Source organism: Pseudoalteromonas sp. SG43-5 (genome assembly GCF_014164345.1).
GTDB classification, from domain to species: domain Bacteria; phylum Pseudomonadota; class Gammaproteobacteria; order Enterobacterales; family Alteromonadaceae; genus Pseudoalteromonas; species Pseudoalteromonas distincta.
The window spans coordinates 375,753-491,095 of the sequence record NZ_JACJFA010000001.1; the positions used below are offsets into that span (position 1 = coordinate 375,753).

The following is a 115,343-nucleotide window of genomic DNA, read 5'->3' on the forward strand; positions in this document are numbered from 1 at the left end:
GAAGCCGCTGTTAAAGCTTGTGAAGCTGTAGATAGCTGTATCGGACGTGTTGTTGATGCGCTAGAAGAGTTTGGTGGTGAAGCACTAATTACAGCCGATCATGGTAATGCTGAGCAAATGGCTGATCTCAAAACAGGCCAAGCACATACTGCCCACACTAGCGAACCGGTGCATTTTATTTATGTTGGTCGCGATGCAGAGCCAATGCAAGGTAAAGCCTTGAGTGATGTAGCCCCAACAATGCTTCACTTAATGGGTATGGAGCAACCAAAAGAAATGACTGGTACGCCTATCATGATGTTGAAATAACACATGAACAAACGTATTAACCGGTTAATTAAGTGCGGTTTGATACTAACTTCATTAGTGGCTGCATCTGCAGTTGCTAATGAAGATCGTACTAAAAAAGACTTATCAGAGGTTCAAAATGCACTTGAGCAAAGCCAAGCTGAATATAACGCCCAAAGAAAAAAAATAGCGTCGCTACAAAAAAATCTAAAAAGCCATGAACTTGATATAGCTAAAAATGCTAAAGCACTTAACATGGCAGAGCAATCCGTAAAAGAGACTAAAACACAGCAAAAAGAGTTACAAAGTAAAGCCGATGAGCTTGATAAAAAACACACTCAGTTTCAGAAAATTTTAGCCGCGCAACTCAAAAGTGCCTATATGGCCGGTGGCGACGACTACTCTAAAATGCTGTTGAATCAAGAAGACACAGCCAAGTTTGAGCGCACACTTAGCTATTACAATTACTTAAATAAAGCCCGTATTGAACAAATCGAAGATCTAAAAGATCTTCAACAGCAAATAGTACAAAACCAAGAAGAGCTCGTTAAAACGCAAGAAAAACTAGAGCTTTTATTTGATGAACAAAAAAGGCGCCAAACTGCATTACTTAATGCACAAAGTGAACGCCAAGCTAATCTTAAAAACTTACAAGCTCAGCTCAACAGCACTAAAAGCTCAATAAATTATTTAAAAGAAAACCAACAAACTTTAGTAACAACGATTAAAGAGCTCGAAAAAGAAAAAACACAAAAAATAGAATTACTTGGCCTAAATAAGAGCAAGGGCAAATTAGACTGGCCGAGCAAAGGCAAGTTAGAGCACACATTCGGCCAACGTAAGCATGGTGGTATTGATTGGAAAGGCGTATTAATTGGTGCAAAAGAAGGCACTAATATTAATAGCGTGCACAACGGCCAAGTTGTATTTGCCGATTGGCTAAAAGGTTATGGATGGGTAATTGTTGTAGACCATGGTGAAGGTTTTATGAGCCTATATGGCCACGCTCAAACGCTACTAAGAGATGTAGGGGATATGGTACGTGAAGGCGAAACCCTCGCTTTAGTAGGCCAAAGCGGCGGACAGGCAAGTTCTGGTCTATACTTTGAAATACGGCACAAAGGACGCGCAGTAAATCCTGTAAAATGGTGCAAACGTATTTAATTAGATAAATCGCTGCACCGCCTTGGAGCAGCTGATGACAACTAAAAAACACACAATAAATACCGTTAATAAAAAAAGTGCAGACTTTTATATAAGTCTGTACTTACTTGTATTACTAACCCTAATTACCTTTACTAGTAATGCACTAGCAAGCTCAATTAAAGATCTTAAAAGACAACAAATAGACGAAATACTCTTTAACATTCATACCTATTACGTTGAAGATCTCACCTTACAAAATAGCCACCATATTAAATATAACAACCAGCAGTTTGAGCGTTTATATTCAAAACTCGACTCCTATTCTAAGTACTTAAATGAGTATGAGTTAGCCTCATTATTTGATAATACAAATGGTCGTTACACAGGTATTGGTATAGAAGTTAAGAACATAGACGAGAATATGACTATTGTTAACGTGGTTAATAATTCGCCCGCAAAAGCAGCAGGTATTTTACCAGGCGATATTATTGTAAGTGTAAACAACAACGCAGCTCAAAACCGTACTATCGACGAAGTAGCAACACTAATAAGAGACAGTGAATTTTCGAATATAGATATAATTGTAAATCGCGATAACAATAAAAACCCACTCACTTTTCATGTCACACGTCGCCAAATAAACCTCGAAAGTGTAACAAGCGAACTTTTAGATTTTGGAACTGGTTACATAGCTATCAATAACTTCTCTAACCACACATTACATGAAGTTGCACTACAAGTTGCCGCCCTGCAAAGCCATTTTGGCTACCCACTTAAAGGCTTAGTAATTGATTTACGTGATAACCCAGGGGGGACATTACAAAGCGCAGTGGCTGTATCAGACCTATTTTTACAAAGTGGCACTATAGTGACGACTAAAGGACGTTTTTACGATGCTAACCAAGCATTTTATGCAAAGCGTGGAGACATTCTAAAAAATGCGCCCATAGTTGTGCTTATAAACGAAAATTCTGCCTCTGCAGCCGAAATACTTGCAGCAGCACTTAAAGATAATAACCGAGCAACCATTGTTGGCAGCCAATCTTTTGGGAAAGGCTCTGTACAATCACTCATTCCACTCGGTGATGGCAATACCGCATTAAAGCTCACCACAGCGAAATACTTCACACCGTTAGGTAAATCGATTGATGGAATAGGAATAACCCCAGATGTGGCGGTTAATCAAACAAACCTTTCACAAAGTAATAAAGCCGTTATAATAAAAAATGAACACACTAACAATAATGCGCAATTACTTACTGGTAATCTAACCGATTTACAGTTGGTTAAAGCCAAACAATTACTCAGCATGCAATAGCTTGTATAAGCTGTATAAATAAAGCTAAAAAGATAATAAAAACTATAAACGTGAAAATAATAAAATGGCTAACATTAGCTATTTGTTTTAGCTCTGCAACAATTAGCGCCAAGCAAATAGCAATAGTGATAGACGATATAGGCTATCATCAACGGGACTTAGAGTTCCTTTCCTTACCTGGGCAATTGTCGTATTCAATTTTGCCCCATACCCCTTATTCGCAAATTTTTGCAACACTTGCCAGTCAATCAAATAAAGAGTTATTGCTTCATGTACCTATGCAAGCACTTAACGGTAAAGAACTAGGGCCTGGTGCGCTTACTTTAAATATGAATAAAGAGCAGCTTCAGCAAACTCTTGGAACAGCTCTCGCTAGTTTACCGCAAGTTAAAGGCGTTAATAACCACATGGGCTCAGCGCTTACGCAAAAAAGCCAAGCTATGAAGTGGACAATGGAAGTACTTAAAAAGCGTCATTTATATTTTTTAGATAGTCGCACAACCGATTTGAGTCAGGCACAAAATGCCGCTAACTTTTTGGGTGTTGCTAATATTAGTCGCCAAGTGTTTTTAGACAACATAACTACACCAGAACAACTGCAGCTAAGGCTTGAAGAGTTAAAACAATTAGCCATTTCCCATAGCTTTGCCATTGCAATTGCTCATCCCTACCCTGAAACCATCGAATTTTTACGCCATGCCTTACCAGAGCTAACTAAGCAAGGTTTTGAACTCGTACCGGTTTCGCAATTAGTTGAACGTAAGTACATTCAGTTAGCGCATGCTGAGAGAAAGGGAGTGAGTGCTAGGTAATATAAGCTTTAAATAATGCTATATCCGAATAATAAACTAATACCAATTCGCTTAATTAAGTGGTCTATTTTGAGGGCGGAAAAACGTGTTGATAGCTAGGCAAAAAATTCACTATTCAGTTGTTCTAAATGAGACTTTTTTAACGCAGGTAGCGACACGTTTAGCCTCGCAAAATGATTAAGTATTATTGCGGATTGGTATAACCATTCGATAATGCAGAGTATCGGTATTACTTGATTAGATATTTTATCGTTGGGTTTCGCTTCGCTCAAACCAACCTACTCAAAAGCAAAAAGCCCCGCATTTTCATGCAGGGCTTTTTAAATTTTGCTGCTTGAGCAATATTAGCTCATAGCGCTTTGTAACTTTTTCATCGCTGTTTTTTCAAGCTGACGAACACGCTCAGCAGATACACTGTACTTTTGTGCAAGCTCCTGAAGGGTTGCTTTATCATCAGACAACCAACGTGCGCTAACAATATCTTGTGAACGTTCATCTAGTGTTTTAAGTGCGCTAAATAAACGAGTATGCGCTTGCTCTTTCCACTGCTCTTGTTCAACGTCGTCAGCTAAGTCTGCTGCGCCATCTGTTAAATACTGTACTGGAGAGTATGTACTTGTTGGTGCATCGTCGTTATCGTCACCAGTTAGGTCAAAGCCCATGTCTTGGCCGCTCATGCGCGATTCCATTTCACGTACTTCTTTTTCACTCACACCTAGCTCGCTAGCAACAGTGCTAACCTCAGCTTGGTTGAACCAGCCTAAACGCTTTTTGTTTTTACGAAGATTAAAAAACAATTTACGTTGCGCTTTAGTGGTTGCAACTTTAACTATGCGCCAGTTTTTAAGAACAAACTCGTGAATTTCGGCTTTAATCCAATGCACTGCAAACGACACTAAACGTACACCCACTGTAGGGTCAAAACGTTTAACCGCTTTCATCAGGCCTATATTACCTTCTTGAATAAGGTCAGCTTGTGGTAAGCCGTATCCCGAGTAGCTTTTAGCAATATGTGCTACAAAGCGTAAATGCGACATAATGAGTTGCTTGGCAGCACTAAGATCGCCTTCTTCCTGAAGTCTTTTAGCAAGTTCTTGCTCTTGTTCAACTTTAAGCATAGGAATAGTGCTTACCGCTTGAAGGTAACCGTCCATGCTTGCGCTTTGTTGTCCGACTGTAAGTGCCATTGCGTATAAATCTTTACTCATTTTTCACCTCGGTGATAAACATTTGAAACTATCTTAGCACTCTTTCTCTAAGAGTGCTAACCCCAATTTAAAACTTTTTAAAAGTATAAATCAAGCAGTTTTTAGTATGTGTTTAGTCTACTACAAGCGACTGAATAAGTGATGAATTGAGGGATTGCAGCCAATTAACCTAACCGCATCACCTTATTTACAACTCATTACTTTATGGGAGGATAGTACACAAATATGACAGTTTTAGTAACGGGAGGTACAACCCAGTCCGATACGATACGCATATCAAGCTGGGTTGGTTCACTTATAGTTTGCAGGGTTTTTTATACTTTATCGGGTTCTATTTCTTTAATATATCGATTTACAGAAAGGTACGAGCCTACAAATCCTAAGCTTGTTGCAAGTAACACTAAAAAGCCGAGTTCATTAAGCGATAATCCTATTAACGAAAAACTTGTTTGATACACCCCCGCTACACTGCTCACAGCGCTTGAAAGCCACCACATCATCAGTCCTACGCATATAAAGGCAAACAAACCACCTATTACACCATACCAAATACCGGTCCACAAAAATGGGGCATGTATAAAGGTGTTCGTTGCGCCTACTAGCTTCATTACTTGTATTTCTTCTTTTTTATCCATGATCGACAAACGAATGGTGTTACCAATAATAAGTGTCACTGAGGTAAGTAGTAATAATGCGATAGTTATTACACTTTCTTTGAGTAAATCTAGTAATGCATTTAAACGCTCTAACCAGGCTATATCGAGCTTACCAAAATCAACTTCACGTTCACTTTCTAATTTAGTTAGCAGTACTTTAGCTGCATTTGGATGTCTGTGACGTTTTGTTGGAGTAACGAGTACCACATCCGGTAATGGATTTTTATCTAAATACTCCAAAGCTTGCCCAAAGCCAGATACGTCTTTAAATTCTGTTAATGCCTGTTGTTTTGAAATAAACTCAACACTTTCCACTTCTGGGTAAAGTGCTAAACGCTTTACTAATGTTTGCGTTTCTTGCTCGTTCATACTTTCTTTTACAAACAACGATATTTCACTCGCCTCTTCAAAGCCACTACTCACTTGCTGTACGTTTTTAACGACTAAGTAAAGTGTTGCAGGTAACGTTAGGCTCAAACCAAGTACAGCGATAGTCATCATAGACGCAAGCGGCGTGCGCCACATTTCACCTAAGCTATGCACACCTTGGCGAAAAATATTAATAATAAAAAAATAACCGCCAGCTAATACTGATTTTTTTTGCTTGTCGTTACTATTTTGGCGACCTTTAAAAAGTAAACTCATAGTGCCCCCTCAGCAAGCGGGTCTTGAAGCATACGGCCATCTTTTAAGGTTAAGCTACGATACTTCATACGTGCAACCAAACCCAAATCATGCGTTGCGATAAGAACAGTGGTACCGTGTTTATTAAAGTCTTCAAACAACTTGAGTATTTCCATTGAAAGCTCTGGGTCAAGATTACCTGTTGGTTCATCAGCTAGTAAAATTGGTGGGGAGTTTACAATAGCTCTGGCAATACCAACACGTTGTTGTTCGCCTCCAGAGAGCATTGAAGGATGACATTTCACTTTGTCAATTAGGCCTACCTTGTCAAGGGCGCCATGGACCCGTTTAGCTATTTGCTTATGGTGAGTCCCCTCAATAATGAGAGGTAATGCCACGTTATCAAAAATAGTATAGCGCTCTAATAACCTATGATTTTGAAAAATAATACCTATATCACGACGAGCATAAGGAATTTGACGCGAGTTTACTTTGTTTAAATCAACACCGTTGATAAATACACTACCTGCTGAAGGACGTTCCATTAAGCTAATTAACTTAAGCAACGTACTTTTACCCGCACCACTGTGGCCAGTTAAAAAGGCAAGTTCACCCGGTTTAATATGAAAATTAACTTTTTCGAGGGCGCGGTGCCCTCCAGGATAGGTCTTACTTACTTGCTGAAAATTTATCATCTTTTTATTATGCCAACTCCATTAACACATTAATGAAATTAGTATTCCTCGCAATTAAAAAGGGAGCTAGCTCCCTTTTTTGGTAAATTAAACGTCGTCCTCATCTTGGCTAAATAACGCATCAATAAAATCATCGCTTTTAAAAGCGCGTAAATCATCAATACCTTCACCAACACCAATGTAACGAATTGGAATATTAAACTTATCTGCAACCGCAAAAATAACACCACCCTTTGCAGTTCCATCAAGTTTTGAAAGCGTAATACCAGTTAAACCAACACATTGATTAAACAGGTTTACTTGGCTAATTGCATTTTGCCCTGTGCCTGCATCGATAGTTAGCATCACTTCGTGCGGCGCATCAGGATCAATCTTTTTCATTACACGAGCTATCTTTTCAAGCTCTTGCATTAAATTATCTTTATTTTGCAAGCGCCCAGCTGTATCAGCAATTAACACATCTATATTACGTGCTTTAGCCGCTTGGAATGCATCAAACACAACTGATGCACTATCTGCACCTGTATGCTGTGCAATAACGGGAATGCTGTTACGTTCTCCCCAAACCTGAAGCTGCTCAACAGCTGCCGCTCTAAACGTATCACCAGCAGCCAGCATAACCGACTTACCTTCGTTTTGAAATTGCTTAGCCATTTTACCAATAGTCGTTGTTTTACCAACACCATTTACACCTACCATTAAAATAACAAACGGCTTTTTATCTTCGCTTATGACTAAAGGCTGTTCTGCCGTTTTAAGCATCGCAGCCATTTCTTGTTTCATTAACTCATAAAGCGCATCACCATCTTTTAACTGTTTACGGTTCGCTGCATCAGTTAAACGATCAATCAACTTCATGGTAGTATCAACGCCTAAATCGGCGGTGAGTAATTGAGTTTCAAGATCTTCAAATAATTCGTCGTCTATTTTTTTTCCACTAAAAATAGACGCAAAACCAGAACCTATATTAACGCGAGTCTTTAACAAGCCTTTTTTTAGACGAGAGAAAAACCCTTCTTTTTTTGGCTTTTCGGCTTTTTTAGCTTCTTCAATTGCAAGTTCTGCTGTGATACGTTCTTGTTCTAAACGCTCATTTTCTGCTTTTTCAGCTACAATACGTTCTTGCTCTAAACGCTCATTTTCTGCTTTTTCCGCCGCAAGGCGTTCTTGCTCTAAGCGTTCATTCTCTGCTTTTTCAGCTGCAAGGCGTTCTTGCTCTAAACGCTCATTCTCTGCTTTTTCAGCTGCAAGGCGCTCTTGCTCTAAACGCTCGTTTTCTGCTTTTTCAGCTGCAAGGCGTTCTTGCTCTAAGCGTTCATTCTCTGCTTTTTCAGCCGCAATGCGTTCTTGCTCTAAGCGTTCATTCTCTGCTTTTTCAGCCGCAATGCGTTCTTGCTCTAAACGTTCATTCTCTGCTTTTTCAGCTGCAATACGTACTTGCTCTAAGCGCTCATTTTCTGCTTTTTCAGCCGCAATGCGTTCTTGCTCTAAAAGCATCTGCGCTTCTTGTTCTGCTAAGCGCTTCGCTTGCTCTTGCCTTTGAGCTTCAGCATCCGCTTGTTCTTTTGCTAATAACTCAGCATTCGCTTGCTCGATTGCAAGCTTTTCGGCTTTGATCGCCTCATCTTGTTTTTCAAGGCGTATTTGCTCTAGTCGCTCAGCCTCTACTTTTTCTGCCGCTAATCGTTCTTGCTCTAAGCGCATCTCTTTTTCTTGATCGGCTAAACGTTGCGCATGTTCTTGTCTTTGCGCCTCGGCATCTGCTTGCTGTTTTGCAAGTAATTCAGCATTGGCCTGCTCAATGGCAATTTTTTCCGCGTTTTCAGCACGCTGGCGTTCTTGTTCTAAACGCTCTGTTTCAGCCTCTGCTTTTAACCGTTCAGCTTCAGCTTGCTCTTGCGCTAGTTTTTCTTGCTCTAGCTTCTGGGCCTCTTCTTGCGCTAATACTTGTTGTTTATCAGCTGCTGCTTTTTGCTCTGCTTCTTTTTTATCTGACTTGCCAAAACCGAGCCACGACATGAATTTACTTTTTTTTGTCATACTTGCTAATAACCACTTATAAAAATCTGATAAACTAAAATTTGAAATAGCTTGGCAATGCCCAGCAATAGTTGCTAATAAATACAACCATTCAAAACGTAAGTGTTTAATAGTAACACTTTTAATGCGGTTGAAAAATGAAGCTACACGTAATCGCCCATAATATTATCTGAGCTAGATACCATATACCATTTTTTAGTGAGCTAAATGAGAAAAAAAACAACGCAAAATAAAGCTGCTAACAAGCCCAGTGATGGCTTTATTAGAGTGATTAGTGGTCAATTTCGAGGCCGTAAACTCCCGGTTAAAAACGTAGAAGGCTTGAGACCTACTACCGATCGAATTAAAGAAACTGTATTTAATTGGCTAATGCAAGATACGCGTGACGCAAATGTACTTGATTGTTTTGCCGGTTCTGGTGGATTGGGATTTGAAGCGCTATCACGATATGCTAAAAGCGCTACATTTATCGAACTCGACTCATTAGCTGCTAAGCAATTAGGACAAAATATTAGCACTTTAAAGCTCGACAACGCATACGTTAAACATACTAATTCGCTCTCCTTTTTAGAGCAAAAAAACACAAACAAAGCCTTTAATCTTGTATTTGTTGACCCACCATTTCGTAAAGATTTAGCGCAAACAACCTGCGATTTATTAGAAAAAAACCAATGGTTAAGCAACGACGCATTAATTTATGTTGAAGTAGAGGCAGAGCTAGCCGCCTTAGAAAAACCAACCAACTGGTTGTTAATTAAAGAAAAAAAGGCGGGGCAAGTACTTTGCCAACTGTACCAGCGCCAAGCAAATTAATACTGTTTAACGTAATGCGTTTCTGTTAATATTGTCCTTTACATGTGGTGTTGCTTCGGATTACAATACCGCACCATTTTTGAACCACTTGATCAATGTTTGATCAACTTGAGCAACGCTCATAATTTAGGTAGGTGAATTTTTAATGCCAGTAATTAAAGTAAGAGAGAACGAACCGTTTGACGTAGCACTTCGTCGCTTCAAGCGTTCATGTGAAAAAGCAGGAATCCTTTCAGAAGTTCGTCGTCGCGAGCACTATGAAAAACCAACAGCTGAGCGTAAGCGTAAAAAAGCTGCTGCAGTTAAACGTCACATGAAAAAACTTTCTCGTGATAACGCTCGTCGCGTTAAATTATACTAATATATTAGGTCTTGTATAAATGAGCCTTTTAATAACGCTAAAAGATGCGCAAAAAGATGCGATGAGAGCTAAAGACAAGCAACGTCTTAACCCTATTCGTATGGTACTTGCTGCAATCAAGCAACGTGAAATTGACGAGCAAATAACGCTAGACGACGCAGGTATTACCTCCGTTATAGTGAAGCTTGTTAAACAACGTCGTGACTCTTACACTCAGTACAAAGATGCTGGGCGTGATGATTTAGCTGATATTGAAGCCAATGAAATAGTAGCGCTTGAAACTTTTTTACCTCAACAATTGAGTGAAGAAGAAATAATTGCTCTCATTGACGCGGCTATTGCTGATACTAATGCAGCAGGTATGCAAGACATGGGTAAAGTAATGGGTATAATCAAAAGCAAAGCTGAAGGTCGAGCCGATATGGGTAAGATTTCTGGTTTAATTAAGCAACGATTAACTGCCTAATACTCCCACATACATTAAAGTATGATTGAAGTAAACCGAGCCTAGCGCTCGGTTTCTTTGTTTTTAACTTTAATAAAAAGTACACCGATTAGGTTACTTTAAAATGAAATTTTTTATAGCTTCCCTATTTATTTCGCTGTCATTTTGGTAAGTTAAAGCACACTATATTTTGCATCAAGCAAGTATAAAAAAGTAAATTTCATATTCGTTCTTCTTCTTATTATTTCAGGACTGTATTTTACTAATGGCCGGAAAGATCCCACGTAACTTTATAGACGATTTACTTGCCAGAACCGATATTGTCGACCTGATAGACTCAAAAGTAGGTCTAAAAAAAGCAGGTAAGGATTATCAAGCTTGCTGCCCATTTCATAACGAAAAATCTCCCTCATTTACTGTATCGCAAGACAAACAGTTTTATCACTGCTTTGGGTGTGGCGCTAATGGTAATGCAATTTCGTTTGTAATGGAGTACGAAAAGCTAGAGTTTGTAGATGCTATTGAAGAAATAGCCAGCATGCTTAACTTAGAAGTACCTCGAGAACAAGGCGCAAATTCAGCACCAGAGCGTACGGCTGCGCAAAAGCGCTCCGATTACGACTTAATGCTTCATACTGCTCGCTTTTATCAGCACCAATTAAAACACCATAGTAATTCTGCTGCTGTTATTGAGTATGTTAAAGGCCGTGGTTTAAGCGGTGAAACTGTTAAAAAATTTATGATTGGCTACGCTCCCAGTGAATGGGATGGGCTATGCCTACAGCTTGGTCGTAATAAAGAACAAAAAGAGCAATTGGTTGAGCTAAAGCTAGCTTCAGAAAAAACACCAGGCAGACAATTTGACTTTTTTCGCGATCGCCTAATGTTCCCTATTCGCGATAAACGCGGACGCGTTATTGCATTTGGTGGGCGTGTAATGCAAGCCGACCAAGGGCCAAAATATCTAAACTCGCCAGAAACCCGAATTTTCCATAAAGGCTTTGAGCTTTATGGGCTTTACGAAGCAAAGCAAGCCCATAAAAAACTTGATCATGTAATGATTGTTGAAGGTTATATGGATGTTGTTGCCTTAGCTGAACAAGGGATTGAATATGCAGTTGCATCACTGGGGACAGCAACAACAAGCGAGCACATGCACACTTTATTTAGAACTACTGATAAAGTAATCTGTTGTTACGATGGCGACAGGGCTGGCCGTGACGCTGCTTGGCGGGCACTTGAAAATGCACTCCCTTATTTAAACGATGGTAAAGCACTACAATTTGCATTTTTACCAGATGGCGAAGACCCTGACTCGCTTGTACAAAAAGAAGGTAAGGAGCAATTCGAATTGCGCCTAAGCCAAGCAGATGACTTTACCAAAGTATTGTTTAATAAATTAAGCCAAGAGGTTGATTTAACACTCGATTCAGGAAAAGCTAAACTTCTTAGTGCAGCACTTCCACTAATTGAAAAAATTCCAAGTGAGTTTTATCAAGAAAACATTCTTGAACAATTAGGACGCTTAATTGGCAGAACGCGTGAGCAGTTGAATAGCCGTTTAAAAACGCCTAAACAACAACACTCTATTGAACGTAAATTTAAAATAACACCTATGCGCCAAGCTATCGGTATATTGATCCAGCACCCTAATTTAGCTAAAAGTGTGCCGTATTTACCTGAGCTTGCACAAATGAACATTGCTGGCATAGGGCTGTTATTACGATTACAAGAACAAGCTTTAGAAAAAGAAAATGTGACCACTGCGCAACTGCTCGAGTTTTTTCGAGGAACTGAAGATTACGAGCCATTAATCAAGCTTGCAACGTGGCAACATGAGATAAATGAAGAACGTTTAGAGACGGTTTTTAAAAATACTTTCAAGTTTATTGAAGATCAGTGTTTAAATTATCGACTCGAGACCCTATTAATAAAGGACAAGACACAAGGCCTTAGTAGCGATGAAAGGCTTGAGTGTCATTTGTTAATGACAGCGTTAAAAGCGACTAACAGTTAGGGTCTGTTTATCTTTCGAGGTTAAGTTTACAGCAGTGTGTTTGGTATTTAGACAAGACAGAGCTTATGTAGTGTGGTTATTCCACATAAATAGGCGATAACGCAGCATAAATACCAAACACGCGCTGCCCTTTGGGTTCGACCCAAGGGAGGTTTACTCTTTGTTGCTCGGTTTTTACTTAGCCCACTAGGTTACAAACCTCGCGCCGCGATTAAACCACCCTTGGATAGAACAAACTTTAATCCTGAAAGACCAACAGACCCTAGTCAAAATTGATTTAAACTGTTATACTGTGCTATTCACTGCGTCACATTATTCTAGTTAGCTTTAATGCAAACTACATGATGGCGCCTGTTGTATCAACTTATCAGAGTGGAAGAAACAATCTCTATGGATCCAACTCCTCAGTCACAATTAAAACTTCTGATTCAGAAAGGTAAAGAGCAAGGCTACTTAACTTTTGCAGAAGTAAATGATCACCTTCCACAAGACATTATAGACTCAGATCAAGTAGAAGATATCATAAGCATGATTAATGACATGGGTATCAAGGTTAGCGAAAACGCGCCTGATGCTGATGAATTAATGATGCAAGAAACAACGACAGACGAAGACGCAGCTGAAGCTGCCGCTGCAGCCCTTGCGACTGTAGAAAAAGAAATCGGCCGTACAACGGATCCAGTTCGCATGTACATGCGCGAAATGGGTACTGTTGAACTTCTTACACGTGAAGGCGAAATTGTAATCGCTAAACGTATTGAAGAAGGCATTAATCAAGTACAGATTTCTGTTGCTGAGTACCCTGAAGCAATCACTTACCTACTAGAGCAGTGGGATAAGTTTGAAGCTGAAGAAATGCGTTTAAGCGATATTATCGTTGGCTTTATCGATCCTAATGAAGATACAGCGCCAATTTCAGCAACTAACATCGGTTCAGAATTAAGTGCTAAGCAACTTGAGGACGACGATAAAGATGACAAAGATGATGCTGATAGCGATGATGAAGATGAAGAAGAGATAGACACAGGGCCAGATCCTGAAGAAGCTCGTATTCATTTTGAAAATTTACGTGATTTATATAATAAAGCACGTGATACGTTTGAAGCTAAAGGTCGTTCGCATCCTGAATCACAAGCAGCCATTTTTGAAATTGGTGAGCTTTTCAGAACATTTAAATTAATACCTAAACAGTTTGACCGCATGGTAAATAACATGCGTGAAATGATGGATCGTGTTCGTGTTCAAGAACGCCTAATCATGAAGCAAGCTGTTCAAATTGCTAAATTACCAAAGAAAACATTCGTTAAGCATTTTGCTAATAACGAAACTGACGCTTCTTGGGTTGATTTAGAAATTTCAGGTAACGAAAAGTATTCAGCTAAACTTGAAGAAGTTAAGCCAGAAATCATTCGTAGCATTAATAAATTATCTGTTATTGAACAAACAACAGGTTTAAGTATTGAGCGTATTAAAGACATCAACCGTCGAATGAGCATAGGTGAAGCGAAAGCACGCCGTGCGAAAAAAGAAATGGTTGAAGCTAACTTACGTCTTGTAATCTCAATTGCTAAAAAATACACAAACCGTGGCTTACAATTCTTAGATTTGATCCAAGAAGGTAACATTGGTCTGATGAAAGCGGTTGATAAGTTTGAATATCGCCGTGGTTATAAGTTCTCTACTTATGCTACGTGGTGGATACGTCAAGCAATCACACGCTCTATTGCTGACCAAGCAAGAACAATCCGTATCCCTGTGCATATGATTGAAACGATTAATAAACTTAACCGTATCTCTCGTCAAATGTTACAAGAAATGGGTCGTGAGCCAAATCCAGAAGAATTAGCAGAACGCATGATGATGCCTGAGGATAAAATCCGTAAGGTACTTAAGATTGCTAAAGAGCCAATTTCAATGGAAACACCAATCGGTGATGATGAAGATTCTCACTTAGGTGACTTTATCGAAGATACAACTATTGATTCGCCAATCGATTCGGCAACAATGGAATCTCTTCGTGGCGCAACTAACGATGTACTTGCAGGCTTAACAGCTCGTGAAGCTAAAGTACTACGTATGCGTTTTGGTATTGATATGAATACCGACCACACCTTAGAAGAAGTAGGTAAACAGTTTGACGTAACACGTGAGCGTATTCGTCAAATAGAAGCGAAAGCGCTGCGTAAATTACGCCACCCTTCTCGCTCAGATTTACTGAAAAGCTTTTTAGACGCTAAATAATTTTAGCGCTACTATATAAACTAAAAAGGCCGCTATAGCGGCCTTTTTTCTATTTGAAGGAAATAACCATGGCTTGGATCCAAATTCGTATTAATGCCAATGCTGCAACAGCTGATGCCGTAAGCGATCTATTAATGGAAGCGGGTAGCGCTTCAGTAACCTTTATTGACGCAAAAGACACCCCTATCTACGAGCCTAAAATTGGCACCGTTGTGTTCTGGGCTGATACCACAGTTATTGGCCTGTTCGAAGCTAATCATGATATGAACGCAGTCGTTGCGTTATTGAAGCGCCATGATGAGCTAAAAGACAATTTAGTATACAAAATCGAGCAACTTGAAGATAAAGACTGGGAACGTGAATGGATGGATAACTTCCACCCTATTCAATTTGGCGAAAAACTATGGATTTGCCCAAGCTGGCGCGACATTCCTGACCCTGATGCTGTAAATGTATTGCTAGACCCTGGCCTTGCTTTTGGCACGGGTACGCATGCAACAACGGCCTTGTGCCTTAAATGGTTAGAAAGCCAAGATCTGACGGGTAAAACGGTTGTTGATTTTGGTTGTGGCTCAGGCATTTTAGGTATTGCAGCTATAAAACTAGGTGCAGAGCGTATGATTGGGATAGATATTGACCCTCAAGCGCTTGAAGCTAGCCTTGATAACGCGAACCGAAATGGTGTTGCAGACAAACTCGAAGTATACCTTCCAGAAAACCAACCTGAGTTTAGTGCAGATATAGTAGTGGCCAATATTTTAGCCCAGCCACTTCGCGAATTACATAGTGTGATTTTAGGGTTATTAAAGCCAGGTGGTAAAATTGCCATGTCAGGTATTTTAGAAGAACAAGCGAAATCGGTTGCTGACATTTATGCACCGTTTATTGAACTAGATGACATTGCCGTTGAAGGTGATTGGACTCGAGTAAGTGGCACTAAAAAAGCGTAATAAATTGAACAATCAAATCTAGAGTATTAACTCAAAACATGCATGTAAAGCCTGTATTTAACAGGCTTTACTATTTTTTTACATATCAAAAAATTTTCTAGTTATCTTGTAAAAAATAAAATCTGTATGAATTTCAAACAAATCAACCTACTTGTCATGTGGTTATCAAATGTCAATACGAAAAGGGCAAAAAAAAGTTACTTTTGTTCAATTTATAGCCTTTGATTTTTGTGAAAAAAACCGTAAACTTAGCGCCCCTTGAAAAGAGGCCTATTGAATATAGTGCGTATCGGTAAATACCAACTTGAGAATAATGTAATTGTCGCGCCAATGGCAGGCATTACAGACAGACCATTTAGACAACTTTGTCGACGCTTAGGTGCGGGCTTAGCTGTGTCTGAAATGCTATCGTCAAATCCTAAGGTTTGGAAAACAGAAAAGTCGATGAACCGTATGGATCACAGCGGTGAGTCGGGTATACGCGCGGTGCAAATTGCAGGAGCAGATCCTGAGCTTATGGCGCAGGCCGCACAATTCAATGTTGCTAATGGTGCACAGATCATAGATATCAATATGGGGTGCCCAGCAAAAAAAGTGAACAAGAAACTCGCAGGCTCTGCCTTATTACAGTTTCCTGAACTTGTGGAAGAGATTATTGATGCAGTTGTTAATGCTGTTGATATACCTGTGACACTTAAAATCCGTACAGGATGGGATCCGGATAACCGTAATGGTGTAGAGATTGCGAGAATAGCTGAACGTTATGGCATTGCATCACTTGCTGTACATGGGCGTACGCGCGCATGTATGTACAAAGGTGATGCTGAGTACGCCACGATTAGGGATATAAAACGTTCAGTGTCGATTCCTGTTGTTGCCAATGGTGATATTACATCACCAGAAAAAGCAAAACAGGTTTTAGACTATACGGGTGCAGATGCCATTATGATTGGCCGAGCCGCCCAAGGTCGCCCTTGGATATTTAGGGAGATAGACCACTATTTGCGAACTGGGGAACATTTACAGCCACCTGCTATTGCAGAGGTGCGCAGTATATTAATGGAGCATTTAACAAACCTCCATATGTTTTACGGTGAGCCAATGGGAGCGCGAATTGCTCGCAAACATGTATCTTGGTATTTGCAAACCCATGACAGTGATGGTCAGTTTAGGCGAGTATTTAATGCGCTCGACAACCCACAGGCACAGGTCGTCGCATTAGAGCAATACTTTAAAACACTAGCAGCTAACTAAGAAAGAAAGAGACTTAATAATGTTCGAACAAAACGTGACTTCTCCATTTATCACTAACCCTCATGTTCAGTCACACGAGAAACCGCAGCCATTGCGTGATGCAGTAAAAAAAGCTGTTCACCACTATTTAAAGCAGCTTAACGGTCAAGATGTGCAAGACGTTTACGACCTTGTTCTTTCAGAGCTAGAAGCGCCATTACTTGAAGAAGTAATGACATATACACGTGGTAACCAAACTCGTGCAGCAATTTTACTAGGTATCAACCGTGGTACTTTACGTAAAAAGCTTAAAAAATACGGCATGAACTAATACCAATTATATTGAAAGCGTAAGTATTCTAACGAGCTAAACAAGCCCATAACGTCGTTAAAAGTTTTTTATGTAGAATAACTACACTGCAAAATTTTTGCCTTGTTATAGACTTGTTTTTCTATCGTTATTACTACTTACTAATCCAATACAACTGGTATTTTGCAAAAAAAGCACCTTAGGGTGCTTTTTTTATGCCTACAGTTTATTAACTAAATTGCAAAATGCTCACGCTTATTGAGCCTTTATAAGTCGTTTTTTGAGTAGTAATCAGTTAAAATGCCCGCTTCTAAGCTAGCTCATTAACTGAGGAAATCAAACTACAATGGATACTCATCGTCCCATTCGTCGCGCACTATTAAGTGTGTCTGATAAAACCGGTATTGTTGAATTTGCCCGCGCACTTGAAGCGCAAGGCGTTGATATTTTATCAACTGGCGGCACATGTAAACTACTTGCTGATAACGCCATAAAAGTGACTGAAGTATCAGATCACACAGGCCACCCTGAAATCATGGATGGTCGCGTAAAAACCCTTCACCCAAAAATTCACGGCGGCATATTAGCCCGTCGCGGACAAGATGAAAGCGTAATGGCAGATAACAACATTTCTGCTATCGACATAGTTGTAGTTAACTTATACCCCTTTGCGAATACAGTCGCTCAAGAAAACTGCAGCCTTGAAGATGCCATTGAAAATATTGATATTGGCGGCCCTACAATGGTTCGTGCAGCCGCTAAAAACCACAAAGATGTAACAATCGTGGTAAACGCGAGCGACTACGACCGTGTTATTAGCGAAATGCAAAACAACAATGGTTCAACAACGTACAAAACACGTTTTGATTTAGCGATTGCCGCCTACGAGCACACTGCACAATACGATGGCATGATTGCTAACTACTTCGGTAAAATGGTGCCTGATTACACCGAGGAAGCTGCTGTAGAGACTAAATTCCCACGTACTATCAATATGCAGTTCACTAAAAAGCAAGATATGCGTTACGGTGAAAACTCACATCAAGATGCTGCTTTTTATGTTGAAAATGACATTGCTGAAGCATCAGTTGCAACAGCAACTCAATTGCAAGGTAAGGCCCTTTCGTTTAACAACATTGCAGATACCGATGCAGCACTTGAATGTGTTAAAGAATTTGACGTACCTGCGTGCGTAATTGTAAAACATGCTAATCCGTGTGGTGTTTCAATTGGCGACAATATTCTACAAGCATACGAGCGCGCTTTTAAAACAGACCCTACATCAGCATTTGGTGGCATTATTGCCTTTAACCGAGAGCTAGATGCAGCAACTGCACAAGCAATTGTTGACCGTCAGTTTGTTGAAGTAATTATTGCACCTAGTATTTCGAGCGACGCTGCAAAAATTGTTGAAGCTAAAAAGAACGTGCGCCTATTAGAATGTGGACAGTGGACAGGTAAAGCAGCTGGCCAAGATATTAAACGCGTTAACGGCGGTATTTTAGTTCAAGACCGCGACTTAGGCATGGTAACGCAAGGCGACTTAAAAGTTGTTTCTAAGCGCCAGCCTTCTGAGCAAGAACTTAAAGATTTACTGTTTTGCTGGAAAGTAGCTAAATTTGTTAAATCAAACGCAATTGTTTATGCCCGTGACGGTATGACCATTGGTGTAGGCGCAGGCCAAATGAGCCGCGTATACTCAGCTAAAATTGCAGGTATAAAAGCCGCCGACGAAAACCTTGAAGTTAAAGGTTCAGTTATGGCGTCTGACGCATTCTTCCCATTCCGTGATGGCATTGACGCAGCCGCAGCCGCTGGCATTACTGCGGTAATTCAGCCTGGTGGCTCAATGCGTGATGAAGAAGTGATTGCAGCTGCTGATGAAGCTGGCATGGCAATGGTACTAACTGGTATGCGCCATTTCCGCCACTAATCACACAAAGGGTTAAACGTTGGTTTAACCCTTTTTGTTTGCTATAAATTCACGTATTCTGATTATTCAATAACCTATTTAAAATTATAATGTGAAGGAACAAACAATGAAATTTGCGCTAAAATCGCTACTTGTAGCCACACTAACAATGACATCGACTATGGCGCTTAGCCATAACCACGAATCAAGCCTTGAACATGCACTTCAATCAAGCGAACGCAATGCTAAAAACAGCGCTCGTGATGAATATCGTCACCCAGCTCAAACACTTGCATTTTTTGGCTTTAAACCAACCATGACAGTTGTTGAAATTGCACCCGGTGGTGGTTGGTATAGTGAAATTTTAGCGCCAGCATTAAAAGAGCAAGGCACTTATTATGCCGCGCATTTTCCTGCTGATTCATCAGTTGGCTACTACCAACGCTCTCTTGCAGGCTTTAAACAAAAAGTAGCTGAAGATAAGCGCTTTAGTAGCGTTAAAATTACTGAGTTTGCACCTGTAACACATTTAGATATTGCGCCAGCTGGCAGTGCCGATATGGTTTTAACATTTCGTAATGTACATAACTGGTATATGGGCAAAGATAAAAGCGGTGCATTAAGTGCATTCCAAGCTTTTTATAAAGCCCTTAAACCAGGTGGTACATTAGGTTTAGTTGAACACCGTTTAGCTGAAGAGCGTGCTGATGAAGATCAAAAAACATCAGGTTATATGAAGCAGAGCTACGTAGTAGACCTTGCTGAACAAGCTGGGTTTGAATTAGTAGCAAGCAGTGAAATAAATGCAAATCCAAAAGATACAGCCGATCACCCTAAAGGTGTATGGACGCTACCACCAAGCTTAAGACTCGGCGAACAAGATGCTGACAAATATAAAGCCATTGGTGAAAGCGACCGCATGACGCTGAAATTTAAGAAACCGCTTTAAATAGGAATTTTCGCCATGAATGTTTTAGTCATTGGCAGCGGCGGCCGCGAACACGCACTTGCGTTTAAAGCCGCTCAAAACACCAAAGTAAATACTGTATTTGTAGCCCCTGGTAATGCAGGTACTGCACTTGAACCAAAACTTGAAAACGTAGCAATAAACGTTGACGACTTAGATGGTTTACTTAGTTTTGCACAGCAAAATAAGGTAGAGCTTACTATTGTAGGTCCAGAAATACCGTTAGTACTGGGTGTTGTTGATAAGTTTCGTGAACATAACATGGCTATTTTTGGACCAACGGCGGGCGCAGCTCAGCTTGAAGGTTCGAAATCGTTTACTAAAGACTTTTTAGCACGTCATAAAATCCCAACGGGCGACTACCAAACGTTTGAACAAATTGAGCCTGCCCTTGCTTATTTAAAAGAGAAAGGCGCGCCAATTGTTGTAAAAGCAGATGGTTTGGCTGCGGGTAAAGGCGTAATTGTAGCCATGACGGAGGCCGATGCCGAAGAAGCTATTCGCGATATGCTTGCGGGTAATGCTTTTGGCGATGCGGGAAGTCGTGTTGTTATTGAAGAGTTTTTAGACGGTGAAGAAGCGTCTTTCATCGTAATGGTTGATGGTAAAAACGTATTACCATTTGCAACCAGCCAAGATCATAAACGCGCTTACAATGGCGATGCGGGTCCTAACACGGGTGGCATGGGTGCATACTCACCTGCGCCAGTTGTTACTGATGAAATCCACCAGCGTATTATGAACGAAGTGATCTACCCTACGGTAGAAGGCATGGCAAGCGAAGGCCATCCGTACACCGGCTTTTTATATGCAGGTTTAATGATTGACGAAACAGGTACCCCTAAAGTAATTGAGTATAACTGTCGCTTTGGCGACCCTGAAACTCAACCAATGATGCTACGTTTGCAATCAGATTTGGTTGAATTGATTGAAGCTGCTAACCGTGTAGAACTTGATAAAACAACAATTGAGTTTGACCCACGCGCAGCCGTTGGTGTTGTACTTGCCGCTAAAGGCTACCCTGGTGATTACCCTAAAGGTGACGCTATTTCGGGGCTAAAAGTGGATTACCCTGCAGGTGAAAAAGTGTTTCATGCGGGTACTAAACAAAGTGGCAATGACGTTGTAACCGCAGGCGGTCGCGTATTATGCGCAACAGCACTTGGTAACACTGTTACGCAAGCGCAGCAACGCGCCTATGAGCTTGTTAAACAAATTAGCTGGGATGGTATGGAATATCGTACAGATATAGCTTACCGTGCTATTGCACGCGAGCAATAGCCTATAATACCTATTCATTGGTATAACCAATTAATTTAACTAAAAAAGCGCAGTTTCCCTGCGCTTTTTTAGTGCTACACTAATTAAAAGGTTTTTTAAAAGTAAATTAACGTTGGAACTAAGAACTTTACGTTACCATGCAATTGCTGTTGCCATACTGATTTTTATATTTTTTATAATCAGTACATTGGCATCAAACTTAGTCGTGCCTACACGATATACAATTGATAAAACGGCTCCAATGTACCTCGATTACGCCTACTATATTGACGAAACCAAAACTAAAAAATTCGATACCATCATTAACCAACCTGAATTACTTACTCATCAACCATTTTCAGATGTTCCATGGAGCTTTAGCCAACAAAATTATTGGTTGTTTCTTGATTTAGAAAATAAAAGTATTAACAAGCAAAATGTTGTAGCACATTTTGACAACCCTATGGTCGATCACCTTACGGTTTATCGCCTCGATAAAAATAACAAACTAATTGAAACATACAAGCTCGGCGATAAAGAAGAAGCCCTCTCTTTGTTTGAATACAGCGTACCGCATATTCGCTTTTTAGTAGAAAGAAAATCATCACAACGCCTAGTAATAAAAATAGACACAATAGGCATAAGTAAAACACCTGTAAACTTGTATCGTGATAAAGAGTTTATTGACTTAGTGCGCTCTCAAACTGGGATATGGGGTATTTTTGTAGGCGTGCTATTGATGGCTGCGCTTTACAACTTGGTGCTTTATTTTGGTATAAAAGACCGTGTTTATTTAATTTATATTGGCTACATCGTCAGCGCTATTACACTAATGGGTGCAGTACTGGGCTTTGGTTTTTATTTATGGCCTAAGCAATGGCAGCTCTTTATTCACGAACAAATTGTGTTTAGTAATTATGGGGTCGCCTTTTTCACCCTTGCTTTTTGCACCATGTTTTTGCGCTATCATAAAGATAAATGTTGGCGTTACAAAATGAGTATAGCTCTACTTTGGCTTATGTTTACTCTTGCTGTATGTAGCTTGTTTATTCCTGAAAATATAGCGGCTCCTATATTTTTTGGTGTAATGGTACTGCTTTATATTACTTGTATTATTTTAATATATAACAAGTTACGCAGTGGTTTTAGGTGGGCTAAGTTTTATGTTTTATCATGGATACCGCTAATTTTTGGTGCGGCAATTCAACCTATGGAACTCACTGGTGTTTTACCGTATACCTTTGCAACCCGCCATGCCTTTTTAGTCGCTATTTTGTGCGAAGTTATTTTAATGGCGATGGCATTAGCAGACAGGGTAAGGTATCAGCGAGAACGTGCGCTTTACCATGCCACGCATACACAACAAACACGATTACTTAATAGCTCCAAGCTAAAACAAGCATTTATGGCACTACAGAGCCAAAATCGCTCAACAACGTTGTGTTTAATAAAAATACGTCACTTTAATTCACTCAATACGATTATTACCTCTTCTCAGGGCTACACACTTATAAAGCATATAGCCAAAGAGCTTGAATTAGAACTCAGCCATGAACGTGAATTTACAAACCTCGAAACAGATTTAAACACCAGTCCTCGCTTAGCCGATTTAAGCAGTGGTGTATTTGCCTGTATTTCTACAAAAACACAAAACCAAGAAATGCTAGAAGCACTACTGACTAAAATAATTAGTAGTCTACCAAAACAATATGAAATTAAAGGGCTAAACCTGCAGCTTAGTTACAGTATAGGTATTAGTAGTGCAGGCAAGACTAACGACTTTGAATATTGGTTAAAGCGTGGTTATTTAGCGCTTAAAAAAGCAAAAGGTAGCGTTAATCAAGTTGGGTCATCGTCAAACGGTAATAATCTGATGATGGACGTTGCTCTAGCCGCTAAGCTGCAACAAGCAATCAAAACAAATCAACTGGCGCTTTATTACCAACCTCAAATAAACTTATTAAGTAACCACGTAAGTGGTGCTGAAGCTTTATTACGTTGGCCCGACCCAACTTACAGCAACTTATCAATTGAAGAGCTAATAATACTTGCTGAACACACAGGTATTATTAACGAGCTAACACTGTGGGTAATAGAGCAAGCTTGTAAAGACATAGTTGAGCTTACTAAAAATGGCTATAACGAGCACACAATTAGCGTAAATTTAAGTGCTAAAAACTTAACCATAAATAATTTAGCCGAAAAAGTAGAAAATATTTTAATTAAATACCAAGTGCCGGCACACTTACTTAAATTTGAACTAACCGAATCGGCCTTCGTAGATAGTCAAGATGCACTTATAAAGTTAGTTGATGAGTTAACCGCATTAGGTATTAAAGTGGTACTGGATGACTTTGGGACAGGCTACGCGTCACTTAGCTACTTAGTTAATTATCACTTTAGTGAGCTTAAAATAGATAAGTCATTTGTTTTTGATTTGCCTAACAACCCAACTCACCAAGTTATTGTACAAACAGCCATTGATATGGCGCATAACCTCAATTTATCAATAACAATTGAGGGGGTAGAAACCCAAGAAATCCATCACTTGCTCAAAGATATGAACGCTGATTCCGCCCAAGGTTATTTATACGCAAAAGCACTGCCTTACACCGACTATTTACACTTCTTAAAAAGCCAATATAGCTTAAAAATGTTAGACTCCTCTTTTTAACATCTTTAGGGGCCAAGTAAAGATGCAAGGCACACTGCGTAAACTAAAATCGAGCTTAACCGAACCAGTACAATATCACTTACCTGTAGGTGAACACTTAGTAGACTTAAATGCATTTATAGGTAAGGAGCTTACGCTTACCTTTAGTGGCACTATTTTATGTTCTAACTGCGGTAAAAAAACCAAAAAAAGCTATTCTCAAGGTCACTGTTTTGTATGTATGCGCAAGCTTGCTAGTTGCGATATGTGCATAATGAAACCAGAAACCTGCCACTACGATCAAGGCACTTGCCGAGAGCCGCAGTGGGGCGAAGAAAACTGCATGATCCCACACTATGTGTATCTCGCTAACACCTCAGGTTTAAAGGTAGGTATTACCCGCCACACACAAATACCGACTCGCTGGGTTGATCAAGGCGCCACTCAGGCATTACCTATTTTTAAAGTGCAAACTCGCCTGCAATCTGGTTTAGTAGAAGTTGCATTGGCTGAATTTATTGCCGACAAAACTAATTGGCGCAATATGCTAAAAGGTCAAAACGACGCAATTGACTTAAAAGCAGCGGCAGCCGAGCTGATCCCACAAATTAGTGAAAAGCTAAACGAGCTCAGTGAATTATTTGGCGCAACAGCAATAGAGCAACTTGATGAAGATGTGGTTGATTTAAACTTTCCAGTAACCGAATACCCAACAAAAATCAGCTCATTTAACTTTGATAAAGACCCTGTTGTAAGTGGTGTTTTACAAGGTATTAAAGGTCAGTACTTAATCTTTGAAAAAGGCGTTATTAATATACGTAAATTTACGTCTTATGAAGTAACCGTAGGCTAACGGGCCATGTTAAACAGCTACCCACAATTATTGGTTATTTATAATGAGCTTGAGATAGCCCATAACCAACAAGAGCAACAAGAGTGCTTGCACAGCGTTACGCAAAGTGAGCTAAGCGATGTGCGAGTACTTAACAAGCAAGGTGATTACCTTAATTTACAAGGCACTGTTTGCCCTAAATTGAATGGCGAGCAACTAGCACAGCTTGTTACAGCTTACTTATTAAATGAAGGGCAATGCTGCCTTGGTAAAATCAAAACCCTAAGTACTGCGCAGGCGTTTGATTTACTAGGGCTATAAACACTCTCTTTATTTAAACCTCAGTAAGCACTTTTATATGCGCTACAGCACTGCGACCTAAAGCTGATAGCGCATAGCCACCTTCTAAATACGAAATAACCCCTTTACAACCGCCCTCTTTAGCAACACCACATAGTTGCTCGGTAAGCCAAATATAGTCATCCTCTACAAACTTTAAGCTTGCCATATCATCTTCTAGGTGAGCATCGAACCCTGCGCTTATAAAAAGTAATTCAGGTTTAAACGCTTTTAATTTTGGTAGCCATTGCCCAGTAAACACCTCTTTTAAATCGTCGCCATTACTGGCAATTGGCAGAGGTGAATTAACTATATGGCTATTATTTTTAACCGCTGTATTTGGATAAAACGGATACTGAAATAACGAACAAAGCAGTACATTTTCGTCATCAATAAAAATATCTTGCGTGCCATTACCGTGGTGTACATCAAAATCCGCAATAGCAATGCGCTTAACCCCTTTGCTTTGTGCGTACTTAACAGCAATAGCTAAGTTATTAAACACACAAAACCCAGATGATGAGTCTTTATTAGCGTGATGCCCTGGCGGGCGTACTGAGCAAAAAGCAGCATCGAGTTTATCGGCAAGTATTTCATCAACCGCTAACAATCCTGCACCTACTGCCCGCTCAATCGCTTTAAACGAATCGGGGCACAGCCACGTATCGCCATCTAAATTAGCGAACCCTTCTGTTGGTAGCGTATTTTCTACGTGTTTAAGTAAAGCTTCATCGTGAGCAAGTAAATAATGCTCACGCTCGGCCTTGGGTGCTTGTAGGTGTGTTAAGCCAACATCTACGCCGCTGGCAAGTAATCGGTCTGTTATGGCATCTAGACGTTCTGGGCACTCGGGGTGGTCGTCTATCATTTTATGCTTACGGCAATGAGGATGAGAAATAACAGCGGTACGCATAAAAAGTCCCTTACAAGGTGTAAAAGCTTAATATAGCAAAGCCACCGATGGGTGGCTTTGCGACTTTGGTTTATATCAATACTTTAAATATCAATATTAGCTATTTTGCTTTTAAATGTAGGTTTCTAAAGTCAAAGCTAAAGTCGGTCACTTGTGTTGATACCGCACGCATTTTGGCACTGTTTACACGGTTTTGTGAGCTCATTTCAAAACGAATAAACGCATCTGCTTCTAGTAATTTTTCATCCCACTTAACAATAAATGTATTGCCAGTGTAATGCTCAAGAGTGCCTTTCAAGCGTTTAGTGTGGGTAAAATCAATGCGTAATTTACCATCTAACTGCTCAATAATTACATCGCCGTACCAGTCATCGTGCAATGTTCCGGTGTAATTAATATTTGGTAATTGTGGTTGGTAGTCAGCGGGGGCTTCTGGTTTTGCATTAGCATACGCTTGTTGCTTGCCTTCAAAATGACTTTTAGCTAAATCTTCTACCCAGTCTTTATCTTCAAGTTCAAGTGCATCTTCAAGCACTTCATGGGTTACAGCCGAAAGTGCACCAAAAGCTTGTTGATTAGATAAAATAACAATACCGAGGTTTTTCTCAGGCAATAAAGTAACTTGCGATACCATTCCCAAAATACCACCGCCGTGACCTAGCTTTTTAAAGCCGTGGTAGTCTTCAATACTCCAGCCTAACCCATAACCCCTAAACTGCTGGTGATACGATTCAAACGCACTTTTAGACGCCATAGATGTAATATGTGGGTGCCACATTTGCGCTTGTTGCTTTTCACTAAATAGCTGCTCGCCACTTGGCATTTTACCGCCTGCTAATTGCGTACGAAGCCATTGGCTCATGTCGCTTACACTTGATGCAATGGCGCCTGCGCCTCTAAAGTCCTCAAGATAGTTCACAAAAAATGGATGAAGCGTGCCATCCATAGGAATATGACCTGTCGCCCAGTTTTTATTACTTTTAGGAATACGTGAAAAGCCCGCGCGTGAGTTATCCATATGCAGCGGCTGTAATATATTTTTTTCGATGTAATCGTTCCAGCTCATCCCCGCCACACGTGCAACCACTTCACCAGCGGTAACAAACATCAAGTTGTTATAAGCGTACCTACTACGAAAGCTGCTCGCTGGTTTTAAATACTGTAATCCCGCTAAAATTTCATCAACTGATTTATCGGTACTTGGCCAAATCATTAAATCTCCTTGCCCAAGCCCAAGCCCACTGCGATGACTTAATAAGTCACGAATACGCATTTCGCGTGTTACGTACGAATCGTACAATCTAAACTCGGGTAAATGATCAATTACGCGGTCATCCCAGCTTAATTTACCTTCATCAACCAACTTTGCCAGTGCCGCAGTAGTGAATGCTTTTGTGTTTGAAGCAATACCAAATAAAGTGTCTTTGTTTACTTTTTTGTTGGTATCGAGATTAGTTACACCAAAGCCTTTAGCAAATATTACTTTATCGTTTTCAACAATGGCAACTGCCATACCGGGTACGTCAAAACGTGCCATTGACGCTTTAATTACGTCGTCAACTTTGTTGGTATCAACTTGTGCCCAGCTGCTAAACGTAGAGCCTGCTAATAGTGCAATTGCGGCAAGTTTGGTTAATTTCATATCAATCCTATTTTATTATTTTTGATGAACTGCAAATTCAATTGCTGCGCGCTCTTGATTGGTGTCGCTTTTTTGTGCGCGATTTAATATGGCATCACTGTATTCTTTTGGTACGCCCGCTTCAAGTGAACCGCGATGAACGTGTTTTATGTACCAATCATATGGCAGTACATCGCTGTCATGGGTATTAGCTATATAACAATGTGCGGCTACAGTCTCACCCGTTAAAAGCGTTGGGGCTATATCTACACAATCGTAACCTACGCCCTCAATACCATCTAAAATAGCTTTTTCTTCTTCATTGAGCTCATAAATAACACCGTAAACCAATGCATCTTCTTTATCGCTTGGACAAATACTGCATTTACCTGAGCCATCTTTAAATAGCATATCAAAAGTAAGCTCGTAGCCTTTAAGTATCGCAGTTCCTACACGCTTTACATTGGGCAAGCGCGCTAACAAACGGTTAGATGACATATTAGAACCAAACGAAAAATTATATAGCGGCATTTTTATCTCCTGCGCTTTTTGAATAAGTTAAATAACAACACGTACTGCAAGTGCAATTAAAATAATGCCAATTCCACGGTCAAACCAATAACCGCGTTGTTGGAAAAAGCCCCTTACATTATCGCGAGAAAGCATCATTGAAAGCATTGAAAACCACGCCCAAGTAGCCAATGCCATGTACACGCCGTAGCCGACCTGTACGCTAGTAGGTGTTGTTGGGCTAATCACGAGTGTAAATAACGACATAAAAAATAACGTGGCTTTTGGGTTTAATGCATTGGTGAAAAAGCCGCGCCTAAAAGCCACCCAAACGGGTTCCTCTTGAACGGTTTTGTTTTCAACATCTTTTACAGCCTCGCCTTCATTACTTTCAGGCGGTTTTGCAGCTCTAAGAGCTTGTACGCCTAAGTAAGCTAAATATGCACCAGCAAGGTACTTGAGCGCCATAAATAAACTAGGCGATTGCGTTAAAATAAGCGCAACACCTAAAACGCAATAGGCAACGTGCAGTAAAATAGCAGCGCCAACACCGGCGCTTGTCCACAATGCATTGCGCCTACCTTGTTGCACACTTTGCTTGAGCACAACGGCAAAGTCGGGCCCAGGGCTTGCTACTGCAAAAAAATGAGCAATAACAATCAGTAAAAATTCATCTAAGTATTCCACGCAGATCCTTGCTAGTTTGGCGAATAAGCTAATAACAGCGGGTTGGCCGAGTTATTTACCAATGCTTTAATTTCTTTTTGTGCTTTTTTAAACTGGCCACGTAAATGCGGCTTTAAATGCTTTTTAGACACTTTATCGTTTTTAAAGTAACTAATTAGGGCATGCATAAATACCGTATGCGTTTCACTTAACTTAGCTTCACGGTTAGCGTATGGGTTATAGCAAGAGCCACACCCGCCTTTAAACTGATACACCGTATTACTCATCATCACACCAAACCCTAAAAAACAAGCAAGTGCATCAGCAGCTTGTGGTAAATACTCCCTACCACCTGGCGGTAGCACCCCAACGTGATGAATAAGTATGGTGGCCAGAGTACCTGCATAACTAGCCACTAAATCTTGTGGCTGATTAATCTGGTTAGGATTAAAAGAAATATTAATCGTATGGCTTGGCGGCACAATTAGATGGCTGCCTTCGCCACGTATTTCATTGCTAAATTCAAAGTGTGGAAAAACTTGCGGTTGTAATTGCTGCGGTGCAACTAGTTGGATAGGCCATGCGTTCATACCCGCGTAATTAGTAACGCGGTTAAAAACATTACTCGCCATTTCTTCAATGCTCGATACCGAATCAGGGAAAAAAGTGGCCGTTGGCAGTATTATTTGAGTGTGCTTTGTAAAAAACTCAGCATCAAAGTTTTCTACAGCCCAAATAAATGTATCAATAAGCCATTGCTGTTCTTGCTGCTCTAATAATGGCTTTGATTTAAATAAAGCTAACATAGTGTGCTCTTTTAGGTTTTAGTTTAGGTGCTTACGTAGGTGCTAACTTAGTCTTTTTGTGTAAGCGCCCAGTCCCACGCTTGAGTATTGTATAGCGGCACTGTTGATAGCGCATGGTGGTGGCTTCCACTGGACTCTTTAGTTGAGTACGATAAGTACAATAAAGTACGATTTTCAGCATCGTAAATACGACGTACTTTTAGTGATTTAAATAATATACTTTTAGATGATTTGAATATCACCTCGCCCGATTTGCTACGGTCTATTTTTTGTAGCTGCTGCGCTGTAATTGGCCCCGTTTGACGACACGCTATAGACATATCAGAGGGATCTGAAAAATCTAAATTAGCCTCTATATGACTAATATGACAAGTAACGCCCTCAACAATAGGATCTTGCTGCGAATTCACCACAACATCTTTAGTTGTAAATAACCCAAGGCTTACCGACGCAACATCGTCAGAGCAAGCACTTAACGTAACAATTGCACCTGCAAGTAAAGCTAAACGTTTAAATTTTTGTGGTAATTTCATACTTATCCTTAATCAATATATAGGTAACTTAGTAGATAAGTTACTAAGCGAAGGTTCACCTGTTTGTTTTTATACTAACATCAAAAATAAATACGACTAAATTAGTTTAAAGTAAAGATTTTAGATAGCTCAGGGTTTAGCGACCCCTCTTGTATTTGATACAATTACCTCTCGCTCATGCAGTAACTCATAATAGGAAACGCCTAAATGCCGCACATTATTATTGAACACTCAGAAGACCTCCCCGTTTTACCTCAAGTACTGGTAGAAAAAATTCATACAACCGCTTTCGAAAGTAACTTGTTTGAATTAGAAACCATAAAAACACGTGCTATTGCTTATCAGCAATATCAACTTGGCGCAGGAAAATCAGGGTTTATACATATCGCGGTACATATTTTGGCAGGACGCTCAATTGAGCAAAAACAAATGTTAAGCGAACTGCTACTTTCATGTTTAAAAACATATTGCAGAGCATCAGACAGTCTAAGCGTAAATATTTACGATATTGAGCATGAGATATACCGTAAAAATTAGTTAACTCTTGTAGCTTTGAGCAATAAAAGTAAACACTAGTAAGTAAAAAGCCCCAATAGGGGCTTTTTTGTCTTCTGACATTAAATGCTGATCACTGTCACTTATAAAGCAAAGCATCTGATCTAACGCTGGAATTTAATAGTGCATTCGCACTATTCCAAACTTAAGAAAGCTTAGCTTAATCTATGGATTAACTTTATTTAGATTACGTTTATTCTTAGGGGTAACTAAAGAATAAAAATTACACAATATTAAATTAATGTAGCTTTAAATAATTTGGATAGATATTTACTTGGGAAATTTGTAAAAGTGGTGGCCCCTCCCAGACTCGAACTGGGGACCTAACGATTATGAGTCGTGTGCTCTAACCAACTGAGCTAAGGGGCCAACTTTATATAACTGCTAGGCAGTTAATTTTTGAAGCGTTCAGTCACAGAGCGACTAAAGCGGGTTGCAGTATAAAAACTTTTTAGGTGCTTGTCACTACCAAAAACCTTTATTTTAACAATCAACAAGCTAACTGCTTAAATAGTAATCTTTTAAGTGGGCATAAACATAAAATGTAAGATATTTACCGTGCTATTCACTGCATTAAATTATAAACAAAACCTATCCCATATAGTCTTTTATATTTAACCCTCTACTTTTTAAGCAAAGCTAACATATATGTGTAGGCATACAAGGCTGTAAAAAATACGCTTGGGGCTACTGTCAGTGCCAGATTAGGTGTCTGATTAACTACATTCACCATAATCACTAAGCTCGATTGAACAGTAATCGGAATAATAGGCGCAAAAAGTACGCCTGCTATTTTTTTATTACTTAAATACGAGGCGCTAGAGTTAATTGCATTATTAAAACTTTGTCGTATTGCGACGTTTTGTGGTGTTTTAGAATGAAACATACAAATAATTGGAGTTACTAACGCAAGCGTTACATAACTAAACTTATACTTGTTGACGACCTTTTCTAAAATAAAGGTAAAAAACAGCGTTACAAATCCACTATACAACCCTTGCACTAATGCAGCTTGAAAAGTGACCGATTTAGCAATGTCTGCCGCACTATTTGCCCAGAAGGCCCAACTAAAATAAAAAATGAATGACACAACGCCTGACATTATAAGTCGAATATTCAATTAACTACCTCAACATGCCTAAAAACCTAGTTTAATGATAACACTAGAAGTGAAGGTAATATTGTCACTAAATAATAAGGTATTTGATTGTATATTATAGATGTATAAACACACTAATGTTGAAGATTTCCTAAATGGCATCAAATCAGAATCTGAGCGCGACTGTTAACTGGAAAGCTTATTAGTAAACAATAAGTATAGTTTTAAAATAATATTGGGAGTGAGTTAAGGAAGTGAATTAATGGGTTGAAGTGTTTTAAAAAATGGATTTAATCTAAAAACTCTCTAAAAACTAATATTGTGAGCCGATCGGTACTAAAGTATTTAGCTAAACCTCAGTAGTCGGCTTACACAATATATAATCTGTCATTATTTTTTCGCAATAATGTAGATTGCATGTATTAACCCTGGGAAATAACCTAGCAGTGTTAATAGAATATTTAACCAAAAATGCATACCTAAGCCAACTTGCAAAAACACACCTAATGGCGGTAATAAAACCGAAAGTATTATACGAATAATATCCATGATCAAACTCCATTTAAATTAAACATTGAAAAGACTTAAAGCCCAGTATTACTGGGCTTTAACTATACTGTATTATTCAGCAACAATAGCTAGTTTATCAACTACGTCGCGAACATCTTCAGCATTTTTAGCAATTTTAACTGCTAGTTGCTTTTCAGCTTCAGACTCTACAGAGCCATTCAGAGTTACCACACCGTTGTCGGTATCAACATCAATGTCTGTACCACCTACTTCTGAGTCAAACAGGAAGCGAGTTGTGATTACAGTGGTGATTTTAGCGTCCGTTAGGTCGTTATCATCATCGTCCATCATGTCGTTGTTTTTATCTTCGGTGTCCATGCTTTTAACAACAGTAAGGCTGTTATCAACATCAGTTACACCATCTAGGCTAAGTACAAGTTCTTCTGCTAGCTCTTTATCGAGTTCGCTATTAACTTTACCTGTAAGTACTACCTTGCCATTTTTTACATCAGTGTTAATGTCAAAGTTGTTTAGATTAGTGTTCATAAGTAGAACGGTTTCTGCCTTACCATCAATCCAAGCATCTTTACTTTCGTTTTCCCAGCTGTTTGCTTGGGCACCCATAGCCGTAGTACCAAGAACTAGAGCTGCGATAATAGATTTGTTAAATGTTTTCATAATCTTTCTCCTTTTGATTAAAGACACTTTAACTAATGCGAGCTTCAGGCCAACTTTATTTATACTTAAAATTCAAAGGCTTGAATTAATTAAAAGATAAAACCTTATCTATGTTTGTGTAACTATTTACAGGCTACTCGGTAAAACTTTCTCAAATAGTGAAAATAGCTAGATAATTGCTCTTTTGGTTAATCTATCGTTAATATAACAAAACAAAAAACACCGTTAAAAAATAACCAATTGATAATTAATGAAATTATATTTGGTACGCGGTTTGCAGCCTAACTACAAGAGCAGTATCAATAGTAAATATAATAAGGAATAACTCATGTCTGTAAAAGTTGAAGACCGCCCAATAGAGCAAGTACGCGAACAAGTGATTGATCAATTAATTTATAATTACAGTCATGGTGTTATTTCTGTTGATGCATTCGAAAGACGTTTAGATAATGCGATGGATGCACCTAATAACGAAGCTCTGCTAGCCTTAGTAGAAGACTTAACACTTAATACCGATCAGCAATATAAAGCAGAAAAACAATCGCAATTTACACCACATTATAGTGCACAGCAAAACAGTGATGATGATATTACATTACGCAGTATTTTAGGATCTAACGAGCGAAGTGGTCAGTGGGTTGTGCCAAAAAATATATATTTGAGTAACTTTATGGGATCGGTGGTGCTTGATTTTACCGATGCTATTTTTGCGCATCAAAATGTAACTATTCACGTTAACTGTATTTTTGGTAGCGATGAAATTTACGTACCAGAGCATGTCAATGTAGTGTCTAAAATGTTTTGTATTTTAAGTAGCCTTGAAAATAAATCTGTGTCGCTTAACAAACGCCAAGGCCCTACAATTCATATTGAAGGAAAGGCAGTAATGGGCTCGGTTGAGGTAAAAATAAAGCGCACAATTAAAGAAAAATTTATGAGCTTTGCAAATGAGCTAAAAACCCAGTTTGGCACGGGTAATAATAATCGCTCACTATAATTGAGTAGCAGCACTTTAGCGTGCTGCTTAGTATTTTATTATAAATCGTTATTTCGCTCGCTTGGTATATCACTTAAATACTCTACAAACTCAACTTCAAACCCTGCAGGATCAATAAAGTAGACATTCTTTCTGAAAGGATTCTCGTTACCTTGCTTGCTTAGAGTAAAACCCACTTTATTTAAGCGCATTACTACTGCGCTTAAATTATTAGTTACATAAGCAAAGTGTGCAAAACCAATTTGATGGCCCGATAAGTTTCTGTTTTCACCTTCACCATGACTGCTTATCGCAATGTAATGCGTGTCATCTCCAAAGTGTACCCAGCGTCTTGGTTTTCCATGCCAATCGCCTCTGCCCTCACTTCTAATCGACCAATGTGGAAATACAGCGCGATAAAATGTAAGCATACTATCTATATCACTCGCGACTAAGTTTACGTGCTCTAAATACATAATGTTATCCTATCAGTTAAGTTAGGAGCACGATAAAACCTCAAGTTAACTTTAGGTAAAGTGTTATTTAAAATTAATTTATTTAAATGCAGATAATTATTTTTTAAAAATATATAAACTTTTCAATCTTGTATAAAAAACAAACACAAGTATTTGGGGTTTATTGTTTACTTTATGGCAAAAGTCGCTAAAATACGCCGGCTGAAATATATAAACGTTCTTTTACAACCCAAAGGTAATACCATGCATCCAATGTTAAACATTGCGGTTCGCGCTGCGCGCAACGCAGGCAAAATTTTACTTCGCGCAAGTGAAGATTTATCAAAAGTTGAAGTGCAACAAAAAGGCGCTAACGACTTAGTAACTAACATTGATAAAGAAGCCGAAGCCGTAATTCGTGACACTATTTTACAGTCTTACCCTACTCACTCAATTGTTGGTGAAGAACTAGGTGAGCATAAAGGCAAGGATGATGATTACCAATGGATTGTAGATCCTATCGATGGAACAACTAACTTCATCAAAGGTATCCCTCATTACGCGGTTTCTATCGCACTTAAAGTTAAAGGTCGTTTAGACCAAGCTGTTATTTATGATCCAATTCGTGGTGAGCTTTTCACTGCATCTCGCGGTCAAGGCACTCAGTTAAACAGTAAACGTCTACGCGTTAGCAAAACTACGGTTCTTGCAGGCACTGTACTTGCTACTGGTTTCCCTTTCAAAAACAAAAACCACATGGATGCATACACTGAAGCGTTTAAAGCATTGTTTGTACACACTGCTGATATTCGCCGTGCAGGTTGTTCTGCTTTAGATATGGCATACGTTGCAGCTGGCCGTGTTGATGGATTTTTTGAAATTGGTTTAAAACCTTGGAACTCTGCTGCGGGCGAACTAATGGTTAAAGAAGCGGGCGGTATGGTTGTAGATTTCGCCGGTGGTAATAACTATAACCACAGCGGCAATATTATCTGTGGTTCACCAAAACTGACTCAAGCAATTATCCGCGAAATTCGTCCAGTATTAACTGAGTCGTTACTTCGCTAATTAAATGCTATTAATAGCATACTAAAAAGGAGCCTAGGCTCCTTTTTTTGTGCCTAAAAATAAGGGTTATCGAGCTTAATCTCTATTGTTTTACCTTTTGTATAAGGTAGTGTATTTAAATCCTTTGCGAAGTATTCATTAAATAATGCATCAAACTCGCCGTTTGTCTGCATTAATATTAAGCCCTCCTCTACTGCCTTTGCCAATTCGGGTTTACTCTTAGTCACAAAATAATAAATACCCGTTGGGTAGCTTATATATAAATCAGGCACAACGACTAAGTTACTTTGTTTGTTTTCAATAAGCTCAGAATTAACCTCAATAAACGAGCGAGGAAAGTAATCTATTCGCCCACGGCTCGTTAAAGTGAACATGGCTTGGTAATTGGTAAGCGGCCTTACACGTAAGCCGTTATAGGACATTATTCTTGTATCTGGCCAGTTGTGACCCTGCACTGCTGAAAACTCTCCTAGCTGCTCTAGGGTTTTTACGTCTTTAAAGCGTGCTACGTTTTGTTTATTAGTGAGTAAAGCCCGCTTTCCTATATAACCTTTAAATAGTGGTATTTTAATAGCTAAAGCAAGTGCCTCTCGCTCTGGACTACTCATACTCCAATACATATCTAGTTCGTTATCATTTAGGTTTATGAGCTTACGTTTTTGCTGATCTGATATGGGAGTCATCCTAATAACCCCAGGATAGTTAACACTCTCAAGTGCACGTACCAGTAGCTCACTTAAGTACTCTTCTCGTGCGTTTTGAGTATCTTGCTTTTGGGCTACATTAATTATTTGCTCTTGCGCCATAAGTGCAAAACTTGCAAGCAGACCAAGTACACTGGTCGAGATTTTTATTGGCAACATAATAATTACCTATTTTTATTTAAATTACCTGCTTATTGCTTGCTAGGCGCACCACTGCGGGCGCAGGCCCTTTACGTTTGCAAATAAACAAATAACTATGGCGATAACGTTTGGCTTCTTTTTTAGCATCAGTTGCGAGTGCTGCAACTTGGTGACTGTTTTTACATTGTTGTAAATCAGGCTCAACTAAGCCAATCGATAACGTTAGTAGCGGCACAAATTGCTTTTCTCCTTCACGATTTGTGGCCCAATACCCTTCGCTCTTTATGTGCTCAGGTGTAAAAAATATACGAGACTGGAGTTGAAATTGCTCAATAATGGTATTACATATATCAACCGCGTTGTGCTGATCAAACACCACCATAAAGTCATCGCCACCTATATGTCCTACAAAGTTAGCACTATTTTTACACGCTTGCACTGTTACATCAGCTAATAGTTTAATTACACTGTCGCCGCTAGCGTAGCCGTATAAGTCATTAAATTGCTTAAAATGATTTAAGTCTATATACGCGAGTGAAAACGGATTACTACCTTTTAATCGCTGCTCTATAGCTTCATTAATTGCCACATTACCAGGGAGCATAGTCAGTGGATTAGCGTGTTGTGCATGGCGTATTTTTTCTTCGGTTATGTGTTTTAAAATATCGCGAAGCGGCGCTAAACCTAAATAAGCGTTTTCTCTGGTTATCACTATATGGCGGCGTATATCAAAGTCTTGCTCAGTTATTTGTTTACTTACGGTATCGAGTAATTGGTTTTCGTCAACGACTAAGGGCTGCTTATCCATCAGTGCAGTAACGGGGCGTTTATCGTAAAGAGCATGCCCATAGGGCGCTGCAAAAACTTCTGTTAATTGATCTCTGTGAAGTAACCCTACTGGCTGGTTTTCAGTATTTAACACTGCAATGCTTATGAGTGATTTATCTTGCTCAAAGAGCTTATGCGCATCTTTACAGCGAGTGTCGCTGCTTATTGCAGGTTGCGTAACCGATAAGCGACCTATGGCCATAGATTGATCAAACAATGTGTTTGATTGCGTAAATGAAAGAGCTTTTAGTTGCTCTGAGCTGAAATCTTCACTTGGCTTTATGCTTGGCTTTTCGAGTAAAAACCCTTGTACATTACTAATGCCTAAGTTTTCTACAAATGTAAGCTCTTCTGGACGTTCGATGCCTTCGGCAATAACCTGAGTATTAGTAGCTCTGGCCAAAATAGTAATAGATTTCAAAAACTCTTTTTTAACTTCGCTTTCATCACAATGATCAATAAAATAGCGGTCAATTTTTACAAAATCAGGGCATAGTTCAGACCATTGCTTTAACCCTGAATACCCAGCGCCTAAATCATCTATTGCTATAGTAAAACCGAGCTCTCGATAATGGGCTATCGTTTTTAATAACAAGAAGCCATCATCTACTTTTTCTTGCTCAGTAACCTCTATAACTACACGGTTAGCAGCTAAGCCAAATTGCTCTATTAGGTGCAATGTTTCCCCTTTAGGGTGGCAAGGGTCTAGTAGTGTTTTAGGGCTTACATTTAAAAATAATTTACCTTGTAGGTTAAGCCTTACAAAGTTTTCAATCGCTTTAGAGCGACATAGTAATTCAAGCTCCGAAATTAAACATTCCTCATGGGCAACTTTAAATAACGTATTAGGCATTTCTAACGGGCTATTTTTAGGTCCTCGACTAAGTGCTTCGTAACCTAAAATAACTTGATTACTAATATCAAAAATAGGCTGAAACAGCGTTGTTATTTCACCGCTTTTTAAAATGTACTCTAATACTTTGCGCTGAATCGTCACGTATTTGCCTTACAACTATTTTGATTGGAGCAATAAAGTACCAAGTGTGTATGACATTTTTATTGCGCAAAAAAATGCGCTCATAAAAAAACCGCTCATAAGAGCGGTTTTTATTAAGTACAAACCTAGTTACGGCATAGCGTCTTGGTCTGCGCCTTCTTTTTCTATTACTTCTGGTATTAAATCTTCTTTGCTTACGCCCATTGCTATAGCAACAGAGCTTGCAACATAAATCGAAGAATAAGTACCAATAAACACACCAAACAGTAATGCAGTTGCAAAACCATGAATGGTTTGTCCGCCCCATGTAAACAAGGCAATCAATACTAAAATAGTCGTGATTGATGTTACAAGTGTACGGTTAAGTGTTTGCGTAAGTGAAATATCAATAATTTCTATCGTATCGTCAATGCGTACCTTACGGAAGTTTTCACGTATACGGTCTGATACAACAATCGTATCGTTAAGTGAATAACCAATTACCGCAAGAATTGCCGCTAATATAGTTAAATCAAACTCTAAACCTAATACCGAAAATAAACCCACAGTAATGATAACATCGTGTAGTAGTGCACCTACCGCACCTACTGCAAAGCGCCATTCAAAACGAAACGCAACGTAGATTAAGATACAAATAAGCGCAGTTAACATGGCAAGGCCACCCTGCTCTTTTAAGTCTTCACCTACACTTGGGCCTACAAATTCAATACGGCGCATTACTACGCTGTCGTCTGCTTTTTTAAGTGCATCGATTACTTGGTTACCAATTACTTCAGCTTTTACATCGCTACCGCGTGGTGCTAAGCGAACTAAAATTTCTTGGCTTGAACCAAATAGCTGCACTGATGCATCAGCAAAACCATTATCAGCTAGTGCATCACGTACTTTTTTAAGGTCAGCCGGTTGTGAAAAACCCACTTCTACCGCAGTACCGCCGGTAAAATCTAAACCAAAGTTTAGGCCTTTGATAAAAATTGATGCAAACGACGCTAAAATTAGTAGCGTCGAGAAACCCATAGCCACTTTTCGAAGAGACATGAAACGAAGGGTTCTACTACCCAAACTTAAAATTTGCATGTCTGCTCCTTAAATCGAAAGTTTATCAATGCGTTTACCACCAACAAATAAGTTGATTACCGCACGGGTACCAACGATGGCTGTAAACATTGAAGTTAAAATACCAATCGCAAGTGTCACTGCAAAGCCCGCAATCGGACCAGTGCCCACTGCAAACAGTATAATGGCAGCAATTAGTGTCGTGATGTTGGCATCAAATATAGTGCTAAATGCGCTATCGTAACCAAAATGAATCGCTTGTTGAGGGCTACGGCCATCGGCCAGCTCTTCACGAATACGTTCAAAAATAAGTACGTTAGCATCAACCGCCATACCTACCGTTAATACAATACCGGCAATACCTGGTAGCGTAAGTGTAGCGCCCGGAATTAAAGACATAACACCTACAATTAGTACTAAGTTAGCCGCAAGCGCAAGGTTTGCAACCATACCAAAGCCTTTGTAGTACACAAGCATAAACACAAGTACAAACGCAAAACCAAGTGCAACCGCAGTCATACCCGCTTCAATATTTTCTTGACCTAAACTTGGACCTACAGTGCGCTCTTCAACAATTTGAATTGGCGCTACAAGCGCACCTGCACGAAGTAGCAAACTTAAGTTATGTGCTTCAGCTGGGTTATCGATACCTGTAATACGGAACGAGCGATCAAGACGTGCTTGAATTGTTGCTACGTTAATAACTTCTTCAACCTTAATAGGCGGAAGCGCTTTACCATCTGCATCTTTTTTACCTGATGGCTTGTACTCAATGAATACCGTTGCCATACGCTTACCAATAGCACGTTTGGTAAAGGCATTCATTTTTGCCCCACCTTTGCTATCTAGCGTAATACTCACTTGCGGGCGTTGGTATTCATCAGCGCCAGATTGCGCGCCAGTTATATGGCTGCCTTCTAGAATAATACGCTTTTTAAGTACAACAGGGTAACCGTCGCGGCTCATGATCATTTCAGTACCCGCAGGGATACGACCTTGAGCAGCAGCGCTAATATCAGCGTTTTCGTCTACTTCACGAAATTCAAGTGTTGCTGTTGCGCCTAAAATTTCTTTAGCGCGTGCTGTGTCTTGAATACCAGGTAGTTGAACAATAATACGCTCAGCACCTTGGCGTTGTACGTTAGGTTCTGCAACACCAATTTGGTTGATACGGTTACGAATAATCGTTTCATTTTGCTTGATAGCGTAGTCACGAATTTCTTTGAGTTTTTGCTCACTCATTGTCGCAAAAAATGCTTTATCGTTACTGCTGTCATCAATGTAGACATTTAGCGGGTAGCGAGTTTCTAAGAAGCTCTCTGCTGCATTTTTGTCTTCTTCAGTACGCATTTCTACACGCATACGATCGGAGCCTGCTACGCGGCGAACACTACGATAACGTAGTTTTTCTTCGCGCAGGTCACTGCGAAAATCTTGTTCCATTTGCTCAAGCTGGTTATCAACCGCTGTTGCCATGTCGATTTCCATGGTGAAATGTACGCCACCACTTAAATCAAGACCTAGCTTCATAGGGTTACCACCAACCGCTTTTAACCAAGCTGGTTGAGCAGGTGCCATATTAATAGCAGAAATGTAATCGTCGCTCAGCGAATCACGTAGTAAGTCATGCGCTTTAAGCTGTTCTTCAACATTTTTTAAACGAACTAAAATTTGCCCATCTTCAAGTATTGTCGATTTAGCGGTTACATTATTTTTTTCAAGGATTGCGTTTACTTTGTCTACAACACTGAGATCGACATCAGCGCCTTTAGCACCTGAAACTTGTATGGCCGGATCACGACCATACAAGTTTGGAGAGGCATATAAAAGGCCAATGGCTACCACAGCTAAAACAAGTAAATACTTCCAAACTGGAAACTTGTTTAACACGGGGTCGTCCTTATTATTTTTATAGCGACTTCATTGTGCCTTTTGGCAATACTGCAGATACTGCAGATTTTTGTACTGTAACTTCTGCTTGCTCGTTTAAAGAGATAACGATGAAATCTTTCTCTTCAGAAATTTTCACAATTTTACCCACTAAACCGCCTTGGGTAAGTACTTCATCACCTTTAGCCATCATACTCATTAAGCTTTTGTGCTCTTTAACGCGCTTAGCTTGTGGGCGGTAGATTAAAAAGTAAAAAACCAAACCGAAAATAGCTAACATTATTAGCATTTCCCAACCACCGCCTGCCGCAGGTTGACCAGCTGCTGCGTGTGCATTTGAAATAAATAAACTCATGATACTTCCTCTTTAATTTTAAAGTTTAATTTTTTATATCTGCTAACTCTGGCACATCTTGGCCTCGGCGAGCATAAAAATCTTGTACAAATTCTTCTAATTTACCTTCGCTAATTGCATTACGTAAACCTTCCATAACACGTTGATAGTAACGTAAGTTATGAATTGTGTTTAGTCGCGCACCTAAAATTTCGTTACATTTATCAAGGTGATGCAAATAAGCTCGTGAATAGTTTTTACACGTATGGCAATCACACTCAGGGTCAAGTGGCCCTGTATCTGTTTTATGCACTGCGTTACGTATTTTTACTACACCCGTGGTAATAAATAAATGGCCGTTACGCGCATTACGTGTTGGCATAACACAGTCAAACATATCAATACCACGGCGAACCGACTCAACTAAGTCTTCTGGCTTGCCTACACCCATAAGGTAACGAGGCTTGTCTTCTGGCATTTTAAACGCACAATGATCAAGGATATTCATCATTTCGTTTTTAGGCTCACCTACTGATAGGCCGCCTAATGCATAACCGTCAAAACCAATTTCTTCAAGACCAGCTTGTGATTGTGCACGTAATTCTGGGTACATACCACCTTGGATAATACCAAATAAAGCAGATGGATTATCGCCATGCCCTTCTTTTGAGCGCTTAGCCCAACGAAGAGATAACTCCATAGAATCTTTAGCTTCTTTTTCAGTCGCTGGGTATGGCGTACACTCGTCAAAAATCATAACGATGTCTGAACCTAAGTCACGCTGTACTTCCATCGACTTTTCAGGCGACATCATAATTTCATCACCATTTACTGGAGATTGAAATAAAACGCCTTCTTCAGTAATTTTACGCATTGCGCCTAAGCTAAATACTTGAAAACCGCCTGAGTCAGTTAAAATTGGGAAGTCCCAATTCATAAAGTCGTGTAAATCACCATGTTGTTTAATGATCTCAGTACCTGGGCGAAGCATTAAATGAAAGGTATTACCTAAACATATTTGCGCACCAGTGGCTTTAACTTCATCTGGCGTCATACCTTTTACAGTACCGTAAGTACCAACAGGCATAAAAGCAGGTGTTTCTATTACACCACGGTCAAAAATTAAGCGGCCGCGGCGCGCTTTTCCGTCAGTACAATCTAATTCAAATTTCATATCATCCTCAATGTCGGAAAAACAGTCCAACAAGCTATAATTTAACCGCTCGATTCTACCCTTTTTGCCTCACTAATACTATTAGCTGCGATAAATTCAGTTTTGCCAATTGCCGCAAACAAAAACCCCAGCAACTAAGCTGGGGGTTTTAATATATTCGACTGAGTATTAAACAATATTTTGTTACTTACGTGTTAAAAACATCGCGTCGCCATAACTAAAAAAGCGGTACTGCTGCTCTATTGCAGTATTGTAAGCGCCCATAATATTGTCTTGTCCGCTAAATGCGCTGACTAACATAATGAGTGTTGACTCAGGTAGGTGAAAATTTGTGACCATGGCATCAACAACATTAAATTGATAACCCGGAAAAATAAATATATCGGTATCACCAAAATACGTATCTAACTTGCCGCCGTGAACTTTAGCAGCCGACTCTAATGAGCGAACTGAAGTTGTGCCTATCGCAATTACACGCCCACCATTTGCTTTAGTTTGCGCAACAGCTGCAACTACGTCATCAGGTACTTCTATGTACTCTGAGTGCATCACATGCTCATCAACACTATCAACTCGTACCGGCTGAAAAGTACCAGCGCCAACGTGTAGCGTAACAAAAGCCATGTTTACGCCTTTATCTTTGAGTGCTGTCATTAACTTATCGTCAAAATGTAGACCTGCAGTTGGTGCTGCAACTGCACCTGGTTTTTCTCCATAAACAGTTTGATAACGCTCACGGTCAGCATCGGTATCAGGTCGGTCAATATAAGGAGGCAGTGGCATATGGCCAATATCATTAAGTATATCTAACACGTTTTGGCTATGATCGAACTCAAGCTCAAATAAAGTATCGTGGCGTGCAACCATTATTGCCTTGGCTTTGCCTTCTAAAATAACTTCGTTACCGACCTTAAGCGACTTACTTGCCCGTACATGCGCAAGTACGCGATGCTCATCTAATACCCGCTCTACAAGTACTTCAACTTTTCCGCCTGAAGCTTTTTGACCAAACATACGTGCTGGAATAACGCGTGTATTGTTAAAGACCAATAAATCGCCTTCGTTTACTAAATCAAGTATATCGCTAAACACTTTATGTTCTAAAGTTCCGCTTGGGCCATCTAAAGTGAGTAGACGGCTGCTGGTTCTGTCCGCTTTAGGAAAACGAGCTATTAATTCATCAGGTAAGTCAAAGCTAAAGTCAGCCACGCGCATAATTAGTAATCCACATCATTTAAAATCGCGCCAAGTGTATATGTATCGGATATTAAGCTCAAGAAATCAGCCAAACTTATAATGTCTGTTTGCGTGTTTGCCATTAAATTCTCTTGTTCTTATGGTTAAATGTCACTATTCTTATTCGGCTAAATTATTATAAGTTATATTAGGGGTGTTCAACTCGTGCCAAACCAGCTTAAATTGCTAATATTAAACGCAAGTAGTGCTGAACGTCGCGCGATTAAGGGCACTTTAGAGAGCTTAAATGTATTTACCTTTATTGATGCCCAAGACAGCCAACAAGCTTTAAAGCTTTTAAAACAACACCCTGTTGATATTATAATAACGGGCATTAATGTTGGTAAAATTGATGGCTGGCGCTTTTCTAGGATGATCCGCTCAGGATTATTAAAAACACCAAAAAACACACCAATCTTACTTATTCCGCCAATTTACTGTGAGCGGATTGCCGAAACAACAGCCCGAAGCTATGGGATAGATGCTGTACTACCGTTTGAGCACAAAGATATGCTCCCTCAAGTACTTGCGAATGTTTTATCTACTCACTTAGAAAAAAGTAGCCGGCTAAACTTATTATTATTAGAGCCACTTCAAAATACGGCAGACAAAATAAGTGAACAGTTAAAGTTAAACTTTGCTATCACTCACGTAACTTCAGCTAAAGCGGCACTTAACGCTTATAACCAACAGCAGTTTTCAATTGTGCTACTCGATGCCACTACATCAAGTGCAGAGAGCTCGAGTGTACTCGTTGAAGAAATCCTCCAGCACAATTCTAAACAAGCTATTGTTACAATTATAGAAAGTGACGATGCCGATTACGCTGAGCAGCTTTTACTTTCGGGTGTTACCGACTTTATTAGAGCCCCTTACGATCCTTCATTTTTAAACAAAGTGTGTGACCACGCCGCACGACGTGAAGATTTTATGGTGAGTTATGCTGAATTTGCTTACAAAGTAGAACAATTAAGCGTGAGCGAAGTGCGTTACAAAGAGTTATTTTCAGCTCATCAGCGTATTTTATTGCACTTAAATACAGTTGTTTTAGAGCTCGATCAGCAAGGTAATATTCGTTTTATTAACCCCGCATGGGAAACATTAAGCGGTTTTGGTGTTAAATCATCACTACAAAACCCATTAAGCGCTTATTGTAATAACGAAGATAAAGGAAGGCTTGACTACACTATTAACGATATTTTACATGGTGGCGAGCAACAGCAACAAATAGAAGTAAAGTTAACCCACAAAAATGGCAATTTAATTTGGGTTGAATGCAGATTGCAGCTAATAAAAAATAGTCGTAACAACGCGACTATAACCGCAACTATCGACAATATACACGAACGAAAGCAAGCTGAGATTCAACTACGTCATTTAGCACACCATGACCCATTAACTGGTTTACATAATCGTTATTATTTTGATCAACAGCTTAATAAAATATGCCAAGATAAATACACCTATGATGGCATAGAGCATGCTGTTATTTATATTGACCTCGATCACTTTAAAATAATAAACGACAGTAAAGGCCATCATCAGGGCGATATAGTTTTAAAAGAAGTGGCGCAATTATTTAAAGCAAATATTGGCGACGATCACCTGGTATGCAGAATTGGTGGGGATGAATTTGCAGTCATACTTACCAATATGAATTTACTGGATGCACACCTTATTGCAGAAGGTGTGTGTAGTGCGATAGAAAAACATGCTTTTAAATCAGAAGATCAGATATACACTATTAGCTGCTCTATTGGTTTAACTCAAATCACGACACAAAATAACGACCCTAATGAGTGTTTAAAACAAGCCGATATTGCTTTGTATATTGCCAAAAACCTAGGGCGTAACTTAGTACATTGCTATTCAAAAGAAGATGCTCAAAACAATACACTACAAACAGGGCTTGAATGGGGCCATGAAATTCGCCAAGCACTACAGCAAGATAATATTGAACTACATTACCAACCCATTTGGGATTTTAAGGAGTGTAAAGTTGCTTATTTTGAAGCGCTTTTACGCTTAAAACTCAAAGGTGAACTCGTATACCCAAACCAGTTTATTCCTTCTTTAGAAATGCTTAACGACACATTTTTGATGGATCAATGCGTTATACGTAATGCTATTGCTTGTGTATCTAAGCACCCAGAGTTAAACCAAGTTGCTATTAATTTGTCAGCACAATCGTTCTTAGATGAACGCTTATTGCCATTAATTGAATCAAACCTTGAAAAGTATAACGTGCCTGCTTCGCGGATAATTTTTGAAATAACTGAATCTGCGAGTATTAATAACCTAAAGGCCACTCGTAAAATGATTGAGAAGCTTAATAGCTTAGGCTGTCATTTTTCTATCGATGATTTTGGAACTGGATTTAGTACATTTAATTATTTAAAACAGCTACCAGCACAGCATGTAAAAATTGATGGCTCATTTGTAAGTGATATGCTCAATGACCCTATAGATTTAGCGTTAGTAAAAGCAATAAATGATATTAGTCGGTCTCTCGATAAGCGCTCTGTAGCTGAGTACGTTGAAAACGAAGAGATATTTTTTGCACTAAAAGAAATTGGTGTTGATTATGGGCAAGGCTACTTTATTGCACGCCCAATACCTGTTGAAAAAGTAAAAGATGAACTCGAAAAAATTTCTAAAAATAAAACGTTTTACCAACAACAAGCTAGCCCAAAATAAACAAAATTAAACAATTTTAATCATTTTATTACTACCAATATTACCTTTCTTGCCTATACTTTCAGCATCAAATAAAAATGTCGTGCCTTTTTATGCTTTTCACTTTAAAAACATGACATTACCTTTTGGCGGCGTAGTACCGATATTTATAGTGGGTTTCAAAGCTATTTAAGCTTTTAAGGAAGAAGGTATGACACAACTAGTTATGTTATTACTGATTATACATTTTGCAATCGCGTATCAGTGTTACCGCTACGCGAATATTAAAGGCTACCCAGTTAAGGTTTTTACTGTATTAGGCTGCGTGCCTTACTTTAACTTGGTGGTATGGATTTATTTATTATTTTTACCTGAACTTGAGCCTTTTGAAAGTCATCTTCAAAATCAAAAGCAGCCTTTGTAGGCTGCTTTAGTTCACTTATTATTCTGCTTTAGAAAAATCTAAACTACATTGACGCTTTAAAAACACCTCAAGCTGTTGACTAAATAGCCTAAAGTCTCGAATTCGGCCCGTAGTTTTACGCCACAAGATACCAATATCTCTATATGCATCACTTTGTGATGGTGTAGCCACCATATTTTTATTATCTAAAATACCCGCATTAATAGCCATCTGTGGTAAAAAAGTCACCCCGAGCTGATGTTCAACCATGCTTAATAGAGTATGTAAGCTTGCAGCTTCAAATGGGTTAATACAACTGGCACGGTTTAAATGACATGCACTAAGCGCATGGCCCGTCATGCAGTGCTCGCGCTCTAATAAGAATACGCTAGCCTCTGGTAATAGGTTAAAGTCGACTACGCCCTTTGCAGCGCTGTAATCCTTATGGTGCACTAAACTAAACTGATCTTTTGCCAATACTTGTGTATGAAATTTATCTGTTTCGTACGGCAGTGCAAGTAGCGCTAAATCAATATGCCCATGTTCAAGTTTATCCAGTAGCTTGTCACTCGTATCTTCAATTAATACCAGCTCTAAATCACAAAAGGTTTCTTTACAAAAATGATAAAGCGGAGCCGCTATAAAGCTTGCAATTGTAGGTATAACACCCACAGTCAGCTTACCACTTAGTGGTGTTAAAAAGCTTTTTGTAAGCTCTTTTAAACTAATTGTATCGTTAATTATTTTACGAGAACGCTCAACAACTTCTTCACCAATACTGGTAAACATCAGGCTGCGATTTTCACGCTCAATTAGCTGACAGCCTAGTGTTTCTTCAAGATTTTGAATAGCGCTACTTAAAGTAGATTGTCCTATAAAGCAGGCACTAGCGGCTCTGCCAAAGTGCTGATGTTGATGAACAGCTAATAAATACTGTAGTTGTTTAATACTTGGAAGGTTAGTCATTTTTTCTTTCCACAAATAAAAAGACCCCAACACCTAGGGCATTGAGATCTTTTCAAGCTAAAAGTCTTTGAGTACTTTTTTATTAAACCCCAAATGCGGTTCTTAGTACGTAGAAAATAACAATAGCAAGGGCAGCGCCAACTGGCAATGTAATTACCCAAGAAACTACAATGTTTCTGATAACACCCATGTTAAGCGCGCCAATTCCACGTGCCATACCTACACCTAATACCGCACCCACTAAGGTTTGAGTAGTAGAGATTGGCATACCAGTACCTGAGGCAATAACAACGGTAGAAGCAGCAGCTAGTTCAGCAGCAAAACCACGGCTAGGTGTTAAATGTGTAATACCTTCACCAATTGTTTTGATTACTTTTTTGCCTAAAATAGCAAGACCAGCAACAATACCAAAACCACCTAGAGGTAGAATCCACCAAGCAATAGCTGCTTTTTTAGCAATTTCACCATTGTTTTCAACAATGTTTACAACAGCTGCTAGTGGACCAATTGCATTAGCAACGTCATTAGAACCATGTGCAAATGCCATACAACATGCTGTTAGTACCATAAGAACAGCAAATACTTTTTCAACATTGTTGAACTGCATTTGTTTATCTGCTTTTGGATCAATATTTAAGCGAGATATGGCTATTTTACCAATCACAGCAACAACTATTGCAACACCTACTGACAGTGCATAGCCTTCAGCTGAGCCTAGGTCTATACCAACGTGCTTTAAGCCCTTTTTAATTGTAACCAATGCCATGATAAAACCTGCTAAGCCCATATAAAGAGGGACATAACGTTTAGCATTTTTTAGTGGTGCATCTGTATTAAAGATAAGCTTTTGTGCACTCATGAATATTAAGTATGCAATAAAGCCTGATATGGCAGGTGTTATAATCCAACTACCTACAATACCACCTACTTTATCCCATTGAATCGCCTCAGTACCTACTGCAACTAACGCAAAACCAATGATTGCACCAATGATTGAGTGAGTTGTAGATACAGGCCAACCTAAGAACGAGGCCATTAATAACCAAGCACCGGCTGCAAATAAAGACGAAATCATACCCAGAACCATTAATTCCGGAATATCTGCAAATGGTGCTGCATCAATAATTCCTTTACGAATTGTTGATGTAACCTCACCACCTGCTAAATAGGCGCCTGCAAATTCAAAAATCATCGCTATAAAAATAGCTTGTTTGATTGTTAGCGCTTTTGAACCTACAGATGTACCCATGGCGTTCGCTACGTCGTTCGCGCCAATACCATAAGCCATAAAAAAGCCGACTGCTGCGGCAATTAAAATTAATACCGTGCCGTAAGATGCAATGATATCCATTGTAAAACCTTAATCTTTCGTGTTTGAACTGATTTTAAATTAACGAGCTAACATCAGCTCAAGACGTGATCCTACGCGCTCTGCAATATCTGCAAGCTCGCCAACCCATTCAATGATTTTGTACAAAAACATCACATCAATTGGGTTTAACTCACCCTCTACATCACGTAGCTGGCGGCGTACTTTTATCTGCATTTCGTCCGTGTCTTGTTCTATGGCATCCAATTCAACTAACATTTTTTCTACTAAGGTGACTTCTCGACCTTTAAAACCCGTTTCTAGCAATTCTTCTAATTCGTTAATTGCTTTAGATGCTTGTTTAGTCGCATCTACACAACGGGTTAAGTAAGCTAAGAAATCAGCTTGCATAACTTTAGGAATGGTCATTTCACGACCAATCACTCGTCCTGCAATATCTTTTGCTTTATTGGCAATTTTATCTTGTTGAGTTACTAATTCGAGAAGATCTGTACGCTCTACCGGCATGAATAAACCACGTGGCAATTGTAAGCGTATATCTCTTTTCATATCATCAGCTTCACGTTCTAAATTGCGAATAGTGATGCGAAGCTCTTCAGCTTGTACCCACTCTTCTTTAAATACGTGATTAAAAAAAGGTATCAAAGCTTTACTTGCTTGATGAACCTTCTTGATGTGTTCTTCCATTGGTTTGATAGGAGATTTTGCAAATACTCCTAAAAACGCGTTTGTAGGCATAACTGACCCTTTAATCAAATTGATATGCTTTGCAGCATGAATTTTACAGTATTAACCAAGATTGTGAACGCTTTTTATTACTTCACTAAGGCTTGCAATGCACAAAGCGGCACTAAGCCGCTTTAATAAAAAAGAAAAATAGGTAAAAAATTATAGCGATTTTTCTATATCTTCTTGAGATGTATGACGAATATCTTTGCCATTTACAAAATAAATAATGTATTCCGCAATATTTTGACAGCGATCACCTATGCGCTCTAATGAACGAACAGACCAAACTAAGTCCATAATTTTAGGGATTGAGCGTGGATCTTCCATCATATAAGTCATTATTTGACGTGTGATAGCTTCATATTCACGGTCAACTTTTGCATCTTCTTTATGTACTTGAAATGCGCGCTGCACATCCATACGTGCAAATGCGTCTAGTACATCATGTAACATCTTTAGAACTTGGCGGCCCATATTCTCAATATTTACTAACAAGTCTTGTTGATCTTTAGTAAATGAGTCTAGTGCAACTTTAGCAATTCGCTCAGCTTCATCGCCAATACGTTCTAAATCTGCAATAGTTTTTGCAATTGCAATCACTAAACGTAAGTCACTTGCTGCAGGCTGACGACGAGCAATGATACGCGTACATTCTTCATCAATGCTGACTTCCATTGCATTTACTTTGTAATCGTTCTGACGTACCTTTTGAGCAAGCTCAGCATCGTTACGACTCACCGCATCAAGCGCGCTATTTAATTGCTGCTCAACTAAGCCACCCATACTCAATACATGGTTACGTACATTTTCTAGTTCTTGGTTAAAGCGCCCAGAAATATGCTTATTAATATTATGTTCCATAGTTACCTTCTCTCTTAATCTTGTACAACACGCTATAACGGGCTAATTAACCGTAACGACCGGTAATGTAATCTTCAGTCTTTTTCTTCGTTGGTGTAGTAAATAAGGTATTTGTGTCTGAGTATTCAATCAATTCGCCCATATACATAAAGGCTGTTTGATCAGATACACGCGCTGCTTGTTGCATGTTGTGTGTAACAATAACAACGGTAAATTTGTTTTTTAAATCGTTTATTAGCTCTTCGATTACCAAAGTAGAAATAGGGTCGAGTGCTGATGTTGGTTCATCAAGTAAAAGTACCTCAGGCTCAATTGCAATTGAGCGAGCTATAACTAAACGTTGTTGCTGACCACCCGATAAGCCAAACGCGCTATCGTGCAATCTATCTTTTACTTCATCCCACAAAGCAGCACCACGAAGTGATTGCTCTACTACTTCATCTAATTTACGTTTCTCTTTAATGCCTTGTAAGCGCAGGCCATAAACTACATTTTCATAAATTGATTTAGGAAATGGATTAGGGCGCTGAAACACCATGCCTACATTACGACGAAGTGCTGCTACATCTACGCTCTTATCGTAAATATTTTGACCATGGAGTAATATTTCACCTTCAATATGGCAAATATCAACCAAATCATTCATGCGATTAATACAACGCAGTAATGTTGATTTACCACACCCAGACGGCCCGATAAACGCAGTTACTTGGCCTTTAGGAATGTTCATATTAACTTTATTAAGCGCCTGCTTATCACCGTAGTAAAGATCGAGGTCTTTAATCTCTAGCGCTTTTTGATCATCCGTTAAATTTTCTAGGTCTAACTTTTGACCAATATTAGCTTGGTTTACTTGTGGAGCGACTGTAATCATTTTTGTTACCTATAAAATCTTTACTAATTAGTGTTCAAGCGATCTGAATTTTTCACGTAAATGGTTACGTATACCAATGGCCGTTATGTTTAGGGTAATAATCACCGACACCAATAAAAAGGCAGTGGCGTATACCAGCGGACGTGCCGCTTCAACATTAGGGCTTTGGAAACCAACATCGTATATATGAAAGCCTAAGTGCATGAACTTTCTATCTAAGTGAAAATACGGGAAGTTACCATCAAGTGGTAATGTAGGGGCCATTTTTACAACGCCTACTAACATTAATGGTGCAACTTCACCTGCAGCACGCGCAACTGCCAGTATTAAACCAGTCATAATTGCAGGGCTTGCCATTGGAATAATTATGCGCCATAACGTTTCAACCTTTGTTGCGCCAAGCGCTAGTGAACCGTCACGTACGGTACTTGGAATACGAGATAAGCCTTCCTCAGTCGATACAATAACAACTGGCAAAGTTAATATAGCAAGCGTTAACGCCGACCACATTACACCTGGCGTACCAAATACTGGCGTTGGTGCCGCTTCAGGGTAAAATAATTGGTCTAAGCTACCACCTAACATGTATACAAAAAAGCCGAGGCCAAACACACCGTACACAATTGAAGGCACACCGGCCAAGTTAATCACCGCAATACGAATCATCTTAGTGACTGCATTTTTAGCGGCATACTCGTGTAAGTAAATTGCAGCAACAACACCAAACGGCGTCACTATTACAGCCATCAGCATAACCATAAACACAGTACCAAATATAGCAGGGAAAACACCGCCCTCTGTATTTGCTTCACGTGGGTCATCAGATACAAACTTACCTAGCTGCACAAAGTAGTGCCCTAGCTTTGCAAAAAAGCCCATATCATTTGGAAACCAAACATCAAGTACTTGATACATTGGAATCGTAACTACTTCACCGCGCATATCTTTTACAGTTACGTGGTCACGTTTAGCTTGTTTACGTAGTGCAAATAAATCTTTTTCAAGTACACCATACTGCGCACGTAATTCAGCACGCTCTTGAGCAAGCTCAGCAACACGTTCATCAGTGAGTGCGTTATCTAGTAAGTAGCCCTTTTCTTTTAAACGAAGACGCTCAAGCTCATAGTTAATATGCCCAATGTCACCATTTTGTAAATCAAGTGCTTCGTCGTTTAAATCCACGGCACGCTCTACAAGTTCATGTAGAGCTTCAATTTTATCGCCTTCGACTGGTTTACCATCTTTAATTACACTTTCAACATAACCATAAAAATTACCGTTTTTACTACGCTCAAATACAGCAAGCGTTGCAGGCGTTGTTTTATTTTTAATGTCGGTTTCTAATATCCAACGAAAGTCTAAATCTACATACTCACGATTACCTGTTTTAATAAGTAAGCGCTCTATTTCTTCTTTTTCAAATCCGCTAACGTCAATACCTGTCGCGGCTAAACGCGTTTTTGGTACTAATTCACGGTCATAAACTTCGCCAATAACGGTTTGTTTTGAAATTGACCCTTCAAGTTCAAACTGCACAACTTCTGAAGGCCAGAAAAAACTTAATCCTTTCCAGGCTATCATTGCTAATAAGCCTAGAACTGAAATTAAACTGATGCTCACTGCACCACCGGTCATCCAAATCCAAGGAGAACCAGACTTAAACCACTGCTTTACCATGTCATGTCTCTCCGCTTACATTGAGCTATATTTTTCACGCAGTTGCTGGCGAACAAACTCAGCGACTGTGTTAAAAATGAATGTGAATATGAATAGTACAAAGGCCGCTAAGAACAATATTCTGTAATGCGAACTACCTACTTCTGACTCAGGCATTTCAACTGCAATATTTGCTGCAAGCGTACGCATACCTTGGAAGATGCTCCAATCCATAATAGGTGTATTACCCGTTGCCATAAGTACAATCATGGTTTCGCCAACGGCGCGGCCAAGTCCCATCATTACCGCAGAGAAAATACCAGGGCTTGCTGTTAGTAATACAACACGTATTAGTGTTTGCCACTGCGTTGCACCTAATGCTAATGAGCCATTTGATAAATGCTTTGGAACACTAAATACGGCGTCTTCTGCAATTGAGAATATAGTTGGAATAACTGCAAACCCCATCGCAATACCTACAACCAGCGAGTTACGTTGATCGAATGTCATACCTAGCTCATTTGTTAAGTACTGACGTACATTGCCGTCAAACATCCAAAGCTCAACAAATTCACTCATCGCAAACGAAAACCAGCCAATAAGTAAAACGACCGGAATAAGGATAATTGAATGAGATCCTTCAGGAATTCGATGACGGATTTTGGTTGGTAATTTAGTCCAAGCTAAACCTGTCGCTAACATACCTAAAGGTAATAATATGAGTAACCCAACAATTGCAGGTAAGTGCTCTTCTATCAAAGGAGCTAACCAAAGACCGGCTAAAAAACCTAAAATAACGGTTGGTAATGCTTCCATTATTTCAACAGTAGGCTTAACTACCTTACGTAATTTACTCGACATAAAGTATGCCGTGTAAATTGCCGCCGAAAGCGCAATAGGCACTGCAAATAACATCGCATAAAGGGCTGCTTTTAATGTACCGAACGAAATTGGCACTAATGAAAACTTAGATTCAAAGTCATCACTGGCTGATGTTGACTGCCATATATAACCTGGCTCTGGGTAACCTTCGTACCACACTTCTTGCCAAAGCGCTGACCAAGTGACTTCTGGATGCTCGTTATGTATTTCTAATACTGTTAGTTTGTTATCCGCCAAAATTAATGCAGCATTTGAACGCGGTGAAATTGCAAAGTTTTGTATTGCGCCTTCACTTACTTTACCTTGCCATAATTTTGCTTCGCTTGTTGTGTAGTACACCCCAAGCTCACCGTTACTGCTGGTCGTAAAAAAAGTACGACGGTAGAACTCTGTAAATACATTTAATTTACTTTGCTTAGTCGTTTCAAATGAACGTATTTTTTCATATTCGCGGCCAGTGTCAGTGTTAACTTCAAACCACTGCGAAACTTCGCCGTTATCATTGGCAAGCATTAATGAGTTTGCACCTGCTAGTAATTGTGCAGATACAATATTGGCATTTTCTTCGTTAGCTGAAAGTAGCTGAATTTGCTCTACATCACTTGGGTCACGTGTATCGTATACGTAAACTTGATTAGCAGAACGTACAAAAGTACGGGTTGTATCTGGCGACATTAATAGCTCATCTACACGCCCTTCAACATCTAGCTCTGTGCGCTCTACAACCCACTCAACTTCGCCAGTAAACATATTCTCTTCAGCAACAAAACTGCTAAACAGCACCCGTTTGTCTTCTGTAAGTGCGACAACAGCTGTTCTGTCTTCATAGTGGCTAAATGCAAAGCGTTTAATAGCTGAGCCTTGTTCATCTACTTCCAAAGCCATTTCCCCAAGAGGAAAGTCTAAACGAGGCGTTAATTTACGCTCATTATTAGGAAAGGTGACCAAAAATTTAGGTGCTACGACCATTACAGTGCCATCTTTTAAACCAAACGCATAATACCCTTGAAAAGGCGCGCTAGTTGCAAAGCTTGTTGCATCACTTGGTAGCTCGGCGTTTAATGTTTTAAGCTTTTTACCAAAGCTGCCATCTTGCACACTGTAAAAATCAACCTGACCTTGCTGACTGAGTAAATAAGCAACTTCAGTTTGCTCTTCTACACCTAGGCCTGCTATTTGCTGCGAATTAGCAACCTGAAAGCTATCGCGTTTTTCTACTTTTGCTGATTCAAAAATTGGCTGTACTACATAAAGAAGGTAAAAGAATATTAATAGCAGTGCTACCAATACCATTATCCCACCTGCGGTTATACCAAATTTGGCAAACCGATCTTTAAATAGACGGCTTCGATCCGTATTAAAAGTCGGTTTATTCGGATTTGAAGTCATCAAAACACCCTTAAATCTTAACGTTCTATAAATTATATTTCATCAAGATGACAGTAATGTTACAGCAGTAATAATAAGCACGTTAAAACGGTTTTAAATAAAACTAGCGAAGAAAATCGCTAAATAAGTCTCATATAGATGATTTTTAAGTGAACTAAATTATAAAATAATTGGACAAAGCATTTATCGAGGTCAATACTAAAAGAGTACTTACTAAATAAGAATGACTATTAATACCGCGTATAGTCAACACAACCACATTCAATTTTATTATTTTAAAATCAACGATTTATAAAAGTGCAACAATACACAATTTAGATTAGACAATACACTTAATGCCTATGCATTTACTTTCTTTGGGCTTAAAAAGAGAATTATTTATGAAGCAGTTGGTTATAACTATTCTAGGGCAAGATCGCCCTGGTTTAGTAGAGAGTATCTCATCCGTCGTGTTACAAAATCATGGCAACTGGCTAAGCAGTAACTTAAGCCATTTATTAGGTCATTTTGCAGGTATTATTCAACTTGAAGTTGCTGAGGAGCACTTTCAATCACTACAAAGCGCTTTAAATAAGTTACCTAAGTTAGACGTTCGAATTGAAACCGGAAACACAGAAATTGAACCATCAACATTAGAACAAATCAATCTGGTTATAACAGGTAACGATCGCCCAGGTATTGTTCAAGAGTTGGCGAGTGTAATACGCCACAAAGGCGCTAACATTACTCATTTAAATTCAAGGCAGCAAAGTGCGCCTAATTGGGGGGTGCCTATTTTTAGCGCTGTTGCTACCGTTACTTTACCCAATGGTATGAATAAAGACGAAGTCATTGAAGCATTGGAATCAATAACAAGTGATTTAATTGTAGATACAGAAGAAGTTTGATCTCCCTAGGTGCGTGCCACACTGTTGACACGCATATTATTTTAGCCAGTTTATCAAAGCCCTCTGCGGGTTATTTAACGCAGACATAAAATAAGCCGATGCAAGCATCGGCTATTTTGAATAGTTATCTTATAAAGCTACATATCCATATGACGATTCGTACTTTGCATCATTTGCTTTATACCTTGCTTTTCCAGCTCTAGTATTTGTTGCAGCTTTTCTTGGCCACTTTGAGTTTCAGCGCGCTCAAGTAAGTATTCGTATAATTCAATTACCTTTTGATGCTGCTCTGATAAATAAGCTTGAATAACTTTCTCATCAAATTGCTGGTCTTTACTAATGTCTTCGAAAGTAATTAGCTCAGGATTTTTAGCAAAGTATTCATAACAGTACGTATCGAGCGTATTTATTTCGGTTATCGCTTTAAACCCGACTAAATCTTCAGCGAGTTTTTTTTCGTAATTTAGGTAGTAGTCCACCAGCATTGCATTATGTTCATCGAGTAAATCCTTTACGCTATGAAAATTAGCCGCCATTTGCGTATGAAACAAAACGGTCCAATCGTATACCTCTTTAATTGTTTTAACTTGCATGTGCATTCCTTACTTAGTTGACTGTATAGGTACTACACTGCGTAAAGCGTGCCAATTAAAAAACCATTTAAAAACAGAAGGTTAATTTTAAAATGGATATTAGTTAGCAATTTAATAGAATAACTTACAAATTATAGGTAATTTTTATAGAGCAATGCGTGGGTAGTAACCGCACTGCTCTATCGTCTTGTTGCTTTATATTATTTAAGTCCTTGTTTGCGCCACAGTAGGTAAACCGCAGGAATAACAAGTAAGGTGAGTACAATTGCACTGCCCATACCGCCAACCATAGGTGCAGCTATTCGACTCATTACTTCGCTTCCGGTGCCTGTGCCATACAGCACAGGTAGCAAGCCAATAATAATTGTCGCGACAGTCATCATAACCGGGCGTACTCGAAGCCCTGCACCTTCAATAATAGCTTGCTGTAATTGCACTAAACTAAGTGGCTTATCTGCCTGCTCTGCTTCGATGCATTTTTCTTTATAGGCCTGGTTTAAATACACCAACATAATGACCCCAATTTCTACCGCTACCCCAGCTAAGGCAATAAAACCTACACCCACTGCAACTGAAAAGTTAAAGCCCTCTAAATACATTAGCCATACGCCACCAATCATTGCCAGTGGCAACGTAGCCATAATAATAGTGACCTCAGCAAAGCTTCTAAAATTAAGATAAAGCAACACAATAATAATCGCTAATGTAAGTGGTAATACATAAGTCAGTTTGTCTTTAGCGCGCTGCATGTATTCATACTGCCCAGCCCACGTAATTGAGTAGCCAGCAGGTAGTATTAGGTCCTTATCGAGCACTTGCTGAGCGTGCTCAACGTAAGTACCAATATCAACGCCATCTATATCAATAAAACTCCAACCGTTTAAACGTGCATTTTCGCTTTTTATACCAGGCGGTCCATCTTCAATAAATACATCAGCTACATCACCAAGTGCTATACGCTGCCCTGTAGGCGTTACAATAGGTAACAACATTAGCTCTTCTGGCGAGTCTCTGTATGCTTGCGGGTAACGCAAATTAACTGGGTAGCGCTCTTGCCCTTCTACCGTTTGTGTTACGTTTGTACCACCTATTGCAGTAGATACAACTTGCTGTATGTCGCTAATATTTAAGCTATAACGCGCCGCTTTTTCTCGGTTTATATCTACTTTTATATAACGCCCACCGGCTACTCGCTCTGAGTAAACCGATGCAGTGCCTTGCACATCTTTTAAAAGCACTTCTATTTGTTGACCAATTTTTTGAATTTCACTCAACTTTGGTCCCGCAACTTTAATGCCCACGGGAGTTTTAATACCGGTTGCGAGCATATCAATACGTGTTTTAATTGGCATTACCCACGCATTCGTCAACCCCGGAAACTTAACCAAACCGTCGAGTTCTTTTTTAAGTTTTTCAAGCGTCATACCCTCGCGCCATTCGTTTTTTGGTTTTAGCTGAATAAACGTCTCTATCATTGTAAGCGGCGCAGGATCTGTTGCAGTTTCTGCTCGCCCAACTTTACCAAATACTGTTTTAACCTCGGGTACTGTGGCAATTAGCTTGTCGGTTTGCTGTAGTATTTCGCGCGCTTTACCTACCGATAAACCAGGATACGTTGTGGGCATATACATTAAGTCGCCCTCATCAAGTGGCGGAATAAATTCACTGCCTATTTTGTTTACCGGGTAAAAGCCAATAACAGAAACAACCACCGCGAGTACCAATGTCATTTTTGGAAATTTAAGCACCCAGTTAAGTAGTGGGCGATACGCTGCGACGAGTAATCGGTTAACTGGATTTTTTTGCTCCGAAATAACTTTACCTCTAATAAAGTAACCCATTAATACCGGCACTAAGGTAATCGCAAGCCCAGCAGACGCTGCCATAGCATAGGTTTTAGTGTAAGCCAGTGGCGCAAACATACGCCCTTCTTGCGCTTCTAAAATAAATACCGGCATAAAGCTGACGGTAATAATTAATAAACTAAAAAATAATGCAGGACCCACTTCACTCGCCGATTTAGCCACAACTTCCCAGCGGTTTTCGTTGGTAAGTGGCGTTTTTTCCATATGTTTGTGCATATTTTCAATCATGACGATAGCGCCGTCGGTCATTGCGCCTATCGCTATTGCAATTCCCCCTAAAGACATAATGTTGGCGTTAATCCCCTGCCAATACATAATTATAAATGCCGTTAAAATCCCAAGCGGTAACGTAATAATCGCCACCAATGATGAGCGCACATGAAACAAAAACACCACACACACTAAAGCAACTACAATCAGCTCTTCAATTAGCTTACTTGTTAGATTATCTACTGCGTTATTTATTAAGTTGGAGCGATCGTACACAGGGACTATTTCAACGCCCTCTGGTAATCCCTTTTTAAGCGATTCTAATTTTGCTTTTACCAGCTCAATAGTTTTTTGTGCATTTTCGCCATAGCGCATAATAACGATGCCGCCGGTCACTTCGCCTTCGCCATTAAGCTCTGCAATACCACGGCGCATTTGCGGCCCGACTCTAATATCGGCTACATCAAGCAATTGCAGCGCAGTACCATTAGCGTTTACGCCAAGCGGAATAGCTTCTAGGTCGGCAACACTTTTAATGTAGCCTGTGCTTGTTACCATGTATTCAGCTTCAGCCATTTCAACTACTGAGGCGCCCATCTCTTGGTTGCCTTGCTGGATAGCGGTTTGAATAAGGCTAAGCGGAATACCATATGCGCGTAATTTATCAGGCTCTACATTGACTTGGTATTGCTTAACCATGCCACCAACAGCAGCCACTTCAGATACACCGGGCACAGTTTGTAGCTCAAACTTTAAAAACCAATCTTGTAAGCTTCGTAGCTGACTAATATCGTGTTTATTTGTTTTATCAATTAGTGCGTATAAGTAAATCCAACCTACGCCTGTTGCATCAGGGCCAAGCTCTGGCGTAGCGCTATCGGGCAATCGGTTTGCTGCTTGGCTTAGGTATTCTTGTACTCGGCTACGCGCCCAATACAAATCAGTTTTTTCATCAAAAATAACGTAAACGTACGAGTCACCAAAAAACGAAAAACCTCTTACGGTTTGCGCTCCCGGCACAGAAAGCATTGCTGTGGTGAGAGGAAATGTAACTTGGTCTTGTACTACTTGCGGCGCTTGCCCCGGATAAGTAGTTTTTATAATGACCTGAACATCAGATAAGTCAGGCAAGGCATCCACGGGCGTATTTTTTAGTGCAAACAACCCTCCACCTAGTAAAATTAATGTAAGCAACAACACAAAAAAGCGATTGCCAACAGACCAGCGAATAATGGCAGTTATCATAATGGCTCCTAGTGAGAACTGTGTTGCATAGGTTGCATAGTAGAATGATCAATCGGCTCTGCGTTTTGCGCGTTAGTAATTACAAATTCATCATTAATAATGCTAAAAGTAAAATTAATATACTGGGCATTTTCAAACTTGGTAATATCAATATCTGGCGCTAATACAAAGTCCATTGTGGCGGGTTCGCGATTCCATTTTTCAATGGCCTCTCGACTAATATTAATAATGCGATTTTGTGTATCTATGGCATTAATAGTGCCGTTAACCGTGGCGCTTTGTGGCTGTATATCCATGTTCATATTTGAGTCTGAACCAGAATCCGAACTCATACCTGAGCCAATGCTAGAACTAGGCATTTCCATTCGTTTAAAGTCGGAGCTCTTACTTGACTCAGAATCTATTAAAAATTGCGCTGAGGTCACTACCGTGTCACCTGTCTTTACACCTGACAAAATGACCGCTTCATTACTATTAATTTGCCCAACTTCGACTTCTACCGATTTAAAACGACCCTCACCTAATGCAATAACCACACGGTTTTGATGCTGCGTGCGAATTACCGCTTCTTTAGGGACTGTAAATTGCGCTTTACTCGCCTTAGCGTGAATGCTCACTTGTGCAAACATATTTGGTTTTAACCGATGATCTGCATTTTCAAACCTGAGTCTTACACGCAGCGTTCGGTTTTTAGCATCAAGCGCGGGGTAAATGTAATCAACCTTACCTTCCCACTTTTGACCTTTTAAGTAATCAAGCGTCATTGTAACGGGCAAGCCCACGCTCACTTGTTCTGATTGGCGTTCAAACACTTCTGCCTCTACCCAAATTTCATCAAGCTGAGCAATACTCATCATTGATGTGCCTGGTTTAACGTAAAAGCCTTCTCGTACTGTTAGCTCATCTACCACACCACTTTGCTTTGCGTAAAAAGTAATATTTTGCATTATCTTTTTATTTTTTTGTAAGCGCTCGATAAATCCATCAGACACATTTAACGACTCTAAACGTGCCTTTGCTGCGCGAATTAACACGGTATTATCACGATTAACCGCCAGTAAAAATTCTTCCTGTGCATTCACCAATTGTGGGGAATACAAAGTATATAAAGGCTCACCGGCTTTAACTTGTGCACCTTGCGCTTTAACATATAAACTTTCAATCCAGCCCTCTACACGCGGATGAATGTGAATAAGTTGGTCTTGGTTATATTGCACATAACCCACAGTATTTATATCGCTGTGAAGTGTTTTAAGCTCTACTTTGGCAGTTCTTACACCTAAGTTATTAATGACTGCAGGCGAAATAGTTACTGCACCTGGTCCATCCTGAGCGTTGCTATCGTTTTCATATACAGGGACTAAATCCATTCCCATTGGCGACAGCCCTGGCGCGTCACGCCTGTAATTACTATCCATAGGGGCTACCCAATATAAGGGCTGTTTTTCAGCACTTTGCTGTTCATTCATTGCCGAGCTGCTAGGTAAAAACTGCATCACTAAGGCGCCAATTAACGCAAATGCGCCCGCACCGACTAAGGCAGCAACAAGTAACTTTAAATTAGTATTCATTATGTAATTCTCCAGTTTTATCGCTCATTACTTGGGGGTCTAAGCTACTTGCATAATAATTAAGGCGAGCGGTAATAATATGCTGATCTACTTGAATATTAAGCGCGTCTATTTTGGCGTTAAGTTCACCAATGCGCGCGCGCATCACGTCAGAAAAATCCCCATCGTCGCGCGTATAAGCATTAAGTGTTGCTTGAGATTGCTCTGACATTTGCGGTAATAACGTATTTTGATAAAGCGCATCGCGTTTTTGCAAACGAGCGAGTTGGCTAAACTCCTTAAAGTACATGCCTTTGAGTTTTTGAAGCGCCACCAGCTTTTGTGTTTTAGTAGCTTCTGCACTAGCAATAGCCGATTTAACCTGTTGATCTTGTCTGTTATCAGTAAACAATGGCAAATCAATGCTAAATCCTACTGAAAGTAAATCAGCTCGCGACTCCCCCATAGGCGTTTCATCTCGGTAACCATAACCCACATTAACGCCCATTTGAGGTTTGTAACTTTGCTTGGCGAGTGCAACTTCGGTTTGCTTTGCGGTGACGGTTTTTTCTATCGCAATAATTGCGGGATGCGCCATAAGCAACTGTATTAATTTATCAAATTCAAGGTTTGCAAAATCAACCAGCCCTGTGGTTTTAGTAAATTCGGCATTTAAAGGCTGCATAAGCATATTCATAGGTAACCACTGTGCTAAACGGTTTTTAGCACTTTCAAATTGCTGCTCAAGCAAAACCAACTTATCTTCAAGGCGAGTGAGTTCTAATTGCGCACGAATAATATCTTGCTGGCGTGTTTTACCTAAGGTACTTGCGTAGCTTGCTTCGGTAACTTCAATAAGCTGAGTAAATAGCCCTTTATCTTGCTCAATTAAAGCAATACTTCGCTGAGCACGATACGCGTTTAACCACGACTCAATCACAATTGCTTTTACTTGTGCTAAGCGATCGGCGCGCTGCCAAGAATATTGTTGAGCAGACTGAGCTAATGCCTTTTGTTTAAGCGCTAAACTATTCCCTCGGCTAAACTTTTGGCTCAAATCGACTTTAAGCTGCGTCATCCCTTCTTGATCAAACGCATAACCGTTAGTAGGTAAGTTAAGTAAGCCAACCGTTAAAACAGGATCGGGTAAGGTGCCTGCGGCAATACTTTGTGCTATTGCGGCATCTTCTTGGTAGCCACTCGCTTTTAGCCATGGCTCATGCGTTAGTGCATAATTAAGCGCTTGCGTTAAGCTAAGCGTTTGCTCATTGCGGGCTTGCTTTAGCGTATCGATATTTAGGTTATTTGAATTGTTTTGCGCATTAACAGCTGTGCTAAATAATACAACACTACATAATACGGCTTTAATACTTACAGCGTGGTTCATCACCTGCTCCATCTAAAAATAAAAGAAATTCTTAAATTAAGAAGCAAAAAAGGTGTTTATGAATTACCAATAAACGGGGTTACCGCAATTTTTACATACACCTATCCTGCTATTAAGCAGACATAGGAGGGCGGTAGAGTGAACGAGGTATATTAATTTGTGTAGTAAATACACTTATATTTACTTTTTCAGATTCAAGTAAAGTAACGCTAAATAAAGTATCAACACTAAGCATTGAATTAGCAGCGCAGCCACTGATAGGGCATTTGCAATCATTTTGTGGCGTACTTTCGTCGTCGCAACAATCCATCTGCATCATATTTTCAGACATGCTAGCAACAGCTGTTGCATCACTACTGTGTGTCATTGGCATTTGGGCATGCGTTGCTGTTTTCGTTGGCAAATGTGGCATTTCGCATACCATAGCTACAGACGCAACTGCCTGACCCACAAAAGTGAGCAGTAAAGTTATCATGAGTAAACTAGAGTAAAAACGTTGCAACATTATGCCTTTTAATAAATTTTAAAATGATTGTAAGATAACCTAACGGCAACCACAAATACTTTAATTATGTAGACTGCGGTTTATCAGGTGTTTTAATTAAGTTACTCGCGATAATTGCAAATATACAATATGCGCTAAAATACCAAAAACCCTCACCAAATTGTGCATTCATAACAAGTAGCTCACCACTTTTACCATGAGCGTTACCTGCTAGGTAAGTCACTATTAATGCAATAACAAATACATCAACCATGCTCCACTTACTTAATGCACAAATAACCAGACCGAGCTTTTGCTTCAACCCATTCAAAGGTAGGCAACAATAAAGCAATTGTAATAGCAGCTTCAAGCTTGGAATAACAATAGAAAACAACCCCACTAAAGCAGCTACAAATAAATTATTATTACTAGCAAGCTCTTGAACTGTGCCTAAAATACTTTGTGTTTTGTTATAGGCGCTGATCTCGCCCTCTAACTTATCAAGCCCTAGCATATTCGAGAACATCATTAGCATGCTACGAGTCCGACCATCGCCCTCTTCAGCAAGCATTTCAATGCCCGCTTGCGCTAATTTTGATTTATCTATGTTGCCCTCTATTGTTAATACTGGTTTTGTAATACCAGGAAACAATAAACAAAGAGCAACCACTACACTTATAACCGACAACCAATTACGCATATTTATTCTGTTATTGCCTCAATAATGTCATCACTGTATAAAACAGCATCCAATAAAAAATTAAATATATCGCCAATGTGCAGCTCTGAGTTTATGTTGGCCAAATGGACCATAGCTTCATCTATTTTATCTAATTCAAACTCTTTTATAAGCGATAAACAGTTCCCTAAGATGCCGCTCTCTAATAGTAACGCATCAGATATTGCAGCATCTAAAGTAAACTCTTTAACTATGTCTTTTAATTCAGCATCTAAAATAGCATCAAGCACCGAGAACAAACCCACCAGATACCCTTGCTCGGTCAACTCTTTATTATTTTGCTCCAATATTAGCGACATAAATTGAGCCCGCGTTAAAGCAAGCTTAGTTAATTCGGTTGGTTTTTCGACCCCCAACTCACTAATTGCTAATACGCGAACAAATTGTCTTATTGTGTCCTCACCTAAATAAATAACCGCTTGTGAAATAGACGTAATGACTAAATTTGCTTTGCCTGAACGCGCGTTAGCTAGCTTTAAAACCCTCGCTGTTATGGCGACATCTCTGGCCACTCGTTGATGAACTTCTTTAAAGCAAAGTGTTTCTTTTGCTGTAAAACGCAATAGATCAAAAACGGTTAGCTTTGAAGGCTCTACACCTTTATACGTAATCATTTCTGGGCGAGAAAAAAAGAACCCTTGAAATAAATCGCAGCCAGCCAATTTTAATACATTAAATTGTTCATGCGTCTCTATTCGTTCAACAATTATTTTTGCATGTGGATTTGCGCGTTTTATTTTTTTAATGCGCATATTGGTTTTAATAACCGGATCATCTATCTCAATTTTTATGTAATCAACATGTGCTAACAGTGGCTCCCATTTTGGATCGCCATCGTAATCATCTAACGCAAAAACATACCCTTCTTTTTTAAGTTCTTGCACACGCTCAGCCACCGCAGGAATATTACCCGTGCGCTCCACTATTTCAATAACACTATTTTCTGGCAATAAAAGTTTGGGGAAGTTATCGAGAATAGTTTCTGATGACAAGTTTATAAAAGCTAAATGATGTGCGGTAAGTCTATCTAAACCAACCAACATTAAAGCATTAAAAAATAGGCGGCTTGTCGCATGGACATCTGAAGTGCCTACAGGAAACGCATTATTGGCTGAGTCTCTATAAAGCAATTCGTACGAGAAAACATTCTGGTCTATATCAAAAATAGGTTGCCGCGCAACAAACTGAGTTATTTTTTGTACTTCATCAGGTATGTTATGTAATTTCACTTGGCTCTAAACCTTTAAATAAAAGATGGCAAAACAGCCAATAATATGTGTACTTTAATGCAACACGCATAAGATAAATATAGTCGTCATTGCAAAAACGTTAAAATTACACAACACTAATATAAAATATTAATATAAAAGGTAGAGATTTGACTAACTTTATTCGGTTATTAGTACTGAGCCCTCTGCTATTTGTATTTTTTAGCTATGCCAGCATTAATCCTACTCCCCTCAAATATAATGTTAGCGCGTCAGGGAGTCATTATCCATATTATACAAATGATCCAGAAAAGCCTGGCATATTACCCGAAATTATTGAAAAAGTACTCGATGATGCCAATATTGCAGCTTCTCATATCGACCTACCTACAAAGCGTATTACCAAATATTTACAAGATGAAATAATCGATTTTGATGTTATTTCATTAGAATGGCTCTCAAAGAGTGAGAGAAATGACCCTCATTATGTTTTTTCAGAGCCGCTTATTTATGCCACAGAAATGATTGTTACCTTGCCTAAAAATGCCCAGCATTGGCAAAGCGCTGATAGCTTGAAGGGTAAAAATATAGGAACGGTACTAGGTTACTATTACTTTAATGACAACACCTTTGAGCGTGTTGACTTTCCATCCGAAAAAGAACTTATGACAGCCCTATCAAGAAACCGTGTAGAAGCTGCACTAGTAGGTAAGTTAACTGCGCTCTATTGGGCAAAGCAGTTAGGGATAAACATTGCCTTTGGCGCACAGCATTCCCATGGTTTTTTAAGAATTCGCTTATTGAGCAAACACAAAGAATTATTGCCCCAGATAAACCTAGCAATTAAAAACCTTCACGCTCAAGGATATATAAAAACTATTGAAGATAAGTATATGAGTAATATACCCACACAAAATTAAGGGACTAATGGCGCAGAGCTCGTGTTTTGGAGTACAATAGCAGCAAATGTTAACTCGACCAGAATCAGAAAGAGCCCCATGAGTATTGAAAAAGCCTTAATCGAACGTAGTAATAATCAATGTGAATTGTGTGCAGCCACCGAGAACTTATCTGTTTATGAAGTACCACCGGTAACTGAAACCCACTCAGATAAATGTATTTACACGTGTCAAACATGTAAAGATCAAATCGAGAATAACAGCGAAATAACGCCTACGCATTGGCACTGTTTAAACGATAGCATGTGGAGCCAAACTCCTGTAGTACAAGTTGTAGCTTACAGAATGCTTTCGCGTTTAGCGCCTGATAATGGCTGGGCACAAGATGCGCTAGACATGATTTACCTTGAAGAAGATACGCTAACGTGGGCTAAAAAAGCACTTGCTGAAGATGACGATTTAAAGCATGTAGATAGCAACGGTGTAGTACTTCAAGCAGGCGATACTGTTACCCTAATTAAAGACTTAGACGTTAAAGGTAGTAGCCTTACAGCTAAACGCGGAACAGCTGTTCGTAATATTGGCCTAACCAGCAACCCTGAACATATTGAAGGGCGAGTTGACGGCCAGCGCATAGTTATTTTAACTAAGTTTGTTAAAAAATAATCGTTTGTTTTTAATTATTAAAGGCGCTAATGCGCCTTTTTTTATGTTTAAAATAAGTTAAGGAATGATTAAGTCACTAGGTAATACACTAGGGGGATAATATTGAGTAAGGATAACAAACATGGAAAAGCATCAAGCAGTACATTCACGTAAAAAAGCACTTACAGGACTTAGTTTATTAGCACTGAGCGCTTTTGCTATAACCGGTTGTGATCAACAAACAAAGCCGACTGAAAATACAGAGCAAGCAAAATCAATATCGACTCTAACTACCCAAGTTAGCTACAAAGATCGCAGTATGCTTCGCCCCGGTTCACAGTTAATAGTTACGCTTTCGGATGTATCTAAAATGGATGTAAAAGCAGATATAATAACCCAAGAAGTGATTGATATTACCCAAGCCCCACCATTCACTGTAGAGCTAACTTATGATGCCAGTAAAGTTAACGATAAACACCGCTATAGCCTAAGCGCCAGAATCATAAATAAAGACAAAGTACTTTACACAAGTACCACAAATAACGACCCATTTAGAGAATCACAGCTAACTGGCCCTTATAAAATTGAGCTTTCAAAAGTATCCGTTGAAAAGCCAGACATAACGCTTACAAACACGTACTGGAAAGCAATAACAATCAATGCTCAAACAGTAAATGTTAGAACTAAAGAGCCGTTTATTCAGTTCGATAAAGACTACCGTGTTAATGGCTTTTTAGGCTGTAATAATTTTAGCGGAAGTTATAGCACCGAGCAGCACACAATTACACTTAGTCAGTTAGCGAGTACAAAAAAGATGTGTTCGGAGAATATGGACCAAGAGGCAGCTATGTCTAACGTACTTAACAATACTTCAAAGTGGGAAATTACAGGCGAGTCACTAAAACTTAAAAACAACAGCGGTAATACGCTTGCTACTTTTAACGCAGTTTATTTTAATTAATATTTAGCTCCCTAATATATGTGTTACCTAACACATTCGTATTGATTTTAAATAAAATGCCCAGCAAAACTGGGCATTTTATCATTCATTGTAAGCACTATTTAAAGCTACTCATCAACGAGTTGTTCACTTCTGTAAAAACCACTTGGCTCACTCAACAAATCAACAAGTTCAGGCATTATTGCATCCATTGTTTGCTTTAGCTTCCATGGAGGGTTAATCACAATCATGCCAGATGCTGTCATGCCGTGTACGTCAGTGTCCGCTTCAGTGCCTAATTCAAATAGCTGAATGTTGCGCATTCCTGAATCAATTAAGCCCTGCTCCATATTATCAATGCGCTCTCTGTCTACTACCGGATACCAAATCATATAAGTACCTGTAGCAAAACGCTGATGAGCTTTAACTAAGGTTTTTACAACCGTTTCGTAGTCATCTTTAATTTCGTACGGAGGGTCAATTAACACACACGCTCTTCGAGATGCTGGTGGTAATAATCCTACTAAGCCGGTAAAGCCATCTTCTCCGCGCACACGAATGGAGCGCTTACCTTGCATATTTTCTTCAAGTAATAATAAATCGCGCGGGTGCAGTTCAAAAAACCAACCCTTATCTTGGCGGCGCAAGTAATGCTCTGCAATTTTTGGTGAACCCGGATAAAATGCAAGTTCGTCAGTGTCGTTAAATGACTTAATTAATTCAATGTACTCATTAAGCTCAGCATGTTCACTTTTATGTTGCCAAAGTTTTTCAATACCATCTTGATACTCTTGCGTTTTTTGCGCATCAGCAGCTGCCAGTTCAAAAAAGCCAGCACCTGAATGCGTGTCTATATAATCAAGCGGTTTATCTTTAATTGTTTGGTAATTTAGTACTTGTGCCAGTACTAAATGTTTAAGTACATCGGCAGGATTACCCGCATGAAATGAGTGTCTGTAACTAAGCATTATTTATTTTCGCCATACGCAATTTAATATCGTAAGTGAACCATAAGCACTAGGCTTTGGCAACTCACACCAAGATAAGAGAGTGTTAAAGTGAACCATTTCTGAATGAAAAAGCTCATATGCTGAATTATCCCTTAACGCAGAAGAAAAATCAGCTAAAACCACCGTAAATGCTGGCAAATCAACACACTTTGCTTTACATTTGCATGACATTAATTACAGTTATATGAGCGCCTTTATGAACAACACTACTCTTCAACAACTCGAACAACTGATCGATTCTTTAATCGAACGTAATAATCAATTACAAACAGATGTTGCTACTTTAAAAGAACAGAACACTAAACTAAGCGATGAAAACGAATTACTACAGCTTGAAGCTTTAGAAAATGAAGAAAAGCAAAAAGATGCCAGCACTACTTTATCTGGTCTTCTTGATAAATTACAAAGCGCACAACAGGCTAGCTAATGTCTGAGCTGCAAAACCAGCGGGTCACTGTTGAGTTGCTAGGTAAAGAGCAGCAATTTGCTTGCCCCGAAGGGCAGGAAGATGCATTAATAGCAGCAGCTAAAAATCTAAATGGCTTAGTTGAGCAAATGAAACAACGCTCAACCGTTAGAAACGATCAAAAAGCTCTACTAATGGCAGCATTAAACTTAAGCCACGAATTGCTAGAAGCAAAAACACAGGCTACAGTTGAACAACAGCATCAAGACCAATTGATTGATAAACTCAGTCAGCATTTGGCAAATGACCCCAAACACCAAAAATAAAAAGCGCATACTGCGCTTTTTGTTTATTATTAAAGTAATTAAACCTCAGCGTAGAGATAATAAATGAAGTTAAAACTTTCAAACATAACCTCTTCATGTAAGCACTTACTATTGTCATGCACTTTACTATCAATAGCACCTAGCACCTACGCTGCCGTTATTTGGAATACAATAAACCCTCATATTCAGTTTTTAAAGCAACAAGACAAGCTTCGCTTTTACGATTCTAACCAAGTATTAATTGAAGGCGAAAAATGTGCCCTACTGGTTGATACGAGTGCCAATTTTGCTGCAGTTGAACAACTTGCTAAAGATTTAAAAAAACGCCTTAAAACACCTTTATGCTATTTGGTTGCCACGCATTACCATGACGATCACTTGCTCGGTATGGCTGTTATGCAAAATTTTTATCCTGATGCCAAGCTCGTTGTTCATCAGCAAGTAAATAAAAATTTTAGCCTTTACCAAACAGCATATACCGACAAACTAGACACCTATGAAAAGAGCATTGAGCTGAGCTACCAACGATTAGCGAATGTCCCTAAAGAAGAGCAACCTAAATGGCGTGATAAGTTAAAGCTTGCAAAAAAGCGACTTTTTCGCTGGCAGGAGTATCAGCTTAGCAAACCCGAAATAGTCATTAATAGTCGTAAAATTATCGACCTTGGTGGTTTTGAGGTAACGCTTGAGCCGCAGCAAGCCCATACTAACGGTGATTTAACTATTACTACTAATAATGGCAGTGTGCTGATTGGTGGCGATATCGTTGACTGGCTTCCTTACCCTGGACACGGTGAACTTAAAAGTTGGCAAACGTTGCTTAAGCAATATATTAACGACGAAAAGCTCACTATTATTATACCTGGCCACGGCGGCACATTAACAAAAGAGCAGCTGAAACAGCCACTATCATTTTTAACAGCCATAACAGAGCACGTTAAAAACAATAAAGATCAAAGTATTGAGCAGTTAATGCTATCGTTTCCTGAATCAGTTATTGAGCCTTATAAACAAGAAGCGCTTAATATAAAATCGAGCAACTTCTTTTTACAAGCTGGCCTAAATCGCGCAAAAAGCGCAGAATAACTCAACACAACGGATTGTGTTAAAATAATAAAAGGAATTTACAAAAGTGATCACTATGCGCAGTTTGGTTTTATGTTGTTTGGGTATTTTGTTATTTGGTTGTCAATCAACGGAGCAAGAACCACAAGACGCTCCACAAATATTTACTCATTTTGAGCCTGACTATACTTATGATATTGACGAGGAAGTAGCTCAAACGCCTCAAGTTAATGAGCCAGTTACGCCACTTCAATTCAAAAAAACAATCGTAAAAAAGCGCCCACCAAAAACCACCGATCTGTGGGTGCATATAGCCAATAATCTACACTTTACGATTTATCAAAATCGCGCTTTAAAAAAGCGTATCAGCTGGTATGCAAAGCAACCTAACTACTTACAAACGGTGAGCAAACGCGCAGCGCCTTACCTGTATCACATCGTAAAAAAAATTGAGCAAAAGCAATTACCTATGGAGCTCGCATTACTACCATTTGTAGAAAGCGATTTTAGACCAACAATAGCCTCATCACAGCAAGCTGTTGGTGTTTGGCAGTTAGTTGGCGCAACGGCGCATCACTTTGGTGTTAAGTCAGACCAATGGTATGACGGGCGCCAAGACGTACTTGCTTCAACCGATGCTGCACTTGATTACTTAAGTTACTTACATAAACGCTTTGATGGTAATTGGCTACATGCTTTGGCCGCTTATAATAGTGGTGAAGGCCGTGTTAAACGTGCAATCGAAAAAAACAAAAAACGCGGTAAAAGCACCGATTACTGGTCGCTCAGTCTGCCAAAAGAAACTGCTGACTATGTACCCAAATTACTCGCTTTAAGTTATTTAGTTAAACATCCACAAAAGGGCATTAAACGCCCAAAGCTAGCATATAAACCATTTACAACACAGATGAACATAGGCCAGCAGTTCGACTTTTCAGTCATTGCCAAGCTCTCTGGTATAGGTTCAAAGCAGTTACATGCTATTAATCAGGGATATTTAAAAAATCAAAGCTCACCTAACGGGCCGCATACTTTACTGCTGCCTATAGGGCAAGAAGCATTATTAAAAAGTCAGTTCTTCAAATCAAACTTTGCTGGAGAGTACATCGTTAAACAAAACGATACGCTTTACAGTATCGCCAGGCGTTTTAGTATGTCTGTAAAAGCTTTGAAACAACTTAATAATAAAAATAATAATTTAATAGGTGTTGGAGAAAAGTTATTAGTTGGGCAACCTAAAACTCTGCCAAGCACATTAACTGTTGATTACAAAATCAGCCCTTATTTAGAACACCAAGAGATTGCGATTCCCACCATTGAAATAGATTACGAAGTTAAGTCAGGCGATAGCCTTTGGAGTATAAGTCAGCTTTACGATGTACCTCATAGCGACTTGGCAAAATGGAACAAACTCTCTGCATCGAGCATTTTAAAGCCTGGCACTCAATTAGTACTGTTTATACCACAGGCTGAAAAGCAAAAAGCAGCACCAATAAAAAAAGATTTTCTGCTAAATTTACAAAAAACACTAAATCAGCCACGTTAAGTTTATAAACAAGTATATTTCGCGTAAAATTGCGCCCTAACATAGTTATTATTTGAAGAGACAAGCATGCAAATTAGCAAAAATTCAGCAGTTGAATTTCATTACACCCTTAGCGAAGCGGGCGAGCAAATTGAAAGTAGCACAAACGAAGCGCCACTTACTTACATTCATGGCAGCGAAGGCATGCTTCCTGGTTTAGAAAAAGCACTTGAAGGTAAAGAAGCCGGCGAAAAATTTAGTGTAACTCTAGAGCCAAGTGAATCGTACGGCGAGCGTGTTGATGATTTAATTCAACGTATTCCGCTTAAGCACCTACAAGGCGACGTTAAAGTATGGAAACCAGGTATGACAGCAATGGTTAGCTCTAACCAAGGTCGTCATCAGGTTACTATTGTTAAGGTTGGTCGTTTTAACGCAGATTGTGATTTAAACCACCCATTTGCGGGCAAAACACTAACGTTCGACGTTGAAGTTGTATCTGTACGTGAAGCAACAAGTGAAGAAGTTTCTCACGGACATGTGCACGCTGAAGGCGGCTGTGGTCACTCTCACTAGTTAGCGATAAAGGAAGTAAGTATGTCTAAAGTTGCAGTAGTTACAGGTGGTACAAAAGGAATTGGTCTAGCCGTTGTAAAGCGTTTGCTAAGTAATGGCTATAAAGTACATAACCTTGATATAGAGCCAAGCGAAACTGGTATATTTCATCAGTGTGATGTAAGTGATGTATCGGCGGTACAAAGCTGTATCAACGCTATCTGTGAACAAAGCAAACGCATTGATGTACTTGTTTCTAATGCTGGAAAACACTTAAGCGCAAATATAGAAAGCACCGATGAGCAAACTCTCGATGCACTTTTTGCGCTTAATGTTAAAGGCGCCTATGCCGCAGTACAAAGCGTATTGCCAAGCATGAAAGCGCAAAATAGCGGCGCTATTATATTAGTCGCATCCGATCAAGCAATTATAGGTAAGCAAAACTCTTTTGCGTATAACCTAACAAAACATGCCCTTGCCTCAATGGCCAAAACAACGGCGCTTGATTACGCGAGCTTTAATATTAGAGTAAATGCGGTATGCCCTGGCACAATAGAAACCCCGCTATTTCATAACGCGATAGATGCGTACTGCGCAAAAAGTGGCGCAAACAAAGCTGAAATAGTTGCCGAGGAAGCAAGTCTGCAACCGCTTAACCGATTAGGTCAAGCCAACGAAGTTGCTGCCCTTGTGAGCTTTTTAGCAAGCGACGATGCCAGCTTTATTACTGGTAGCTTACAAAGTATTGATGGCGGCTATACAGCCCAATGAGCATGCAAATTATTGACCCTCATGTGCATTTTTTTAATCTTGCCGAGGGGCAATATACTTGGCTACAAGGCGAAAACCCACCAGCATGGCCTAACCTAGAAAAAATTAAACAAGCAATAAGTGCAGAGCAACTTGTTAAAAGTACTGATTTTGAACTTGCGGGTATTGTGCACATTGAGGCTGGGTTTGATAATCAATCACCTATAAACGAGTTAAACTGGCTAAGCTCGCATTTAAAAAACCTTTCGTTTAAGGCTATTAGTTACAACCAAATTGATGCGCCCGCAGAGCAATTTAATCACGCGCTAAATGCACTGGCTCATTCAAGCCTTTGTGGTATAAGAGATATAACCGAAGACGATGATGCAGTGAGACTAAAAAGCCCTCATTGTATTAATAACCTTAATTTATTGGCTACAAATAAACTGCATTTTGAAGCTCAATTTGATATTGAAAATAGCGAAATAACCAAACAAATAGCTTACTACGCTAAGCAGCTACCGCAGCTTCAAATTATAATTAATCATGCAGGACTACCAAGTAATTTAAATGACTGGCAACAAGGTGCTGAGTTACTTGCTCAGCACGACAACATAGCAATTAAATTCTCTGGTTTTGAATTACTTAGGCTCACCAGTGAGCAACAAGCCGCGTGTTTTAATTTTCTTTTTAATCACTTTGGCCAGCAGCGTATTATGTTTGCTAGCAACTTCCCTGTGTGCCAAATAAATACAAGCTACAACAACCTATGGCACTGCCATAAGGCGTTATGCTCAAACGATAAGACATGGCATGACCTTAGCTATGCAAACGCTAAGCACTACTACCAAGTTTAAGTAAAACTAGTTATATTAAACTCTCTTTTTATAATAATACGGCCAATTTATGAAAATGTACTTTTTACTAATCGTTGTATTTTCTGCGTTTTTTCTCAATGGCTGCATATCTCAAAATCCAGACCCTACACCTAAGCTGCAACATGCTCTACTGGCAAAGCCAAATAAAACAGCCGTTAGCAAAGCAATTAAAACACTTGTACATATACAAGAAACTCAATTAGCTGAGAATGTATTTACTACCAGCAGCACAGTAACCCTTAGCAATGTGGATGGTAATAATATTATCGACACGCAAAGTCGCAATACACCCGATCAGTTTGAATTGATGATTAAAGGCAAGCAATGCTATATACGCCACCTTGATAGTAAAGCCACTATTGAGCTTAAAGACGTAGAATGTAGAATTAACGAGTTATAACAAGCTAAAACTTTACCAAACAAGTAAAAGCCGGTAAGTGACTAATCACTTACCGGCTTTTTAATGCATGACCTAAAGTTAGGTTAAAAGACTATTATTTTATTTCTACGCGTTGAGAACGCATAACAATCTCATCATTTAATTCAATACCCAACCCTGGCTCTTCTGACACTTCAAAGAAACCATTTTTAGGTTGTGGGTCTTGTAAACATAACTCGCGGTTCCACTTTTTAATCGCATAAGTGTGGTGCTCATGAATCAAAAAGTTAGGGATAGCCGTTTCTAAGTGCAGTGATGCTGCTGTTGCAACAGGCCCGCCACATACGTGAGCTTGAATACGCACATCAAAAATATCAGCGTAATCACACACTTTTTTGGTTTCGGTAAAACCACCACATAAACCAATATCAGGTTGTAGAACATCAATACTTTGATCTTCTAAGTACGGGCGCACACCCCAGCGATTATACAAACGTTCACCACCAGCAATTGGCACATTAACTTTATCTGCTACTTTTGCATGTAATGAATGGTTTAAATAGTTAACTGGCTCTTCAAAGTACATACAGTCAAATTCTTCTGCAATTTCACCTAGCTGAATAGCTGTTGTAACACCTGGTAAACTGTGGCATTCAAAAATAATATCCACTTCGTCGCCTACTGCTTCGCGAATAGCTTGCATGCGCGCACGGTATAGCTTCATTTCAGTACGTGAAATTATTTTTGTACGATCGTAATAAGTATTGCCGTCTTTATCGTACTGAATTGGATCTACTTTTACTGCATCGTAACCTTCGGCCATCGCCTTTAAAGCCGCTTCTGCATATTCTTGCGGTTGTACTAGGGCTTTAAATTCGCTATCCCAGTCAAACTGTAATTGCGAAGCGTAAGTGCGTAGTTTGTCGTTAACTTTACCGCCTAATAACTGGTATACAGGTAAACCAAGCGCTTTACCTTTTATATCCCAAAGTGCGGTATCAATTGCGCTCATTGCAGCATATACAACAGGTCCGCCGCCTAAACCCCAAAAGCTTTCACGTAACATACGTGACCATAGTTTTTCTGTTTGAAATGGGTCGTGGCCTATTAAAAAGGCGTCGGCCATTTCTTTAATCATAGCCGCTGCAGCACTGTGACCTAAATCGTATGCAAGGCCCGCTTCGCCAACACCACTAATACCTTCGTCAGTATGAATACGTACAAACACAGGTGTCCAAGAAGGTCTATCAGGACAGTGAATATCAAATACTTCAACGCGATTTACTTTCATTAAAATTCCTTATTAACCGCTATGGGTTATTTTGCAAAACTAGGGTCAAGTCGATACGCTTTACGTAACATCGCAGGCCACGCAAGTTGCCCGCCAGTGCTGCCACTGTGTACTACGTTTGCTTGATTATAAATATTGTCGATTATAGGTTGCGGTACTTCAATCACCTCTTGCGAGCTTGATTGTAGTGCTAGTTGTATTTCACACGCTCGCTGTAAATCATAAAAGCGCATAAACGCATCGCCTACCGTTGGGCCTACTGTTAAGCCACCATGATTTACCAATAACATATGGTTAGTGCTGCCCAAATCATCTTGCAGCACTTTTCGCTCGTCGTCGTTTACTGCAAGCCCTTCGTAACCATGATAAGAAAGCGATGGCAGTGAAAACATTGAATATTGGCTAAGCGGTAATAAACCATTTTTTTGTGTAGCGACTGCGATTGTTTCTTTGGTATGAAGGTGAATAACACAATGAGCGTCTTCGCGTACCTCGTGAATCGCACTGTGAATAGTAAATCCAGCTGGATTAATACTAAATGGCGTATCGTCAATAATGTTGCCGTCTAAGTCGACCTTTACTAAATTAGAGGCAGTTACTTCATCAAAGGTTAAACCAAACGCATTCACTAAGTAGTGGTCGGTGCCAGGTAAACGTGCTGATAAATGCGTATAGATTAAATCCCCCCAACGAAAGTGCTCTACCAGTCTATAACACGCGGCTAAATCAACACGAAGTTGCCACTCTTGTGCTGATACTTTATTTTTTAAATCGAGTTGGGGTAAATCAAACATAATGAGCCTTATAAAAACGTACATTATTAACCTGTACGAACAGATGTTTAGAAGTCTAAAGCAGTCTCTATTTTATAGCAAACACCAAACAAAACAGCCACACTATTGTGTGGCTGTTTATAAAACTAAAATACCAATTGCATTAAAATGGTATAACTGCGTAAATTATTTTACGTTAGCTAGGTAATCTGCAATTGCTTCAAACTCTTCATCAGTTACCGTTGCAACCATTGCTTTCATAGCCATGGTCATACCGTTATTACGTGCACCTGATTTGATGTCTTTCATTTGCGCTACTAAGTAGTCTTTGTTTTGACCGTTTAGTTTAGGGTACATACCCATAATTGGTGCTTTACCTTCAGCGCCATGACAAGTTTGACAATTTTTAGCGGTATAAAGTGCAGCGCCATCGGCAGCTGCTGCATTAAACGAGAAGCTTGCGGCTAAAGTAATACCCGCGCCTAATAGTAGTGTTTTCATCTTGCTCATTGTATTTACTCTTCTTTTTTGACGGTTAGAAAAACTGTTCTATTGATTGTAGTAAACAATCAAATAAAAAGCATACGTACGAAACGACGCTAGACGATCAACTTAACCAAAAACCGCTAACTCGTTTCTATCTCACTTTTATATACTTTAGCAAATAAAAATGAGCTTACCCTTAATAACTTATTACCACACTATATCATCTGGTACTTCAAAGTCTGCGTATGGGTCATCTTCATCTTTTGGTTTGCTTTCTGGCTCTACATGAAAAACAATATACTTTTCGTCAACTTCAGCCACTTTGCGTGCTGGTTCGTCGTCTAGTACGTAAAATTTCCCTTCTAGTACACAAATAGCTAAACGACCGCCCGATAACGCTTTTTGCGTTTTCTCGTTCACGTCGATATTTTTTACTTTATTTTGATAAGTAAAATTAAATGTGCGCTCACCACGAATAGCGTCTTGGTTGTGGTGCTCTAAAATTTGTTTAACACGCGCTTCTTGTTCGCGCTGCTTTAAGCTCACTTGGCGTGTTTGGTTAAGCTCTTCAGCTTTTTTTTGCTGCTCTAGCTTGGTTTGTTGAATATGCTTTTGCAGATCACTTGGGTTGCTAGTAGCCCCTTTCTTTTGCTTTTTTTGTTGCTTACGCTTTTCTGATTTAGCAACTTTAGCATTATGCGATGTTGTTAATCCTGCTTGAAGCAATTGGTCTTGTAATGAACCCATGACTTTGTTCCACTAAAAACTAATATTATCGCTATTTTAATCACCAACGAGTTCAAATAACAGCGCTATCGACATTAATCTAGCAAACTAGTTAAAACAAACCATGATATAGCGCAATGACTATGGTTTTAATTATGAATTAAAACCAATTTTTAATACAATACCACGCAACCAATCAGCAAATGCACAAGCCATATAATGCGTTTACCTCATCTACTCGTTTGCTCGGTATTTATATTTTTTGTGCTTTATGCACCGCAACCCCTACTTAGCCTTTTTGCGAGCGAATTTAATGTAGCACCTGCGGTAGCTGGCAGCTTAATGACTGCAACTATGCTGCCCTTAGCCATTGCCCCGCTCGTTTATGGTTTATTTTTAGCAAAAATAAATCCACTACTTATATTACGTATTGCAATGGTGCTTTTAGGCCTTAGCTGCTTACTTTTTGTTTATGTACCTAGCTTTGAGCTTTTATTATTAGTCAGATTTTTACAAGGTTTAACGCTCCCCGCAGCTTTAACAGCAATGACTAGCTATATAGGCATGAGTTATAGCGCTGATACACTTCAAAAAAATATGACCCTATATATTGGTAGCAGTATAGTTGGTGGTTACTTTGGACGCGTGTTTGCCGCTTTGTTTAGCGACTTATGGAATTGGCAGAGCTTTTATTACGTAATTGCTTTTATGCTTATTTGCTTAGCTTTGACAGTTAAGCATTCTCGCTTTACAAACCCAGCTAAACAGTCGCAGCTCTCCCCACTCGATTACATTAAACAACTTAAAGAAGGCGCTGTACTTAAAGTTTACGGCGCCGTTTTTTGTATGTTCTTTTGTTTCGCGGCACTACTTAACTACTTACCGTTTATATTACAAAACACGTTTTTAATTACCAATACTCGTGACATAGGTTTGGTTTACAGTGGTTATTTAATTGGTGCCCTCGCCTCTATTGCTGCACCTTGGTTACTTAAAAAAGTCCCTTCGCCTTGGCACTTATTAACTGCGGTATTTAGTTTTTATAGTGTGAGTATTATTTTATTAATGAGCCATCAGCTTAGCTTATTTTTAATCGCATTTACTTTGTTTTGTGGTGCTATGTTTGTGATTCATTCAACTGCCGCACCGCTCGTTAATAAAATAAGTAAAGCCCCACCAAGTGTAACCAATGGCGGATATGTATCGTTTTATTACAGTGGTGGCGCATTGGGGTCGTTATTACCCGGTGTGGTATACCAACATCATGGGCAAACAGCGTTTATGTTTACGCTGCTTGCGGTTTGCTTATGTGGTTTATCGTTAATTATGTGGGCTTATTTTGAGGGTAAAAATACAACGCGCGGTTGATGCTTTGTGTAATTAAAAAATGTTTCTAAATCAGCTTTACTAAGCAACCATGTTTGGGTGTTTTCAAACGGATGACAATGAAACAAATCACCGTGCCAAATATCTTGGTCAACCCATAAGCTCACTTCGTTTTGCTTATCATTTAAAAGAGCCAACATATTACAAACAACGCCCTCTTAGTTGTACACTCAAATCTCGCCATAAAACATCATTAACTTCATGCTTGTTGTCGCAATACTTACGATCTTTTAGCTCCTGATTTAATAATTCAACTGCTTGGTCTTCTAGCTGTAACTTCAGAATGCTCGACTCTTCAAAATGCTCTTTCTCTATATACTGCTTAACCTCACCACGACTTGGTCTCTTATTAGAACCACGGTCAAGGTTAAAGTTTTCACGATGCTTAGCTTTTACCGAAACAACATAAGCAAAAAGCTTATTGCCTTGATCATCTTGCTTTTCGTGAAACTGTTTATTATTTATTTCAAAAGGCGGCTCATCATTTGAGGCACAGCCAGCGAGTAAAACCATAAGCGCTAGAACACATTTTTTCATTGTTTTTTATCGTTTTAGTTTTGAATTAAGCCGAGTCTAACAAAAATTGACGTAAACAGTGAAAATTTACGAAAAAATACTTGACCAAATTTATAAAAAAACTTAAAGTTCGTCCCGCTTGGAACTCAGCAGTCAAGCAGTTACATTATATGTAACTTAGGAATGTGGGGCTATAGCTCAGCTGGGAGAGCGCCTGCCTTGCACGCAGGAGGTCAGCAGTTCGATCCTGCTTAGCTCCACCACTTTCCTACTCCTTTTCAAATTCGTTCTACTCTTCTATTTTTCCACTGTTTTTATTGTTTTTTGACACCCTAATATTCTAATTTTTCATTCTATATAATTTTAAATTTATCCATTCAACTTGTGTCTTTACAAGTTCTTAGCTATACATAATGTCACACATTAGTACTTTAGGCTTAACATGGACAACCCTAAGCGTTCAACGCTAAAAAAGCTAGCTGCAATAGGTTTAACAGCTGGTGCAATAACACATGCGCCTTATGTTTTTGCCCGAAAAAAAGTCACATTAAGAGTGCTTGGTACGCATGTAACACTCCAAGAGGCTATCCGCAAGCAAGCGATGAGTGACTTGGGTATTAATATAGAATTTACTCCCGCAGGCAGCGCTGCTGTTTTGCAAAAGGCATCAATGGACCCTAGCTCCTTTGATTTATACGAACAATGGTCAGACAGCATTAATGTGCTTTGGGATGCAGGTTCCATTCAGCCAATAGAAAAAAAACGACTCACCTACTTTAACGAGATAAATCCACTTACTAAAACGGGAAAACTAACCGAAACTGCAAGTATTGGTGCAGGTGATTCCCCCTATAAATTATTAAATGTTCAACCCGATGGCACATTAAGCGCACAAGAAAGCGATCATCTTAGCTTTTTACCTTATGTGCATAATGTTGACTCTTTTGGTTACAACACCGACTTTATTAAGCCCGGTATAGCATACGAAACAGAAAGCTGGAGTTGGCTGCTTGATGACGAGAACAGAGGTAAAGTAGCTATTGTAAATGCGCCTACCATTGGATTATTTGACCTAGCCCTAGCAGCACAAAGTAAAGGGCTTATAAAATTTAACAATATAGGTGCAATGACCCGCCCAGAACTTGATAGATTGTTTAGTATATTACTCGACTTTAAACGCCAAGGTCACTTTAGTGGCTATTGGAACTCGGTTCCTGAGTCGATTGAATTTATGAAAAGTAAACGAGCCCATATAGAAAGCATGTTTTCGCCTGCAGTTTCTGCATTAAACAGCCAAAATATTAATGTACGATTTGCCGCGCCAAAAGAAGGCTACCGAGGCTGGCATGGTGTTATGTGTTTATCGTCACAAATACAAAGTAGCGCAAAAGATGCAGCTTACGATTATATGAATTGGTGGCTTTCAGGCTGGCCTGGTGCATTTATTGCTCGCCAAGGTTATTACATTAGTAACCCGCAGCGCTCTAAACTACTCCTATCTCAGTCTGAATGGGATTACTGGTACGGTGGAAAAGCAACAAACATAGATTTATTAAATACCAATGGCGACGTAGCAGTAAAAGCAGGTGGGCAACGTAATGGCGGTAGTTACCATAAACGCTTTAGTAATGTAGCAGTGTGGAATACAGTTATGCCAACCTATGACTACAGCCTGCAAAAATGGTATGAGTTGATTAGCCGATAATGATAATAAACTCAATTAAATCAAAAATAATATTAGCTCTGTGTTCGCTGATTGGATTACTTCTTTTACAGAGCTATTTGTTTAACTATTCGCAAACGTCTTTACTTAACTTGCAAAAATCGCAACATAACGCGCTTATTCAAAGTGAAGCTGTAACTAACTTAGAAAACGATATTATTTCCCTGCAAGGGCATGCAGTTTCATTTATTGACAATGCAAATGAAAATACGATTACCAAATTTAATTTTTACTTAAATAAGGCAAATCTAAATCTCGAGCAGCTAAAAACAAACACTCAAAACCAGACCCCTGAGTATCAAAACTCACTAATACGCCTTGGCGAGTATTTAAGTAATTACCAAGATACATTTGGCCAAGTTGTCGTAAACAGACAAAAACGCGAACACCTTTACATTACTCAGTTCAAACAACCTATTGATGACTTACAAGTAACAATTAGTGATTTAGAAGGGTCTTCAAACAATGATAATAAAGTTATTTTTAACGATGTTTTACTCACAATAAGTAATTTAAAACATGCAATTATAAGCTACCTCTATAAACCTAATTTTGATGAAGCACAAAATGTAAAACAAAACTTAAATCACTTACATAAAAAACTAACGAGCACCTCTGTAATAAATGAATCCCTCTCCAATAAAACAACAAGCTTAAAACAAGCTTATAACCAACTTGTATTACTCACCCGTAGCTACACTTTTTCTGTAAATGTAGTGCTTACAGGCATAGAAAACGAATTGCTGTATTTAACTAATGAAATTAAAAACATAGAAAAAAATAAACTAATCAAAACAGAAGAGCTACTAAGTAGCCACTTAACAAAAAATACAGAACAGGCAAATATATTTGCCGTTTTAATTATGTTAATCATTTTATTTTTAAGCTATTTTATTTTTAGATCGGTTATAAAACCAATTACTCAGCTCACTTTATTACTTAAAGATATGAATAGCGAAAAGCCAGTAACTATTTCAAATAACAGCCAAAATCAAACTGAAATAGCATCGGTAATAAAAGCAGCTAACGCTTTATATTTAAAAAATAAGCAAACCAAAGAGCTACTCAATGAAACCCGCGTATTAAATTCCCAAATGGAAGCAATGAATGCCGACCTGACGAGTGCCATGGAGCAAACCGATAAAGCCAATAAAACAAAAATAGATTTTGTAGCCAATATGAGTCATGAACTTCGCACCCCAATGAATGGCATATTAGGTATGTTGCAACTTTTACAAAGTAGCGAGCTTCCCTCAAGGCAAAAACACTACGCAGATAAAGCTTTTTCAAGTGCTCAAAATTTATTGCAGATTTTAAACAATATTCTGGATTTTTCTAAGCTAGAATCGGAAAAAGTTCAGTTAGAGCAAATCCCTTTTACCTTACATACTATAGTTTCTAACGTTCAAAATTTATTCTCAACAAATGCCAAGCAAAAAGGTTTGTTATTAAACTTTACTTTACACGTTGATGCAGGGCTTGAACTTATTGGCGACCCAATGCACTTAAGCCAAATAATAAATAACTGTGTAGGTAACGCAATTAAGTTTACTGAGCATGGTGAAATATCATTAATTATAGAAGCGACATCTCAACACGAAAAAACAATAAACCTTCGCTTTAGTATAAAAGACACGGGTATTGGGATGACTGAAGAGCAATCAAAAATTATATTCCAGTCTTTCTCGCAAGGTGATTCAAGCACAACAAGAAAGTATGGTGGGACCGGTTTAGGACTCACTATAAGCAAACAATTAACTAAATTGCTGGGCGGAGATATACAAGTAAGGAGCACAATTAATCAAGGTAGCGAGTTTTTCTTTACTCTACCCTTTACTTTATCTGAGCAACAAAAGCTTAAAAAACACGCCTTATTAATTAGCCCTGATAATGAGCAAATTAAAAAATTAATGGACTTACTAAGTGGTATAGACATAACGACAGAAACAACAAAAGAACCATTAAGAGCCATTGCAAAAATGTCTCAGCCTAGTAGCCCATTTAGTATTGTAATAATGTCGATAGAAAAAAAAGAGCTCAACGATAACTTTATTTTACAACAACTGTACGCTCAAAATAAAAACGTTAATGAAAAATTGACACTTATTTTATTAATTACCGATGAAGAGTCTCCAGAACCAATTGCAAAAAATGAAAATATAAACATTATAATTATTGGTAATAAAAATAGTGAAGTAGAAATTTTAAGAGCACTCGCACCAAATAATTTTAAAGAAAAGCAATTAAAGCCCCATCCTAAATTCTCGGGTTTTAATGCATTAGTTGTTGACGACAATAAAATTAATCAAGAAATAGCTTCCGCTCTTTTAGCCAGATTAGATATGACCGTGATCATTGCTGATAATGGACATGATGCATTAGATAAAATAGAGACAAATGACATCGATATTATTTTTATGGATGTTCAAATGCCAGTTATGGACGGACTAGAAGCAACAAGCATATTAAGAGAGCGAGGCTACAAAACTCCTATAATTGCTATTACGGCAGCCGCAGACCCTAATGATAAAAAAGCAGCATTTAGAGCCGGTATGGATGACTTTTTAGTAAAACCGATTATTTTTGATGCACTTTACAAAAGTATAGAAAAGCATCTGCAAAGTAGTGAACCTCTGAGCACTATAAACCTGCCATTAGCAAAAGAAAACCTAGAAAACAATGACAAATTGTTAACTAAATTATTTACTCAGTTTGTCAACGATTACAATGACTTTTCGACTAAAGCTGATATATTAATCAAAAATAGAGAGTTAGAAAGCTTAATTCGACTAGTACATACACTCAAAGGACTGGCCGGCACATTAGGCTTTGAGCTACTGCAACAAAGCGCGCAAAGTGTTGAGAAAAGCTTAATAGATAAGAAAAGTATTAACTTATCTCATTTTAATGAACAATTAACACTTACACTTTTTGCTGTAAAACAATTTTTGATAGCTGACAGCTTTAAAAAAGAACATATACAGCAACATCAACTAGAAAACGAAGACTCGGTTATTGATAATATATACTCATTAGCATTAACGGCTCGCCCCGTACCTAGCAGTTTGGTTAGACAGCTAGAAATGAATCAATATGAGAGAGGCCACTCCCTATTTAAGCTCAAAGAAGCAATTGATCATTTTAACTACGCGTTAGTAATTGAGCTTATTGATATGTATAGAAACGATAATAAAAATTAGGCATAACCACTAACCTGAACTAGATTTAATATTGTAAAGAACGCAGAGAAGGACAGATAGTGCATTCAAATTACCTCGCAAACAGTAATGGATTAACCACAGAACAAAAGCATAAACCTTTAATTCTTATTGTTGATGACGAACCTAGTAATTTACACGTATTAGTAGAAGGACTTTTAACTGACTACGATGTACGTATTTCTACTAGTGGTGAGCAGGCTTTGATCTTTATTGAGTCAACTCGGCCTGACTTGATTTTATTAGACATAATGATGCCAGGCATGGACGGCTACGAAGTATGTAACATACTCAAAGCGAAACAAAATACCAAAGGGATCCCTGTCATATTTGTAACAGCGCTTACCGAGGAAGAGTCTGAAGAAAAAGGCTTCGCGATGGGCGCAATTGACTACATACACAAACCTTACAAGCTAGCGCTCGTTAGAGCACGCATTCGCACTCATATTACCGCTCAAGGCATGCTAGATAGGCTTATAGAAAAAAACTTTGACCTGCACGACAAGCTACTCGAAATAGAGTCTCTTGCGAAAGAGCTTAGCCAGCGAGAAGAAGAATTAAAAGAACTCTCATCAAAACAAAAATTATTTTATCAAGCCCTAACGGGAACCGCTGATGGTGTTGTTATTGCCGATAGTAATGGCAAAATTATAGCCGTAAACCCTTCATTTTGCCGTATAACCGGTTACTGTGAATCAGACTCACTGCAAATGCAGTTGCACGATATTAAACAAAACAACCACCCTAGTATTAGCTTTGACCAAGTATGGGAACATGCGAATCAAGCAGGCTATTGGAGTGGTGAGCTTGTAACCAGACGAAAAAATGGCGAACTTTATCCAGAGCTACTAACTCTCAGTTTGGTTAAAGGCGATCAAGATACTAACGTGCACTATATTGGTGTATTTAGTGATATTTCGAGCGTTAAAGTAACCCAAGAAAGAATTGACTACCTAACATGGCACGATGACCTTACAGGTTTACCAAACCGAAATGGTTTTTTAAAGCAGTTAGAGCAGCAACTTCAGGTTTGCAGTACCGAAAATAGTTATGCCTATATCTATATTATTGACATAGACAGCTTCCACTCAATCAATGATGGATTAGGATTACTCGCTGGCGATAACATATTAAAAGAATTAACTAAACGAATCCATACTCACGTGAGTAAAAAAGATGTTATTGCTCGCTTAGGTAGTGATGAATTTGCAGTACTATGTACAGTTGAAAAAGGTGTGGGCAGAGCTAGAGCTCAAGCTATGGCTGAAAATAAAGCCCAAGAGCTACTTGCAAGTGTAAACCATCCATTTGTCGTTGCTGAACAAGACGTTAGCTTAACAGTAAGTATAGGCACCTATATTTTTCCACGAGAAGATCAATGGGAAAGTGCTATTGAGACTATTCGTAACTGTGAAGCGGCCTGTTACAAGGCAAAAGAGAAAGGCGGCAATAGAGTTACCTTTTTTGATACTTCATTTGGCGAGCAAGCAAAACGCCGTTTTGAAATAGAACAAGATTTACGTAAAGCTATTTTAAATAATGAGCTATCGCTATATTTACAATCCCAATTTGATCGAAACCAAACTCTTAAGGGCGCTGAGGTTTTATTAAGATGGGAGCACCCTCAAAAAGGCTTTATTAGCCCTGGTGAGTTTATATCTATAGCCGAAGAGTCAGACATAATTTATGATTTAGATTGCTGGGTAACTTCAAATGCACTTGAAATACTAACGCAACTTGGTAAAACCCACCCTGAGTTAAACTTATCAATTAATATAAGTGGCAGGCACTTTCATGAAGCGCGTTTTTTAAACTTTATTAGCCAACAGATAAAGCAACATAACATTAATCCTCAACAACTCACTATTGAGATAATTGAAGGTACGTTACTTAATCATATGGAAGCGGCTATTGAAGCTGTTCACTTTCTCAAGAAGCTAGGTATTAGAGTATCAATTGATGACTTTGGTACTGGATATTCGAGCTTAACCTACCTAAAACAATTACCAATACAAGAACTTAAAATTGATCGTTCTTTTGTTTTAGAGGCTCCTACCGATAACAACGATAAACTAATTATTGATATGATTGTAAGCTTAGGTCGTTTATTTGAACTCGAGATAGTTGCTGAAGGCGTAGAGAACCAGTCCCACTTTGATTTACTACAGGAGTATCCTGAGGTTATTCTGCAAGGCTATTATTTGCATAGACCAGAACCTGCAAGTGATTGGTTAAAAAAGTTAAAGTAACTGTAGCGTGATTTATAAACTAAAAAGCCGAGCATAAATATGCTCGGCTTTTTATGGACTTAATTTTTGCGGTTACTCGCGAACTTGGCCAACTCCATTAACTAAATACTTTTCTGTCGTTAGTGACTCGAGGCCCATAGGACCGTATGCATGTAGCTTGGAAGTAGCTATTCCAATCTCTGCACCTAGGCCCAATTGTGAGCCATCAGAAAAACGAGACGATGCGTTAACCATTACTACAGAAGCATCAACACTACGTTGGAATAACTCTGCAGCAGCTTCATTTTTAGTACAAATTACTTCTGTATGGTTTGATCCAAACTGTGCAATGTGTTCAACCGCTGCCGTAAAGTTTGGAACAACGCGAATAGCGATTTCTAGGTCTAGATATTCTTCACCAAACTCGTTATCGGCTAACACAGTTGCGTTATCAAAGTATTTAGCTGCAAAGCTGTCAGCATTTATTTTTACACCTTCTTGGCGTAATACAACTGCACACAGATTTAAAAACTCATCTGCCACATCTTGATGCACAACTAAACCTTCTAGTGCATTACAAACACCGGTGCGCTGCGTTTTACCGTTAAGCAGTAAGTTAAGCGCAATTTCTAGGTCGGCATCTTTATCTACATATAGATGACAAACGCCTTTGTAATGCTGAATTACTGGGATCGTACTGTTTTCAGTAACAAAGTTAATTAAACCCTCGCCGCCGCGTGGAATGATTAAATCAATGCTTTCGCGTTGCTGCATCAGTTCCATTAACAGCGCACGGTCTGGATCTGGAATCACTGAAATAAGTGATACCGGTAAGTTGTGCTTCTCAAGTACGCGGTGCATTACACTTGCGATAGCTTGTGAACTTCTAAGTGCTTCTTTGCCGCCACGTAAAATTACGCCATTACCTGATTTAAAACATAATGCACCAGCGTCTGCTGTCACATTCGGGCGTGCTTCGTAAATCATACATACAACACCAAGAGGTACTCGCATTTTGCGAATTTTAATACCATTTGGGCGCTCAGTAATATCACGCAGTTGACCAACAGGATCATCAAGGCTTACGATTACTTCAATTCCTTCTGCCATTGCTTCAATACGCTCATCGTTTAACGTTAAGCGGTCGATCATTGAGGCTGCTAAGTTATTGTCGCGTGCTGCGCTTAAATCACTTTCATTTTCTTTTATTATAAATGCTTTTTGCTCTCTTAGTGCCGCTGCCATTTCAACTAATACTTGGTTTTTAGTCTCGGTATCGAGTAAAGCAAGTGTATGTGCAGCTTTAGCTGCCTGACGTGAAATGTCCGTAATTAAACTCATGACTTCTCCAATAATGCGATATGTTTTTCAGATATAACTGGTCCAATTGAATCCTGCATTTTTTCGCTGAATTCACTCTGTTCGTTGTCTGCAATAAAGTTTAACAAACAGCTACTATAATTTGCGGTCGCTTTAGCTAAACGCGTACCGTCTTCACTACGTACTAAAATGGTATCACCCACGGCAAATTCACCGTGAACTTCCATAATTTCGTCACCACGAATACATCCACTTTCACCTTCAAGAGATTCATCAAATGATCCATCAACAACAACTTCACCTTGCTCATTTGCTGTATGTGTCATCCAATGAATAGAGTCCTGCATCGGTTTTTCGTACGGTAAAAATACACTACCTGGGTTTTCTCCAGCTAGCAGTTTTGTAAATGTTTCTTCTTTAAAGCCATTTATAATATAAGTCGCTATACCATGTGACGTTGCTTTTTCTGCTGCTTCTATTTTAGTTTTCATACCACCAGTACCTACCGCACTTGTAGCACATCCTGCCATAGCATAAATAGATTCATCAATTGATTTTATTTCAGGCAGTAACACCGCATCATCATGTAAGTTAGGGTTTTTATCATATAGCCCATCAACGTCTGAGAATATTAATAAAGCATCGGCATCGGCAGCTGCTGCGACCATTGCTGATAAGTTATCGTTGTCCCCTACTCGTAAATCGTCGGTGGTTACTGCATCGTTTTCATTAATGATAGGAAGTACACCATGTTCAAGTAAAGTGAACACGGTTTCACGGATGCTCTGGTAACGCTCGCGGTCACGTAAATCGCCATGCGTTAATAATAGCTGCGCAGATGGAAAGTCAAAAAAGCGGTCCCACATGGCAATCATTTCTGTTTGACCTGCTGCCGCCATTGCTTTTTTCATTACCACAGAGCGTGGTTTGTCTGATGGGAATAAATGCGCGCCAGCCGCTACAGAACCCGATGATACTAAAATCACCTCGATTCCACGGGCACGACAACGAACAATGAACTGTGCGATGGTTAATATGTAACGCGAACGGCAGCCATCTTGATCTGGTGCAATTAATGCACTACCTACTTTTAGTACGATACGTCGCCAATTTAACTTTTGCATAAATGCTCAACTTTCCATTTTATCTGCGCTCACCTTAATTAGACGAGCTAAAACTAAGTAGCTAGGTTTAAAACATAGCTTCGAATTTGTCTTTCATTTAGGCAACACTTTTTTACACACACGCGAAAACCATATCTAAAACAATAAGCTTAGATTTAAGGTTAAGTATAAAGTAGCAACAACCCAATAATATCGAGCAGCACTAATCAAAAAATTTAAAAGTGTTGTTTATGCATCGCTGTAAAAAGCTGTGTGTGGCTTTTTTATTAACAACATACATAGAGCCTCTAAAGTCTGATACACCAACAGATAGGGTGAAGACCAAAGGACCGAGATTTAACCGCCACGATGGGGGTTAAACATTGAAAGTAATAGTTCAACTCAAACCTTTATTTACTTAAATAATTAAATAAACTTGTTTAGCAAAACCATACCAAGAGTTCGGCAAATGAAATTATATAGTGTTCGAATACTAGTAACACCACTAATTCATGATTATAAAGATTAAAAATGACGTTAAGATTAACAAATCACTTTTACTTCCAATAAACTTCATTAGATAACTAATTATTAGAACACGAAGCATATTACACTAAATACCCCTTAAAAATCAAGGTTAAAATTCGAGCGAAGCTAATTCCTCCTCGTTTGTGGTGTTAGATTGTTATTAAAATTCAACCAATTAAACAATTAATACAGCCTAAAATAAGGCGGCTTAACACGCGCAAAATAATTTAAGCCTACTAATCTTCTATAAGCAGCTAAAATTGATTAGTAATATTTGAATTTCCCGTGTATACCCCTGTATTAATAATTAACAAAAGTTATACTTTCTAAACAAACCGTCATAAATAAGGAATTCTTAATCTATGTCAGCAATTTACATAGCCGGTATCGCACTTTGCTCTGTGCTTGCCCAATGGGTCGCGTGGGCTTTTAGAGTGCCCGCTATTCTTTTCTTATTGCTTACTGGTCTTTTACTTGGGCCATTTAGTGGTGTTTTAGACCCTGATGCATTGTTAGGTGATTTACTGTTTCCAGTTGTATCACTAAGTGTTGCCATCATTTTATTTGAAGGATCCTTAACTCTGCATTTCAGAGAGCTAAAAGGAATCGGAAAAGTTGTAAGAAACCTTTGCTCCATCGGCATGCTTACTACCTGTATTATTATTAGCCTCAGCGCCTATTGGTTGCTTGAACTTAATTGGCGTGTAGCTGCGGTATTAGGTGCAGTGCTAGTTGTAACAGGCCCTACTGTTATAGCACCGCTATTAAACTCAATGCGCCCAACACAAGACATTGACCGCATACTTCGATGGGAAGGTATTGTAATAGACCCGATCGGCGCATTATTCGCTGTATTAGTATTTGAAGCCGTAATGCTGGTAGGCCAAGGCGAAGTATTTAGCCACACTATTATTGCTTTAGTTAAAACCCTAGGTGTTGGATTAAGTATTGGTGTTGCTGCTGGTTGGTTAACAACACTATTAATGCGCCGCGAGTGGCTACCATTTGAATTACATAAGTTTGGTATATTGGCATTAGTACTCATTAGTTTTTCTGTATCAAACTATTTAAGCCATGAATCAGGCCTATTAGCAGTGACTGTATTTGGTATTTGGCTTGCTAACCAAGACGATTTAGAAATAGATTCTGTACTTGAGTTCAAAGAAGACTTGTCGATGATATTAATATCAACGCTGTTTATTTTACTTGCAGCACGCTTACAGCTCTCTGATTTAATGATGCTCGACAGCGATGTATTTATATTTTTAGCTATCGTGCTTTTTGTTGCTCGGCCACTGTGTATTGCTATTTCGACCTTTGGTACTGACTTACCAATGAAGTCTCGTTTGGTACTTGCCTGGATAGCTCCACGCGGTATAGTCGCCGCAGCCGTTGGGTCAGTATTTGCGCTTAGCATGATGGAGTCTGGTGTTGCGGATGCTGAAAAAATGGTACCTCTTATATTTACAGTAATTATAATTACCGTTGTACTACAGAGCTTAACCGCCATTCCTGTCGCCAAGCTATTAGGTGTACGCCAGCCATCGCCAAATACAATATTAATTATTGGTGCAAATCATGTATCGCGTGCAATCGGCCGAGGCTTACAAGAGCAAAACATTCCGGTTCACCTGTCAGATCCTGCATGGGAAAACTGCAGAATGGCACGTATGGATGGTTTAGCTTGTTATTATGGTAACCCGCAATCAGAGCATGCTGAACGCTACTTACCTCTAACAACGATTCGTAGTGTATTAGCATTATCGCCAAATCGTCATCATAATGCGTTAGGTGTTCAATACTTTTCGCATTTACTTAATGAGAAAAATGTATTTTCGCTACGCTCATCAACGTCGCATGCAAAAGCAAATAAAGACAGCGCAACGTTTTTATCTAGACAAATACTGTTTGGAGACGAAGGCTCGTATGCACGTTTAAGCAGTATTATAGCTAAAGGCGGTAAGGTTAGTTCAACACGTATCTCGGATGAGTTTAGCTGGGAACAATACTTAGAAATGAACCCTGAGGCTATCCCTTTATTTATTCTCAAAGGTGATAAAGACAGTGATGACGATACACCAATTAAGCTAAGACCGTTTACAATCAACATGGAAAAACCGCCGCAAGAAGGCGAACGCGTTGTTGCATTACAGCCGCCTAAAATGTCAGTTTTAAAAGACCCGCAAACAAAGGCTAAAGAAGACAGTTAAATACTTTTACGGTCTGTAAAAACTAAAAAACCCTAACTTAAAAAGTTAGGGTTTTGTTTTTAAAAGCCATTAAATAGGAAGGCGAGCTCGAGCAACCACACTATCTGGCATTTTTTGCGCTAACTTAGTCAGCGCTCGCTCAATTTTTTTATGAGTCGCTTTATCTGCCACCATAGAATTAAATAGCCAACGATAGGCATCTTCAAAATCACGCGGGCTGCCATAGCCATCATTAAATAATTTAACTAAACGTAGTTGTGCTTTTAAATTGCCTTGCGACGAGGCTTCACGCAAATACGTAATTGCCATTGCTTTATCTTGCTGAACTAAGCGACCAGTGTCGTAGTATCGTCCCAATTGCTCTAGCGCTGCCGCTAAGCCTTGCTCAGCTGCTTTTCGCATGTAATACACACCTAAATCTACATTGCGATCAACGCACACGTTATAAGCCAGCATATCGCCGTATAAAAATTGATAAGACGGCAATGCCATTTTATTGGCTCGTGCTTCTATATCTTGCACCAACTGGCAATCATCTGCCTTTACGCGCGCTAAATGCGTATTTTTATTTATTAACGCAATTAGCTCTGATTCTGTATACAGCGGCACAGCAGCAGGGCTTTCTGTAGCTAAGCTGTTGGTTGCTATAAATAAAGACAGCGGTATTAACGAAAGCCTTAGTACGCAATTACGATTAAATAAACGCATGTTCACCACTTATATAAATAAACTTATTAAATAATATACAAAGATCGTTCCAAGGTGAATTTTAGACACAAAAAAAGCTGCACGGAGCAGCTTTTTTTAATCTAATGGTAATTACGCAAACGGATTGCGAAGCACCATAGTTTCTACACGGTCAGGACCTGTAGAAATAATATCAATTGGAACACCCGTAATTTCTTCAATACGTTTGATGTAGTCAATCGCAGCTTTTGGTAAACCGTCAAGACTAGTTACACCAACAGTGTTTTCTGACCAACCTGGCATTTCTTCGTATACTGGTGTTACTTTATCGTAACCTTCAGCCGCTAATGGTGTTACGTTAGTAACTGTGCCATCTTCAAGCTTGTAACCAGTACAGATTTTAAGTGTTTCTAAGCCATCTAAAACATCAAGCTTAGTTAAACAAAAACCTGAAATACTGTTGATTTGAACTGCACGGCGCATAGCCACTGCATCTAACCAACCAGTACGACGAAGTCGACCTGTTGTAGCGCCAAACTCATGGCCTTTATCACCTAGGTGCTTACCAACTGGATCTTGTTTATCAAGACCGTCGTAAAGCTCTGTAGGGAAAGGACCTGAACCAACACGTGTCGTGTACGCTTTAATAATACCTAAAACGTAATCAAGGTTTAATGGACCAAAACCTGCACCAGTCGCAACGCCACCAGCGGTAGTGTTTGAAGATGTTACATAAGGGTAAGTACCGTGATCTATATCAAGTAACGTACCTTGTGCACCTTCAAATAAAATGTTTTCGCCTGCTAAACGCGTTTGATCTAAAAGCTCAGTTACATCTACAACCATTGCTTTTAAGATATCAGCAACAGCCATTGCATCATCAAACGTTTTTTGGAAATCTACAGCATCTACTTTGTAGTAGTTAACTAAAGTGAAGTTGTGGTACTCAAGCACTTCTTTTAATTTAGCTGCAAATACTTCAGGATTAAATAAATCGCCTACGCGTAAACCACGACGTGCTACTTTATCTTCGTACGCAGGACCGATTCCACGGCCAGTTGTACCAATAGGCTTATCGCCACGAGCTGTTTCGCGGGCTACATCTAATGCAACATGGAAAGGCAAGATTAGCGGACATGCTTCACTTATTAAAAGACGCTCGCGTACTGGTACGCCGCGCTCTTCAAGCATGCCAATTTCTCTCATTAGCGCTTCTGGTGATAAAACTACACCATTACCAATCACACATTTAACATTGTCACGTAATACACCCGATGGAATAAGGTGTAGAACCGTCTTTTCACCTTCGATAACTAAAGTATGACCCGCATTGTGGCCACCTTGATAACGAACTACTAAAGATGCTTTGTCTGTAAGGAGATCAACTACCTTACCCTTTCCTTCGTCACCCCATTGGGTGCCTAATACAACAACGTTTTTACCCATCGTAAATTCACTTAGAGAAAATTAGGACGAGATTTTACCAGAAAACTAAAGTAAAGATCACCCCTGTTCAGCTTATTTTTTCTGCGGGCAATTGTTATATCCAAATATTGACCAATAACCACATAAATAACAGTGATTTAACGCACTAGTTTGTATTTAACAAAAAGCCCCGCAAATGCGAGGCTTTTTAACTTTTAAATAATTAACGTAAAGTCTATTGAGCTTTAGCGCCTTTCATATATTGGAAGAAGTCGCTATCTGGTGAAAGCACCATAACATCTTGCTTATCTTTAAAAGTCTTTTTGTAAGCTTCAAGTGAACGTACAAAACTAAAGAACTCAGGGTCTTTGTTATACGCATTAGCATAAATGCCTGCAGCATCAGCATCGCCTTGACCACGTACAGAACGTGCATTACGCTCAGCATCAGCAAGCATTACAGTTACTCGACGGTCAACTCCCGCACGAATAGTCTCTGCTTTTTCCTGACCTTCAGAACGGTGCTCTTTTGCAACCGCAGTACGCTCAGCGCGCATACGTTGGTAAATAGAGCTACTCACTTCTTGTGGTAAGTTGATTTGCTTAACACGTACGTCTAGTACTTCAATACCTAGCTCACGTGCACTTTCAGAAGCTTGTACTAACGCTTCTTCCATCAACTCGCTACGCTCACCTGATACAATTTCGCGAATTGTACGTGTACCAAAGTTTGTACGAAGACCATTGTTTACTTTTTGCTTAAGTAGCGTTTCAGCATATTGCTTATCGCCACGAGCACGTAAGTAAAAAGCACTAAAGTCATTAACTCGCCATTTTACAAACGAATCAACAATTAAGTCTTTTTTCTCGCTAGTAACAAAGCGATCTGGCGCACCATCTAGCGTTTGAATACGTGCATCAATACGACGTACTTGGCTAAAAAATGGTACTTTAAATTGTAGGCCTGGGCCATATACAATCGCTTTGTCGTCGCTATCTTTTTGTACTTTACTGAATAACATTACAATTGCTTTTTGCCCTTCAGGTACAACAAATACCGATGAGAAAGACATAACAATGGCAGCTAATAGTATTACTAAACTAAAGTTTTTCATTATGATTATCTCCCATCATTGAAGCGGTCGTTGTTAAAGCGGTCATTGCCACTATTAACAGAGCTATTGCGCGACGTATTAACTTTATTACGTAAGTCTTGAATATCACTTGAACTTGGAAGTGCAACTCGTGTTGCGGTTCCTTGCTTGTCCATGATTTTATCAAGAGGTAAATACATCATGTTATTGCCGCCTTTAACATCAACCAATATTTTAGAACTACTCCCTAACACTTCTTCCATTGCATCAATGTATAAGCGCTCACGAGTAACTTCTTTAGCTGCTTGATATTCAGGTAAAAGCTTTTCAAAGCGAGCTACCTCACCTTGTGCTTCCAATGTAATGCGCTCTTGATAACCTTCCGCTTCTTGAGTCATACGCGTTACTTGACCACGAGCACGCGGTTCAATTTCACGAGCATATGCTTCTGCTTCACGGATGAAACGTTCTTCATCTTCTTGTGCAGCAATTGCATCATCAAATGCATCTTTAACTTCAGTTGGTGGACGAGAGTCTTTAAAGTTCACGTCAGTAACAATTAAACCTAAGTTATATGGTTCGATAATCTTATTAAGCTCATCCCATGTATTTTGACGAACAACCTCACGGCCATTAGTTAATACTTGGTCCATTTTTGCATGGCCCACAACATAACGCAGGGCACTGTCTAGCGCTTCTTCTAAGCTACTATCAGCGTTAGTTACGCTAAATTCATAAAGGTATGGGTCAATAACCCTGTATTGCACCTGAAACTCAACGCTCACGACGTTTTCGTCTTCAGTAAGCATAAAACCAGAAGCCGATAATGAACGAACAGCTTCAATATCTACTGGGATTACCGTTTCGATGAAAGTCATTTTCCAACGCAAACCAGGATCAGCAATTCGGTCATATTTACCAAATTGTAGAACCACACCACGCTCGGCTTCTTTAACCGTATAAATACCACTTAACGCCCATACAATAACGGCGATAATAAGTATGAATGAAATACCGGCTCCGCCAAGTCCACCGCCGCTACCATTGCCGGATTTTTTCCCGCCAAATAAGCCGCTGAACTTGTTACTAAACTTGCGGAACACCTCGTCTAAATCAGGTGGGCCTTGATCACGTCCGCCTTTATTATTCCACGGATCTTTGTCATTGCCATTATTACCCGGTTCATTCCAGGCCATAGCTATACTCCATTGTTATCTAAATAAATTAGGAAATTGTGTTAAATCTAACAAATCTACCGCGTTTCTCATACAAAAACCGACATTAAAACGTCAATTTTTAATTACGGTTGATAAAACCAGCAATTTCAGGACCAAATTCTTTAATTAAACGATTCCACTCAACCATTGGCATTCTAACATCTAACAGCCAATTACCTTGCTCATCAAATTGCTCTTCATGCACTGCATTTAAACTGAACAATGCAGCTCTTAAGCGACCATACAATGGCGTAAGAAATAATGTTTCGTTAAACATCTTCTTAGCTAGTAACTCACTGATAGCCTCGCTAAGTAATTCACACCCTTCACCAGTCTGAGCGCTAAGCCATACTCTTATAGGTTGACCTTCGTCATCTCGATCAATACGTGGGCTTACGTTATCCAGCGCATCAATTTTATTATAAATTAATAGCTGTGGTACTTCATCGGCCTCAATTTCTTTAAGCACCGATTGTACTTGTTCAATATTTTCTTGCAGACGTGAGTCTGCGGCATCAATTACATGTAACTGCAAATCAGCTTCGCGAGTTTCAGTAAGCGTTGCTTTAAAAGCAGCAACTAAGTCATGTGGTAGGTGACGAATAAAGCCCACTGTATCAGCTAAGATAACAGGGCCAACATCACCTAACTCAAGCTTACGTAGAGTCGGGTCAAGCGTGGCAAACAACTGATCGGCCGCGTATACATCTGAATTTGTAATTCGATTAAATAATGTAGATTTACCCGCATTGGTATAACCAACTAATGAAACTGTAGGTATTTCGTTGCGAGTACGAGCTCGCCTACCTTGTTCACGTTGCACTGCAACTTTAGCTAAACGTGCACGAATATTTTGAATACGGGCACGAAGTAATCTTCTGTCAGTTTCAAGTTGAGTTTCACCAGGACCACGTAAACCAATCCCGCCTTTTTGACGTTCAAGGTGAGTCCAGCCTCGAATTAATCGAGTCGACATATGGCGAAGTTGAGCCAATTCAACTTGCAGCTTACCCTCGTGGGTACGTGCGCGTTGGGCAAAAATATCAAGAATTAGCGTCGTTCTATCAAGCACACGACATTGACAAACGCGCTCTAAATTACGCTCTTGTGATGGCCTGAGTTGATGATTAAAAATTACGACATCTGCTTTGTGGATTTTGACAATCTCAGCTATTTCTTCTGCTTTACCGGTACCGACGAATAGTTTCGGATGTGGTGCTTGACGGCTGCCTTGCACAACCGCCAAACTACTAACACCAGCAGAAGATACCAACATTTCTAATTCGTGAAGATCTTCACGATCTCCTTCTTTAGGCAAGTCGATATGAACTAAAATTGCCTGTTCGCCGGATTCATAGCGGTCAAACAAACATTATGCTCCTAATTAAAAGTTTCCAGCTTCTGCCTCTTCAGTGTCTTCACTCCCTTGAACTGCTTGGAAGTTAACTGCGCGAGCAGGGACAACTGTAGAAATTGCATGCTTATAAACCATTTGATTTACGGTGTTCTCTAGTAAAATAACAAATTGGTCAAATGACTGAATTTTGCCTTGTAATTTTATGCCATTTACCAAAAAGATTGATACTGGAATGCGCTCACGTCGTAGTGCATTCAAAAATGGGTCTTGTAACGATTGGCCTTTTGCCATGTTATTGTTCCTTCGTTCTAGGTGTTATTATAATTAAGTGGCTGAACTTATTTGATAAAAAACAATATTCAACTACTACTAGCTTAGCGAACTTACTACACGATGCAAGTTTTCTTCGTCGCCTGTTGTTAACCAAGTAACATCAGGCCAACTACGAAGCCACGTTAACTGCCGTTTTGCCAGCTGACGTGTTGCTGCGATGCCACGAAAAACCATTTCATCATGGTTTGTTTCACCCGCAAGGTAATCCCACATTTGTCTATAACCAACACAACGAATAGAAGGCATATTGGGGTGTAAATCCTTACGTAGATATAGGGTCGAAACTTCATTTTCAAACCCCTGATCAATCATTATTTTAAACCTTTCTTCAATTCGGCGGTGTAATTCACTGCGTTCTTGCGGTGCAATCGCAAATTGATGAAAAGTATAAGGTAAAGCCGGCTGTTTTTGCATTTGCAACTCAGTCATGGTCTTACCAGTTAACCTGTAAACCTCTAAAGCTCGATTAATTCTTTGTGAATCATTTTCACTTATTTTTTCGGCTGCTTTTGGGTCAACTTTAACTAATTCTTTATATAAATGAGGCCAGCCAAATTCTTTCGCTTGCGCTTCTAACTCTGCTCTTATCTCTGTATCTGCTTCAGGTAAAGGCGATAAACCATCAATTAAAGATTTGAAGTACAGCATTGTACCTCCAACCAATACAGGCACTTTACCTTGTCTGTGAAATTCGTCAATTTTTTGCACTGCATCGCGCCTAAAATCTGCAACTGAATACGTTTCACTCGGGTCAAGTAGATCAATTAAATGATGCGGAGCTTTGGCTAATTCTTCCGCATCAGGTTTTGCTGTACCAATGTCCATACCTTTATACACTAGCGCTGAATCTACGCTGATTATTTCTGTATTTAAATGCTCGCACAGCGAGATTGCCAATGCTGTTTTACCTGCTGCAGTTGGACCCATTAAAAATATAACTGGTAAATTACTCAACACTGATACCTTAATCTAATTGCGTTAAATAGTGATTTAGCTCTATTTTAACTGCTTTTTTACGCAAGCGTTCAATAGTTTGTGGATTATTTTGTAAGCGCATTTGTTGCGCTAAAAATATATTGCTTAAATAAAATCGGGTCGGCACGCATTTCATTTGCCATTCTAACCAATTCTCTATATTTTCAAGTTTTGCTTTACACGCATCAAGTAGCTCACCTACCGCTGCACTTACATCAAGTAAATATAAACACGCTGGCAATTTTTTAACCATTACAAATTGTTTTTCTATTACAAGTTCAAAACCAAGTAAGGTAAACCACGATTGCTGGGATTCTATAAGTAAGCAATCTTCTTTTTCTAAGTTTACTCGCACTGGTAACAAAAGGGCTTTCCCTTCTAAACTTCCGAACTCTTTAATTTGATTATGCCAATCATCAACTAATGCATATTTAAAATGTGAGCAATACAATTGCTGCTCTTCACTATAGACACACACTCCTTCACTAACACTTATAATAGAAACAGCTTTTAAGACATTATCCACAGATACGGACTGGTGTAGTGCAGCAGATATATTGGCTGCATTATCAAAATGCGCGGCGTGTTGCTCACTCACTCCTTGATAAAACGCATTTACGTCATGATGGCTCGTACTTGGTGCAGCACGGTATGCACCGCCAATACTTCTAGTACCAGAGGACGAACTTGAGCTACCAGCACTTCCAGAGTAAGAGGGCTGTAATTGCGATTTAGGGTAATCAAACACTCCTTCGCTTTCTATATTATTAGCACTGCTATGCGTTGACTCAATGAACGCTGGCGTGAATTCTGCTTCTATGCTCGCTGATTCGTTAGTGAATTCGCCTTGCAATGGCACTACTACCTGCTTAATAGCTTGCAATATAAAATCATGAATTAACCGCCCTTGATGAAAACGCACTTCATGCTTAGCAGGGTGAACATTGACATCAACCTGTCGTGGGTCAATATCAATATAAATGACAAAACCGGGTAATTCTTGTGTTCCACTTACTTCTTCAAATGCCTGGCGTATAGCATGCAAAATAAGCTTATCGCGCATCATGCGATTATTCACATAAGTGTACTGAGTCGTATTCGCTGAGCCTACAGGTAGCACCCAACCATGCAGCTGTAGGCCGCCTTCTCCTGATTGAATATGCAAACCTTGCTCGGCAAAGGCCTTGCCTGCAACTTGTGCTACGCGTGTTATAGCCTGAGAGGGATCAGTTTTGGCACGATACTGCCTTACTACTTTTTCGTTGTGAGTTAGTGTAATAGAGACATCAAAGCGACTAAGCGCAATACGCTTTATCAACTCATCAATATGGCTAAATTCAGTTTTTTCGGTGCGTAAAAATTTACGACGTGCTGGAGTATTAAAAAATAAATCTTTTACTTCAATGGTTGTGCCATCGGGATGCGCTACAGGTTTTACTTGAACGGCCATGTCGCGGCCTTCTGCAAAAGCTTGCCAAGCCGCTTCTTGCTCTTTTGGTTTTGAGCTCAGCGTTAAACGCGACACAGAACTAATTGACGCAAGTGCTTCCCCTCTAAACCCAAGTGAGCAAATGTTTTCAAGGTCATCAAGTGATTTTAATTTACTTGTCGCGTGGCGAGAAAGTGCGAGCGTTAGCTCATTTTTACTTATCCCTGCGCCATTATCACGAATACGAATAAGTTTGTGGCCGCCGCGCTCAATATCAATTTGAATACGCGTTGCGCCAGCATCTAAGCTATTTTCAACAAGCTCTTTTACTACCGACGCAGGGCGCTCAACCACTTCGCCTGCGGCAATTTGGTTGGCTAAACGCGCGGGTAATATTTCAATATTCATGAGACTTCCTAGCAAACATTGCGCTAATAATAATGACTAACTTTGAGGTATATCGAGCTCTTGCCCAATAAATAAGGTATTAGAACTAAGCTTATTAACTTGTTTTAATTTATTGACTGTAACGCCATAGCGACTCGCTAACATACTTAAAGATTCACCGGGGCGTACTTTATGCTTTGTTGGATATTGCGACTTTAATTTAGCAAATAAAGAATCATCCGGCGGATTTTTCAAATAATAATTTTTAATTGAAGTAAATATAGCTTTAGCTAAACGCTCTTGATGATTAGGGCTTTTAAGTAGCTTTTCTTCTCGCGGGTTAGATATAAACCCCGTTTCTACCAAAATAGATGGAATATCTGGTGATTTTAGTACTGCAAGGCTCGCATGCTGGGGATCTTTTTTATGCAGTTTGGCAACCTTACGAAGCTCTTTAACCACTTCATCAGCTACATTTAAGCCAGTTTTCATAGAGTGGTCCATCGACATATCAAGCAACGCTTGTGCTAGATATTTTTCATTGGCGGCATCTTTCATTACATCAGCAGCGCCACCTAAAAGCTCGGAGTGTTTTTCTTTATCTTCTATCCATTTACCTATTTCTGAATTAGCACGTCTTAATGATAAAACCCACACAGAGGCACCATTTGGCCCAGGGCTTGTAAATGCATCAGCATGAATAGAAACAAAAAAATCTGCCTTTTTTTCACGGGCTCGATTAGTACGGGTATTTAATTTTACAAAATAGTCACCGCTTCGTACCATGCGCGAAATCATGCCACGTTCGCCATCAATCATGCGCTCTAAACGTTTCGCAATTTGCAGTGTAACTGTTTTTTCGTAGGTGCCTGATGGCCCAATTGAACCAGGATCTTCGCCGCCATGCCCCGCATCAATCGCAATAACAATGTCGCGCTCTTGGCTTAGTTGACGGTTTTTAGCGGCTGTTTGAGCAGGAGAAACAACTGTAGTAGCTTGGCTTTTATTATATAAATCAACAACGAGTCTATTTTTATAAGGGCCTGTAGGTGCGAGGGCAAATACCACTGGCTTTATTGGCGCGCTTAATTCAAATACTAAACGTACGCTTTGTTTATTTTTAGGTTTTGAGTAACGTAATTTGCTTACTATTTGATGTTTCGGGGGCACACCTGGCAATGTTTTTAACTCGCTAGTATTTTCTAAATCAATCACTAGGCGGCTAGGGTTTTTAAGCATGAAATAGCTAAAGTCGGGCTTATCATTTAAATCAAATACCACGCGCGTACTATCTGGAGACGGCCATACACGCACACTATTGATTGTGTTTTTAGCCCATAGCGGCAAGCTTATGGTGATAACCATAAGATAAATAAAAAGTTTAACTACACCTCGGCTCATTGGATAATTACTGCCTTAACTATATTATTATTGATTATTTAGTTTTTCGACAATTGCTATACCGCGCTCACTCGCACTATTTATAACAATTTTACGTTCGTTACCCACATAGCTTAGAGTAATATCTAAATCAGGCACAGGAATCAATTCACCACCCTTTTCAGGCCATTCAACAACACAAATTGCGTCTGCTGAGAAATAATCGCGTATTCCCATGTATTCGAGTTCTTCAGGATCACCTAAGCGGTATAAGTCAAAATGATAAACATTTGCACGCTCAAGCTCATAAGGTTCTACTAGTGTATAGGTCGGGCTTTTAACCTTACCTGTATGGCCAAAGCCTTGCACTACACCTCGTGTAAACGTTGTTTTACCAGCACCTAAATCACCATGTAAATAAATAACCGCACCTTGCTCTATAATATCAGCAACGCGATTACCCATTGTAACCGTGGCAATCTCATCAGTTAAATGAAATTCAAAACTACGCGTCATTATTACCTCAAAAATTCATTCAAAAGCGCATATTTGCTAATCATACCAGAATATTCATTTAAGGCGATAAATTGAGGTTTTAGACATAAAAAAACCAGACAAGCGAATGATTAAAGTTATATTTGAATATCTATTTTCGATACCTTAAAACTGTAACATTGAAATAAAGTAAGAGAAAAGTAACGCTACGGCTTATATGCCTATAGCAAGTATTAAAGTTACTGAGATATGTAAGCTTATAATCAAACTTTTATGATTCAGCCACTAGTTCTGATACTAAAAAATATATAGCAATAACGGAGTTGATGACACAAACCAGAAAACTACCCTACATGCTTTTGTATTTCTGATAAAAAGATAATACCAATTCGCTTAATTAAGTGATCTATTTTGAGGCTGGAAAAACGTGTTGATAGCTAGGCAGAAATTCGCTATTTAGTTGTTCTAAATGAGCATTTTTTAAAGCAGGTAGCGACACGTTTAGCCTCGTAAAATGATTAAGTATTATTGCGGATTGGTATAAGTCCTAAATGTGTAAACACGTTTCAAGACAAGGCAGTTCCAGAAAACAAAAAGCCCCGGCTAATGCCAGGGCTTTTTTACAAAACTAACTTAATTAAAAATTAAGCTTGTTTTGGACTAGAAATAACGTCTACTAAAGTCCAAGATTTATTCTTAGAAATTGGTGCGCATTCACGGATAGTAACTACGTCACCCGCTTTTGCTGTGTTATTTTCGTCATGTACGTGTAACTTAGTCGTACGTTTAATGAATTTCCCATAGATTGGGTGCTTCACATAACGTGCGATAGCGATAGTGAAAGATTTTTCCATCTTGTCGCTGATTACACGGCCTTGAAGAGTACGAATTTTATCGCTCATTATTGACCTGCCTTCTGGTTAATAACTGTTTTTACACGCGCGATATCGCGGCGTACTGTTCTTAGCGTGTGTGTCTGAGCTAACTGACCAGTGCTAGCTTGCATGCGCATATTAAATTGCTCACGAAGTAGTCCTAGAAGTTCAGCATTAAGCTCTTCTACGCTTTTATCTTTTAGTTCGCTAGCTTTCATCACATTACCGTCCGAGTTACGAAAGTTGTTTTGAATGGCAGTTTACGAGCAGCAAGGTCAAACGCTTCACGAGCAAGCTCTTCTGAAACACCTTCCATTTCGTAAAGTACTTTACCAGGCTGAATTTCAGCAACCCAATATTCAACAGAACCTTTACCTTTACCCATACGAACTTCAAGAGGTTTTTCTGTAATCGGTTTGTCAGGGAAGACACGAATCCAGATTTTACCTTGACGTTTCACGTGACGCGTCATAGCACGACGAGCTGCTTCGATTTGACGAGCAGTCATACGGCCACGGCCAGTTGCTTTCAATCCGAAAGTACCGAAGCTTACTTTGTTACCGTTTTGCGCTAAACCGCGGTTGCGGCCTTTGTGCATTTTACGGAATTTTGTACGTTTTGGCTGTAACATTACTCGCTACCTCTACTTAGCACTTTTCTTGGCTTTCTTTGGTGCGCGTTTAGCTGGCTTCTCTTGCTCTTGTACTAGTGGTAAACCACCAATAACTTCGCCTTTGAAGATCCAAACTTTAACACCAATGATACCATAAGTGGTTAAGGCTTCAGAAGTTGCGTAATCGATATCAGCACGAAGAGTATGTAGAGGTACACGACCTTCACGATACCATTCTGAACGTGCGATTTCAGCGCCGCCAAGACGACCGCTAACTTCAACTTTAATCCCTTTAGAACCGATGCGCATTGCATTTTGTACCGAACGCTTCATAGCGCGACGGAACATAACACGACGTTCTAGTTGAGAGGCAATGCCGTCTGCTACTAGTTGTGCATCTAGTTCTGGTTTACGTACTTCAGAGATATTAATCTGAGCAGGTACACCAGCGATTTTAGTTACCGCTTGACGTAATTTTTCTACGTCTTCGCCTTTTTTACCGATAACAACACCCGGACGAGCCGTGTGAATTGTTACTCGGATTGATTTTGCTGGACGCTCAATAACGATTTTAGACACAGAAGCCGTTTTTAATTCCTTAGTAAGGAATGTACGAACTTTGTGATCGCCAAAAAGCTGTGCAGAGAAATCTTTTGAACTCGCGTACCAGGTAGAAACCCAAGGTTTAGATATACCTAGGCGAATACCAGTAGGATGAACTTTTTGTCCCATTACTTATACTCCTAGCTATCTGAAACCATAACAGTGATATGGCTTGTACGCTTAAGGATGCGATCTGCGCGTCCTTTAGCACGAGGCATAATACGTTTCATTGTAGGACCATCGTCCACAAAGATCGTTGTTATACGAAGCTCATCAATGTCAGCACCTTCGTTATGCTCTGCGTTAGCAATAGCAGACTCAAGTACTTTCTTAACTAATACAGCCGCTTTCTTAGGGCTGTACGCCAGGATTTCTAGTGCGCGATCTACAGGTAACCCGCGGATCTGATCTGCAACTAGACGTGCTTTTTGCGCCGAACCAGAGGCGAATTTATGTTTAGCTAATGCTTGCATTTATCTTCCCCTCTTATCGTTTCTTCGCTTTCTTATCCGCAGCATGGCCACGGTAAGTGCGAGTTGGTGCAAATTCACCTAGTTTGTGACCGATCATTTCGTCAGAAACGAAAACTGGTACGTGCTGGCGACCATTATGGACAGCAATGGTCAATCCGATCATGTTAGGTATGATCATTGAACGACGGCTCCAAGTTTTAATTGGCTTTTTCTCACCGCTTTCCAAAGCTTTCTCTACCTTCTTCAGCAAGTGTAGGTCTATAAAAGGACCCTTCTTGAGAGAGCGTGGCATGGCTATTCCTCAATATTACTTAGTACGACGACGTACTATAAATTTATCCGTACGCTTGTTCTTACGCGTCTTCGCACCTTTAGTCGGCTTACCCCATGGAGACACAGGATGACGACCACCAGATGTACGACCTTCACCACCACCGTGTGGGTGATCTACCGGGTTCATGGCAACACCACGAACTGTCGGACGAATACCACGCCAGCGATTTGCACCTGCTTTACCAAGTGAACGAAGCATATGCTCAGCATTGCCTACTTCACCTAGAGTCGCACGACAATCAGATTCAACTTTACGAACTTCGCCTGAACGAAGACGTAATGTTACATACTGACCATCACGAGCAAGGATTTGAACGTATGCACCAGCAGAACGTGCGATTTGAGCACCTTTACCTGGTTTTAATTCTACGTTGTGAACAGTCGAACCTACAGGCATATTACGCATTGGTAATGCATTACCAGGTTTGATTGGTGCATCAACACCAGACTGGATTGCATCGCCAGCTTTTAAGCCTTTTGGTGCGATAATGTAACGACGCTCACCGTCTGCATATAATACAAGAGCGATGTTTGCGCTACGATTTGGATCGTATTCTAAACGTTCAACAGTGGCTGGAATGCCATCTTTAGTACGTTTAAAATCGATTAAACGGTAATGTTGTTTATGACCACCACCGATATGACGAACCGTAATACGACCATTGTTATTACGACCACCTGATTTAGAGTTTTTCTCTAAAAGTGGTGCGTATGGCTTACCCTTATGTAGATCAGAGTTAACCACTTTAACTAGGTGACGACGGCCCGCAGAAGTAGGCTTACACTTTTGAAGTGCCATAATTCTATCCCCTTATTACTCGGCGCCGCCGACAAAGTCTAGCTCGCTGCCTTCTTTAAGAGTAACGTAAGCTTTTTTCCAGTCGCTACGACGACCGAAACGTGCGCCAGTACGTTTTGTTTTACCCTTAACGTTAAGTGTGCGAACACCCGTTACTTCTACTTCAAAAAGCTTCTCAACTGCTACTTTAATTTCAGCTTTAGTTGCGTCATTTACTACTTTAAAAACAATAGTATTGTTTTCTTCAGCAGCAATTGTGCTTTTTTCAGAGATATGTGGAGCAAGGATCACTTTTAAAAGACGTTCTTCGCGAATCATGCTAGCGCCTCCTCAAGTTGCTTAACAGCAGCGGCTGTAATAAGTACCTTATCGAAAGCAATTAAGCTTACAGGATCGATACCAGCTACATCACGTGTGTCAACCTTATAAAGGTTACGTGCCGATAAGAAAAGATTTTCATCTACTTCTTCAGTCACGATAAGAACATCTTTAAGCTCAAGTTCTTTAAGCTTAGCAACTAGTTCTTTAGTTTTTGGTGCTGCTAGAGCAAAACTTTCAACAACGATTAAACGCTCTTGACGAACTAATTCAGATAAGATGCTTTTAATCGCACCACGGTACATTTTACGGTTTACTTTTTGGCTGTGGTCTTGTGGTTTAGCTGCAAAGCTAACGCCACCTGAACGCCAAATTGGGCTACGGATTGTACCGGCACGTGCACGGCCAGTACCTTTTTGAGCCCATGGTTTTTTACCACCACCGCTTACTTCAGAACGTGTCTTCTGAGCACGAGTACCTTGACGAGCACCTGCTGCGTATGCAACAACTACTTGGTGTACTAATGCTTCGTTAAACTCACGTCCAAAAGTAGCTTCAGAAACTTCAAGACCGCCAGAAGCGTCTTTAATTGCTAATTCCATCACTAAATCTCCAGGACTTATGCTTTAACAGCTGGTTTAACGATAACGTCACCGCCAATAGCTCCAGGTACTGCACCCTTAACTAAAAGCAAATTACGCTCAGCGTCAACGCGAACTAGTTCTAAGTTTTGAGTCGTTACACGCTCAGCACCCATATGACCGGCCATTTTCTTACCTTTAAACACCTTACCAGGTGATTGGTTTTGACCGATTGAACCAGGAGCACGGTGAGATAGAGAGTTACCATGTGTAGCGTCTTGCATGCTGAAATTCCAGCGCTTAACACCACCTTGGAAACCTTTACCTTTAGAAGTACCGGTTACGTCAACCTTGTTGATTTCGTTGAATAATTCAACAGTAAGCTCAGCGCCTACTTCAAAATCGCCTTCACCACCGTTAAGGCGGAATTCCCACAGACCGCGACCCGCTTCAACACCAGCTTTAGCGAAATGACCCGCTTTAGCTTTGTTTACACGACTTGCTTTTTTAGTGCCTGCGGTTACTTGAAGCGCGTTATAACCGTCTGTTGCGTCAGATTTGATCTGAGCAATGCGGTTAGGTGTCGCTTCAATAACTGTCACAGGGATAGATACACCATCTTCAGTGAAGATTCGTGTCATACCCACTTTACGACCGACTAGACCTAATGCCATTTTCCTAAAACCTCTCTAATCTTTCGATTAACCCAGGCTGATTTGAACATCAACACCAGCAGCAAGATCTAAACGCATAAGCGCGTCTACAGTCTTGTCAGTTGGTTCTACGATGTCTATCAGACGTTTATGGGTGCGGATCTCGTACTGATCACGCGCATCTTTATTAACGTGCGGTGAAGTTAGTACAGTAAAACGTTCAAAGCGTGTAGGTAGTGGGATTGGACCACGTACTTGTGCGCCAGTGCGTTTCGCAGTTTCCACGATTTCTGCCGTTGATTGGTCAATCAAACGGTGGTCAAAAGCTTTTAGGCGAATACGAATGCGTTGATTTGACATTCTTAACCTCAATATAAAGAGCATATAAAAGAGCATAAAAAAACGACCGAAACAATCTTAAAACTTAAGATGTCGGCTGTTTGATTATATCTACGTTGAGTTCCAAATCGGAACTCCTGTTTATTAGCTTGAAATCCAAGCTTAATTTATCCTTTCTAATTCCCAGAGGAATTTTGAAAGCCTGCGTATTATAGAGGTATTGGTGATAAATGCAACAACTATTTAGAAACAATGTAATGAATACTAATTTGATTAAATATGCGTCCATACATGTTCAATAGCTATACTTGAACTAATGCTTTTGATGCTAGTCAACAAACAACTAAACATCTTAATTGCGCAAACTAAGGGATTTTTAGATATTATGGTATCCTGTTGCGCTAATTTTGCCCTTAATACTCTCAATATGGTGAGTCGATGCGTATTTTTAATTATTGTTTAAATGTTATGTCTGCTGGATTTAGCCGCTTATTTGTGAAAAGCAAAGTGCTGCCAGAAAATCCTATTAAACAGTATGATCTAAACCCTGAGTACCCTACATTTTACATAGTGCGTTTAAATTCACGTTTTGATTTAGCCGCGCTGGCGCATGTTTGTAAAAAGAATGGCCTACCTAGCCCAACAGAAGAGCAAGTGCTAGGGACCCAAAATTTAGACCGTTTTATTGGTATTAAAAATCCTCCACCGTTATTTGGTGATGAAGCAAAACCAACCAATGCTTTAGCCCAAGGCAAGCAAATTATTGAGTACTTAATAAAAAGCGGTCAGCAAAACGTACAAGTGGTGCCTGTTACTATTTTATGGGGGCGCGATCCAGGTAAAGAAAAGCCAGGACTACGTACTTTAATTACACACTCTCTTACTCCAAGCTGGTTTAGAAAGTTTTTTGTGGTGTTATTTTCAGGGCGCGATAACTTTATTCGCTTTAGCCAACCACTCGACTTATCACTTTTAGTCAATGAAAAAGCCGACGTAAGTGAGTTACCTCATAAATTATTACGCGTAGCGCGTGTTCACTTTAAGCGCCAAAAGCTAGCTGCTACAGGCCCTAAAATGCCATCTCGTGAGCAATTATTTAATTCATTATTAGCGTCACCTACTATAAAAAAAGCAATTCAAGATGAAGCGAACGCTAAAAACATTAGCCAAACAGAAGCTCGTCAAAATGCACTTAAGCTACTTGATGAAATAGCCGCTAATTACTCTGAAGCAATGATACGTGTGGCCGAAAGGTTTTTAACTTGGTTATGGAATAAGCTTTATAATGGTATTGATATTAAACACGCCGAACAAATTCATGAACTAACAGATAAAGGACATGAAATAATTTATATGCCTTGTCATCGCAGCCATATGGATTACTTACTGCTTACTTACTCTATTTATCATTTGGGTTTAGTACCTCCGCATATAGCTGCTGGTATAAATCTTAACTTTTTCCCTGCCGGTGGCATATTTAGACGCTCTGGGGCATTCTTTATTCGTCGCTCGTTTGCAGGCAATAAACTTTATTCTGCCATATTCAAAGAGTATTTAAGCCAACTGTTTATTAAAGGTTACTCTGTTAAGTTTTACACGGAAGGCGGTCGAAGCCGAACTGGGCGCTTACTTCCACCTAAAACAGGTATGCTATCTATGACATTACAAGCAATGCTGCGCGGAATAGACAGACCAATATCTATCGTTCCTGTGTACATTGGCTACGAGCACGTAATGGAAATTAACACCTACCTTAAAGAGCTAGATGGAAAAGATAAAAAAGGCGAATCTATATTTGGTATTTTTAAGGCAATCAAAAACCTTAAAAACTACGGTCGTGGTAATTTAAACTTTGGTGATCCAATCTCGATTAACCAATACTTAAACGATAACCAACCTGATTGGCGTGATTCAATACACCCAACCGACGTGCAAAAGCCACAATGGTTAGCGCCACAAGTAACTAAACTTGCCGACCAAGTAATGGTTAAAATTAATAATGCGGCGGCGCTTAATGCTGTTAACTTACTAGCGATGATATTGCTGGTTAACGATAAACAAGCATTGAGTAAACCAAAGCTATTAGCACAACTTGATTTTTATCTGCGCTTACAGCGCGATGCAAGCTATAGCGATAAAGTAACCGCGCCAGACGAAACACCAGAGCAATTACTAACGCATGCATTAAAGCTGAATAAGTTTGAAGTTATCAGTGATGAATTTGGCGAAATTATTACTATTAGCGATAAAGAAAAAATACTGTTTAATTACTACCGAAACAACATTTTGCACTTGTTTGCAGTACCAAGCTTAATTGCACTACATCTATTTAAACAACACAGCACAACTATTGAGCAATGCCAGCAACTTGTAAAAACGTTTTATCCGTTATTTGCTAAAGAATGGTATTTACAGCCTCTTGATGAAAACTATATAACGCGTATTTTAGCTAACTTTGCTGATCAAAATTTAATTGAGTTTGATGGCGATAACATTCATATAACGAACAGTAATGACTGCCTAGCTAAGCTTGAAATGCTTGGACGAGCACTTAGCTTTACTCTACAACGTTACGCTATTGTAATTGGTTTTATTCAAACAAGTGATGGCATTGAAAAAGCAGAACTTGAAAGAGAAAGCCAAGTACTCGCACAACGTTTAGGTACACTGCACGGCATAAAAACACCTGAGTTTTTTGACAAAAAAGTACTTGTTAGTTTTATCGAAAACTTACGTGGTGAGTCATTAATAACAGAGGGTGATAAGGGCTTAGTAGGTAGCACACAACTATGTGAAACCTACGCACACCTTAAAACATTACTGCCAGCACGCGTCTGGCAGTCAATCAGCGATATAGTTCAAGATCAGTGTAACTAGCAATGCATTTACAGAAGGGGTTAGCGTTGACGCATAACCCCTTCTTGCATTGTTGAGGCAACCAAGTTGCCTTGGCGATCAAAAAACTGCCCCCGTACCAAACCACACCCATTACTCGCACTTGGACTATCAATTGAATACAAAATCCAATCATCCATTCTAAATGGACGATGAAACCACATTGCATGATCAATAGTAGCTACTTGCATATTTGGCTGCATAAACGATACACCATGAGGTTGCAATGCAGTTGGTAAAAACTCAAAATCAGACGCATACGCTAATAAGTAATTATGGATACGCTGATCGTCCGGCATTTCACCATTAGCTTTAAACCAAATATGCTTTACCGGCTCCATAACTTCTGGTTTAAACGGGTTATGAAAAGTAACCGGTCGCATTTCAATTGGCATTTCACGGGTAAACTTATTACGGATAACCTCTGGGATATGCGAAGCGTTATCTTGGTAAAACTCAAGCGATGAACGTAATTCTTCAGGTGCGGGAACATCAGGCATTGTCGCTTGATGCGATAACCCACTCTCTTCACCTTGGAATGACGCGGTCATATAAAAAATAGGTTTACCGTACTGAATTGCTTTGACTCGGCGCGTACTAAAGCTCTTTCCATCACGAATAGTTTCAACGTCATAAACAATGGGTTTAGCCGGATCGCCTGGGCGTAAAAAGTAAGAATGTAATGAATGAACTATTCGCCCTTCAGGTAGAGTTTCTTTGGCAGCAGAAAGCGCCTGCCCCATTACTTGACCACCAAATACAGCACCAAAGCCTAAATCTTGGCTTTGTCCTCGATATAAACCTTGCTCAATTTCTTCAAGTGTTAACAACGACAATAAATCATCTAATACTTGGCTCATTATTTCTTCCTCATTACCCTAGTGTCCAAATGATACTATACAATAGTGGGAAGTAAATATTTGTTAGGAATACTGTTATGGCTTACTGGCTATTTAAAACTGAACCCGATGCGTTTTCATTAGATGACTTAAAAAACGCACCAAAACAAACGACTCTTTGGGAAGGTGTGCGTAATTACCAAGCACGAAATTTTATGCGTGACGACGTCAAAGTCGGTGATTCAGTCATGATTTACCATTCAAGCTGTAAACACGTGGGCGTAGCGGGCATTGCCGAGGTTACTAAAGAAGCCTACCCAGACCCCACTCAATTTGATTTAAGCAGCGACTATTACGATGCAAAAGCCACCAGCGACAAACCACGTTGGGTTGTTGTTGAGGTTACTTATCAAAGCCATTTAAAAAAATTAATTAGCCTTAAAGATATTAAAGCCAATGACAATATTACTGAAATCGCACTTAAAAAGGGCGGACGTCTATCAATAATGCCTGTTACTAAAAATGACTGGGATGTAATAATCAAAATGGCGCAGTAATACCCTATTGGTTTGACCTAATTTCATTGAGTTTGATATGATCTATGCTGACTTATAGCTGGAGGATTAATGAAATTACTGTATTGGTTAGATGAATGGTTAACTCTCCCGCGCAATGAGCAACAAACTCGATTACCCATGACGGGTAATGATTTACTCGGCGATGTATTTGTTAAGTATGATTTTGTTGACGTTAATAAACCCCTGCTTTTTACCTTCTCCCCTGCTGGCACTAACGTGCAAGAGCAAGATCTTCACCCTGATTTTGCACCATGGGGTTATCACTTAGCTCAAAAACAAAACGTAAACGTAATCGCTTTTCAGCATTTAGGTAAAAGTAATTGGTTTCGTAATCGTAATTTAATCTTTTTTCTCGAGCAATTATCAACATTACTTACGCCGTTTAATTGTCGACTTGGCTATGGTTTAAGTCGTGGCGGATTTGCTGTTGGCGCTTTTGCTAAACTATTAAAACTAAACCAAGTGTTGTTCTTCCATCCGGTAAGTACTAAAAATAAAGAATTAGTACCGTGGGATGACCGCTCTAGTACCGATATAGCTCAGCAGTTTGATTGGCAGCAAGATTATCACGATCTAGATTTAGGAGATGCCCAAGGCTATATTATTTACGATCCTACTAATCGTATAGACCGAATGCACGCTAAGCGCTATAAGCAGTTAACTCACTTACGGGTATTTGGTATGGGACATGGCACGCATGCCACATATTTGAATAAGTTTGGATTTTATAAGCAAGTAGCCGTCGATTTTATCCAGCATCAGCAAATTGATATTGCGCAATTTCGTATGCAAACTAAAACCTTACGCTTTAAAGAGGATTATTACAAAAGCCTTAATAAAGCGAATGTAAACTCAGCTCACCGTCAAACACTATTAAGCAAAGCTCATAATATTTTGATTGATGAAAAAGAAGTTCACGTACAGGAACATCAGGCAAAAATTGATATTCAGCCATTAATAGATGTTGCCCTCAAGCATCAAGATGAGCATCCTAATGATGCCATTCAGTTATTAGAAGTTGCTCAACAACTTGTACCTGACGATCCTTTAATTGAGCATAAAATTAAGCAACTAGAAGAGTAATTACGCCAGTAAAAGCGGCTGTAAAGGCCAACTACTCTATTTAACCTTTTTCTTTTTGTGCCCATACTTGGGCACAATGGCAAAGTACATCATTAACCCTAACCAAGAAAATATAATTATTCCCATTAGCCAGCCATTCTTTTCATGACCCTGTGTACGCTTACTGTTGAGTACAATAACGACAGGTAATATATAAGCACTTAAAACAACAATTAAAAATACAACTTCATTCATTATTTTTCTAGGCTCGACCAGTCTACTTCACTACTTAATACTCGATCTACCGATATATAGTGCAGAATATCGCCTTCACTTACTTTGTAATCTAATGGTGGATTTAAATCCATATTTTGTGCACTTAAATTATGAGCAACACCCAACAGTATTGCATCATGCTCAAGCTTAAAATGATGAAACAAAGTACCAAACTCCATATCTTTGCAGCCGCCTGGTATTTTCAAACTAAATTGTGTATCGCCGTGCAAAGTAGATAGCAGCTCCTCTTGCACACGGCTCGAACCTGGATCTTGCATTGAGCGTACGAGTATCTCAGCTGATTTTGCACTACTACACTCTACATTTTGGCAATGCTCTAACATCATCTCAACTTTGGTTTCATCCAAAAAGTGAGCACTTATATGACAATCATCTTTTACTAAGCGACTAATGCGCAGGGCTGTTGTAAATGTCTGATCGTCATCTTGACCATCAATAATCACCTTATCAGCACTACGAATAGCAACCCGCTCTAGCTCAGCTAAATTAGTAAAGCTCGTTAAACGTGCAAAATCAACGCTTTCGTTAGCTAAAAAAGGATGATCCATTTGCTCTGTTACCGCGAGTAAAATACGACGGTCAGTACGTTTCGTATCTGCCAAAATGTAATCAATCAT

Annotated in this window: 110 protein-coding genes, 2 tRNA genes and 1 pseudogene (2 of these 113 cut by a window edge); 44 read left to right on the forward strand and 69 right to left on the reverse strand. The window is 39.4% G+C overall.

Annotation, left to right across the window (positions count from 1 at the left end; all coding sequences use genetic code 11):
• The 4 genes in view from gpmM to H5161_RS01720 are tightly spaced (at most 50 nt apart) and all read left to right on the forward strand, a layout consistent with a single transcriptional unit that may run on beyond the window.
• Positions 1-309, forward strand: the 3' end of a protein-coding gene (gene gpmM / locus H5161_RS01705) for a 2,3-bisphosphoglycerate-independent phosphoglycerate mutase (RefSeq protein ID WP_002957786.1). It extends 1,236 nt beyond the left edge of the window; the window shows 309 of its 1,545 coding nt (coding positions 1,237-1,545); the start codon falls outside the window, past its left edge; its stop codon occupies positions 307-309.
• 3 nt (positions 310-312) lie between these two features.
• Positions 313-1,452 carry a murein hydrolase activator EnvC gene (locus tag H5161_RS01710; RefSeq protein ID WP_024603730.1) on the forward strand — a complete coding sequence of 380 codons (1,140 nt, stop codon included), beginning with the start codon at positions 313-315 and terminating at the stop codon, positions 1,450-1,452.
• A gap of 34 nt (positions 1,453-1,486) precedes the next feature.
• A complete protein-coding gene (locus H5161_RS01715) occupies positions 1,487-2,752 on the forward strand; it encodes a S41 family peptidase (protein WP_024597558.1) in 1,266 nt (421 codons plus the stop codon).
• Between the two features lie 50 nt (positions 2,753-2,802).
• Positions 2,803-3,564, forward strand: a complete 762-nt coding sequence (locus tag H5161_RS01720) for a divergent polysaccharide deacetylase family protein (RefSeq protein ID WP_182720031.1) — start codon at positions 2,803-2,805, stop codon at positions 3,562-3,564.
• A gap of 344 nt (positions 3,565-3,908) precedes the next feature.
• Here the strand turns inward: H5161_RS01720 and rpoH are convergent, their stop codons facing one another.
• From rpoH to ftsY, 4 genes are all read right to left on the reverse strand, one after another.
• Positions 3,909-4,772 (reverse strand): RNA polymerase sigma factor RpoH, encoded by an 864-nt coding sequence (rpoH, locus tag H5161_RS01725; RefSeq protein ID WP_002957791.1) that lies wholly within the window; start codon positions 4,770-4,772, stop codon positions 3,909-3,911.
• A gap of 314 nt (positions 4,773-5,086) precedes the next feature.
• A complete protein-coding gene (gene ftsX, locus H5161_RS01730) occupies positions 5,087-6,073 on the reverse strand; it encodes a permease-like cell division protein FtsX (protein ID WP_002957792.1) in 987 nt (328 codons plus the stop codon).
• A complete protein-coding gene (gene ftsE, locus H5161_RS01735; RefSeq protein ID WP_002957793.1) occupies positions 6,070-6,747 on the reverse strand; it encodes a cell division ATP-binding protein FtsE in 678 nt (225 codons plus the stop codon). The genes ftsX and ftsE overlap by 4 nt, the downstream gene beginning before the upstream one ends.
• An 87-nt stretch (positions 6,748-6,834) precedes the next feature.
• A complete protein-coding gene (gene ftsY / locus H5161_RS01740; protein WP_182768561.1) occupies positions 6,835-8,787 on the reverse strand; it encodes a signal recognition particle-docking protein FtsY in 1,953 nt (650 codons plus the stop codon).
• 207 nt (positions 8,788-8,994) lie between these two features.
• On the opposite strand from ftsY, the gene rsmD reads away from it, so the two are divergent.
• The 14 genes from rsmD to H5161_RS01810 all read left to right on the forward strand — a co-directional run bounded on the left by rsmD (position 8,995) and on the right by H5161_RS01810 (position 25,102).
• Positions 8,995-9,600, forward strand: coding sequence for a 16S rRNA (guanine(966)-N(2))-methyltransferase RsmD (gene rsmD, locus H5161_RS01745; RefSeq protein WP_182768562.1), 606 nt, complete (start codon positions 8,995-8,997; stop codon positions 9,598-9,600).
• A 145-nt stretch (positions 9,601-9,745) separates the two neighbouring features.
• Entirely contained in the window at positions 9,746-9,961 is a 216-nt protein-coding gene (gene rpsU, locus H5161_RS01750; RefSeq protein WP_002957797.1) for a 30S ribosomal protein S21, read from the forward strand.
• Positions 9,962-9,980: 19 nt separating this feature from the next.
• On the forward strand, positions 9,981-10,427 hold the full coding sequence (locus H5161_RS01755; RefSeq protein ID WP_007376027.1) for a GatB/YqeY domain-containing protein: 447 nt from the start codon (positions 9,981-9,983) through the stop codon (positions 10,425-10,427).
• A gap of 244 nt (positions 10,428-10,671) precedes the next feature.
• Complete coding sequence (gene dnaG, locus H5161_RS01760; protein WP_165744708.1) at positions 10,672-12,423, forward strand: DNA primase; 1,752 nt, start codon at positions 10,672-10,674, stop codon at positions 12,421-12,423.
• A gap of 390 nt (positions 12,424-12,813) precedes the next feature.
• A complete protein-coding gene (gene rpoD / locus H5161_RS01765; protein ID WP_002957800.1) occupies positions 12,814-14,664 on the forward strand; it encodes an RNA polymerase sigma factor RpoD in 1,851 nt (616 codons plus the stop codon).
• A gap of 68 nt (positions 14,665-14,732) precedes the next feature.
• A complete protein-coding gene (gene prmA / locus H5161_RS01770) occupies positions 14,733-15,614 on the forward strand; it encodes a 50S ribosomal protein L11 methyltransferase (RefSeq protein ID WP_182715879.1) in 882 nt (293 codons plus the stop codon).
• Positions 15,615-15,896: 282 nt separating this feature from the next.
• The gene (gene dusB, locus H5161_RS01775; protein WP_024603689.1) at positions 15,897-16,868 is read left to right on the forward strand and encodes a tRNA dihydrouridine synthase DusB; all 972 of its coding nucleotides are present in this window, start codon (positions 15,897-15,899) and stop codon (positions 16,866-16,868) included.
• 19 nt (positions 16,869-16,887) lie between these two features.
• Positions 16,888-17,178, forward strand: coding sequence for a DNA-binding transcriptional regulator Fis (gene fis / locus H5161_RS01780; protein ID WP_002957804.1), 291 nt, complete (start codon positions 16,888-16,890; stop codon positions 17,176-17,178).
• 325 nt (positions 17,179-17,503) lie between these two features.
• A complete protein-coding gene (purH, locus tag H5161_RS01785) occupies positions 17,504-19,090 on the forward strand; it encodes a bifunctional phosphoribosylaminoimidazolecarboxamide formyltransferase/IMP cyclohydrolase (protein ID WP_024603688.1) in 1,587 nt (528 codons plus the stop codon).
• 106 nt (positions 19,091-19,196) lie between these two features.
• On the forward strand, positions 19,197-20,018 hold the full coding sequence (locus H5161_RS01790) for a class I SAM-dependent methyltransferase (protein ID WP_024597551.1): 822 nt from the start codon (positions 19,197-19,199) through the stop codon (positions 20,016-20,018).
• Positions 20,019-20,033: 15 nt separating this feature from the next.
• Positions 20,034-21,317 (forward strand): phosphoribosylamine--glycine ligase, encoded by a 1,284-nt coding sequence (gene purD, locus H5161_RS01795; RefSeq protein WP_138489712.1) that lies wholly within the window; start codon positions 20,034-20,036, stop codon positions 21,315-21,317.
• Between the two features lie 112 nt (positions 21,318-21,429).
• Positions 21,430-23,970, forward strand: a complete 2,541-nt coding sequence (locus H5161_RS01800; RefSeq protein ID WP_182768563.1) for an EAL domain-containing protein — start codon at positions 21,430-21,432, stop codon at positions 23,968-23,970.
• Positions 23,971-23,992: 22 nt separating this feature from the next.
• The gene (locus tag H5161_RS01805; protein WP_024597548.1) at positions 23,993-24,802 is read left to right on the forward strand and encodes a DUF2797 domain-containing protein; all 810 of its coding nucleotides are present in this window, start codon (positions 23,993-23,995) and stop codon (positions 24,800-24,802) included.
• Positions 24,803-24,808: 6 nt separating this feature from the next.
• Positions 24,809-25,102, forward strand: a complete 294-nt coding sequence (locus H5161_RS01810) for a hypothetical protein (protein ID WP_002957811.1) — start codon at positions 24,809-24,811, stop codon at positions 25,100-25,102.
• A gap of 13 nt (positions 25,103-25,115) precedes the next feature.
• On the opposite strand, the gene H5161_RS01815 is transcribed toward H5161_RS01810, so the two are convergent.
• The 6 genes from H5161_RS01815 to H5161_RS01840 all read right to left on the reverse strand — a co-directional run bounded on the left by H5161_RS01815 (position 25,116) and on the right by H5161_RS01840 (position 30,169).
• On the reverse strand, positions 25,116-26,033 hold the full coding sequence (locus tag H5161_RS01815) for a histone deacetylase family protein (RefSeq protein ID WP_182768564.1): 918 nt from the start codon (positions 26,031-26,033) through the stop codon (positions 25,116-25,118).
• Between the two features lie 100 nt (positions 26,034-26,133).
• Positions 26,134-27,675 carry a serine hydrolase gene (locus H5161_RS01820; RefSeq protein ID WP_182768565.1) on the reverse strand — a complete coding sequence of 514 codons (1,542 nt, stop codon included), beginning with the start codon at positions 27,673-27,675 and terminating at the stop codon, positions 26,134-26,136.
• A 15-nt stretch (positions 27,676-27,690) separates the two neighbouring features.
• Positions 27,691-28,185 carry a gamma-glutamylcyclotransferase family protein gene (locus H5161_RS01825; protein WP_182736984.1) on the reverse strand — a complete coding sequence of 165 codons (495 nt, stop codon included), beginning with the start codon at positions 28,183-28,185 and terminating at the stop codon, positions 27,691-27,693.
• Positions 28,186-28,212: 27 nt separating this feature from the next.
• Positions 28,213-28,851 (reverse strand): LysE family transporter, encoded by a 639-nt coding sequence (locus tag H5161_RS01830; RefSeq protein ID WP_182671445.1) that lies wholly within the window; start codon positions 28,849-28,851, stop codon positions 28,213-28,215.
• An 11-nt stretch (positions 28,852-28,862) separates the two neighbouring features.
• Positions 28,863-29,636, reverse strand: coding sequence for a hypothetical protein (locus H5161_RS01835; RefSeq protein WP_002957816.1), 774 nt, complete (start codon positions 29,634-29,636; stop codon positions 28,863-28,865).
• 47 nt (positions 29,637-29,683) lie between these two features.
• Positions 29,684-30,169 carry a CreA family protein gene (locus tag H5161_RS01840; protein WP_002957817.1) on the reverse strand — a complete coding sequence of 162 codons (486 nt, stop codon included), beginning with the start codon at positions 30,167-30,169 and terminating at the stop codon, positions 29,684-29,686.
• Positions 30,170-30,376: 207 nt separating this feature from the next.
• Between H5161_RS01840 and H5161_RS01845 the strand changes: the two genes are divergently transcribed.
• Positions 30,377-30,706, forward strand: a complete 330-nt coding sequence (locus tag H5161_RS01845; RefSeq protein WP_002957818.1) for a 5-carboxymethyl-2-hydroxymuconate Delta-isomerase — start codon at positions 30,377-30,379, stop codon at positions 30,704-30,706.
• Positions 30,707-31,016: 310 nt separating this feature from the next.
• Here H5161_RS01845 and H5161_RS01850 read toward each other — a convergent pair.
• From H5161_RS01850 to H5161_RS01865, 4 genes are all read right to left on the reverse strand, one after another.
• Positions 31,017-31,093 (reverse strand) — tRNA-Ile (locus H5161_RS01850).
• 253 nt (positions 31,094-31,346) lie between these two features.
• Positions 31,347-31,844 carry a hypothetical protein gene (locus H5161_RS01855; RefSeq protein WP_259398664.1) on the reverse strand — a complete coding sequence of 166 codons (498 nt, stop codon included), beginning with the start codon at positions 31,842-31,844 and terminating at the stop codon, positions 31,347-31,349.
• Between the two features lie 369 nt (positions 31,845-32,213).
• On the reverse strand, positions 32,214-32,372 hold the full coding sequence (locus H5161_RS01860; RefSeq protein ID WP_002957822.1) for a YqaE/Pmp3 family membrane protein: 159 nt from the start codon (positions 32,370-32,372) through the stop codon (positions 32,214-32,216).
• A gap of 72 nt (positions 32,373-32,444) precedes the next feature.
• Positions 32,445-33,011 carry a BON domain-containing protein gene (locus tag H5161_RS01865; protein WP_182693927.1) on the reverse strand — a complete coding sequence of 189 codons (567 nt, stop codon included), beginning with the start codon at positions 33,009-33,011 and terminating at the stop codon, positions 32,445-32,447.
• 328 nt (positions 33,012-33,339) lie between these two features.
• On the opposite strand from H5161_RS01865, the gene H5161_RS01870 reads away from it, so the two are divergent.
• Positions 33,340-34,008 carry a LiaF domain-containing protein gene (locus H5161_RS01870; RefSeq protein WP_182768566.1) on the forward strand — a complete coding sequence of 223 codons (669 nt, stop codon included), beginning with the start codon at positions 33,340-33,342 and terminating at the stop codon, positions 34,006-34,008.
• 38 nt (positions 34,009-34,046) lie between these two features.
• Here H5161_RS01870 and H5161_RS01875 read toward each other — a convergent pair whose 3' ends face one another.
• Complete coding sequence (locus H5161_RS01875; RefSeq protein WP_182682573.1) at positions 34,047-34,463, reverse strand: VOC family protein; 417 nt, start codon at positions 34,461-34,463, stop codon at positions 34,047-34,049.
• Between the two features lie 243 nt (positions 34,464-34,706).
• Between H5161_RS01875 and suhB the strand changes: the two genes are divergently transcribed.
• Entirely contained in the window at positions 34,707-35,510 is an 804-nt protein-coding gene (gene suhB, locus H5161_RS01880) for an inositol-1-monophosphatase (protein WP_002957826.1), read from the forward strand.
• A 53-nt stretch (positions 35,511-35,563) separates the two neighbouring features.
• Here suhB and H5161_RS01885 read toward each other — a convergent pair whose 3' ends face one another.
• The 7 genes from H5161_RS01885 to queA all read right to left on the reverse strand — a co-directional run bounded on the left by H5161_RS01885 (position 35,564) and on the right by queA (position 43,849).
• Positions 35,564-36,373, reverse strand: coding sequence for an ABC transporter substrate-binding protein (locus tag H5161_RS01885; protein WP_182695500.1), 810 nt, complete (start codon positions 36,371-36,373; stop codon positions 35,564-35,566).
• A 19-nt stretch (positions 36,374-36,392) separates the two neighbouring features.
• The gene (locus H5161_RS01890) at positions 36,393-38,180 is read right to left on the reverse strand and encodes a GGDEF domain-containing protein (RefSeq protein WP_182715871.1); all 1,788 of its coding nucleotides are present in this window, start codon (positions 38,178-38,180) and stop codon (positions 36,393-36,395) included.
• 129 nt (positions 38,181-38,309) lie between these two features.
• Positions 38,310-39,257 carry a protein translocase subunit SecF gene (gene secF / locus H5161_RS01895; protein ID WP_182682574.1) on the reverse strand — a complete coding sequence of 316 codons (948 nt, stop codon included), beginning with the start codon at positions 39,255-39,257 and terminating at the stop codon, positions 38,310-38,312.
• Between the two features lie 9 nt (positions 39,258-39,266).
• On the reverse strand, positions 39,267-41,126 hold the full coding sequence (gene secD, locus H5161_RS01900; RefSeq protein ID WP_007586473.1) for a protein translocase subunit SecD: 1,860 nt from the start codon (positions 41,124-41,126) through the stop codon (positions 39,267-39,269).
• Between the two features lie 19 nt (positions 41,127-41,145).
• Complete coding sequence (yajC, locus tag H5161_RS01905) at positions 41,146-41,481, reverse strand: preprotein translocase subunit YajC (protein WP_002957830.1); 336 nt, start codon at positions 41,479-41,481, stop codon at positions 41,146-41,148.
• A 25-nt stretch (positions 41,482-41,506) separates the two neighbouring features.
• Complete coding sequence (gene tgt / locus H5161_RS01910) at positions 41,507-42,634, reverse strand: tRNA guanosine(34) transglycosylase Tgt (protein ID WP_002957831.1); 1,128 nt, start codon at positions 42,632-42,634, stop codon at positions 41,507-41,509.
• Positions 42,635-42,817: 183 nt separating this feature from the next.
• Complete coding sequence (queA, locus tag H5161_RS01915) at positions 42,818-43,849, reverse strand: tRNA preQ1(34) S-adenosylmethionine ribosyltransferase-isomerase QueA (RefSeq protein ID WP_024605593.1); 1,032 nt, start codon at positions 43,847-43,849, stop codon at positions 42,818-42,820.
• 186 nt (positions 43,850-44,035) lie between these two features.
• Between queA and H5161_RS01920 the strand changes: the two genes are divergently transcribed.
• Both H5161_RS01920 and H5161_RS01925 read left to right on the forward strand, forming a co-directional pair.
• On the forward strand, positions 44,036-46,567 hold the full coding sequence (locus H5161_RS01920; protein ID WP_039489071.1) for a GGDEF domain-containing protein: 2,532 nt from the start codon (positions 44,036-44,038) through the stop codon (positions 46,565-46,567).
• A gap of 190 nt (positions 46,568-46,757) precedes the next feature.
• Entirely contained in the window at positions 46,758-46,970 is a 213-nt protein-coding gene (locus H5161_RS01925) for a hypothetical protein (protein WP_002957835.1), read from the forward strand.
• An 18-nt stretch (positions 46,971-46,988) separates the two neighbouring features.
• Here H5161_RS01925 and H5161_RS01930 read toward each other — a convergent pair whose 3' ends face one another.
• The 7 genes from H5161_RS01930 to H5161_RS01960 form a co-directional block, all read right to left on the reverse strand.
• Positions 46,989-47,915, reverse strand: a complete 927-nt coding sequence (locus H5161_RS01930; RefSeq protein WP_002957836.1) for a hydrogen peroxide-inducible genes activator — start codon at positions 47,913-47,915, stop codon at positions 46,989-46,991.
• A gap of 82 nt (positions 47,916-47,997) precedes the next feature.
• Positions 47,998-49,266, reverse strand: a complete 1,269-nt coding sequence (locus H5161_RS01935; RefSeq protein ID WP_024597536.1) for an inorganic phosphate transporter — start codon at positions 49,264-49,266, stop codon at positions 47,998-48,000.
• Between the two features lie 39 nt (positions 49,267-49,305).
• A complete protein-coding gene (locus H5161_RS01940; protein ID WP_002957838.1) occupies positions 49,306-49,983 on the reverse strand; it encodes a TIGR00153 family protein in 678 nt (225 codons plus the stop codon).
• Between the two features lie 150 nt (positions 49,984-50,133).
• Positions 50,134-50,835 (reverse strand): phosphate signaling complex protein PhoU, encoded by a 702-nt coding sequence (gene phoU / locus H5161_RS01945; protein WP_007586465.1) that lies wholly within the window; start codon positions 50,833-50,835, stop codon positions 50,134-50,136.
• A 46-nt stretch (positions 50,836-50,881) separates the two neighbouring features.
• Positions 50,882-51,709 (reverse strand): phosphate ABC transporter ATP-binding protein PstB, encoded by an 828-nt coding sequence (gene pstB, locus H5161_RS01950; protein ID WP_182768568.1) that lies wholly within the window; start codon positions 51,707-51,709, stop codon positions 50,882-50,884.
• Positions 51,710-51,736: 27 nt separating this feature from the next.
• Positions 51,737-53,386: a phosphate ABC transporter permease PstA gene (pstA, locus tag H5161_RS01955; RefSeq protein WP_002957841.1), complete on the reverse strand. Its 1,650-nt coding sequence runs from the start codon at positions 53,384-53,386 to the stop codon at positions 51,737-51,739.
• A 15-nt stretch (positions 53,387-53,401) separates the two neighbouring features.
• Positions 53,402-55,636, reverse strand: a complete 2,235-nt coding sequence (locus H5161_RS01960) for an ABC transporter permease subunit (protein ID WP_024597535.1) — start codon at positions 55,634-55,636, stop codon at positions 53,402-53,404.
• A gap of 380 nt (positions 55,637-56,016) precedes the next feature.
• Here H5161_RS01960 and H5161_RS01965 point away from each other — a divergent pair, with 380 nt between their 5' ends.
• Positions 56,017-56,523: a glycine cleavage system protein R gene (locus tag H5161_RS01965; protein WP_002957843.1), complete on the forward strand. Its 507-nt coding sequence runs from the start codon at positions 56,017-56,019 to the stop codon at positions 56,521-56,523.
• 137 nt (positions 56,524-56,660) lie between these two features.
• Here H5161_RS01965 and H5161_RS01970 read toward each other — a convergent pair whose 3' ends face one another.
• From H5161_RS01970 to H5161_RS02000, 7 genes are all read right to left on the reverse strand, one after another.
• Positions 56,661-57,116, reverse strand: a complete 456-nt coding sequence (locus tag H5161_RS01970; RefSeq protein ID WP_002957844.1) for a hypothetical protein — start codon at positions 57,114-57,116, stop codon at positions 56,661-56,663.
• A 200-nt stretch (positions 57,117-57,316) separates the two neighbouring features.
• Positions 57,317-60,436 (reverse strand): efflux RND transporter permease subunit, encoded by a 3,120-nt coding sequence (locus H5161_RS01975; protein ID WP_182768569.1) that lies wholly within the window; start codon positions 60,434-60,436, stop codon positions 57,317-57,319.
• Positions 60,437-60,444: 8 nt separating this feature from the next.
• Entirely contained in the window at positions 60,445-62,007 is a 1,563-nt protein-coding gene (locus H5161_RS01980; RefSeq protein WP_182768570.1) for an efflux RND transporter periplasmic adaptor subunit, read from the reverse strand.
• A complete protein-coding gene (locus H5161_RS01985; RefSeq protein ID WP_182768571.1) occupies positions 61,997-63,373 on the reverse strand; it encodes a TolC family protein in 1,377 nt (458 codons plus the stop codon). Before H5161_RS01985 ends, H5161_RS01980 begins: the two co-directional genes overlap by 11 nt.
• 112 nt (positions 63,374-63,485) lie before the next feature.
• Positions 63,486-63,848 (reverse strand): hypothetical protein, encoded by a 363-nt coding sequence (locus H5161_RS01990; protein ID WP_310737003.1) that lies wholly within the window; start codon positions 63,846-63,848, stop codon positions 63,486-63,488.
• Positions 63,849-63,942: 94 nt separating this feature from the next.
• The gene (locus tag H5161_RS01995; RefSeq protein WP_182768573.1) at positions 63,943-64,557 is read right to left on the reverse strand and encodes a paraquat-inducible protein A; all 615 of its coding nucleotides are present in this window, start codon (positions 64,555-64,557) and stop codon (positions 63,943-63,945) included.
• Positions 64,558-64,559: 2 nt separating this feature from the next.
• Positions 64,560-65,825: an EAL domain-containing protein gene (locus tag H5161_RS02000; protein ID WP_182768574.1), complete on the reverse strand. Its 1,266-nt coding sequence runs from the start codon at positions 65,823-65,825 to the stop codon at positions 64,560-64,562.
• 149 nt (positions 65,826-65,974) lie between these two features.
• On the opposite strand from H5161_RS02000, the gene H5161_RS02005 reads away from it, so the two are divergent.
• From H5161_RS02005 to H5161_RS02015, 3 genes are all read left to right on the forward strand, one after another.
• Positions 65,975-66,724: an ABC transporter substrate-binding protein gene (locus H5161_RS02005; RefSeq protein WP_182768575.1), complete on the forward strand. Its 750-nt coding sequence runs from the start codon at positions 65,975-65,977 to the stop codon at positions 66,722-66,724.
• Positions 66,725-66,802: 78 nt separating this feature from the next.
• On the forward strand, positions 66,803-67,369 hold the full coding sequence (locus H5161_RS02010) for an alkylphosphonate utilization protein (protein ID WP_182768576.1): 567 nt from the start codon (positions 66,803-66,805) through the stop codon (positions 67,367-67,369).
• 121 nt (positions 67,370-67,490) lie between these two features.
• Positions 67,491-68,309: an META domain-containing protein gene (locus H5161_RS02015; protein WP_182695512.1), complete on the forward strand. Its 819-nt coding sequence runs from the start codon at positions 67,491-67,493 to the stop codon at positions 68,307-68,309.
• A 107-nt stretch (positions 68,310-68,416) separates the two neighbouring features.
• Here the strand turns inward: H5161_RS02015 and H5161_RS02020 are convergent, their stop codons facing one another.
• Complete coding sequence (locus H5161_RS02020; protein ID WP_182671457.1) at positions 68,417-69,256, reverse strand: 23S rRNA (adenine(2030)-N(6))-methyltransferase RlmJ; 840 nt, start codon at positions 69,254-69,256, stop codon at positions 68,417-68,419.
• A 238-nt stretch (positions 69,257-69,494) separates the two neighbouring features.
• Here H5161_RS02020 and zapB point away from each other — a divergent pair, with 238 nt between their 5' ends.
• The 8 genes from zapB to H5161_RS02060 all read left to right on the forward strand — a co-directional run bounded on the left by zapB (position 69,495) and on the right by H5161_RS02060 (position 75,203).
• A complete protein-coding gene (zapB, locus tag H5161_RS02025) occupies positions 69,495-69,725 on the forward strand; it encodes a cell division protein ZapB (protein WP_002957855.1) in 231 nt (76 codons plus the stop codon).
• Positions 69,725-70,030 carry a cell division protein ZapA gene (locus H5161_RS02030; RefSeq protein ID WP_182768577.1) on the forward strand — a complete coding sequence of 102 codons (306 nt, stop codon included), beginning with the start codon at positions 69,725-69,727 and terminating at the stop codon, positions 70,028-70,030. Before zapB ends, H5161_RS02030 begins: the two co-directional genes overlap by 1 nt.
• Positions 70,031-70,093: 63 nt before the next feature.
• Complete coding sequence (locus tag H5161_RS02035; protein ID WP_182768578.1) at positions 70,094-71,116, forward strand: MBL fold metallo-hydrolase; 1,023 nt, start codon at positions 70,094-70,096, stop codon at positions 71,114-71,116.
• Between the two features lie 55 nt (positions 71,117-71,171).
• Positions 71,172-72,641, forward strand: a complete 1,470-nt coding sequence (locus H5161_RS02040; RefSeq protein WP_182768579.1) for a LysM peptidoglycan-binding domain-containing protein — start codon at positions 71,172-71,174, stop codon at positions 72,639-72,641.
• 66 nt (positions 72,642-72,707) lie between these two features.
• Entirely contained in the window at positions 72,708-73,196 is a 489-nt protein-coding gene (locus H5161_RS02045; RefSeq protein ID WP_002957860.1) for a peptidylprolyl isomerase, read from the forward strand.
• A gap of 21 nt (positions 73,197-73,217) precedes the next feature.
• On the forward strand, positions 73,218-73,946 hold the full coding sequence (locus H5161_RS02050; RefSeq protein ID WP_182768580.1) for an SDR family NAD(P)-dependent oxidoreductase: 729 nt from the start codon (positions 73,218-73,220) through the stop codon (positions 73,944-73,946).
• On the forward strand, positions 73,943-74,782 hold the full coding sequence (locus H5161_RS02055) for an amidohydrolase (RefSeq protein ID WP_182768581.1): 840 nt from the start codon (positions 73,943-73,945) through the stop codon (positions 74,780-74,782). Before H5161_RS02050 ends, H5161_RS02055 begins: the two co-directional genes overlap by 4 nt.
• Before the next feature lie 49 nt (positions 74,783-74,831).
• Positions 74,832-75,203 (forward strand): hypothetical protein, encoded by a 372-nt coding sequence (locus H5161_RS02060; RefSeq protein ID WP_024595815.1) that lies wholly within the window; start codon positions 74,832-74,834, stop codon positions 75,201-75,203.
• A 94-nt stretch (positions 75,204-75,297) separates the two neighbouring features.
• Here H5161_RS02060 and H5161_RS02065 read toward each other — a convergent pair whose 3' ends face one another.
• The 4 genes from H5161_RS02065 to H5161_RS02080 form a co-directional block, all read right to left on the reverse strand.
• Positions 75,298-76,473 carry a mandelate racemase/muconate lactonizing enzyme family protein gene (locus H5161_RS02065; RefSeq protein WP_007375956.1) on the reverse strand — a complete coding sequence of 392 codons (1,176 nt, stop codon included), beginning with the start codon at positions 76,471-76,473 and terminating at the stop codon, positions 75,298-75,300.
• A gap of 26 nt (positions 76,474-76,499) precedes the next feature.
• Positions 76,500-77,267, reverse strand: coding sequence for a class II aldolase/adducin family protein (locus H5161_RS02070; protein WP_010554363.1), 768 nt, complete (start codon positions 77,265-77,267; stop codon positions 76,500-76,502).
• A 165-nt stretch (positions 77,268-77,432) separates the two neighbouring features.
• Positions 77,433-77,756 (reverse strand): c-type cytochrome, encoded by a 324-nt coding sequence (locus tag H5161_RS02075; protein ID WP_002957866.1) that lies wholly within the window; start codon positions 77,754-77,756, stop codon positions 77,433-77,435.
• A gap of 183 nt (positions 77,757-77,939) precedes the next feature.
• Positions 77,940-78,479 (reverse strand): DUF2058 domain-containing protein, encoded by a 540-nt coding sequence (locus tag H5161_RS02080; protein WP_024595813.1) that lies wholly within the window; start codon positions 78,477-78,479, stop codon positions 77,940-77,942.
• Positions 78,480-78,677: 198 nt separating this feature from the next.
• Between H5161_RS02080 and H5161_RS02085 the strand changes: the two genes are divergently transcribed.
• On the forward strand, positions 78,678-79,826 hold the full coding sequence (locus tag H5161_RS02085) for an MFS transporter (protein WP_182694031.1): 1,149 nt from the start codon (positions 78,678-78,680) through the stop codon (positions 79,824-79,826).
• Here H5161_RS02085 and H5161_RS02090 read toward each other — a convergent pair.
• Both H5161_RS02090 and H5161_RS02095 read right to left on the reverse strand, forming a co-directional pair.
• Positions 79,793-79,987: pseudogene (locus tag H5161_RS02090) on the reverse strand (prolyl-tRNA synthetase associated domain-containing protein); the annotation flags it as partial. The gene H5161_RS02085 and the pseudogene H5161_RS02090 overlap by 34 nt on opposite strands.
• Complete coding sequence (locus H5161_RS02095; protein WP_182694033.1) at positions 79,986-80,381, reverse strand: hypothetical protein; 396 nt, start codon at positions 80,379-80,381, stop codon at positions 79,986-79,988. The gene H5161_RS02095 and the pseudogene H5161_RS02090, both read right to left, overlap by 2 nt.
• Before the next feature lie 166 nt (positions 80,382-80,547).
• On the opposite strand from H5161_RS02095, the gene H5161_RS02100 reads away from it, so the two are divergent.
• The 4 genes from H5161_RS02100 to H5161_RS02115 all read left to right on the forward strand — a co-directional run bounded on the left by H5161_RS02100 (position 80,548) and on the right by H5161_RS02115 (position 87,550).
• Positions 80,548-80,623: transfer RNA gene (locus tag H5161_RS02100), tRNA-Ala, on the forward strand.
• A 179-nt stretch (positions 80,624-80,802) separates the two neighbouring features.
• Positions 80,803-82,065 carry a PotD/PotF family extracellular solute-binding protein gene (locus tag H5161_RS02105; RefSeq protein WP_182695517.1) on the forward strand — a complete coding sequence of 421 codons (1,263 nt, stop codon included), beginning with the start codon at positions 80,803-80,805 and terminating at the stop codon, positions 82,063-82,065.
• Positions 82,065-85,283 carry a response regulator gene (locus tag H5161_RS02110; RefSeq protein WP_182768582.1) on the forward strand — a complete coding sequence of 1,073 codons (3,219 nt, stop codon included), beginning with the start codon at positions 82,065-82,067 and terminating at the stop codon, positions 85,281-85,283. The genes H5161_RS02105 and H5161_RS02110 overlap by 1 nt, the downstream gene beginning before the upstream one ends.
• 59 nt (positions 85,284-85,342) lie before the next feature.
• Positions 85,343-87,550, forward strand: coding sequence for an EAL domain-containing protein (locus H5161_RS02115; RefSeq protein WP_182712018.1), 2,208 nt, complete (start codon positions 85,343-85,345; stop codon positions 87,548-87,550).
• A 72-nt stretch (positions 87,551-87,622) separates the two neighbouring features.
• On the opposite strand, the gene H5161_RS02120 is transcribed toward H5161_RS02115, so the two are convergent.
• Both H5161_RS02120 and proB read right to left on the reverse strand, forming a co-directional pair.
• Entirely contained in the window at positions 87,623-88,870 is a 1,248-nt protein-coding gene (locus tag H5161_RS02120) for a glutamate-5-semialdehyde dehydrogenase (RefSeq protein ID WP_182737011.1), read from the reverse strand.
• Complete coding sequence (gene proB, locus H5161_RS02125) at positions 88,867-89,973, reverse strand: glutamate 5-kinase (RefSeq protein ID WP_002957876.1); 1,107 nt, start codon at positions 89,971-89,973, stop codon at positions 88,867-88,869. Before proB ends, H5161_RS02120 begins: the two co-directional genes overlap by 4 nt.
• 869 nt (positions 89,974-90,842) lie before the next feature.
• Here proB and H5161_RS02130 point away from each other — a divergent pair.
• Entirely contained in the window at positions 90,843-92,690 is a 1,848-nt protein-coding gene (locus H5161_RS02130) for a sodium:proton antiporter (protein WP_002957877.1), read from the forward strand.
• A 69-nt stretch (positions 92,691-92,759) separates the two neighbouring features.
• Here H5161_RS02130 and H5161_RS02135 read toward each other — a convergent pair whose 3' ends face one another.
• The 21 genes from H5161_RS02135 to rpsJ form a co-directional block, all read right to left on the reverse strand.
• The gene (locus H5161_RS02135; protein ID WP_182768584.1) at positions 92,760-93,398 is read right to left on the reverse strand and encodes a tetratricopeptide repeat protein; all 639 of its coding nucleotides are present in this window, start codon (positions 93,396-93,398) and stop codon (positions 92,760-92,762) included.
• A gap of 111 nt (positions 93,399-93,509) precedes the next feature.
• Complete coding sequence (locus H5161_RS02140) at positions 93,510-94,823, reverse strand: adenylosuccinate synthase (RefSeq protein ID WP_024597266.1); 1,314 nt, start codon at positions 94,821-94,823, stop codon at positions 93,510-93,512.
• Between the two features lie 214 nt (positions 94,824-95,037).
• On the reverse strand, positions 95,038-95,916 hold the full coding sequence (gene hflC, locus H5161_RS02145; RefSeq protein WP_002957880.1) for a protease modulator HflC: 879 nt from the start codon (positions 95,914-95,916) through the stop codon (positions 95,038-95,040).
• Between the two features lie 5 nt (positions 95,917-95,921).
• Entirely contained in the window at positions 95,922-97,091 is a 1,170-nt protein-coding gene (hflK, locus tag H5161_RS02150; protein WP_002957881.1) for an FtsH protease activity modulator HflK, read from the reverse strand.
• A 100-nt stretch (positions 97,092-97,191) separates the two neighbouring features.
• Positions 97,192-98,481, reverse strand: a complete 1,290-nt coding sequence (gene hflX, locus H5161_RS02155; protein ID WP_024597267.1) for a ribosome rescue GTPase HflX — start codon at positions 98,479-98,481, stop codon at positions 97,192-97,194.
• Positions 98,482-98,496: 15 nt separating this feature from the next.
• Positions 98,497-98,760: an RNA chaperone Hfq gene (gene hfq, locus H5161_RS02160; protein WP_024597268.1), complete on the reverse strand. Its 264-nt coding sequence runs from the start codon at positions 98,758-98,760 to the stop codon at positions 98,497-98,499.
• 78 nt (positions 98,761-98,838) lie between these two features.
• Positions 98,839-99,756 carry a tRNA (adenosine(37)-N6)-dimethylallyltransferase MiaA gene (gene miaA, locus H5161_RS02165; protein WP_002957884.1) on the reverse strand — a complete coding sequence of 306 codons (918 nt, stop codon included), beginning with the start codon at positions 99,754-99,756 and terminating at the stop codon, positions 98,839-98,841.
• A gap of 10 nt (positions 99,757-99,766) precedes the next feature.
• A complete protein-coding gene (gene mutL / locus H5161_RS02170) occupies positions 99,767-101,614 on the reverse strand; it encodes a DNA mismatch repair endonuclease MutL (RefSeq protein ID WP_182768585.1) in 1,848 nt (615 codons plus the stop codon).
• A 36-nt stretch (positions 101,615-101,650) separates the two neighbouring features.
• A complete protein-coding gene (locus tag H5161_RS02175; protein ID WP_138489744.1) occupies positions 101,651-102,994 on the reverse strand; it encodes an N-acetylmuramoyl-L-alanine amidase in 1,344 nt (447 codons plus the stop codon).
• Positions 102,995-103,021: 27 nt separating this feature from the next.
• Positions 103,022-103,489, reverse strand: a complete 468-nt coding sequence (gene tsaE, locus H5161_RS02180) for a tRNA (adenosine(37)-N6)-threonylcarbamoyltransferase complex ATPase subunit type 1 TsaE (RefSeq protein ID WP_182768586.1) — start codon at positions 103,487-103,489, stop codon at positions 103,022-103,024.
• A gap of 623 nt (positions 103,490-104,112) precedes the next feature.
• Positions 104,113-104,370, reverse strand: a complete 258-nt coding sequence (rpsQ, locus tag H5161_RS02185; protein ID WP_002957888.1) for a 30S ribosomal protein S17 — start codon at positions 104,368-104,370, stop codon at positions 104,113-104,115.
• Positions 104,370-104,561: a 50S ribosomal protein L29 gene (rpmC, locus tag H5161_RS02190; protein WP_002957889.1), complete on the reverse strand. Its 192-nt coding sequence runs from the start codon at positions 104,559-104,561 to the stop codon at positions 104,370-104,372. Before rpmC ends, rpsQ begins: the two co-directional genes overlap by 1 nt.
• Positions 104,561-104,974 carry a 50S ribosomal protein L16 gene (gene rplP / locus H5161_RS02195; RefSeq protein WP_002957890.1) on the reverse strand — a complete coding sequence of 138 codons (414 nt, stop codon included), beginning with the start codon at positions 104,972-104,974 and terminating at the stop codon, positions 104,561-104,563. Before rplP ends, rpmC begins: the two co-directional genes overlap by 1 nt.
• 12 nt (positions 104,975-104,986) lie before the next feature.
• Positions 104,987-105,688, reverse strand: coding sequence for a 30S ribosomal protein S3 (gene rpsC / locus H5161_RS02200; RefSeq protein WP_002957891.1), 702 nt, complete (start codon positions 105,686-105,688; stop codon positions 104,987-104,989).
• An 11-nt stretch (positions 105,689-105,699) separates the two neighbouring features.
• Positions 105,700-106,032 carry a 50S ribosomal protein L22 gene (gene rplV, locus H5161_RS02205; protein WP_002957892.1) on the reverse strand — a complete coding sequence of 111 codons (333 nt, stop codon included), beginning with the start codon at positions 106,030-106,032 and terminating at the stop codon, positions 105,700-105,702.
• A gap of 13 nt (positions 106,033-106,045) precedes the next feature.
• The gene (gene rpsS / locus H5161_RS02210; protein WP_004588689.1) at positions 106,046-106,324 is read right to left on the reverse strand and encodes a 30S ribosomal protein S19; all 279 of its coding nucleotides are present in this window, start codon (positions 106,322-106,324) and stop codon (positions 106,046-106,048) included.
• A gap of 15 nt (positions 106,325-106,339) precedes the next feature.
• Positions 106,340-107,164, reverse strand: a complete 825-nt coding sequence (gene rplB / locus H5161_RS02215) for a 50S ribosomal protein L2 (RefSeq protein ID WP_002957895.1) — start codon at positions 107,162-107,164, stop codon at positions 106,340-106,342.
• 15 nt (positions 107,165-107,179) lie between these two features.
• Entirely contained in the window at positions 107,180-107,482 is a 303-nt protein-coding gene (rplW, locus tag H5161_RS02220) for a 50S ribosomal protein L23 (protein WP_002957896.1), read from the reverse strand.
• Entirely contained in the window at positions 107,479-108,084 is a 606-nt protein-coding gene (gene rplD / locus H5161_RS02225) for a 50S ribosomal protein L4 (protein ID WP_002957897.1), read from the reverse strand. The genes rplW and rplD overlap by 4 nt, the downstream gene beginning before the upstream one ends.
• A gap of 17 nt (positions 108,085-108,101) precedes the next feature.
• Positions 108,102-108,737 carry a 50S ribosomal protein L3 gene (rplC, locus tag H5161_RS02230; RefSeq protein WP_002957898.1) on the reverse strand — a complete coding sequence of 212 codons (636 nt, stop codon included), beginning with the start codon at positions 108,735-108,737 and terminating at the stop codon, positions 108,102-108,104.
• A 27-nt stretch (positions 108,738-108,764) separates the two neighbouring features.
• The gene (rpsJ, locus tag H5161_RS02235) at positions 108,765-109,076 is read right to left on the reverse strand and encodes a 30S ribosomal protein S10 (protein ID WP_002957900.1); all 312 of its coding nucleotides are present in this window, start codon (positions 109,074-109,076) and stop codon (positions 108,765-108,767) included.
• A 417-nt stretch (positions 109,077-109,493) separates the two neighbouring features.
• Between rpsJ and plsB the strand changes: the two genes are divergently transcribed.
• On the forward strand, positions 109,494-111,932 hold the full coding sequence (gene plsB / locus H5161_RS02240) for a glycerol-3-phosphate 1-O-acyltransferase PlsB (protein ID WP_182768587.1): 2,439 nt from the start codon (positions 109,494-109,496) through the stop codon (positions 111,930-111,932).
• A 20-nt stretch (positions 111,933-111,952) separates the two neighbouring features.
• Here the strand turns inward: plsB and tesB are convergent, their stop codons facing one another.
• Positions 111,953-112,810, reverse strand: coding sequence for an acyl-CoA thioesterase II (gene tesB / locus H5161_RS02245; RefSeq protein WP_024597275.1), 858 nt, complete (start codon positions 112,808-112,810; stop codon positions 111,953-111,955).
• Positions 112,811-112,887: 77 nt separating this feature from the next.
• Between tesB and H5161_RS02250 the strand changes: the two genes are divergently transcribed.
• Complete coding sequence (locus tag H5161_RS02250) at positions 112,888-113,346, forward strand: EVE domain-containing protein (RefSeq protein WP_182693725.1); 459 nt, start codon at positions 112,888-112,890, stop codon at positions 113,344-113,346.
• A gap of 69 nt (positions 113,347-113,415) precedes the next feature.
• Positions 113,416-114,450, forward strand: a complete 1,035-nt coding sequence (locus H5161_RS02255; protein WP_138489747.1) for a cytosolic protein — start codon at positions 113,416-113,418, stop codon at positions 114,448-114,450.
• 36 nt (positions 114,451-114,486) lie between these two features.
• Here the strand turns inward: H5161_RS02255 and H5161_RS02260 are convergent, their stop codons facing one another.
• Together H5161_RS02260 and H5161_RS02265 are read right to left on the reverse strand one after the other, a co-directional pair.
• Positions 114,487-114,684 (reverse strand): PLDc N-terminal domain-containing protein, encoded by a 198-nt coding sequence (locus tag H5161_RS02260; protein ID WP_182675765.1) that lies wholly within the window; start codon positions 114,682-114,684, stop codon positions 114,487-114,489.
• Positions 114,684-115,343 carry the 3' portion of a potassium channel family protein gene (locus H5161_RS02265; RefSeq protein ID WP_002957906.1) on the reverse strand. It continues 408 nt past the right edge of the window, so 660 of the gene's 1,068 nt are visible here — the last part of the coding sequence; the start codon falls outside the window, past its right edge; the stop codon is at positions 114,684-114,686. The genes H5161_RS02260 and H5161_RS02265 overlap by 1 nt, the downstream gene beginning before the upstream one ends.

Coding starts and splice junctions, on each gene's coding strand:
- H5161_RS01710 (WP_024603730.1), top strand. CDS start 313: ATGAACAAACGTATTAACCGGTTAATTAAGTGCGGTTTGATACTAACT.
- H5161_RS01715 (WP_024597558.1), top strand. CDS start 1,487: ATGACAACTAAAAAACACACAATAAATACCGTTAATAAAAAAAGTGCA.
- rpoH (WP_002957791.1), bottom strand. CDS start 4,772: ATGAGTAAAGATTTATACGCAATGGCACTTACAGTCGGACAACAAAGC.
- ftsX (WP_002957792.1), bottom strand. CDS start 6,073: ATGAGTTTACTTTTTAAAGGTCGCCAAAATAGTAACGACAAGCAAAAA.
- ftsE (WP_002957793.1), bottom strand. CDS start 6,747: ATGATAAATTTTCAGCAAGTAAGTAAGACCTATCCTGGAGGGCACCGC.
- ftsY (WP_182768561.1), bottom strand. CDS start 8,787: ATGACAAAAAAAAGTAAATTCATGTCGTGGCTCGGTTTTGGCAAGTCA.
- rsmD (WP_182768562.1), top strand. CDS start 8,995: ATGAGAAAAAAAACAACGCAAAATAAAGCTGCTAACAAGCCCAGTGAT.
- rpsU (WP_002957797.1), top strand. CDS start 9,746: ATGCCAGTAATTAAAGTAAGAGAGAACGAACCGTTTGACGTAGCACTT.
- H5161_RS01755 (WP_007376027.1), top strand. CDS start 9,981: ATGAGCCTTTTAATAACGCTAAAAGATGCGCAAAAAGATGCGATGAGA.
- dnaG (WP_165744708.1), top strand. CDS start 10,672: ATGGCCGGAAAGATCCCACGTAACTTTATAGACGATTTACTTGCCAGA.
- rpoD (WP_002957800.1), top strand. CDS start 12,814: ATGGATCCAACTCCTCAGTCACAATTAAAACTTCTGATTCAGAAAGGT.
- prmA (WP_182715879.1), top strand. CDS start 14,733: ATGGCTTGGATCCAAATTCGTATTAATGCCAATGCTGCAACAGCTGAT.
- fis (WP_002957804.1), top strand. CDS start 16,888: ATGTTCGAACAAAACGTGACTTCTCCATTTATCACTAACCCTCATGTT.
- purH (WP_024603688.1), top strand. CDS start 17,504: ATGGATACTCATCGTCCCATTCGTCGCGCACTATTAAGTGTGTCTGAT.
- H5161_RS01790 (WP_024597551.1), top strand. CDS start 19,197: ATGAAATTTGCGCTAAAATCGCTACTTGTAGCCACACTAACAATGACA.
- purD (WP_138489712.1), top strand. CDS start 20,034: ATGAATGTTTTAGTCATTGGCAGCGGCGGCCGCGAACACGCACTTGCG.
- H5161_RS01805 (WP_024597548.1), top strand. CDS start 23,993: ATGCAAGGCACACTGCGTAAACTAAAATCGAGCTTAACCGAACCAGTA.
- H5161_RS01810 (WP_002957811.1), top strand. CDS start 24,809: ATGTTAAACAGCTACCCACAATTATTGGTTATTTATAATGAGCTTGAG.
- H5161_RS01815 (WP_182768564.1), bottom strand. CDS start 26,033: ATGCGTACCGCTGTTATTTCTCATCCTCATTGCCGTAAGCATAAAATG.
- H5161_RS01820 (WP_182768565.1), bottom strand. CDS start 27,675: ATGAAATTAACCAAACTTGCCGCAATTGCACTATTAGCAGGCTCTACG.
- H5161_RS01825 (WP_182736984.1), bottom strand. CDS start 28,185: ATGCCGCTATATAATTTTTCGTTTGGTTCTAATATGTCATCTAACCGT.
- H5161_RS01835 (WP_002957816.1), bottom strand. CDS start 29,636: ATGTTAGCTTTATTTAAATCAAAGCCATTATTAGAGCAGCAAGAACAG.
- H5161_RS01840 (WP_002957817.1), bottom strand. CDS start 30,169: ATGAAATTACCACAAAAATTTAAACGTTTAGCTTTACTTGCAGGTGCA.
- H5161_RS01845 (WP_002957818.1), top strand. CDS start 30,377: ATGCCGCACATTATTATTGAACACTCAGAAGACCTCCCCGTTTTACCT.
- H5161_RS01860 (WP_002957822.1), bottom strand. CDS start 32,372: ATGGATATTATTCGTATAATACTTTCGGTTTTATTACCGCCATTAGGT.
- H5161_RS01865 (WP_182693927.1), bottom strand. CDS start 33,011: ATGAAAACATTTAACAAATCTATTATCGCAGCTCTAGTTCTTGGTACT.
- H5161_RS01870 (WP_182768566.1), top strand. CDS start 33,340: ATGTCTGTAAAAGTTGAAGACCGCCCAATAGAGCAAGTACGCGAACAA.
- H5161_RS01875 (WP_182682573.1), bottom strand. CDS start 34,463: ATGTATTTAGAGCACGTAAACTTAGTCGCGAGTGATATAGATAGTATG.
- suhB (WP_002957826.1), top strand. CDS start 34,707: ATGCATCCAATGTTAAACATTGCGGTTCGCGCTGCGCGCAACGCAGGC.
- H5161_RS01885 (WP_182695500.1), bottom strand. CDS start 36,373: ATGTTGCCAATAAAAATCTCGACCAGTGTACTTGGTCTGCTTGCAAGT.
- secF (WP_182682574.1), bottom strand. CDS start 39,257: ATGCAAATTTTAAGTTTGGGTAGTAGAACCCTTCGTTTCATGTCTCTT.
- yajC (WP_002957830.1), bottom strand. CDS start 41,481: ATGAGTTTATTTATTTCAAATGCACACGCAGCAGCTGGTCAACCTGCG.
- tgt (WP_002957831.1), bottom strand. CDS start 42,634: ATGAAATTTGAATTAGATTGTACTGACGGAAAAGCGCGCCGCGGCCGC.
- queA (WP_024605593.1), bottom strand. CDS start 43,849: ATGCGCGTGGCTGACTTTAGCTTTGACTTACCTGATGAATTAATAGCT.
- H5161_RS01925 (WP_002957835.1), top strand. CDS start 46,758: ATGACACAACTAGTTATGTTATTACTGATTATACATTTTGCAATCGCG.
- H5161_RS01930 (WP_002957836.1), bottom strand. CDS start 47,915: ATGACTAACCTTCCAAGTATTAAACAACTACAGTATTTATTAGCTGTT.
- H5161_RS01935 (WP_024597536.1), bottom strand. CDS start 49,266: ATGGATATCATTGCATCTTACGGCACGGTATTAATTTTAATTGCCGCA.
- H5161_RS01940 (WP_002957838.1), bottom strand. CDS start 49,983: ATGCCTACAAACGCGTTTTTAGGAGTATTTGCAAAATCTCCTATCAAA.
- phoU (WP_007586465.1), bottom strand. CDS start 50,835: ATGGAACATAATATTAATAAGCATATTTCTGGGCGCTTTAACCAAGAA.
- pstB (WP_182768568.1), bottom strand. CDS start 51,709: ATGATTACAGTCGCTCCACAAGTAAACCAAGCTAATATTGGTCAAAAG.
- pstA (WP_002957841.1), bottom strand. CDS start 53,386: ATGGTAAAGCAGTGGTTTAAGTCTGGTTCTCCTTGGATTTGGATGACC.
- H5161_RS01960 (WP_024597535.1), bottom strand. CDS start 55,636: ATGACTTCAAATCCGAATAAACCGACTTTTAATACGGATCGAAGCCGT.
- H5161_RS01965 (WP_002957843.1), top strand. CDS start 56,017: ATGAAGCAGTTGGTTATAACTATTCTAGGGCAAGATCGCCCTGGTTTA.
- H5161_RS01970 (WP_002957844.1), bottom strand. CDS start 57,116: ATGCAAGTTAAAACAATTAAAGAGGTATACGATTGGACCGTTTTGTTT.
- H5161_RS01975 (WP_182768569.1), bottom strand. CDS start 60,436: ATGATAACTGCCATTATTCGCTGGTCTGTTGGCAATCGCTTTTTTGTG.
- H5161_RS01980 (WP_182768570.1), bottom strand. CDS start 62,007: ATGAATACTAATTTAAAGTTACTTGTTGCTGCCTTAGTCGGTGCGGGC.
- H5161_RS01985 (WP_182768571.1), bottom strand. CDS start 63,373: ATGAACCACGCTGTAAGTATTAAAGCCGTATTATGTAGTGTTGTATTA.
- H5161_RS01990 (WP_310737003.1), bottom strand. CDS start 63,848: ATGATAACTTTACTGCTCACTTTTGTGGGTCAGGCAGTTGCGTCTGTA.
- H5161_RS01995 (WP_182768573.1), bottom strand. CDS start 64,557: ATGCGTAATTGGTTGTCGGTTATAAGTGTAGTGGTTGCTCTTTGTTTA.
- H5161_RS02010 (WP_182768576.1), top strand. CDS start 66,803: ATGAGTATTGAAAAAGCCTTAATCGAACGTAGTAATAATCAATGTGAA.
- H5161_RS02015 (WP_182695512.1), top strand. CDS start 67,491: ATGGAAAAGCATCAAGCAGTACATTCACGTAAAAAAGCACTTACAGGA.
- H5161_RS02020 (WP_182671457.1), bottom strand. CDS start 69,256: ATGCTTAGTTACAGACACTCATTTCATGCGGGTAATCCTGCCGATGTA.
- zapB (WP_002957855.1), top strand. CDS start 69,495: ATGAACAACACTACTCTTCAACAACTCGAACAACTGATCGATTCTTTA.
- H5161_RS02030 (WP_182768577.1), top strand. CDS start 69,725: ATGTCTGAGCTGCAAAACCAGCGGGTCACTGTTGAGTTGCTAGGTAAA.
- H5161_RS02035 (WP_182768578.1), top strand. CDS start 70,094: ATGAAGTTAAAACTTTCAAACATAACCTCTTCATGTAAGCACTTACTA.
- H5161_RS02040 (WP_182768579.1), top strand. CDS start 71,172: ATGCGCAGTTTGGTTTTATGTTGTTTGGGTATTTTGTTATTTGGTTGT.
- H5161_RS02045 (WP_002957860.1), top strand. CDS start 72,708: ATGCAAATTAGCAAAAATTCAGCAGTTGAATTTCATTACACCCTTAGC.
- H5161_RS02050 (WP_182768580.1), top strand. CDS start 73,218: ATGTCTAAAGTTGCAGTAGTTACAGGTGGTACAAAAGGAATTGGTCTA.
- H5161_RS02055 (WP_182768581.1), top strand. CDS start 73,943: ATGAGCATGCAAATTATTGACCCTCATGTGCATTTTTTTAATCTTGCC.
- H5161_RS02060 (WP_024595815.1), top strand. CDS start 74,832: ATGAAAATGTACTTTTTACTAATCGTTGTATTTTCTGCGTTTTTTCTC.
- H5161_RS02065 (WP_007375956.1), bottom strand. CDS start 76,473: ATGAAAGTAAATCGCGTTGAAGTATTTGATATTCACTGTCCTGATAGA.
- H5161_RS02070 (WP_010554363.1), bottom strand. CDS start 77,267: ATGTTTGATTTACCCCAACTCGATTTAAAAAATAAAGTATCAGCACAA.
- H5161_RS02075 (WP_002957866.1), bottom strand. CDS start 77,756: ATGAGCAAGATGAAAACACTACTATTAGGCGCGGGTATTACTTTAGCC.
- H5161_RS02080 (WP_024595813.1), bottom strand. CDS start 78,479: ATGGGTTCATTACAAGACCAATTGCTTCAAGCAGGATTAACAACATCG.
- H5161_RS02085 (WP_182694031.1), top strand. CDS start 78,678: ATGCGTTTACCTCATCTACTCGTTTGCTCGGTATTTATATTTTTTGTG.
- H5161_RS02095 (WP_182694033.1), bottom strand. CDS start 80,381: ATGAAAAAATGTGTTCTAGCGCTTATGGTTTTACTCGCTGGCTGTGCC.
- H5161_RS02105 (WP_182695517.1), top strand. CDS start 80,803: ATGGACAACCCTAAGCGTTCAACGCTAAAAAAGCTAGCTGCAATAGGT.
- H5161_RS02110 (WP_182768582.1), top strand. CDS start 82,065: ATGATAATAAACTCAATTAAATCAAAAATAATATTAGCTCTGTGTTCG.
- H5161_RS02120 (WP_182737011.1), bottom strand. CDS start 88,870: ATGAGTTTAATTACGGACATTTCACGTCAGGCAGCTAAAGCTGCACAT.
- proB (WP_002957876.1), bottom strand. CDS start 89,973: ATGCAAAAGTTAAATTGGCGACGTATCGTACTAAAAGTAGGTAGTGCA.
- H5161_RS02130 (WP_002957877.1), top strand. CDS start 90,843: ATGTCAGCAATTTACATAGCCGGTATCGCACTTTGCTCTGTGCTTGCC.
- H5161_RS02135 (WP_182768584.1), bottom strand. CDS start 93,398: ATGCGTTTATTTAATCGTAATTGCGTACTAAGGCTTTCGTTAATACCG.
- H5161_RS02140 (WP_024597266.1), bottom strand. CDS start 94,823: ATGGGTAAAAACGTTGTTGTATTAGGCACCCAATGGGGTGACGAAGGA.
- hflC (WP_002957880.1), bottom strand. CDS start 95,916: ATGAAAAACTTTAGTTTAGTAATACTATTAGCTGCCATTGTTATGTCT.
- hflK (WP_002957881.1), bottom strand. CDS start 97,091: ATGGCCTGGAATGAACCGGGTAATAATGGCAATGACAAAGATCCGTGG.
- hfq (WP_024597268.1), bottom strand. CDS start 98,760: ATGGCAAAAGGCCAATCGTTACAAGACCCATTTTTGAATGCACTACGA.
- mutL (WP_182768585.1), bottom strand. CDS start 101,614: ATGAATATTGAAATATTACCCGCGCGTTTAGCCAACCAAATTGCCGCA.
- H5161_RS02175 (WP_138489744.1), bottom strand. CDS start 102,994: ATGAGCCGAGGTGTAGTTAAACTTTTTATTTATCTTATGGTTATCACC.
- tsaE (WP_182768586.1), bottom strand. CDS start 103,489: ATGACGCGTAGTTTTGAATTTCATTTAACTGATGAGATTGCCACGGTT.
- rpsQ (WP_002957888.1), bottom strand. CDS start 104,370: ATGAGCGATAAAATTCGTACTCTTCAAGGCCGTGTAATCAGCGACAAG.
- rpmC (WP_002957889.1), bottom strand. CDS start 104,561: ATGAAAGCTAGCGAACTAAAAGATAAAAGCGTAGAAGAGCTTAATGCT.
- rplP (WP_002957890.1), bottom strand. CDS start 104,974: ATGTTACAGCCAAAACGTACAAAATTCCGTAAAATGCACAAAGGCCGC.
- rpsC (WP_002957891.1), bottom strand. CDS start 105,688: ATGGGACAAAAAGTTCATCCTACTGGTATTCGCCTAGGTATATCTAAA.
- rplV (WP_002957892.1), bottom strand. CDS start 106,032: ATGCAAGCATTAGCTAAACATAAATTCGCCTCTGGTTCGGCGCAAAAA.
- rpsS (WP_004588689.1), bottom strand. CDS start 106,324: ATGCCACGCTCTCTCAAGAAGGGTCCTTTTATAGACCTACACTTGCTG.
- rplB (WP_002957895.1), bottom strand. CDS start 107,164: ATGGCACTTCAAAAGTGTAAGCCTACTTCTGCGGGCCGTCGTCACCTA.
- rplW (WP_002957896.1), bottom strand. CDS start 107,482: ATGATTCGCGAAGAACGTCTTTTAAAAGTGATCCTTGCTCCACATATC.
- rplD (WP_002957897.1), bottom strand. CDS start 108,084: ATGGAATTAGCAATTAAAGACGCTTCTGGCGGTCTTGAAGTTTCTGAA.
- rplC (WP_002957898.1), bottom strand. CDS start 108,737: ATGGCATTAGGTCTAGTCGGTCGTAAAGTGGGTATGACACGAATCTTC.
- rpsJ (WP_002957900.1), bottom strand. CDS start 109,076: ATGTCAAATCAACGCATTCGTATTCGCCTAAAAGCTTTTGACCACCGT.
- plsB (WP_182768587.1), top strand. CDS start 109,494: ATGCGTATTTTTAATTATTGTTTAAATGTTATGTCTGCTGGATTTAGC.
- tesB (WP_024597275.1), bottom strand. CDS start 112,810: ATGAGCCAAGTATTAGATGATTTATTGTCGTTGTTAACACTTGAAGAA.
- H5161_RS02250 (WP_182693725.1), top strand. CDS start 112,888: ATGGCTTACTGGCTATTTAAAACTGAACCCGATGCGTTTTCATTAGAT.
- H5161_RS02255 (WP_138489747.1), top strand. CDS start 113,416: ATGAAATTACTGTATTGGTTAGATGAATGGTTAACTCTCCCGCGCAAT.
- H5161_RS02260 (WP_182675765.1), bottom strand. CDS start 114,684: ATGAATGAAGTTGTATTTTTAATTGTTGTTTTAAGTGCTTATATATTA.